Origin of the sequence: Telluribacter roseus, assembly GCF_017355915.2 — a bacterium.
Taxonomy (GTDB): Bacteria; Bacteroidota; Bacteroidia; order Cytophagales; family Spirosomataceae; genus Telluribacter.
The window spans coordinates 57,672-166,219 of sequence record NZ_JAFEUV020000013.1; the positions used below are offsets into that span (position 1 = coordinate 57,672).

The window sequence follows — 108,548 nt, forward strand, 5'->3', positions numbered from 1 at the left end:
TTCTGCGCCATAGCAAGCGCCCGCGCCGGGTTTTCCTTCACCAGCGGCTCTATCCCAAACCAGATCATCTTGGGCAGGTTGTGGTCGTTGGCGTCTTCGGCGTGGGCCAGTAGTCCTTCGGCAATGGGCCAGCGGGCAGCGGGTTCCATCCGCTGCAGGGCTGAGGCCAGGTACAGCCGTACTACCGGGGAGGTATCTTCCCGCGCCAGTTGGGCAAAGCGCGCTAGCGCTGGTGCTGAAGGTTTTTGATCTTCATTCAAAAACTGAATCGCCCAGGCCCGTACATGAGCGTCTTTATCAGCCAGGGCTGCCAGCAGCTGCTTGTCATCTAGCCCATTAGTGACTTGCAAGGTCCACATAGCGCGCAGGCGCCAGTCGGCATTGGGGCTGCTGCGGTAGAGCTGCGTGAGCTTGTCCTGGGCGGCCCTAGCCAGGGTACCTTTGGTAGCGCGGTGCTGCAGGATGAGGCGGGCCCGGCGGGCGTGCCACTCGCTGGGGCTCGTCTGCAGGTCGGCTAATTGGGCGTCGGTTAGTTTGGTTAAATCCCCGTAGCGGTCCTTCCAGTTCTGGGCCTGCGACTGTTTCGGCATGATGCGGAAGATGCGTCCGGTTTCGGAGTTGAGTACATCGGAACCGCAAATGTCGGCGTCGTGCCAGTCAAGTACGTACAGCCCACCTTCCGGACCGATCTCCATGCTGAAGCCTACCCACTGGGCGTTATTGGCCATCATGAAGTCGTCGCTGTGCCTGCCCCGGAAGCCCGAACCTGCGGGCACCAGCTCATCAACCAGGACGCCGTGCTCGTGAATGTTGGCCATGAATATCTTGCCGCGTTCCGAGGCCGGAAAAGCATCCGACTGGTAGATGCGGGCGCCGCCGTGGGCCGAGCGGTGGCCGTGGTCGGCAATGGTCTTGATATCCTGGTATACATAGGGATTGAAGTGCTGCCCGCCCTGGCGGTGGTAGATACCACCCGGTATGACGTGCCACAGATGCGGAATAACGCAGGCGGTGATGAAGAGCTGCCCCTTGGCGTCGTGATCGATGCCCCACGGATTGCTGAACCCGTGCGCCACTACCTCAAACTGGTCTTTGGTAGGATGGTACCGCCACACGCCGCCGTTGATATCTACGCCCTCACCTTCCAGAATGTCTTCGGGGAAGGGGTCCTTGTGCCGGTACAACTTGCCTTTACCCTTAGGCTTGCCTACTTTGGATGGCGTGGCAAAGCCTTGGAGGCCATACAACCAGCCGTCGGGGCCCCAGTGCAGGCTGTTGAGCGTTTCGTGGCGGTCGCGGATGCCCCAGCCGGTCAGACGTACCTCTATGTTATCTACATCGGCCTTATCGTCGTGGTTGCGGTCGGGAACGAACAGCAGGTTGGGCGGAGCGCCCACAAATACGCCGTCAAAACCAACGGCCAGGGCGGCGGGGAAGGCCAGTCCTTCCATAAATACCTTGCGGCTGTCGGCTACGCCGTCGCCGTTAGTGTCTTCCAGGATCAGTATCCGGCTGTCACCGGCGTTAGAGAATCCCTTGCCTCTGGACTCGTAATCTTTATTTTCGGCAATCCATAACCTTCCGCGGTCGTCCCAGCAGAAGGCCATGGGCTGGGTCATCATGGGTTCAGCGGCCCATACATTGACCTGGTACCCGTCCCGGACGGTCATGGCGGCCACGGCCTCCTGCGGCGTCAGGAACTTAGCTTCCCGGCCCTCACGCTGGGCAATACCCCATAGGGCGGCGGTGTTATAGGTGCCGGTATTGCCGCTGAACTCCCCGAAGGTTTTGTTCATCTCTACGTCATTCAGCTCCCCCGTGTACACGACCAGCTGGTGCCTGATCGTTTCGGTTTCGCCCCGCTTGATGTGCCAGTCGGCCTGGCGGGCGCGGGCGGGGCCAGCTCCCAGCTGACCGTCTACGCGCCAGTACTGCGGGTACCCCTTATTTTCGGGGTGGTCCAGGATGGCGATATGCGCCAGGTCATCCCGCCCCGCTACCTGCATTCCTATATCCACCCACATGGCCCGCTGGCCTTCGGCTTTCTCGTTGCGCTGCCGGGCCGCGTTGATGACCTCGCCTTTGATGCCCTGTTTCCACGGCATCCGTATAAATAATCCGCCGTAGTCGTACTTGCCGATGGTTACGTCCGTCTGCGCCTCGCCGTTCCATTCCAGGTCCAGCAGGTACTTGCTATCCTTTTGCCGCATGGTCCAGGTCTGGGTTTCGGTGAGTACCGCCTTACCCGTCGAGTCCAGCAGATCGTACACTGTTTGCCACTTTACCTCCGGCCCGTTGGCCTCAAGTACTTTAGCCGACACCCGCCGCCAGTAGCCGCCCTCAGGATGGTGGAAGTAGTCGCGACCATTCACCCGCGTGTAGCCCCAGTAGATGCCCGTCTGGTGTTTGTGGTGGCCGGGGCTGTACTCGGTAAGTACTCCCTTCCCGTCGGGGGCTACCAGGGGATGCAGGTAGGGACGGAACCCTGCCTTGGCATTTTGGGTCAGGATGGGCTCCGTCTCGTTACCGCGGTAGATGCGGATGGTTTCCTGGGCCTGGTCCTGCACCGCCCGCAATTGTACGGGGTCGGCAGGTACTAGGGTAGTGTGTTCAGAGACAGGATCAAGGTAAAAAAACAGGTTGAACAGCAATAGGAACAGGAAGAGTGGCAGCGATTTGACCATAGCGCTTCAAAGGATTAGCTAAACTATATCTTTGAAAAGGAGCGGGGTAAAGGCAGCTACTCACCCGAAGTACTTTGAAGCCGGTAGTTGAGATAGTGGGCAGAAGGAAGGTTCAATCAGTACGGTTGTATACAAAGAGTGCCTTCCTGATCTGGAAAGACTTTTTTGATTAACTGATTACTTTAAACAATGTATCTGTTTGAAGAGAGTACCAGTACGAATGCTTCAAGAACGGATTCATTAGTAAATTGCGTTACTAACCCAAACGGTTAATAATGAAAACCATCCTCATAGCCCTAGTACGTGTTTACCAGGCGGTACTGTCGCCTTTCCTGCCGAATGCCTGCAGGTATACCCCTACCTGCTCACAGTACATGATCGAAGCGGTGCAGAAGCATGGGGTATGGAAAGGCGGACGGCTGGGGCTGCGCCGGTTGTCACGCTGCCACCCCTGGGGCGGCAGCGGCTATGATCCGGTTCCCTAACTAGCCGCCGATGGCAACTTTCCGCAGAATAGAATCAATGATAGTTGACGTACGGACCCCATCGGCTTCGGCTTCGTAGTTGAGCAGGATGCGGTGGTTCATGATGTCAGGGGCCAGTTCCTTGATGTCCTCCGGCAGTACATAATCACGTCCTTCCAGGTACGCCAGGGCCTTAGCGGCCAGGTTGAGGTAGATGGTAGCCCGTGGCGATACTCCAAACTGAATGTAACGGGCCTCATCGCGCAGGTTGTAGTCGAGCGGGCGACGGGTCGCAAATACCAGCTCAATGATATACCTCTCCAGCGTTTCCGAGATATTTACCTTGTTTACCTCATTCCGGATCGCAAATATCTCTTCCTTATTCAGCACCGGCTGTACCTGGTGGTTAAAGTTCAGGTCGGCCATCCGGCGCATGACTTCCAGCTCCTGAGGCTTTTCCAGATAGTCTACATATACCTTCATCATGAAGCGGTCGAGCTGGGCCTCGGGTAGGGGGTAGGTACCTTCCTGCTCCACGGGGTTCTGCGTAGCCAGTACCAGAAAGGGACGGTCGAGCAGGTAGGTGTGGTCGCCGATCGTAACCTGCTTTTCCTGCATGGCTTCCAGCAGCGCCGACTGTACCTTGGCGGGGGAGCGGTTGACCTCATCGGCCAGGATAATGTTGGCGAAGATAGGCCCCCGCTTTACTTCGTAGTCACCCAGTTTGGGCTTGTAGATCATCGTCCCGACCAGATCGGCGGGGAGCAGGTCCGGCGTAAACTGAATCCGGTGAAATTGTAGCTGAAGTACCTTGGCCATGGTATTGATCGTAAGCGTTTTGGCCAGGCCGGGTACTCCTTCCAACAGCACGTGTCCTCCCGTAAACAGGCTGATGAGCAGTCGGTTCAGGAGCTTTTCCTGACCTACTACCACCTTGCCCATTTCATCAAGGACTTCCCTTATCTTTGGTAAATACATGTTAGCTTTTAGGTATTAGCTGTTAGCTCGTAGCCTTTTTCTTCACGGTGACTTTAAAGGCACTAGTTAGTTATTCAGGGCTGTGTATAAAAAATCTAACTACTCCCGGATAGCCCGCACAAAACGGTCTTTGCCGTGAATGTCACGCAGGAGCTCTACACCCGTATACCCTCTTTCTTCAAATACCTGCTTTGTTTCGGCCCCGAAGTGCTCGTTGATCTCGACGTAGCAGCGTCCCTGTGACTTCAGGTGGTGGCTGCCAAAATCAGCAATGGCCTTGTAGAACAGCAGCGGGTCATTGTCCTCTACAAACAGGGCCTCGTGCGGCTCAAAACGCAGTACGTTGGGGCGCATCTGGTCTGCTTCGGAATAGGTAACATAGGGTGGATTGCTGACAATACAGTCAAACTGCTCGGGGGCATCGGGAAGCGGAAAGCTCACATTAAGCATATCCTGCAGGGCAAAGTGTACATCAGCCATGAGCTGACGGGCATTTTCGCGCGCTACACTGAGGGCCTCCTCGGATACATCCCAGGCGTGTACATTGGCGTGGGGTAAGAAACGCGCCAGCACGATGGCTATACAGCCACTACCGGTACCAATGTCCAGGATGGACGGCTTCTCGTCCGGCTCGGCGTAGTCACGCGTGACGAGCTGTACCAGTTCCTCGGTTTCGGGTCGGGGAATCAATACCGACGACGATACCCGGAAGGAGAGGCCGCAGAACTCCGTAGAACCGATGATATGCTGCACGGGTTCGTTCTGATTAAGACGCTCTACGATATTATCCCAATCGGGCTGTACCTGCGAATCTGGAATAGGCCTGTCTACCAGAACATCTACATTGCGCAGGCGCAGGTAGTGCTCAAGGAGCATAAAGACGATTGCCTGGGTCTCTTTGGGCGGATATACAGTAATCCGACTCGTTAATTGTTGATATAGCTGACGCGCCGAAGCCATTCGTAACTCTAGTTTCGTTTCTTAGGCGGGAAAGTTAACAAATTTATAAGAACTGCGAATAACAATAGCTGGCTAAAAAGGGAACGGCACCGGGTAGTACAGCTCGGGGAGTCTACCTTTCCATGACTAGTATAGGCCAGGTACTGTGGTTGATTATCAGGTGATAAAGCAAGGAGAGAGGCGGAAAAAGACAGTAGAAACGCTATTTGTAAGGCATATTATTTACTTTCATAGCCTAATTCTGAATAGTAGTAAATAGTAAAATTTGATTGACCGGACGATGAACAACGATCAGCTTTACATGCGCAGAGCCCTTCAACTGGCCGGGTACGGGCGTGGCTATGTGAGTCCTAATCCGATGGTGGGAAGTGTGATCGTGTACAACGGCCGGATTATCGGGGAGGGCTGGCACCGGCGCTACGGAGGTCCCCACGCCGAAGTGGAGGCGGTGCGCGATGCGGAGGTACGGGGGAATGAATCACTATTGGCGGAGGCTACGGTATACGTAACGCTGGAGCCCTGCTCACACTACGGCAAGACGCCCCCTTGCGCCGACTTACTGGTAGAAAAGCGGGTGAAGCGGGTGGTAGTATGTAACGATGATCCTAATCCGCTGGTAGCCGGACGGGGCCTGCAGCGCCTACGGGGGGCCGGTATCGAAGTAGAAAGCGGACTACTGGCTGAGGAGGGAAGGGAGCTGAACCGTCGGTTCTTTACCTACTTCGAACAGAAACGTCCTTACGTAATCCTGAAATGGGCCGAAACAGCCGATGGTTTTATGGCTGGAGCCGACCGAAAGCCGGTAGCCATCAGCGGTGAGTACTCGGGCGTGCGGGTACACCGCTGGCGCTCCGAGGAGGATGCTATACTGGTAGGAGCTACTACGGCCCAGTCGGATAATCCAAGATTGAATGTACGCCACTGGGTGGGGCTGGACCCCGTACGGGTGGTATTGGATCGGCAGCTGCGCCTACCGGATAGCCTGCATCTCTTTGACCAGTCCCAGCCTACTATTGTGTACAATCACCTGCGTTCTACTCCGGTTGAAGGCTTTCCCATGCGGTACATGACCGAGGCAGCTGATAAGATAGCCTACTCGCAGTGCCTGCCCGACGGGGATGAGATGCACCAGCTCCTGACTGACCTCTACCACCGCAAGATACAGTCGGTATTTGTCGAAGGGGGAGCGGCCGTACTATCGGCCCTGCTGGTGAGTGGACTGTGGGATGAAATACGCCGCTGCCAGAGCCAGGTACGTCTGGGTGAGGGCGTAAAGGCCCCTGCGCCACATGGGGTACTTATAGCTTCCGAAAAAGTACAGGAAGACCTCTGGACCTACTACCGCAACGCCTGACGCATGCCTCCCACCCATACATCCTGCACCTGGATATCGGCCGTGAGGGCCAGCAAGTTGGCCCGGTAGCCGGGTCGGATGTAGCCAATGTGGTCATCCATCTTCAATTGTCGGGCCGGGTAGGCGGTAGCCATACGGATGGCTTCGGCGGGTTCGATACCTACATGCCGTATACAATTACGAACGGCATCCAGTAGCGTAATGGCTGATCCAGCCAGTTTGCCTTCGTCGTTGAGGAAGCGCTGACCGTCGTAGGTGATGTTGAAGCCTTCAAATTCGAGCCGGCTGCCTTCGTACCTGGTGAAGGTAGCATCCGAGATCAGGAACAGCCGTTCGCCCAGGAGCTTCTTGGCGATACGAACAGCGGCATAGTCGCAGTGGTACCCATCGACGATGATGCTGGTATGTACATCCGTACGATCAAAGATAGTACCTACGGCACCCGGTTCGCGGCTCTCCAGCGGGCGCATGGCGTTGTAGAGGTGCGTGGCGAGGGAGAAGCCTTTGTCAAAAAAGTGGTTTAGTTCTGCATAGGTAGCGTGGGTATGTCCGGCGGCGATGGCCCAGCCGCTGCTTCTGAGTAGTTCGAGCAGGTGGTCATCGAAGCATTCCGGCGCTATGGTAATGACCTTTACTACCCGCTGCCCCTTTTGGATCAGTTCCCGAAGTTCTTCCTCCGAAGGTGGCCGTACCATGGCCTCACTATGCGCTCCCCGTTTGATGGGATTAATAAAGGGACCCTCTACGTGTAGTCCCGCTACGCCCGGTAGTTCCTGCTCCCAGTATTCTTCTACTACCTCCATGGCTCTTAGTATTCTGTCGCGGGTGGTGGAGAATAGGGTAGGAACTATGGTAGTGGTACCTTCGCGCAGGTGCGTCAGGTATATATTGGTCAGAGCCTCCACCGACAGGTCACGCGTCAGATAGGCAGTACTCCCTCCGTACAGCTGGAAGTCCACCAGACCCGGCACCAGCCACGCGCCAGCCAGGTCATGGGTAGTAAGGTGGGCCGGAAGCTGATCAGGATGCGAAATGGCCCGAATGGTACCCTCTTCTATCCATACCGCTACACCTTCCAGTACTTCATCGCCCGTAAATACCGTGGCATTGAGCAAGACTACTGAACTGCTCATCTTTCATCCTCCTGGTTCCAGATCTCCCAGGCCTTCTCCGCCTGCAGATGTAGCATCTTCATTCCATTATGGGTAGCGGCCCCTTTTTCCATGCCTCTCTTCAGGAATAGTGTCTCTACCGGATTGTACACCAGGTCGTACAGCAGGTGGTGGCGCGTAAGCAGGTCGTAGGGGATGGGTGGGGCCACATCTACCTTGGGGTACATTCCCAGCGGAGTGGTATTGATGATGAGCCGGTAGTCGCGCATGACGGCATCGGTGAGGTCATCGTACGACAGAGCCCCCTCAGTAGCCTGGCGTGACACCAGCTTATACGTTGCTTTCAGATCTTCTAATGCAGCCATCACCGCTTTGGCAGCTCCTCCGTTACCGAGTACCAGGGCCTGTACGTCTGAGCAGGCCTCTCCCCGGTGGTCCATCCACTCGGCCAGCGACTCCATAAAGCCATAGTAGTCGGTGTTGAAGCCCTTGGTAGAGCCGTCAGGGTAGACTCGAATGGTATTTACAGCTCCGATACGCCCGGCCGATGCCTCGTCCAGATCGCCCAGCAGGGGTACTACCGCCTGCTTATGCGGAATGGTCACATTAAGGCCGCGGATGTTAGGGGTGGTTCTGAGCAGGGCAGGTAAGGCCTCAACGGACTCCATCTCGAACAAGTCATAACGACAATCGCTGATACCTTCTTTTTCGAATTTGGAAGTAAAGTAGCTTTTGGAAAAGGAGTGGGTAAGGGGGTAACCAATGAGACCGTATCGCTTCATGTTAGTTGGGGATTGACTCAGGAGAGCTAAATGATAAAACGTGCTTCAGGCCTGAAATATACAAAAAACATAAACCCCGCCGAGTGGGCAGGGTCTGGTAATAGGAATATTTGTGAATGGACTACGGGAGTACATCAAGCTACTTATTGGTAGCTATCTTCCACTTCTGACGGGTCTTGTTATTCAGGAAGTGAGAGAAGGTATCTCCCCGGAGGCCCAACCGGATGGTTTCCAGAGGGATGATCTCGTGTGGAGCGATATTACCCAGATTGACATTGGCTCCCAATAGCTTCACAAACCACACCTGCTGTTCTTTCTGGGGAGCTTCCCACAGGATTTTCTCAAAGGGAATCTGCGTCAGAATTTCTTCTACCAGTCCCTGGCGTACTTCACCACTAGACCGGAACAGGCCTACATTACCGGACTCACGGGCCTCGCCGATTACCTTCCAGGCACCGGCTTCCAGTTCGGCCCGCATGAGCTGAATCCACTTGTAAGGCGGGATGATTTTTTCTTCGTCCTTTGAGCCTACCTCCGATAGTACAGTCACCTGTTTGGCCAGAGTACTGATATATTCACACTTTACATCGGCAGGCATCTCCAGTGATCCATCCGAAACCTCGGCGTGCTGCAGGCCGTATTTGTCGAGCAGACGGCGGTAATCATCAAACTGATTGCGGACAATAAACGCCTCAAACAGGGTACCACCAAAGTAGACAGGTACATTGGCTGACCGGTACACGGCCAGCTTGTCGGTTAGGTTAGGCGTCACAAATGAGGTAGCCCAACCTAGCTTAACTATATCAATATAAGTGCTGGATACTGACAACATATCTTCGACCTCGCGGATGCTAAGGCCTTTGTCCATAACCATAGTGATACCTTTCTCGCGGGGTTTAGTGGAGCGGTCAGGTACTTGTGATAGTGTAAAATTCATATATTGGGTCGACAAAAAAGAGTGTCAAAACGGTTCAAAGGTAATGATTACCTTGAATACGTAGCAATAAAATACAGGAAATCCAAAGCGTATGTCTGTGAATTCTACGTTTATTCCTATTTTACTTCAAAGAATCTTATTCATACTCCCAAACCTATACACCCTATGAGTGATGTAGCCGAAATGAACCCCCGCCTCGAGTTTTTGCGTACGCAGATCGGTAATGATATGAGCAAAAGTATGTCACCCATTGGGCGCTGGCTCAGCGGAGTTCTCCGTGAGGTCAGATATGGCGCCATGAGTGTTGAGTTCACCATCCGGGAAGATATGACCAATCCCATGGGTATCCTGCACGGAGGGGCTGCCTCGGCCATCATGGATGATGTGATAGGTACTATGGTGTATGCGCTGGGCCGCGAATTTGCCTATACCTCCGTCAATCTCAACTGCGACTTCCTCAACCCGGCCCGCCTCGGCGAAACCATCACCGCCCATGCCAAAGTAATTCGGGCGGGTAAGAATGTCGTCCACTGCGAATGTGAGATAGTCAATACTGAAGGCCGTATCATAGCCAAGAGTACTTCCAATCTTATACAGACGGGATTACGGCTGCCGGTTTAGTTTTTCAGTGACCAGTTACCAGTGACCAATGAAGGCTGTATAGTGGGCTTTCTGACTGCTGTCGACGCTTTCTTTAGGTAAAACATTCTGGTACAGGTCCATTGATGGTGGGTGAATGACCGTTCATCACAAAAAGTCGGTAAAGTACTTGTTTGGTAAACACTGTTTAGTACATTTGTGCTGTTCATTAATTGTAACTATGGGTATTGCAGAAAGAAAAGAGCGGGAGAAAGAAGAAATGCGGGAGTTGATCCTGCGCGCAGCGAGTAAGATATTTCTGGAAGAAGGGTACGAGAAAACTAGTATTCGGAAGATAGCCGATGCTATTGAGTACAGCCCGGCTACCATATACCTCTACTATAGGGACAAAAATGAGCTACTGCACGGCCTGCACGTGGAAGCCTTCCAGAAAATGATGCAGGAGTTTTCAAAGATAGCCCCTATCAATGATCCGTTTGCCCGACTGGTCGAGATGGGACACCAGTACATCAAGTTCGGTACGCAGAATCCTGAGCTGTACAACCTGATGTTCCTGATGGATGCGCCGATGGAAGCCCTGGCCTGTCGCAACGAAATATGGGATGATGGCCTACGAGCCTTTGATGCCCTTCGGATAGTGGTGGCAGATTGCATTGAAGCAGGGTACTTTAAGGAGCCTGACGTAGAGACTATCTCAATGACCATCTGGAGCTATATACACGGACTGGTAACCATCTACCTGAAAGGTCGGATGAAGATGTTTGACGATGACCGCGAACTCGAGCGGATGCAGCAGTCTTTCGCCTTGTTTATCAAGATGATTAAAGCCATATAATAATACCTCTAAGTCTATTAGCCATGAATCAACTCTTAAAATTCGAAGAAGCTGCCCAATGGGCCTTTTCCATCTTTCTGTTCAGTCAGTTACCCTATGCCTGGTGGTGGTACCCGGCGCTGATTTTGCTCCCTGATCTTAGTATGATTGGCTATGCCTCTAATACCCGCGTAGGCGCCGCTATGTACAACTTATTTCATCATAAAGCGCTAGGAGTGGCGCTGGGAGTACTTGGTTCGAGTGTAGGTAGTCCTGCACTTATGCTGGCGGGTGTCATACTCTTTGGTCATTCGGCCATGGATCGTATGCTGGGCTATGGCTTGAAGTACAATGACAGTTTCAAGCATACGCATTTAGGTATGATTGGGAAGTGACTATTTTTTTGCCTACTGACTAAACACTGTTTACTATGTATACTACGGTTATAAAATTGCAGTATCTCATTCAATAGGCTGTCAGCCGGATCTGTGGTGGTTTCATCGGCTAAAAAGTAAGCTTCTTGCCCTAATTAAGCCGCTTCGGTACATCTGATTAGCGATCACTACAGCAGCAATATAAATTTGAATCAATAAAGATTGAAACAGTAACTAGTCCATTATGTAGTACCTGTTTATATCAGCAGCCATGAAAACATCACTATCTACTTCTTATGCCTCCTTTGCTCTAACTAGCCGCCTGATCAACTCAAAACAAGCAATTTCTGGATCCACTAAAAGTCCAGCTTTCACAACCTGATCACCCTGATTAAGCCATAATTACTTGCCCGTCTACGAAAGTACTTCAGCTACTTGTAGCCTTTTGATAAACAATGTTTATTTTATTATAACTGGTTATGTATCGATTATACCTCATCCTGCTCTGTCTACTTCCGGGAGGAATGGTCAGTGCCCAGAATTCACCCATTCTTGAAGCTTATATTCAGGAGGGTTTGCAGAATAACCTGTCGTTGCGGCAGGAGTCGCTTGAAATAGCGAAGGCTACGGAAAACATCCGACAGGCCAAAGCCCTGTTTTACCCGCGTATTACCTTCGCGCCCACCTATTCCCTGGCGGCCGGTGGACGCAGGCTCCAGTTCCCGGTGGGCGACATGCTGAACCCGGTATATGCTACGCTCAATGCTCTTACGGAAAGCAACAAGTTTCCCCAGATCGAAAACGTAGACGAGCAACTGGCGCCCAACAACTTTCATGATACCAAAGTAGCGGTACAGTATTCTATTTATAATCCGGAGATACAGTACAACTACCTCATCCAGCAGAATCTTCTTACGGCTCAGGAGGCAAGGCGGAAAGTGGTGGAGAATGAACTGCGCTACGCCATTGAAGGGGCCTACTACCAGTACCTGCAAACGCTGGACGCTCTGCGCATTTTTGAGAACAGCCGCTCGGTACTAGGTGAGCTGGTACGGCTGAATCAGAAGCTGGTCAGTAATAATGTACAGACCAAGGACGCCATATTTGCAGCGGAGTACGAGGTAAGCAAGCTGGAACAGCAACGCGCCGAAGCCCGTAGAAACCACGAGGTAGCCAAAGCATACTTCAACTTCCTGTTGAATAAAGACCTGAAGTCGGACATACAGGTGGATGAAACCCTGACCGGGAAGGAACTACTCGTGACCGAATCACTGAATCAACTATCGGAGCAGGCCGTGACCCGGCGGCAGGAACTGAAGCAGATCACCAGCTCCATCGAAGCCTCTCAAAATGCCGTACGACTCAATGAAAACGCTGCTCTGCGACCATCGGTATTTGTGGGTGGTAACGCTGGGTTCCAGGGCTTTGGGTACGAGTTTAAGGGACAAGGCTACGCGCTGGGGCAGGTAGGACTGCAGTGGGACCTCTTCAAAGGCTACGAGCGGAAGTCAAAGATACAGCAGGCCCGCATCCAGACTGACCTGCTCCGCACGAAGAAGCAGGAGGTAGAAAACCAGATTGAGCTGCAGGTGACGCAGGCCTACTATGACCTGAACACCACCGGCGAGAGCCTGCGCGCCGCTACCAGTGCCCGCAATAGCGCCGAACAGTACTTCAGACTCATCGACAGCCGCTACCGTAACGGCAACGTGCTGCTCATCGAATACGTAAAAGCCCAGAATGATGTACTGACGGCTCAACTTCAGCAGTCGCTGGCAAAGTACGACCTGCTCATCAAAAAGGCCATGCTGGGCAAAGTAACGGCCATGCCTTAGTCATACCCAGCACAGGAATAAACATACACACTAAGCTAATTACTAACACCTACCAACTAACAGCTAAACCATGAAAACGACCATACAAGTATCCCTGCTGGCACTCGTGCTGCTGAGTACCAGCTGCGGTAAAGAAGAAGCCACCAAAGAATCTGCCCTGCCCGAAGAGGGGACTATCCCTGTACAACTAGCGGCTGTCGAAACAGCTGTCCGTACCGAGCCTATCCATGTATCGGGTACTGTCGCTTCAGAAGAGGAAGCCCGCCTCTCCTTCAAGATCGGAGGTATCGTGAGCCGTATCTACGTAAAAGAAGGGCAGCCCGTGCGCAAAGGCCAGTTGCTAGCCGTACTGGACCTGACCGAGATCAACGCGCAGGTAAGCCAGGCACAGTACGCCACCGAAAAAGCCGAACGTGACATGAAGCGCGTCCAGAACATGCTGCGCGATACGGCCGCTACGCTCGAGCAGATGCAGAACGCAACTACGGGGCACGACCTGGCGCAGCAAAATTTAAAGATAGCCCGCTTCAACCAGGCCTACGCCCAGATCACTTCGCCCATTGACGGTACCGTTACCCGCAAGCTCATGAACGAGGGCGAACTGGCCTCTCCTGGTGCTCCGGCATTGCTGGTTTCATCAAATCGTAGTAATGACTGGGTGGTACGGGTAGGCGTGTCGGATAAAGACTGGGCACGGCTGAAAGTGGGAGACCGGGCTACTGTCCACCTGGACGCCTATCCTGACGATACTTTTAAGGCTACCGTGACCAAACTCGCTCAGGCCGCCGATCCGATGAACAAGCTCTACGAAATAGAAGTACGTATAGATCCTGCCGGTAAGCGCTTTGCCACCGGTCTCTTCGCCAAAGTAGACCTCACTCCCTCCCAGAGCCGCAGCTACACGGTAGTACCCGTCGAAGCCCTGGTGGAAGGCAATGGCCGCGAAGGCTTTGTGTATGTCAATAACAGCGGTAAGGCCAAGCGGGTACCCGTTACCATTGGCTATCTGGATGGTGATAAAGTACTTGTTACGAATGGGCTGGATGGTGTAAAGGAAGTGGTTACCGCTGGCAGTGCTTTCCTTACTGCTAATAGTTCTATTTTAGTGAAAAACGAAAAGTGAATAGTGAAAAACGGTATTTGAAAACTACATGAACTATGGGTGAAGAGAAGGAGAGTATTATTCAGACGAAATCCTTTGCGTTTGCTATTCGGATTGTGAAGGTGAGCAAATGGCTGATTGAAAATCATAAAGCCTATGCGCTGGCTGACCAACTATTGCGGAGTGGGACATCCATTGGTGCTAATGTGGAAGAGGCAGAAGGAGGCTTTACCAAGAAAGATTTCAGTGCAAGAATTGGGATAGCTTATCGCGAAGCCCGTGAAACTCGATATTGGCTTAAACTGCTCTTCGCCACCGGCTACTTATCAGAGGAACAATACCAATCGCTCTACAATGATTGCCAGGAGCTAATTAAAATCTTGGCATCCATTCAAAAAACAACAAAGCAGAACTTAAACGACAACCGATGATGCTGCACAGCCTGCATTTCTATACAACATAAGCGGACGTTTTTCATTCATCATTTTTCACTTTTCACTACAATGCATATTGCTGAATTTTCCGTTAAAAACTGGCAGTTCATGCTGGTGATGTTTATAGGGGTAGTGGCCCTGGGGCTCAACTCCCTCTTCAACATGCCCCGGGGCGAGGATCCCGAATTTTTTGCCCCTTCGTTTGCCGTTGTCTACGTTTATCCCGGTACCGATGCCCTCGATATGGAGGAGCTGGTCGTGGACAAGGTAGAGGAGCGCTTCAGTGCGCTCGACAATGTAAAAAGCATCAAGACCAGCATCGACGATGGTCTGGCGGTAGTAGTGGTGGAATACGAATACAAGGAAGACTCCGATGAGAAGTACCAGGAGATGGTCCGGGAGGTAGGAGCCCTGCAAAAGGAACTCCCGCAGGATATCTTCCGGACCGAGATTCGCCGCTTCTCGCCTACGGATGTAAATATTGTACAGGTCGCGCTTATTTCAGAAACCGCTTCCGATAAGGAGATGGGCGACCAGGCGGATCGCCTCAAAAACGAACTGACCAAGGTAAAGAGCCTGAAGAACGTGGAGGACTGGGGCTATCCAGCCAATCAGGTGCGGGTGTCGCTCAATATCGAGAAGATGGCGCAGGAGGGCATACCGGTCAATCGGGTACTGGGGGCTCTGCAGGCTGAAAATACTACTATCCCCGGCGGGAGTATCCAGGCCGGAGCCCGCAAGTTCAACGTAAAAACTGCGAGCGACTACCGCTCACTGGATGAAATCCGTAACACCATCGTAGGTAGCAATGGGCAGAAGTCTATCTACCTACGCGATGTGGCTGAAGTAGACTACAATTACGAAGAACCTACCCACATCACCCGGCTGAACGGCCACCGCTCGGTACTGGTCACGGCGGCCCAGAAAGAAGGACAGAACATAGAGCAGGTAGGAGAAGCACTCAATCCGGTAATAGATCAATTTGCCAAAACGCTACCCGCCAACATCAAGCTCGTCAAGAATTTTGACCAGTCGGTAAGTGTGAGTAAGCGGCTGGGGCGCTTTGCCAAAGACTTTGCCATTGCGATTTTCCTGGTGGCGCTCACGCTGTTGCCGCTGGGCTTCCGGGCGGCAGTAGTAGTGATGATTTCCATTCCGCTGTCGCTGGCCATTGGTCTGGCTGCGATTGACTACCTGGGCTTTAGCATCAACCAGCTTAGTATTGTGGGGCTTATTGTAGCGCTGGGTATACTGGTGGATGACTCCATCGTGGTGGTGGAAAATATTGAGCGATGGATGCGCGATGGTACTCCCCGCCGGGAGGCCGCTGTGAAGGCTACCAAGCAGATTACGCTGGCCGTGATAGGCTGTACTGTTACGCTTATCCTGGCGTTCCTTCCGCTCAACTTCCTGCCCGAAGCCTCCGGTGATTTTATCCGCAGCCTGCCCATGGCCGTGACCATGACCATCCTGGCTTCAATGCTGGTGTCGCTGACCATAGTACCCTTCCTGAGCAGCCGTCTGCTCAAAGCCGATCATAATCCCGAAGGGAACCTGTTCCTGCGCGCTCTGAAGAAGGTGATCAGTGGCTCGTACAGCCGCCTGCTGCACTGGTCGCTTCGGCACCCGATACCGACCTTACTGGTAGCGCTTGTCCTGTTTGTGGCTTCGCTGGGGCTAACCAAAGTGATTGGCTTTGGCCTGTTCCCTAAGTCCGAAAAGCCGATGTTTATGATTACGGTAGAGACACCGGACGGTACCGCCCTGACCGAAACCGACCGCATCGCCCGGTCTATTGAGGCCGAGCTCAAAAAAGTACCCGAAGTAAAATATGCCACTACTAACGTGGGCAAAGGTAACCCCCGCATCTACTACAACGTGATCCAGCGGTCCGAAGCATCCAACTTCGCGGAGTTCTTTGTACAGCTGCACGAGGTGAGTCCAGCCGAAAAAGGGGAGGTGATAGACCAATTGCGGGAACGCTTTGCGGAGGTACCCAATGCCAAAGTGGAGGTCAAAGACTTTGAGCAGGGGCCCGATACCGAAGCGCCCGTGGCCATCCGGATATTTGGCGAAGACCTCGAGAAGATGCGTGCCGTGGCAGCCGACGTGGAAGCTACCCTGCGCAGCACGCCCGGTACTATTTACGTCAAGAATCCGTTGGCCAACCGCAAGACCGATCTTCGTGTGACGGTCAACAAGGAGAAGGCCGGTATGTTGGGTATACCTAGTGCCGATATCAACCGTACCATTCGTCTGGCGGTAGCGGGCCTAAACGTAGGTACCTTTACCGATACCAATGGCGACGACTATGCCATTAACGTGACGCTACCCAAGGGCAAAGTAGCCGACCAAAACGCGCTGAACAAACTCTATGTCAACACCCTGACCGGTGCCTCCGTACCTCTGCGCCAGATTGCCGATGTACAGTTTGAGAGTGCTACCAACCAGATCCGTCACTACGACAAAGACCGCTACGTAACCGTGACTGCCTTCGTCAAAAATGGCCACTTGGTGGATAATGTATACGGTGAAGTACTCAAGAAACTGGATGAGTACAAGTTCCCCGAAGGATTCAGCTACGTAGCGGCTGGAGAGATCGAAGCCCGTTCCAAGTCATTCGGTGGTCTGGGTACCATTATCCTGATTACGGCCTTTGGCTTTCTGGGGGTACTGGTCCTGGAATTTGGTACCTTCAAGAGCTCCCTTATAGTACTCTCCGTCATTCCGCTGGGTATGATCGGGGCACTGTCCGCCTTGTACCTGGTGGGGTACCCACTCTCATTCGTAGCCATCATCGGTCTGATTGCCCTGATCGGGATCGAAGTCAAGAACTCGATCCTGCTAGTGGATTTTACCAACCAGCTCAGGGCCGAGGGTGTACCGCTGATTGAGGCCATCCAGCAGGCGGGTGAGATCAGATTTGTACCCATAGTACTTACCTCGCTAACCGCCATTGGAGGTTTGATTCCTCTGGCTGTTGAGGGTAACCCGCTCTACTCACCCCTGGCGTGGGTACTGATCGGGGGATTGATCAGCTCCACGGTACTATCCCGCATCGTGACGCCGGTGCTCTACAAGCTACTCCCCCCGCAGGTAGAAAGCAAAGCCGAAGAAGTACCTCCGGTAGAGGAAGTACTGGAAATGGCGTAGATTAATAATGAACAGGCCCGGCTCCCGCCGGGCCTGTCTGTTTCCAAATAGTTAATAACTAGCGCTTAACAGCTAATCCCTAACACCTCCTATTCGTATATATCCTTTGTATCCGCCTGGGCCAGCTCTACCAGAAAGCCTCCAATCTTCTGCGTTACGTCTTCAAAGTACCTCTTACCCTTTTCGGCGGTAGCTTTGCTGGGGTCACCTACGCCGGTATCGGCCGTTACCTGTGACCACTTCCGCTCAGCCCAAGCCCAGCCCTCGCGTAGCGCTTTTACCTTGAATTTCCGGGCACTGCCGTCACCGGCTTCTTCCAGGGGAAGTACCAGATCGGGGCGCAGGTGGAGCAGCAGGCTGGTTTCCATCTCGTCGGCGTGGTCGCCACTTTCTTCAAAGTACTGCTTCTTGTCCAGCACCTGAAACCACGAGCAGGTACAGATAAACATATCGGGATATCGAACACCCAGCTCCCTGATCATGGTCTTGAAGTCGTTGCCGCCGTGGCTGTTCAGTAGGAGCAGCTTGTGGATGCCCTGCCGATCCAATACCTCTACGATATCTTTCAAGATGGCCAGCTGGGTACTGGGGTGCAGGTTCATGTCGAGCAGGATGTCCGTCTGGCCGGTATTAACGCCAAAGGGGATCGTGGGCAGTACCATTACCTTGGCCCCCTGCTCCCAGGCTACCCGCGCCGCCTCGGCCGCTATGTGGTCGGCTTCGATGACGTCCGTGGCGTAGGGCATGTGGTAGTTATGGGCTTCGGTAGCTCCCCAGGGCAGAATGGCTACTTCAATGGTGGTATCTTTTAGATCTTTCCAGTTGCTTTCGGCGAGTATGTATGGACGCATTAGTATATAGTTTTACAGTAGAAAGCAGATCAGAGCCTAATTTTAATAGTCTGTACCGGAGGTAATCGGGTACAGCGAATGGGGTAAGTATACTTTATTTTAGGTAAACTACTCCTATATTTAAGCCCTAATGCGTAGAAACCATAGGTTTACGCGCCCAAGTAAGAGACTATTTATCTAACCCTACCACATGAAGTTTTTTAGATTCCTTCTTAGAGTTCTGGGAGCTTTAGGAATCGTATTGCTGATCATTATTCTTTTCATGGTTACTGTTGTTGACCGGTCACATTATAAAGAAGAGCCTTACTATCGGGAGTGGAAGCAGATCATAGCGCAGGCAAAAGTAGACACAGTGGCCCCGACCGGTCCCCTGCAGGTAGGCTGGGCTAAGGTCAATATCACACCGGATCGGCCTACACCCATGGCGGGCTACGGCAACCGGCGTGGTAAGTCTTACGAATCTGTTCATGACTCGGTATACGTGCGGGCTATGGTACTGGACAATGGCAGCACCCGGGCGGCTATGGTAGCGACCGATCTGCTGATTGTACCCCCGACGGTGGTGGAGCGGCTGAAAGCCAAGCTGGCGGCTACCGATATTTCCTTCGAACAAGTGTACCTGGGTGCCACGCATAGCCACAACAGCATCGGAGGGTGGGGAGATACTATTACCGGCGAGCTGTTTGCGGGAGAGTATAACCCCCAAGTAGTAGAACGCATCGCTCAGGCTATATTTCAGGCTATATTACAGGCTCGTGATGCCATGAAGCCGGCTCAGATGACCTACCTGGAAACCGTTGATACCCTGAACATCAGGAACCGGCTGGTAGGAAAGGAGGGTGGAGTAGACCCGGAGGTGCGTTCCATTCAGTTTACCACCCAGGAGGGGCAGAAGGCGATCCTGACCTCGTACGGCGCGCATTCAACGCTACTGGGCTCCGGTGTTATGGCTCTTTCGCGCGACTATCCGGGGGTACTGGTCGACTCCCTCGAGCGCGGCACGGCTAATTTTGCCATGTATATGGCCGGGGCGGTAGGCAGTATGGGACCGGTAGAGCGCGGAAAAGATGACTTTGAAGAAATGGTCAATCAGGCGGCCGGTGTACGTGCAGCCATTGCTTCGCCCGAGGCTGTGAAGGAGCCACAATCCAGCGCCATTATCCAGACCCTGACGCTGCCCCTGCCTTTGCGTGAGCCGTCTCCGCGTCTTACCAATATTTTCGTCCTGCGTCCGTGGGTGTTCAAGTGGGCCTTTGGTGACTATCCGGTATTTGTCAAAGCGCTGCGTATCGGCAATGTACTGATGGTTGGAATGCCCTGTGACTTCTCGGGTGAACTGGTGGCCGAACTGGACGCCTACGCCAGGCAGAAGGGCCTGAATCTAATGGTCACTAGCTTTAACGGGGGCTATATCGGGTACATCACGCATGATAAGTACTTCAACCGGGATACCTATGAAACCGTGACCATGAGCTGGTACGGCCCCTATAACGGAGCGTACCTGCAGGAAGTAACCCGGGACATCGTGGATAAGGTGAAGAAGTAGTAGTAAAGGCGGCGCGGTGTGCTTTTAGTTAAAAATCCTAAAACTATGAGCACTTGTTTCAGCTTCTCTGTGAGAAGATTCTTTCTTCTGATCCTACTACTTGGTACACTTATGCCGGATACTTTTGCCCAACAGGCCGTACGGGTAGCCGTAGCGGGAATTAGCCACGGCCACGTCGGCTGGATATTCAACCGAAAGGAGAAAAAAGACATCCAGATCGTTGGTATCTACGAGACTAACAAGGCGCTGGTTGATAAGTTCGTCAAGCGGTACGGGCTGGACAGGAAGCTGTTTTACGATAACTTGGACCAGATGCTCACGGCTACTAAGCCCGAGGCCGTCACGGCCTTTGGCCCCATCAATGAGCACGTGCAGGTGGTTAGGGCGGCGGCTCCGCGCAAGGTACACGTCATGGTAGAGAAGCCCCTGGCTACTACGGTGGCCGATGCCCGCGAAATAGCCTCACTGGCCCGTCAGCACGGCATCAAGGTACTTACCAACTACGAGACCTCCTGGTACTCCAGCAATCAGCACGTGTATAAGCTGGCTCAGGAGGGAAAGCTGGGGCAGATCCGTAAGGTGATGGTCAACGACGGGCACCAGGGACCGCGCGAGATAGGCGTAAGCGATGAGTTTTTTAGTTGGCTTACTGATCCGGTACAGAACGGCGGTGGCGCTCTGATTGACTTTGGGTGCTACGGAGCCAACCTCATGACCTGGCTCATGCAGGGCGAGCGCCCGCAGTCGGTAATGGCCGTTACCCACCAGAACAAACCCCACATCTATCCCAAAGTAGACGACGAGGCTACCATTATACTACAGTACCCCACCGCGCAGTGTATCATACAGGGATCGTGGAACTGGACCTTTGCCCGTAAGGACATGGAGGTATACGGTACCCAAGGCTACGCCGTAGCCATTGACCGTACCAACGTACGGCAGCGCCTTCAGGAGAAAGCACCCGAAGAAAAGCTGGCACTCTCACCGCGCCCTGCTCCTTTTGAAGATCCTTTCTCGGTGCTGGCCGAGGTAGTACGGGGGCGCCTGGTAATGGAAGCCAATGACCTGTACGAACTACCCATCAATGTGACCGTGGTGGAGATCCTGGATGCGGCCCGGGAGTCGGCCAAATCCGGTAAAGTGGTTACTCTAAAGTAGCTACGTATATTCCTATCGAAGCATTGACTTCTATCGCCTCAGGCTGACTTCCAGTCGTAGGGTACTTGCCTTCTTGTGCCATACCAGGAGCCAGATGTGGATTAGAAGTAACACCTAAAAGTGCTGGTACGTTAATAAAAATCAACTGTCCGAGAGATTTACACGCATACTGTGGAATGTTTTCTACGGTTGTTCAGGAGGCATTACAGGGGGAGCGGGTGGCATAATTTTCATAAAGTATTCAAAAGTTGTTTACTCTTTTAATCTACAAATAATCCCTTATGAAAAAATCCATTACCTTATGCCTTCTGGGAGCTACACTGATGCTCGGAGGCTGCGCCCGTCAGTACCCCGTGTTCAACCAAATGCCTACTAACGCGTATATTCCTCAGGCAGAAAAAGCCAAACGGGTAGAAGCTCCGGTACAAGCTCAGGAAGTAGCTGTCGTTGTTAACGAGACACCTTCTCAGGTTACTGTTCAGCAAGCAGAAGCTCCCAGTGTAAGTGAAAATCTGCAGGTATCCGCTGTACTTGAGAAGAATACTCCTAAGCAGATCGACCAGCAGCTTGACAAAGCACTGGCTTCGGCCGCCGGACAAAAGCTGATGGCTAACCCTGCCATGGCTGAGCGTATCCAGAAAGTACGTACTATGCTGGCCCAGCCTGAAGTACAGAACATGCAGCCTAACCAGGCTGAGATCAGTAAAGCTCAGAAACTGGCCGACAAAACCATCAAGAAGCACATGAGCCCCAGCGCCGCTAAAGCGCTCAATCGTAACCTGACCCTGGGTCTTGTTCTGATTGGTGCCGCGGTTATTCTGGCGCTGATCCCTGGACTTGGTCTGGTATCTACCATTGTGGGGGTAATCGGTCTGGTGTTCCTGATCTTGGGTCTGATCAACATGGCTTGACAGGAGCGTACAGCTGATAACAAAAAATTAAACATTGACGCCGGTTTGGACTTTTATGTCTAAACCGGCGTTTTTAGTATCACATCCTCCACAGGTACCTTATGAACTTACTAGTACTGTTTTTATTTCTAAAATACATTGGACTGGCGCCTGCTTCTATGTCTACACTAACTGTTGAAATTACGAATGTGAAGCGATCCGGCGGAAAGCTGCGCCTGGCGGTGTTCAGGCCGACGGATAAATTTGGTAGCGGTAAGCCTTACCTGTACAAGATTGTATCTATCGAAAAGCCTGAGGTTCAGCGGGTTGATTTTGAGCTGGCGCCGGGGCAGTACGCCGTGGCGGTGTATCACGATGTAAACAGTAACGATAAGCTGGATAAGAACCTGGTGGGCTACCCCAGCGAGCCGTTTGGATTTAGTAATAACTACCGCCCGGTTGTATCAGCGCCTAAATTCAAAGACTGCAGCTTTGAGGTAGGTACTGCTACGAAGCAGATATCCATCCGGCTACTCGACTAGTCCTGTTCTGAAATTGTAAAAATTGTACTAATCATAGAGCCCGAAGCTTGAGGGCTTCGGTATAGAGATCAAAGTTTTCACGTACCTTTGCGGCATGAAAACTTATTGGCGACTACTTTCCTACGCTCGTCCGCTGCGGCAGTTTATTGTTCCTTTTTTTGTTACCTCACTGCTGGCGAGTGTATTTGGGATTTTGAATTTTACGCTGCTCATTCCCCTCTTGAATATTTTGTTTAATCAGGTGAGTGCTGCCGAAGCGGAGCAGATGACGCGGCTACCCGAGCCTTCGGCCAGTCTGGACTACCTGATCGATGTCTTCAACTACTACTTCGGGATGATCATGCAGCAGTACGGGCGCATTGGGGCGCTGCAGTTTGTGTGTGCTATTATCATTGCTTCAGTACTGATGTCCAATGTATTCAGGTACCTGTCGGCCCGGTTGCTGGAGAGCTTCAAGGTCAACATGGTAGCGCGGTTGCGGCAGGCCGTGTTTGATAACGCGGTGGATCTGCACCTGGGCTTCTTTTCCAATGAGCGCAAGGGGAACCTTATCTCCCGGGTACTGACCGATGTGCAGGAAGTAGAAAACTCCATAGCCAATACCTTCTCGGCAGCTTTCAAAGAGTTCTTTACCCTGACGGTGTACCTCTTTGCGCTGTTCAAGATATCAACGAGCCTCACGCTGTTTGCGTTTCTGATCATACCCGTTACAGGTACCTTTATTGCCTTTATTGTCAAGCAGATGCGCAAGGAGGCCCGCGAGGGTCAGAACCGCCTGAGTGGCCTCATCAGTCTGATGGATGAAGCCTTTGGCGGAATGCGGGTAGTTAAGGGTTTCAACGCCGAAGCTTTTATCAAAGGCAAGTTCCTGGCGGAGAATAATGCCTATAAAAGGGCCATCCGCTCTATGGCTAACAAGCGTGAAATGTCGGCTCCTTTCTCGGAGTTTATGGGGGTGACGGTAGTGGCTATAATTCTGCTATACGGAGGTACTCTGGTACTTACCAATGCTTCAGATCTGACCGCCTCACAATTTATTTTTTACATTGCTACCTTCTCGCAGGTGATGCGTCCGGCTAAGGAAATTTCAAACGCTTTCAGCAATACCCAGCGGGGTATCGCTTCGGGTGAGCGGGTACTGGAGCTGGTGGATACCCGCAATGCAATCGCTGACCGACTCAATGCCAGGCCTCTGAATGAATTCAAAGACAAGATTGAAGTGCGCAATGTATCTTTTGAGTACGAGTCGGGCGTACCGGTGCTCAATGGCGTAAGCTTCACCATGCACAAAGGCCGGACCATCGCGCTGGTAGGTTCGTCGGGAGGAGGTAAGTCCACCATTGCTGATCTGGTACCGCGCTTCTACGACCCCACGCAGGGACAAATCCTGATCGACGGGCACGACCTGCGCGATATCACTACCGCTTCGCTGCGGGATAAAATGGGTATCGTAACGCAGGAGTCTATTCTTTTTAACGATACCATTTTCAATAACATAGCCTTTGGAGCAGAGGCCAGTGAGGAGGAGGTAATTGCAGCGGCTAAGATTGCCAATGCGCACCAGTTTATCACGGAGCAGCCTGAGGGGTACCAGACCGTAATTGGTGACCGGGGTACCAAGCTATCCGGCGGCCAGCGCCAGCGGATCAGCATCGCGCGCGCTATTCTCAAAAATCCCCCTATCCTGATCCTCGACGAAGCTACCTCGGCCCTTGATACCGAGTCGGAGAAACTGGTACAGGAAGCACTTACGCACCTGATGCAGAACCGTACGGTACTGGTCATCGCGCACCGCCTGAGTACCATCCAGCACGCCGACGAGATACTGGTAGTACACCAGGGGCGCATTATCGAGCGTGGTACCCACGACGAACTGCTGGAATACAACGAAGGATTCTACCGCAAGCTGACCCTGATGCAGGGCATGTAATAGCAGAAGAGAACAAAAGAATCGGCAGGTACCAGGAAGCCCCTGATACCTGCCGATTTTGATTTTAATGGATCAGGTACTACCTAAAGTACTTCTCCAGTACTTTGTCTTCCCCTCTCCACTGAGCTATTTTGGCCATACCTTTGATGAGTGGCTCCTGAATGATCGGAGGTACAACCGGGAAGTAGCTCTCGCTATATCCCAGGAGTAGCGCCATGTGCCAGGGATTATTGGGAATACCATTGGCATCAATCTGACCACTATTGGAAAGGCCGTAGCCAATCCGGATGGTTTTTTCGAGGCCACGGGCGGGTATTGTCTTTACTATCAATACTGTTTTGTTAGAAGAAAGATTCCTGAAGAAGTGCATTTTGGTTTTGGGGGCGGTAGCGGTCTGTCCTTTGGTCAGCAGGAGCTCCTTATCTTCCAGACCAATGGTTATTTCTCCCTCGGCTACTGTAAATTGCTCATCAAAGGTCTTGTGGTAATGCCAGCCGTTGCCTCCCTGAGGTTCCAGCTCTACGCGTATCAGCTCGTAGGCTCCCCCGGTTTCCCGTCCGGTTTTCAGGAAGGTAGTAGCATAGCCACCCACCTTGTTGATCACCGTGCGGTCTGTTCGGTTGCCCATACTCATATCCAGTTCGGGTAGGAAAAGAGCGAATACTACTATACTCAGGTAGACAGATCCCAGCAGGAACAGGGGCAGGCCCAGCAGGGTGTAAAGCAGCCGTGCCCAGAGTGGGTAACGGTTCGCCCACAGGCGGTATACGCCGGTAGGGTAGAAAAGCAGTGAAAGAGTGGCTAATAAGGTGGATTTTTTTGGGGTAGCAGTGGATACCGCCGCGGGTGCTTTTTCTAAAGTTTCCATATATTTACTGGCTAATAGAGTGATATAATTACACTGCAAAGGTGTAGTGGTAGCGGTAGATTTTGTTTGGGTAAAACGGAGCATGATTTAGGCAAAATGGATAAAGTCATTGCGGGAGAAGACTGGGCCAAAGCTTTTAGCCAGGTGGAACACCGACTCGTCCACCACAGTGCCCGCTATCAGGAGGTAGTCAGCAGCCTGGCCGAGCCCGGTCTGGCGGCGGGTGAATTTTCCATGATCAGTACCTCCGGAATGGAAATGCGGCAGATCCATCTTCATACGCACGAGCCCCTAATCCTGCAGGATGCCGACGATCGCGAAGGCATAGAGTCCATGTTCCTGCTGCAGGGGGGGATCGAGTCCCGTTTCCAGAGCATAGGTAAGCCCCTGAGCTTCGAGACGCAGAGGCACGGCTTTCAGTACAACCCTACCATGCTGGCCGACCACATCATCAAGCCGGGGCCCTTCCAGGTACTGCAAGTGTCTTATCGGTTGGATTACTTCAAAGAATTGGCTAATTCGGCCGGAACGGGTCCGCTCGATAAGGTGTATAACAGCCTTGAGCGCAAGGAATCGTTTATACTGGCTGGCCGCCAGCTAGTGGTACAGCCCCGCATGGCCGATATTATTCGTTCTGTGCAGCAGTGTTGCTTTCAGGGCTTAACAAAGTACCTGTTTATCGAGGCAAAATTGCTGGAGCTCTTTGCCCTTCAGCTGGACCAACTGGCTACCGTGGGGCAGTCGGCCTCCAGGGAGGAGTGGAGCAGGGCCGATCAGGAAAAGCTGAAGGCCGTTCGTGATTTTATTGAAGCCAACTACTTAGCCCCACTGACCCTGACGCAACTCACCCACGACTTTGGCCTCAATGAGTACAAGCTCAAAAAAGGCTACAAGCACCTGTTCAATACTACTGTATTCGGACATATTCATCACCTGCGCATGCAGAAGGCGCAGCAACTCCTGATTTCAAAGCAGATGAATGTTTCTGAAACCGCCTTCTACATCGGCTATAACAACATCGGCAGCTTCTCAGCCGAATTCAAGAAGCGCTTTGGGTACTCGCCCAGCCGGGTATAGCGGATAGATGCCAATAGGTATTCCTGCTGATTCTGATTTGCAAATAGGGAGAGAGGCTACCGTTAAATAACATTTTTTGCCTTCTACCATAAGCTGACGTATCTTGTTAGTAGTAAAGCGTGTTAGTCTTTTATGCCGCTATTCCCGTAATACCCCGACCTCCTTCTGCTCCATACTTTACCTATTGTTTTACGTCCACCCTTTTCTTTCTGTAAGGATAGAGGGGCCAAACTATTTAAGCATGAAGAGGTCGCTTCAAATACTACTCTTATCGCTACTCTGTGCAGCTGCTTTGAAGCAGCCCGTTGTAGCTTTCACTCCAAACGTCCTGAACAGTGAAATATCTTTGGATATTGAGCCTACTCCCGCACCCATTGCAGAACCAGCTGTAGCCGAAGTCGTGGAAGATAGCTCAAAGCGGGGAAAACATAGCAAATGGACACTGATAAAAAGCGATACCCTTTTTTGGGTTATTTCTTCACTGGCAACCTTAGACGACATCAACAATATCAGAAATGATATATTGGGATATGAGGCTGAAATGAATTTTAACAGCCTTCAATACGATCCACTGAATCTCTTTCTTACAAATATTATTGTAAATATTAAGCTGCCAACAAAAGGAGGACAAGGTAAGAGTGAAGGAAGTACTTATACTCCAGCAAAAGGGTTTTCAGGCTATATCACTAAGCAAGGAAGTCTTGGAATGGGTCAGCTCCCCCCTGAGCCTTTACTGACGGCCATGAAACAAGACTATGAAACAGCTCTAAAACTGAAAGAGGAACACTTTCCGGAATATGTGGAGGACAGTCTGAATAAAAATATTTTTAAGAACGAAGGAAGTTTAGCAACTCAAACCTACCTAAAACAATCTATGGAAGGAGAGAATGGGCAAAAGGTCCTGAGTAATACAGGCATCGGAAAGTCCTCTTGGGGGACCTTACTGATTAAAGAGAAGTACAAAGACATCCAGTTTTATCTAAACGGCAATCCATCAGGTTTTGCTGAAGTAAATAGTGTGCCCTTCGAAAAGCTGCATAAGGTCAGTATCAAGAGTGTGAGGAATAGTGATAAGTATGTGTTGGTATTTACAAAATAGGCCGTGAGGAGCTTCACAAAACGATAAGTAAGAAAAGCGATAAGAGTACTTCTGGTATCAGGATTCATTTACTTTTTTCGTCTTCCTTACCATAAGCAGAGAGCTTTTAGTATATATCGAAGTACAAGCCAGCTCCTGCTATTTACTACCTAATGAAAAAGCTACTACTGCTATTTGTTCTCCTTTCCTTCTCGGCCTCTGCTCAGAAACAAAAGGTGTGGCTTGATGCCGACACGGGCAACGAAATGGACGATGTGTACGCCATTGTCCGGTTACTGTGGGCGGGGGACCGGCTGGATATCACCGGCCTGAGTTCGGCCCACTTTAATAACGCCGACCTGCTGGCCTTTGACAAATGGAACCAGTATAATACCTCGGGTATATCGCCCATCCGGATCAGTCAGGAGCTGAACGAGGAAATCCTGACTACGATGGGCCTGCAGCAGATCCCACACCCGCTGGGAGCAGACCGGCAGATGGGCCGCGCCTGGGGCGGGTATGAGCCCCGTTCCTCGGCGGCCACCGACGGTATGATCAAGGTAATAAAAGCCCTACAACCCAACGAGAAGCTGGATATCCTTACGTTGGGAGCACTGACCAATGTGGCTTCGCTGATCGCGCTGGATCCTACGGTAAAGTCCCGCATCCGGGTCTATTCGTTGGGCGGCGGCTATGACTTTGCCCGAAAAGCCTGGAACAAGAACGAGTTCAACGTACGCTGCGACCTGAATGCCTACGACTTCATGATGAACCAGGCCAATCTGGACTGGACCGTCATGCCCATCCACTCGGTGATGCACTATAAATTTGACCGGGAGGTGGTGTATGAAAATTTCGCTGATAATAATCCGGTAGAGCAACTGATGGAGAAGCGCTGGCGCGAAACCAACCCCCAGGACAAAACCCGTACCCTCTGGGACCTCGGCCTGGTGCAGGCCTACCTTCTCCCCAAACTGGCCCCCGTAGCTACAGTACCTGCCCCGCCCGAAAATACCCAGCCTACGGTTAAGATTTTTACTAAACTGGATGCCAAAGGCATGGATGCTGACTTCTGGGAACAGGTAAAGAAGCACCGGTAGAAGCATATCGCTGCTACTGCCAATTTTTGTCCTCGCCTAGGCTAACCCCGATTTGCAATCGGGACGGTCCCCCGCTGGGGTATAATCAAACAGCGTTTCAAACGCAAATAGATGGCGCCCTGATTTCAAATCAGGGCGAGCGAAGTGGCACCGTTTTCAACAGTGCCACTGCTCCCGCTCATACACTTTACGAGTACTTCTCAAACTTATCAAAGTCCGGCTTGCGCTTTTCGAGGAAGGCATCGCGGCCTTCGCGGGCCTCTTCGGTCATATACCCCAGGCGGGTGGCCTCACCCGCAAAGATCTGCTGCCCTACCAGTCCGTCATCAATGAGGTTGAAAGCAAATTTGAGCATGCGAATAGCCATCGGACTCTTTTCCAAGATCTCCTGCGCCCACTGGTAAGCGGTATCTTCCAGTTCATCGTGGGGTACTACGGCATTGACCATGCCCATTTCGTAAGCCTCCTGAGCGGAGTAGCTACGACCGAGGAAGAAGATCTCGCGGGCCCGCTTCTGACCCACCTGCCGCGCCAGATACGCGGAGCCGTAGCCTGCGTCGTAGCTGGCCACGTTAGCGTCGGTTTGTTTGAAAATCGCATGCTCCTTACTGGCCAGCGTCAGGTCACACACCACGTGCAGGCTGTGCCCGCCACCGACGGCCCAGCCTGGTACTACGGCTATCACAGGCTTGGTCATAAACCGGATCTGGCGCTGTACTTCCAGAATATTGAGCCGGGCTACGCCGTCTTCTCCCTTGTATCCTCCGGTATCACGGGCGTTCTGGTCGCCCCCGGAGCAGAAGGCATACACGCCATCCTTGGGCGAAGGTCCTTCGCCCGACAAGAGTACTACTCCGATAGAGCCGTCGTTGCGGGCATCTTCAAAGGCATCGTACAGCTCAAATACCGTTTTGGGCCGAAAGGCATTGCGTACTTCGGGACGGTTGAAGGCAATACGGGCTACCCCGTTCAGTTTCTTATAAGTAATATCTACGTATTCTTTGGCAGTTTTCCACTCTAGTGCTGACATCTCTATATAGTTTGTTTCACAAGAGCAAACTGACCAAATTTTGGTGAGGATTCAAACTCTTTTATGAGGAAATATGAGCAAGCCCTTCAGGGGTGGTCTGTAAGCGTCAGCCAATATATGGGGTATAAACGGGGCTGATCTTGATCAGTATTGATCTTTACCTCTTGGTACAATTTTAGTTTCTGTGAACGATGGCCTAACTTAGGCGCTCGGTATTTGTAATGGATTAAAACCAAAACCACTATGGCTACAAAGGCAATAAAACCCATTGTAACGCTCACAATTAACCCGGCAGTAGACAAAAGTACTACCGTAGGACGTCTGGTTCCGGACGAAAAGCTCCGCTGTGACCAACCCAATTTTGAGGCAGGAGGCGGTGGTATTAATGTGGCGAAGGCTATCCATCGGTTAGGAGGCAAGCCCCTGGCGGTACTGACTTCCGGAGGTCCGACCGGGCAGCGTCTGCAGGCATTGGTGAAAGCAGAAGGAGTGGACATTGAGGTGATAGAAACCAAGGAATGGACCCGCGAGAACCTGAACGTAGTCGAATCGGCGACAGGCCTTCAGTACCGGTTTAGTATGCCGGGGTCCAGGCTGATGCCTACTGAGGTGGAGGCGATACTGGATACGCTGCGGGAGGTAGATACGCCTTCATTCATTGTAGCCAGTGGTAGTCTTTCGCCGGGCGTACCGGTGGATTTCTACGGCCAGGTAGCCAGGATCGCCCGTGAGCGGGGGGCCAGGTTTGTAGCAGATACCTCCGGTGAAGCCCTCCGGTTGGCCAGCGAATCAGGCGTATTCCTCCTCAAGCCCAATATCACGGAGTTATGCCAGCTGGTAGGTACCGACAAACTGGAAATGGACGAGGTAGATGATGCGGCCCGGGCCCTTATCATAAGAGGCCACTGTGAAGTGGTAGTAGTATCCATGGGTCCCATGGGAGCTATGCTGGTTACGGAAGACCAGGTAGAGCATATACCGGCTCCTCCCGTCAAAAAGAAAAGTACCGTAGGGGCAGGCGATAGTATGGTGGCGGGTATGGTATATACCTTATCGCAGGGCAAATCTATCCGTGAAGCGGTACGTATGGGAGTGGCCTGCGGATCGGCGGCTACCATGAATCCCGGTAGCGAGCTGTTTAAGATGCCTGACGTAAGCCGCCTGCTCGACTGGCTCAACCGCTACGGCAAGCGTTATGCCATACAGGTGAATTAGGTACATAAGCGTTAGATAGTAGCTGCCAGCTTCTTTTTCTGGAGAAGTGACCAGGTACCTCTATGCATGATTACTGGAGCATGGGTACTAATTTGGGTAGCTATCCTGATTTTCTTAAACCTAAAACTCTAACTGCTAATAACTTCTCTATGCCTGATCCCCACGTAATAGGTATTGATTTTGGCACTGATTCGGTGCGGGCCCTGGTGGTAAATGCCCTGACGGGTCAAGAAGTAAGTACTTATGTACAAGAATACAGCCGCTGGAAAGTCGGCAAGTACTGTCTACCCCAGGCTTCGCAGTTTCGGCAGCACCCGCTCGACTACCTCGAAGGACTCGAAGCCTCGGTGAAGGGGGCGCTGGATAAAGTACCGGCTGAGGTCAGAGAAAGTGTAAGGGGGATTGCCATTGACACTACGGGTTCTACGCCCTGTGCCGTGGATGAGCAGGGTACCCCGCTGGCCCTGTTACCCGAATTTGCTGAGAACCCCAACGGGATGTTTATCCTCTGGAAAGACCATACGGCCAATGCCGAGGCCGAAGAGATCAACGCCCTGGCCCGCCGGTGGAAGGTGGACTTTACCAAGTACGTAGGCGGTATCTACTCCTCCGAATGGTTCTGGGCCAAGATACTGCACACGCTCCGCATGGATGAGCAGGTACGCCAGCGGGCTTACTCCTGGGTAGAGCACTGCGACTGGATGTCGGCCGTACTAACGGGCGATACCGACCCACGTACCATGCGCCGCAGCCGCACGGCCGCCGGGCACAAAGCCATGTGGAATGCCGAATTTGACGGTTTGCCTTCCGAAGAATTTCTGACTACGCTTGACCCCCTACTGGCGGGCCTGCGCGACCGCCTCTTCCAGGATACCTATACCTCCGACCAACCCATGGGTAAGCTATCCGCCGAATGGGCGCAGCGGCTGGGGCTATCAGAAGAGGTAGTGGTAGGGGTAGGAGCCTTTGACGCGCACATGGGCGCCGTAGGAGCACATATAGAGCCCTATACGTTTGTACGGGTTATGGGTACCTCTACCTGTGATATGCTCACCGCGCCTAACGAAGATATGACCGGTAAACTGGTACCCGGTATCTGTGGACAGGTGGATGGATCGGTGCTACCCGGTATGCTGGGCATGGAAGCCGGTCAATCGGCCTTTGGTGATGTATATGCCTGGTTCAGGAATCTGCTGGCTTACCCGATCCGCGAGCTACTGGCGCAGGAGGTAGGTGAGGAGGTGGTTAATAAGGTCATAGACGGTATTATACCCTCTCTGTCCAAAGCGGCCGAAGCACTACCCGTTACCGAACACGATATTATAGCCCTAGACTGGCTCAATGGCCGCCGTACTCCCGATGCCAATCATGGGTTGAAAGGAGCCATATTCAATCTAAACCTTGGTAGTGATGCACCGCGGGTATTCAAAGCCTTGGTAGAAGCTACTGCCTTTGGGTCAAAGGCTATTGTCGACCGCTTTCTGCAGGAGGGAGTACCCATCCGGCAGGTAATCGCGATTGGGGGAGTAGCCAAGAAGTCACCCTTTGTGATGCAGACCTTGGCTAATGTCCTGAATGTACCTATCAAGGTAGTGGTATCGGAGCAGGCCTGTGCCCTGGGAGCTGCCATGTTTGCCTCGGTAGCGGCTGAGATTCACCCTTCGGTAGAAGCAGCCCAACAGGCCATGTCATCAGGCTTTGACGCTGAGTACCAGCCCCAGCCCGACCGGGTGGAGGTATATAAGAAGTTGTATCAGAAGTACCTGAAAGCGGGACAACTGGTAGAGGAGGGGTTCTGAGGGAGTGAGAAGCCTACCACTCAATCACTCATTCACCATTCACTCAATACTATATTCACTCATAAACTCATAAACTCTTGACTCATACACTTAAAAAATACGAAGTCTGGTTCGTCACCGGGAGCCAGCATCTGTACGGCGAAGAAACGCTGAAGCAGGTAGCGGAGCACTCGCAGGCCATTGCTTCAGGACTAGACCAGCATGAGAAAGTACCGGTGCGGATCGTGTTCAAACCCGTAGTCACTACCCCCGACGAAATATATAAAGTATGTCAGGAGGCCAACGTAGCCCCTGATTGCATCGGCATCATAGCCTGGATGCATACCTTCTCGCCGGCCAAGATGTGGATAGGCGGATTGAAGGTACTGCAGAAGCCCCTGCTGCACCTGCACACGCAGTACAACCGGGATATACCCTGGGCTACCATAGATATGGATTTCATGAACCTGAACCAGTCTGCCCACGGCGACCGGGAGTTTGGATTTATGATGTCACGGATGCGTCTGAACCGCAAGGTAGTGGTAGGTCACTGGCAGCAGGAGGATGTGATCAATAGCCTGAACATCTGGACACGCGCCGCCGCCGCTCGTTATGATCTGCAGGGCGCGCGTTTTGTACGCTTCGGCGATAACATGCGCCAGGTAGCCGTCACGGAGGGGGATAAGGTAGCCGCCGAGATGCAGTTTGGCTACTCAGTCAATGGCTACGGAGTAGGTAGTCTGGTGCAGGTGATCAATCAGATCAGCGATGCCGCCATTGATCAGCTGTGCGCGGAGTATGCAAATACCTACACCCTGGCCAGTACTCTCCTGAAAGGAGCAGAACAGCACAATGCGTTGCGTGAAGCCGCCCGAATCGAATTAGGTATCAGGACTTTCCTGGAAGAGGGGGGCTTCAAAGGCTACACCAACACCTTCGAAGACCTGCACGGGATGGTGCAGCTACCCGGTATTGCTTCGCAGCGTCTGATGGCGGCGGGCTACGGCTTTGGCGCCGAAGGCGACTGGAAAACCGCCGCGATGCTACGGGCCATGAAAGTAATGGCAACCGGACTGCCCGGCGGTAATTCATTCATGGAAGACTATACCTACCACTTCGCCGATCCGGCCAATCCTGCGGATAGTAAGCTGGTACTGGGCGCGCACATGCTCGAAATATGTGAATCTATCGCCGATGGCAAGCCTGCCTGTGAGGTACATCCGCTGGGCATTGGCGGCAAGGCCGACCCGGTACGCCTGGTATTTAACGTAGCCGGTGGTCCGGCGCTGAATGTGTCGGTGATTGATATAGGTAATCGTTTCCGGATTCTGGCCAACGAAGTGGAAGCCGTAGCTCCACCGCACGACCTCCCCAAACTTCCCGTGGCCCGGGTACTCTGGAAGCCCCAGCCCGATATGCAGACCGGCTGCGCCGCCTGGATCCTGGCCGGGGGAGCACATCATACCGTATACAGCCAAAACCTGTCAGTAGAGTACATCGAAGACTTCGCGGAGATGGTAGGCGTGGAGCTTGTTACTATTGACCAGGACACCCGCCTGCGCCAGTTCAAAAATGAGCTGCGCTGGAATGAGGTATACTACCAGATGAACCGGGGATTCTAGCTATGTCAGCCTATAAGTACTTAAAAGAAGAAGTATACGAAGCCAACATGGAGCTGCCGCGGAAGGGGCTCGTGCTGTATACCTTCGGTAACGTGAGCGGGATTGATCGTCAGGCGGGTGTAGTAGCCATTAAGCCCAGCGGGGTACCCTACGAAGAGCTACGGGTGGAAAATATCGTGGTGGTAGACTTGGACAATCAACTGGTGGAAGGTACCATGCGTCCTTCCTCCGATACCAAAACCCACACGCTGCTGTACCGTCATTTTGATACCGTAGGAGGTATTTGCCATACCCACTCTACCTACGCAGTAGCCTGGGCGCAGGCGATGCGGCCCATCCCTAACCTAGGTACTACCCACGCCGACCACTTGGTAGCGTCGGTCCCGGTGACGGATGTCATGTCCGACGAAGCCATTAAAGGGGATTATGAGCACGAAACGGGTCTGCAGATCCTCGATAAGTTCAGGGAGCTGAGTCTGTCGCCCGAAGAGGTGGAGATGGTACTGGTAGCCTGCCATGGACCCTTTACCTGGGGCAAGACTCCGGCCAAGGCGGTCTATAACTCGGCAGTATTGGAAGAGCTGGCTCGCATGGCCTACCTCACCCTCACCATCAATCCCGCTACTCCCCCCATCAAACAGTCGCTGGTAGATAAGCACTACTTCCGTAAGCACGGCAAAGATGCCTACTACGGCCAGGGCTGCTAGTAGTGGTATAAGCTATCTCGCAAATTTATTCCGCCACAAGTTGTTAGTAGCAGCTTGTGGCGGAAGTGTTTTATAGGTACCTGACTTATGGCTGCAATTAATTTATATAATTATTATAAATTTGTAAGGATATAGTTGGACTTTATTCGTCTTGTTTTAAAGCCTCAACCAGTGTTTGATCAAAAGCCCTCCATTTACCGATCAACGATGGGATGTCTTTGGAAGTAACCGGAGGTTATTATATTGGTTATAAAAGTAGAAACAAGAAGGAGTACGGTTTATAGTATCATATACCTAGCTATTACCTTATTATGCGGCTGAGTTACATTGTTGCCCTTTTAACAATTGTCATTTTGACACTGAGCGCCTGGCAGTGGTGGGGAGGAAATAAAGTAGACTTTAACACCCAAATTAGGCCTATCCTGAACGCCAACTGCACCGGCTGCCATGGAGGCGTAAAGCAGCAGGGTAATATCAGCTTGCTTTATCGTGAAAAAGCACTGAGTAAGGGCAAGTCAGGTAAGCCCTGTATAGTACCCGGTCGTCCCAAAGAGAGTGAACTCATAGCCCGTCTTAAATCCACTGATCCTGACGATCGGATGCCGCTCAAAGCTCCGCCGCTCAGCGAGGAGCAGATCAGCCTGCTGGAGCGCTGGATTGAGGAGGGGGCCGAGTGGGAAACGCACTGGTCCTACATAGCTCCCGAACCCCAGAAGCCACCACTGGTGCTTTCTTTCTGGCCCGAGAATGACATTGATAAATTTGTTTACAAGAAACTTAAAGAAGAAGGACTTTCTCCCGCCGAAGAGGCGAATAAAGCTGTACTGCTCCGTCGTGTTACGCTGGATCTGACAGGGCTGGCTCCTACACCTCAGGAGTATGATGCCTTTCTGAATGACAAATCAGAAAACGCTTACGAAAAAGTAGTGGATCGCCTGCTGTCTTCGCCGCATTATGGTGAGCGCTGGGCAGCTATGTGGCTGGACCTGGCCCGCTACGGCGACTCGCAGGGTTATCAGAAGGACCGCCACCGCGAGATATGGCAGTACCGCGACTGGGTCATCGACGCCTTTAATAAGGATATGCCCTTTGATCAGTTTACGGTGGAGCAACTGGCGGGCGATCTGCTGCCCAATCCGACCGTGGATCAGCGCATTGCCACCGCCTTTCACCGCAATACCAATACCAACGACGAAGGCGGTACCGACGACGAGGAGTTCAGGGTAGTGGCCGTAATTGATCGGGTCAATACTACCATGGAGGTGTGGCAGGGTACTACCATGGCCTGTGTGCAGTGTCACAGCCACCCGTACGACCCTTTTCCGCACAAGGATTACTATCAGCTGATGGCTTTCTTTAATACCTCGGCTGATGCCGACCGCACCAGCGACGTACCGCTGCTATCGGAACTATCGGGTATACAGAAGCGGCAGATGGCTGAACTGACCCGATTTCTGCATGCACAGAAAGACACAGCGGATCAAAAGTATATAGAAGCCCACCGCAGACTGGAGAAGATAAAGCCTTCGCGTACACCTGTCATGGAGGAGCTACCTGCGGATAGTAGCCGTAAGACGTACGTGTTTGAGAGAGGAAACTGGATGGTGCACGGGGAAGAGGTACGCCCACAAACACCTAAGACGCTCACGCAACTCGCCAAAGACCATCCGGCCTCTCGTATGGGGTTAGCTAAGTGGCTGGTAAGTCCGCAAAACCCACTGACGGCCCGGGTAATGGTGAATCGCTACTGGGAGCAACTCTTTGGCCGGGGACTGGTCGAGACGCTGGAAGACTTTGGGACGCAGGGCGCCAAACCCGTGCATCCCGAGCTGCTGGACTGGCTGGCGCTCCGCTTTATGAATGAAGACCAGTGGAGCGTCAAGAAGCTCCTGCGTGAGATCGTGCTGTCGGCAACCTACCGCCAGAGCTCGGAGGTGAGTGAAGAGGCGCTGGAGAAAGACCCCTACAATACCTTACTGTCGCGCGGGCCGCGGGTACGGCTTACGGCCGAGCAGGTACGTGACCAGGCCCTGGCGGCTTCGGGCCTGCTTTCTCCCAAGCTGTTTGGCCCCAGTGTGATGCCTCCGCAGCCCGATGGGGTATGGCAGGTAATCCGGAATGTCATGCGCTGGCGTACCGCCGAAGACGAAGACCGTCACCGCCGGGCCCTGTACACCTACTGGCGCAAGTCCAGCCCCTATCCCTCATTTACTACATTCGATGCACCAAGCCGGGAGTTGTGTCTGTCGCGGCGCGTACGTACCAATACGCCCCTGCAGGCCCTCGTGACACTCAATGATCCGGTGTATCTGGAAGCCTCACAGGGGCTGGCCTGGCAGATGAAGCAGGCTACCGGCTATAATCCCGTTGAAAACATTAAGATGGGCTACAAGCGACTAACTGGCCATATGCCTTCCGAAGAGCGCTTGCGGTTACTGCTCAATTACTACCAGCTGTCGATTCAGCACTACCGGACCAACTCGCATGATGTTCTGAAGTTCCTGACGATGGACTACCCGAAGACGCCACATCTGGCGGCGCTTTCGGCTACCGCCAACGTCATGCTGAACCTGGATGAGGTGATCACGAAGCAGTAGTTCAAAGGAGGAAGGGAATAGTGGAGGAAAGAAGGAAAGTCGGCTGCCGCAGGGTGAGAAGGGAGAATTTGAAATAAAAAGTGAAAGGTAGGTAAGTAGAGGAGGTAAATAAAAGCCAATTTGACATTCTGAAGTCGCCATTCGACAATTAATATAAGTACTGATGGAAAAGCTACTGAAAGAACTGGAACAGACTGATCGGGAGGTAACCACCCGCCGCTACTTCCTGCAGCAGAGTATAGGGCACCTGGGAGCCATGGCCCTGGGGGGTATGATGATGGGATGTGATATGTTCAAAGGTACTAATACGGCTTCTTCCAAAGATAGCTTTCGCCTGAGTCATTTTGCTCCCAAGGCCAAGCGGGTTATTTTCCTGCATATGTCGGGAGCACCCTCCCAACTTGAACTTTTTGAGAATAAGCCCCTCCTGCGTGACCTGGACGGAAAAGACTGTCCGCCGTCGCTGCTGGAAGGAAAGCGGTTTGCTTTCATAGTAGGTACTCCCAAGATGCTCGGCCCCTACGCCGAGTTCAACCAGTATGGACAGACGGGTAGCTGGGTATCTCACCACATGCCTTACTTTCAGAAGGCCGTGGATGAGGTGACATTCCTGCGGGCTATGCATACCGATGAGTTCAACCATGCTCCGGCGCAACTCTTCATGCATACGGGCGGTCCGCGTACCGGGCGCCCCAGCTTTGGCTCCTGGGTGACCTATGGCCTGGGCTCCGAAAACGAAAACTTGCCGGGCTTTATCGTACTGGCCTCCGGCGATGCCATACCTAGTGCTGGTAAGAGTATCTGGGGGAGCGGCTTCCTGCCGTCGCAGTACCAGGGCGTGCAGTGCCGCTCCGAAGGGGACCCGGTCCTGTACATCTCTGATCCCGATGGGATGCCCCGCGACTTGCGTAAGGCGGCTATCAAAACCATCAGCGACATCAACCGGGTACAGCACGAGGAGATGGGAGACCCCGAGATCCTGGCGCGTATCGAGCAGTACGAGCTGGCTTTCCGCATGCAAACCACGGTACCCGAGGCTATGGATATTACCCGTGAACCCGACTACATTCACCAGCTCTATGGTACTACCCCCGGCCAGAACTCCTACGCCAACAACTGCCTCCTGGCCCGCCGCCTGGCCGAACGGGGCGTACGCTTTATCCAGCTCTACCACGCCGACTGGGATACCCACGGCAGCAACTCCAACGAAGCCCTCGAGATAGGTTTTGTAAACCGTTGTAAAGAAACGGATCAGGCTACTACGGCTCTACTTACGGACCTGAAACAACGGGGAATGCTGGATGATACACTGGTGGTATGGGGTGGTGAGTTTGGTCGTACGCCCATGGCCGAAAACCGGGGTGGCAAGAAGGCCCCCTTCAAGGGCCGTGACCACCACAAGGAAGCCTTCACGATGTGGATGGCCGGTGCAGGGGTGAAGCAGGGTTTCAGCTTTGGCGAAACCGACGAGATCGGGTACTATGGTACCAAGGATCGCGTACATGTGCATGACCTACAGGCTACCATTCTGCACCTGATGGGGCTTGACCACGAAAAACTGACGTATCCCTTCCAGGGGCGCAACTTCCGGCTTACCGATGTACACGGCAAGGTGGTGCATCAGATTTTGGCATAGAAATAGCTTGAGAATGCTTACTGGCAACAATTATTGGGCTGATATAGCAAAGAGAGATCTTTGTGCTATATTTCGCCCGGAATGCTTTTGCTAGTCCATTTGGCCTACTACTATGAAACCAGCTAAAATAGCTCTCTATCTCGTTCAACTCCTCAGCCTCCTTACGCTTATCCCATGGTACGATGCCGCCCAGACATCGTTTCAGGCACTTGATACTGTCGATCCAGCCAAGAAGATGGGCGCGTACCTTTTTATTGGGATGATCCTCTCATTCCCGCTCATCGTTTTTATCTGTATCTGGATGTCGTGGAAGTGGTGGCGAAAAGGGAATAAGAAGTCGCCTTTTGTACCATCAGCCCTACCCATCCTGATCGCCATCATGGCCTTCGTATTTGTCAATATGGTAAGGTAGGTACTACTACCGAAGATATTACGAGTGAAAGGATTATAAATGCCTCTCAGGTGGCTTTCCTATAAAAAAAGCCACCTGAGATCATGGAAAAACCTTCCCGCCGCCAATTTGCCAAGGCCGCCGCTGTTACTACGGCAGCTCTGGCTTTTAAGCCATTTTATATCCTACAGGCCCGCCCCAAGCTGGATGGCGAAGTAATCGGCCACGGGTCGAACCGCTACCGGTTGCAGCAGGGGTGGGGGAATCTGGATGCTTCTAAGTTCCCCGTCAAGAACTGCCACGAAATGGTGCAGGACAAGCAGGGACGGCTTATTATGATCGGGGATGAAACTAAAAACAATATCCTCATCTACGACCGGTCGGGCAAGTTGCTCGATAGCTGGGGGCACGACTTCCCCGGCGGGCACGGCCTTACTCTCTGGAATGCCAACGGTGAGGAGTTTCTGTTCATCACTGATCCGGGCATGGGTAAGGTGTTCAAGACCGACATGAAAGGGAAAGTACTGCTTACCATTGAGCATCCGTCCAAGGTAGGAGCCTATAAGGAAGATGCCGCTTTCCGTCCCACCGAAACGGCCATTGGCCCCGATGGTACCATCTACATAGCCGATGGCTACGGGTCGCAGTGGGTGCTGCGCTACACCGCCACGGGTGAGTATATAGATAAGTTTGGTGGACCTGGTGACGAAGATCATCAGTTTGCTACGGCCCACGGCGTAGCCATTGATACCCGTGATAAGGCCAATCCGACGGTACTTGTTACTTCCCGCATCCATAACTCCTTCAAGCGCTTTACGCTGGATGGCAAGTACCTGTCCAGCATCTTCCTGCCCGGTGCCTATGTATGTCGTCCGGTTGTAAAGGGGGATAATCTGTATGCCGGCGTATGCTGGTCGCGGTTAAAGTACCTCAACCAGACACCTAACTCTGGCTTTGTGACTATTCTGGATAAGAACAACAAGGTCATTTCTAATCCGGGAGGTACCAAGCCCGAGTACAAGAATGGCCAGCTCCAGCTGATGGTGCAGGAAAAACCCCTGTTTATGCACTGCCACGATGTATGTATCGATGAGGATGAGAACATCTACATATGCCAGTGGAATGCCAAGCAAACGTATCCGGTGAAGCTGGTGCGGGTGTAGTCGGGCCGGAGGCCCAGCGAATGAGAGGCCGTCACGCGGTGAATGAGCGATTGTGGGGCTAGAATAGTGAACCCATAGTACTTAACGTATAGGCCCGGAGGTGTTCCGGGCTTTTTTGTAAAAAAGAAATTGGGATAGGTCTCCTTGATAAAATGTCGGATTACTGTAAATTAGCAAAGCACCAACCATTACCATTTTGAAAACCCTTAGTCTTAACGAACCCGGACAATTTGAATTCATAGATACTCCTTTTGACACTACCCTGCAGGAAGGAGAAACCCTGGTAAAAGTACTGCGGGTAGGTATATGCGGCACCGACCTGCACGCCTACCGTGGTAAGCAGCCTTTCTTTGAGTACCCACGGGTACTGGGGCACGAGCTGGCCGTGGAGGTAGTCGAAATCAACGGCGATACGTACGGTCTTAAGATAGGTGACCGCTGTGCTGTAGAGCCCTACCTGGACTGCGGCGAGTGCCAGGCCTGCCGGCGCGGCCTGACCAACTGCTGTGAGAACCTGCGGGTACTGGGTGTACATATGGATGGAGGCATGACTGAGTACCTCAAAGTACCTACCGGAAAGCTACACCCCTCCAACCGTCTGAAAGATGATCAGCTGGCTATTATAGAGACGCTGGCGATCGGCGGACACGCCGTGGAGCGGGCGGATCTGGGGCCGGAAGATATCGTCATGGTGATCGGCGCCGGGCCCATTGGCTTATCGGTTATTGAATTTGTGAAAATGGCCGGTGCTACGCTGGTGGTAGCCGACCGGGAAGAGCATCGCCTCAGATTCTGTGAGGAGAAGATGGGGGTAAAGCATACGCTGCTGGCCGATGAGTGGTTCCACGAGCGGCTTCTTCAGCTCTTTGACGGACACCTGCCCACGGTGGTCTTTGACGCTACGGGTAATCCGGCCTCGATGATGAAAACCTTTGAATACTGCGCCCATGGTGGCAAGATCGTGTTTGTAGGGCTGTTTCAGGGGGAGGTTACGTTTCATGACCCGTCGTTCCACCGCAAGGAGCTCACCCTGCTGGCCAGTCGTAACGCTACGCACCACACGTTCCGTACTATCATCAATCACATCGAAAACGGCCGGATGGGCCCTACGCCCTGGATTACCCACCATTTCTCATTTGATGAGCTGCCCGATCAGTTTCCTACGTTGTATGACCCGGCCAGCCGAGTGATCAAAGCGGTGGTAAGCCTGCATTAGTTACCGGATCAGGCGAAGCGTAAAGGCATTTAATACCATGGTACCTATCATAAGCAGGACATACGCCCACCCGATGGGCATGAGAGGTACCAGGTAAAATACCCCCACCAGAAAGGTAGTAAAACCATAACCGGCCAACATCAAGCCATACAGGATGCGGGAGGTGGCGTCGCTGCCCTGTTGGGAGTGGGTAAATACGGCCAGCGTAGAGGTCATGATCGGAAAGGGAGTAAGTATGCCGCTCCACTCAGGCCCCAGTAGCTCAGCAGCCTGCGTGAGGCCCACTACAAATAGTGTAGCCACCAGCATACGCAGGGGAATGTCGTACCGGGGCTGACGGAGGATAGGCGGGATGTTCTTGGGCTTGGGAAAGAAGTAAAGCGTCAGCGACAGAACTACTACATTCAGAATGGTGGCGACCGCCAGCGTAGGGGTATGGTCCAGTGAAATAAAGGCGATGACAAAGAAGACGGCGTAGCTGAGCAGCAACGTCGGTAGCCACGACAGGCGGTACGACAGTCCCGCGTAGGTAAACGCAAACAGTATAGTACCCGCCGAGCCCATGAGAGCCGAAGGGATAGTAGCCGCTACAAAATCAGCCCCCTGCTCCCAGGCCATAAAGAACGAGATAGGGCCGGCCACCCACGGAAAGCCGCCGATCCAGCCACCCAGGCCGGCTCCCCAACGCCGCACGGCCAGTGTCACGCCCGCGATCAGAGCCGGTACAAGTACTATTTTGAGGAGTAGTATGTAGTTCACTGCTAGTAGTTCAGCATCTGGTAAAACAGCCGCAAAGGTACGGGCTTTTTTAATCGTGTCGTTTAGCCTCACTCGTTTTAATCTATATTTGTAAAGAGCTGTCTGAGCCGCAGCCCGACGGACTATAATTACGAACTACACAGGCCATGTCTCCCGGACTGAACTACTTCCGTTTTGACTTATATACAGCTATTCTGTTGGTGGGAGCGGTGCAGGGCTTTTTTCTGACGCTCCTGTTTCTGCTCAGGAGGCCCCACCGGCAGCCCTACCACCATCTGCTGCTGGCCGGATTTGTAGGTACACTCGCCTGTATCGTACTGGAGATATTCCTTTGCTATTCGGGATTGATGTTTCAGATGCTGCCGCTGGTGGACTTCTCGGAGCCGCTCAATTATGCCGTCGGTCCGCTCACGTACCTGCTTTTCAGGAGCCTGGGAGGAAGGGACTGGACGCCCAGGCAATGGTTGCATCTGCTACCTTTCCTGTTTTACTTTCTGTATCACCTGCTGTTTATGGTGCAACCGGAGGCGGTAAAGTATAATGCCTATCTGGGCGCCTACTTTCCGGATGCCGCACGCATACCTGCCCGCCTTCTGGTAGACCCGGACCCGCTTTACCTGTCGGGCTATGACGACTGGCTCACGCTGGTACATATTACCTCCTACATTATCGCATGCTTCTGGCTGATCAGGCAGCCGTCAGGTACACAGGTAGCCAATGCCTACTTTTATTCCTGGACCCGGGTTCTGCTCTACTTCTACGCCGCCATGCTGCTGCTGTTCCTGTTTGTAAGTTTTACCTTCCGGGAAGATCTCGGCGATCACTTCCTGGCGGCACTCCTGGTCGTGCAGCTTTTCTTCATCAGCTACAAGTTGTTTACCGGTTCAGCCTTTTTTCAGCCGGTAGTACAGGTCAAGTACGAAAAGTCGGCACTGAGCGATAGCGCCAAACAGGATCTGCTGCATAAGCTCAAGCTGGCCGAGGAGGAGCGGTTCTACACTCAGCCTTCGGCCTCGCTACCTGCCCTGGCCCGACAGCTCAGTACCTCGCCGCACTACCTCTCGCAGAGCCTCAACGAGTGCCTGGGCAAGAGCTTTTTTGAGTACCTGGCCGAGCTGCGTATTCAGGAGGCCAAAGCCATCCTTTCAGACCCGGCACGTCAGCACCTCAAGATCGAGGAAGTAGCCGAGCAGACGGGCTACCTCTCCAAGTCGGCATTCAGCGCGGCCTTCAAAAAGCAGACGGGACAGACACCGGGGCAGTACCGCAACAAGGCCATTACCGGAGTGCTTTGAGTACTTCCCTATAAGGTAGCACCTCATCCTTACCGGCAGATTCCGCCTTTACGGGCTTCCATAGCGACTTTTGCTTAAAAATTTGCTATGGAAAATCAAACCAAAATCAGACGCTACGAATTTGACTGGCTGCGCGTGCTGGCCTTCTCTCTCCTTATTTTTTACCATACCGGTATGTACTTTGTCGGCTGGGACTGGCACATCAAGAACCCAGAGCTGAGCGAAGCTATAGAGTGGCCCATGCTATACCTGAGCCAGTGGCGTATGTCGCTGATCTTTCTGGTATCGGGGGCGGGCGTGTACTTTGCACTGGGGTACCGGAGCGGTGGTACCTTTGCCAAAGACCGCATGAAGCGCATTCTGCTACCCCTGGTGGCGGGTATGCTGCTGGTCGTACCCCCGCAGGTATACGCCGAGCGGGTAGTGCAAGGGTATGTGGGTAGCTATTTCAGCTTTTACCCTTCTATCTTTGAGCTGGAGCCGTACCCCAGGGGCAACTTCAGCTGGCACCACCTATGGTACCTGGCCTATATCTTTACGTATAGCCTGGTGCTGCTACCTCTCCTGCTATTTCTTCGTCGTGCTACCATTCAGGAGAAAAGCATAAGTACCTGGGCCGTTCTGCTCGGGCCGGCCCTGTGGCTAAGTGCAGGAGGGGTACTGCTGAATGAACGCTTTCCGGCCACCAACGCGCTGGTGGATGATTGGGCCAATCATTTTCTGTACGTGACGGTATTTGTACTAGGCTTTGTGCTGATGAAGCTCCCGGAGGTGCAGGCCAGGGTTCGCCGGATACGCTGGTATAGCCTGGCTGCCGCCCTGCTGACTGTCACTATTCTATGCGTGAAGTACTGGATGGCTGATGACGAAGATCTGGCAGGAGCCCAACTGGACCTGTACTTTATCATCAAGCAGAGCAACCGCTGGTTCTGGCTGATGACCATTCTTGGCTTTGCGATGCAGCACCTCAACATCCGGAGCAAGTACCTGGCTACGGCCAACGAAATGGTGTACCCATTCTACATCCTGCACCAGATGGTGATCGTCGGGCTGGGCTTCTATGTACGTGATCTTGACTGGAGCATAGGCAGTAAGTTCGCCTTCATGTCGTTGGGTACTTTCCTTATCTGCTTCGTGCTCATACAGTACATGATCATGCCTGTCAACTGGTTGCGCCCCATCTTTGGCCTGAAGCCAGTACCCGGGCCATCGCCTTCAAACATTTTGAGTTCAGTTCCGTCTTAAGAAAGGATTATAACTCAACTGCCACTTCTACTTTAATTCAGGTGAAAGTACCCATATAGGTACACTATTTTAACGCTATCTGAGTGGAGCGCTGGAAAGTTGTTGTTATAATATTTGCAACGAGGTTGCATAAAATATACTTTTGCAACGTTGTAGCAAAATATGATGGCGATTACCCACGATAGATATAAAATAGAGAAAAGAATTTGGGCGGTAGCGTGCTACCTGCTACTGGTATTTTTTGTTCCGGCCGCATATGCTCAGAGGCAAGGGTGTGACTGCTTTGTGAAGGGAGTCGTGCGTGATAAGCATACCGGACAGCCTATTCCGGGAGCTACGATAGCCGTGCTGGGAGAAAATAAAGGTGTCTCTACGGATATGAACGGTCGCTATCAGATAGAGCGGCTGTGCCCCGGTCAGTACGAGCTGGAGTGCCGGATCATAGGCTACCAGCCTTATACCGAGACCATTGACCTTATAGCAGGTCATGAGGAAAACTTTGCGCTGGCCGAAGACGAGATCCACCTCAAGGACGTGGAGATTACGGCTCATCGTACCGACGCTCCCATCTCACAGCCGATAACTACCCTTACCGGTAGCGAACTGGCCCAGACGCGCGGTCAGTCACTGGCAGAGAGTCTGAAAGGTATTACGGGCGTAACTACCCTCCAGACCGGATCAAACATTGCCAAGCCCGTTATTCATGGCCTCCATAGCAACCGCGTGCTGATCATGAACAACGGCGTACGGCAGGAAGGGCAGCAGTGGGGGTCGGAGCACGCTCCGGAGATAGACCCCTTCATAGCTACCCGCGTAACCGTAGTCAAAGGGGCCGCTGGTGTTCGCTATGGTTCTGACGCTATCGGGGGAGTGATCCTGGTGGAACCCGAGGAGCTCCCCATTGGGAAGCCCCTCAGCGGAGAGCTCAATACCGTAGGCTACTCCAATGGTCGCCAGGGCGTAGTATCCGGTACCCTACAGGGAGGCGTCAAGGGAATAGAGGAGCTAGGCTGGCGGGCACAGGGTACCTTTAAGCGGGGCGGTAATATCCATACGCCTAACTACTTCCTGTCCAATACCGGCATCCGTGAGCGGAACTTCTCCGTTGCCGCCGGCTATCGTAAGAAAGGGTTTGGCGCCGAAATATTCTATAGTCATTTTGCCACCGAGCTGGGGATCTTTTCGGGTGCGCACATCGGAAGCGTTACGGATCTGCTTCAGGTAATCAAAAACAGGGAGCCACTGGTTAAGTCAGGATTCACCTACACAATTGGGCGGCCCTACCAGGATGTAGCCCATAATCTGGTAAAGGGGGAAGCCCACTACCACTTTGCCGATGGCCACCGTATCCAGTGGGTGTCGGCCTGGCAGCACAACGATCGCTCCGAATACGACCTGCACCGCCCGCGCAATGACTCGTTGGCGGGGCTCAACCGCCCCGAGCTGACGTTCCGCCTGACCACCTTCACCAACGACATTGTGTGGGATCATAAGCCCATAGCCAACAAACTGGCCGGTCAGGTAGGGATAAGTACCCTGTACCAGTACAACCTCATGAACGGTCGCCCGCTGATCCCCAACTTCGACCAGTGGAACGTAGGTGCCTTCCTGATCGAGCGCCTGGTGCAGAACGGTTGGGAGTGGGAGGCCGGTATCCGCTACGACTACCGCTACCTGACTACCTACCGCCTGGTCAACCGCGTCACACAGAGGGACGAGTTCCGCTTCAGTAGTGCCTCAGGTACTTTGGGCGTTACCCGCTCTATCAGTGAAAAGCTTTCGACCCGCCTCAATGTAGGTACTGCCTGGCGTGCGCCTAATGTGAGCGAACTATTCAGCGCCGGGGTACACCACGGAGCCGCCTCGTACGAAGAGGGTGACCCGACACTCCGGCCCGAGCAGGCTATCAATACCGTGGCGAGCGTCGTGTATGACAATGACAAGTTTAACTGGGAGATCGGCGCCTACCACAACTACATAGCCCGCTACATCTACCTTAAGCCGCAGCCGGAGCCGATTCTTACGGTACGGGGGGCATTTCCCTACTTTCGCTACACCCAGACCGACGCCACCTTTACCGGTATAGATGCCTCACTGGGCTGGAAAATGACCGATCGCTGGTCGTGGAAGAGCAAGGCTTCGTACCTGCGTGTATATGATCAGAAGAATGACCAGTACCTGGTGATGATACCGCCCAACCGCTGGGACAACCAGCTCAGCTTCAACATTGGAGAAGCAGGGAAATGGCAGAAGCTTTTTGTTTCGGCAGGTAACCTGTGGGTAGGGGAGCAGCGACGCGTACCCGCTAACAGTGATTTTGCCCCGCCGCCACCTGCCTACTCCTTGTGGAACTTAACGGCAGGGGGGACTCTTTTTATCACCCAAAAACAACAGGTGGAAGTAGGACTAACGGTACATAACCTGCTGGATACCGCCTACCGTGACTACCTGAACCGCTTCCGCTACTATGCCGATGAAATGGGACGTAATATCTCGCTGAGGCTGAAATGGAGGTTTGGAGCCTGAACAAGACTACTTGTTATACATACAACACATCATCCTAAATCAATTTGTAATCTTAATTAACACAACATGCTTATGAAAGTAGATCGCAGAATGCTAGGCTGGGGATTATTGATGAGTGCAGCCCTGTTATTGACGGACTGCCGCAGAGCGGATGAGGTGGATCCACAGGACGAGAATGAACTCATTACAACGGTGCGTCTGAACTTCACAGAGCAGGGTACTACTACTGCCACTACGTTTGAATTCAGAGATCCCGATGGCGAAGGAGGAAATCCTCCAACCCGTTTTGACCAGATCAAGCTTAAGCCTAATACTTCCTATAACGTGACGGTGGAGCTACTTGATGAGAGCAAGACTCCGGTGGTTGATTTGACAGATGAGATCGCTGAAAAAGCCGACGAACACCTGATGGTGTATACGGCTACTCCTGCTACGCTCCTTACGTACACCTACGGCGACAAGGACAGCCGCAACTTCCCCATTGGACTCACCGGAACAGCCCAGACGGGTACTGCCGGTAGGGGTCAGTTGAAAGTGCAGCTACGTCATCAGCCACCGGTTAATGGTACGGCCGTGAAGAACGGTATGGCTGCTCCCGGTAGCGACGATGTGAATCTGGACTTTGAATTGATCGTAGAGTAAGCTTATTAGTTAGTGAATGAGAGATTGTGTGAATTGGTGAGTTATTTTCTATTCACTCATTCACCACTCACTCATTCACTATTAAGTACAAGCCGGGCATCGGCCCTGGATCAGGAGATTGACCTCGTTGGCAAAGTAGCCATCCGGGAGCTGCACCGCTGGTATATGCACATTGGCAAGGCAGTTGGTCTGGCCGCACTCCGTGCATTTGAAGTGAATATGATCGTGGTGGTGGTCTTTTTCGGAGCAGTGGTCTTTACAAAGGGCATAGCGTACACCTTCATCGTCCAGTACCTTATGAATAAGGCCCTTCTCGAGGAATGTCTTGAGGGTACGATAGATCGTAACGCGGTCGAAGCGCTCACCCAGGGAGTCTTCAATATCACCATGTGAGAGGGCCACTCCCTTGTTCAGAAAAGTACCCAGGATATCCTCCCGGCAGGAAGTACTCCGCAGGTTATAGTCTTTAAGGGTTTCTCTGATCGTCTGCTCCATGCTACACAGGCTTTGATTGGTACGTTAATGGGGATGTTAGCTTATAAGATATACAACAGCTAAATCATCAGGTAAATTTACACTCTTCCTTTTATTTATTCTAAAATATTGGAAAATGAACGGTACGACAGAACATTTATTGATGCAACAGCGTTGCAAGAGATAAAGTTTCCCATTACCTTTGTGCTGTTATGAAACCATCACCGATCCATACACACGGACGCGCTGACTACGTAGGGATAGCAGGATCGTTACTTTGTATCGTACATTGCCTGCTGACGCCTGTATTGGCAGTAGGTAGTTCTCTTACCGTCGACGACCATACCATTGCAGGTTTTCTGCACCTTGACTATCTCTTCGTACTGGTCAACGGGCTGGCTGTATACTATGCTACGCGTGGGCATAAGTTCCCGTTGGTGAAGCTGATCCTCTGGCTGGCTTTCGGGCTATTTGCCGTTTCGATTCTGCTGGAAGGTACCGCTACGGTATTTGTGTGGCTGGGGTATATCGGCTCAGGCGTGCTGATAGCCGGGCATGCTGTTAACCTGCTGCTATGCCGGCCCTGGATGATGGCGCACAAGTAGGGGAGTAGCTCTACTTGTCATATTCTACTTCGTAGCGGCTCAGGTCGGGGCGTCCCCGGCGCTTTCGCTGCACTTCATATTCAAATATCGTCTTGCCCAGATCCGCCATAAACGGAAGCCCTACGCTCTCGTATTCGTAGTGGTCGTCGTTGAGGATCTGATCTTCATTACAGTAGATCACCGCCGTCAGCAGGAATTCTATACCCCGTTCAAAATCGACAATGTACGCGTTATCGAGCAGGTACCCGTAGGCATCGCCCACCTTATTGAAGCTGCGAATGTGGCGGGGCGCACGGCGCTTGCTGGCACCAAAGAGCAGAAACTTGCCGTAGCTGTCGTGGTAGTCTTCGGAATAATGTTCGGGATAGCTGGTCTCTATAGGGAGCTGCGACATGTACCGGTACATAAACTCGTAGTCATCCTCCTTCAGGTTAAAGCGCCGCCTGGGCTCCACGCTCTCCGGAAACATGATCGCTTTCATTAGCTCGTGCTGATCTTCCAGCGCAAAAAAGTTTTTCTCCCGGAAGTCAAACGGCTCGTTTACCAGTGTCTCGCCCCGCATATATCCCTTCCCTCTCAGGATGGGCTCAGTAGCTACATAGGTCTTGCTGCTCTGCATCATGGGCTGCTCATAAAGTACTTCCCCGTCTTTTACAAACCTTACCGGATTAGTATAGCGGTTGTTCTCAGTACTCATCGGGAGCTGCAGGCGATGCGTAATGCGGGTATTGGTATAGCCTTTTGCCTGCATCGAATCATTAAAAGCCTGCTGTCCTATAAATTCGTACAGGCGGTTAAAGGCATCATTGTCACTAACGAGCAGGATCTTGCGCGCGTAGTGGGCCACCGAGGGCAGGCCATTTTCGGCCGTTGTATCTTCCAGGGCAGCCGTCTGCTCAGGGCGGGCGGCTTCGGTGAGCATGGGCGCATATTTGTCCAGCCCCGGTACATTCAGCTTATTCAGCTTTTCCAGCGCCAGCAGTACGGCCGGTAGCTTTACAGTACTGGCCGGATAGAAATAGCGGCTGGGATCTACATGGTAGCGGTAGGTTGTGAAGCTGGGCTCGTTTTTCTTGTTGCGGTCTATTTTGGTATATAGTATCTGTACGTCATACCTGACCGGGTCGGCGAGTATCTTATCAAAGCGCTCGGGGTACTTTCGTAGTAGTTTTTCAAGAAAGGCGTCGGTCTGGGGCTGTGCTGCCGCCGGGGTAGATGTCATGTACACGAAGAAAGACAGGAGAAAAGCCCAAAGGTACAGCGTGGGGTAGGTCTGCTTTGGGGAGGTTGCCATCACGTGGCCGTGATAGGGGGATATCAGCTTCGAAGACATGTTACAAACGCTTTCGGGAGTTCTTCTACAAAGTAGGTTCTTATCGGGTACTACTTGATAAAGCAGCCACTACTTTGTATAAATCAATATATTGCGTAGTAGTTTAATCCGAAAGTAGGAGAAATGTTTGGCGGATTCTATTTTTTGAAAAATAAATAAGAATTTTAGTGGGCTGTATATCGGCTGACGTATAGTGTAAATTTGCGAAGGACCTGGTTTAAACCAGCATTGGTCGGTTAAAACCGGTTAACCTTTGTCTTTACTAGTACATACTGCAGTCAATCAATCTTATATTAATCGAATACTAATGGATAAAAAAGAACTACGTAGCCGTGGCTGGTTCGGCAAGACAGGAAAAGATGGCTTTATCTACCGCGCCTGGATGAAAAACCAGGGCTTCCCTGCCGATGAGTTTGAAGGCCGTCCGGTCATAGGTATCTGTAATACTTTTTCAGAGTTAACCCCTTGTAATGCCCATTTTCGTGAGCTGGCCGAGTCGGTAAAGCGGGGCGTTTGGGAAGCCGGCGGGTTTCCGCTGGAATTTCCGGTGATGTCTCTGGGTGAAACCCTCATGAAACCTACCGCCATGCTGTACCGCAACCTGGCCAGTATGGACGTGGAGGAATCCATCAGGGCCAATCCGGTGGATGGAGTAGTGCTGCTCTGTGGTTGTGACAAGACTACCCCTTCGCTGGTAATGGGAGCCTGTAGTGTAGATATCCCTACCATCGTGGTATCGGGTGGACCTATGCTAACCGGACGCTACCGGGGCAAGAGCATCGGTACCAGCGACGTATGGCGCTTCAGCGAGGCCTACCGTCAGGGACAGATCACGCAGGAAGAGTTCACTACAGCCGAAGCCTGTATGTGCCGTAGCCAAGGCCACTGTGCCGTAATGGGTACCGCCTCTACTATGGCCTGTATGGTGGAATCACTGGGGCTTACCCTCCCCGAAAACGCGGCCATACCCGCGGCGGACTCACGTCGAAAGGTAGCCGCTCACCTGTCGGGGCGCCGCATTGTGGACATGGTAAAAGAAGACCTGCGCCTGTCGCAGATCCTGACCCGCGAGGCATTTGAGAATGCCATTCGGGTCAATGCCGCCATTGGTGGTTCTACCAACTTTGTGGTACACCTGCTGGCCATTGCGGGTCGTATAGGTGTGGAACTTAACTTGGATGACTTTGATGCACTGTCGAGAGAGATACCTCTGCTGGTGAATCTGCAGCCGTCGGGAGGGTACTTCATGGAGGATTTCTACTACGCAGGAGGCCTGCCGGTGGTAATTAAAGAAATGCTGTCCAAACTGCACGGAGATATCATTACGGTCACCGGAAAAACCCTGGCCGAAAATTGCGCCAATGCTGAGTGCTTTGATCCGGAAGTAATTGCTACGCTGGAGAAACCGGTAAAAAATCTGACCGGACTGGCCGTAGTAAAGGGCAACCTGGCCGAGAACGGAGCCGTCCTGAAGCCTTCGGCCTCACTGAACCCTGACCTGATGAAGCACCGGGGCCGGGCGCTGGTATTTGAAGACATTGACCACTATAAGTCACGCCTGGACGACCCTACGCTGGACATCGACGAAAATACCGTACTGGTCCTGAAAAACGTAGGTCCTAAAGGCTACCCCGGTATGCCCGAAGTAGGTAACATGGGTATCCCCAAGCGACTGCTCGAGAAAGGGGTAATGGATATGGTACGTATCTCAGACGGACGCATGAGCGGTACGGGCTTTGGTACCGTGGTACTGCACGTATCGCCGGAGGCGGCCGTAGGAGGTATGCTGGCACTAGTACAGGATGGTGACTACATAGAACTGGACGTGGATGCACGACGCCTGCACCTGGATGTATCGGATGAAGAGCTGGAGCGTCGCCGGGCTGCCTATAAGCCGCTGGAGCTGGGCTACGACCGTGGCTACGTCAACCTGTACATCAACCACGTCACTCAGGCCCACGAAGGAGCCGATCTGGATTTCCTCAGAGGCTGTTCGGGTGATAAGGTGACACGCGATTCTCATTAAGCATCCGAGTAAGCCTGTATCATAGCAGGAAAGGTCGTTTTCACAGGTTCTGCCAGGAATCCGTGAAAACGACCTTTTTCGAAAGATGTGGCCCGCGGCCTAACAATACAGGCCGCAGGCTGTATATAATAGAAAATTGGTATCTGAAATATAAGCTTACCAGCATGGGCTTTTGGCGCAACTGGCGAGCTTTACTGATAAAGATCATTTATCCATGACAGATAAAGTTTTTAAAGATCAGGTAGCCATAGTTACCGGCGCCGGACAGGGCATAGGTTTTGAAATATCACGCCAGTTGGCTGCGCAGGGAGCCTGTGTGGTACTGAATGATCTGGATGCCAGCCTGGCCGAGCGGGCTGCCGCTGATATCCGTGAAGAAGGCGGACAATGTGTAGCCGTACCGGGCGATTCGGCGGATGAGGCCATTATCGACGATATGGTGCAGGTGGCGGTGGATACCTACGGCAAGCTTACGATAGCCGTTGCCAACGCCGGTATTACCTTGTTTGGCGATTTTTTCGAATACAAGGCTGAGGACCTGCGCCGCGTACTGGAAGTGAACATCATGGGAACTTTCCTGCTTACCCAGGCGGCAGCCCGCCAGATGCGGAAGCAGAAAAGTGGTGGACGTATTTTGCTGATGTCGTCGGTGGTGGGGCATCAGGCGCACCAGTACCTGGCCGCTTACGCCATGACCAAGGCGGGCATCGAAATGCTGGCTAAAAACCTGGTGCTGGAGCTATCTCCCTATGGAATAACGATCAACACCGTGGCTCCCGGTGCTACGCTTACCGAACGTACCCTACATGAGGACCCCGAGTACCCCAAAGTATGGTCAGCCATAACGCCCATGGGCCGTCCGGCCATTCGGGAAGACATCGCACATGCGGCCCTGTTTATGCTATCACCCTTGTCAGGACATGTTACGGGGCAAAGTCTGGTGGTAGATGGTGGCTGGACTGCCGTAAGCCCCCTGCCGGACCTTAGTAATATGAAGGTAGCTAAGGATCAGTAGCTTCTTAGAAATCCGTATCCTCTTCGCCGAACAGCTGTGATTCCAGATCTTCGACGCTACCTTCCTTGGCTACGTACAGTTCGCGGGGCTTGGCGGAGCGTTTGGGTTTGATGGTAATGAAGTTTTGGTACTGCTCTTCGGTGATAATCTGAAGGTCCAGAGCGCGCTTGAGCACGATCGGAAAGGGTACCCTGAAGAAATCAGCAATATCCGCCGCCAGGAAAGGAGGGATTTTGGAAATCCCTTCGCGGAAAAAGCTGCTGACGTCAGAGGCTGGTAGTAACTTGTCAACTATCAGTTGTTCCGTACGGGCTACCAGCGTAGCCGGATCAGTATAAGCGGTGTAGAGCCCCAGTGAGGCCGTAAGCAAACAGGCGTGGTAGTGACGGTCATTAGCATCGGCGTGAGCATTGACGAATACCCAGCCCTTCTGGTGGTAAATGGCCGAGAAGCCGATAAAGTTGTCATCTACCTGATGCAGGTGAGCAATTTTAATGGTTTCGGGATAGGGAAGCCGATGCCCGATCAGTTGTATTATCTCCTGCGCCGAGGATATATCGGCACCTTCACCAGCCGGTTCTACCCTCCATTCACCATGTACCAATCCTTCAAAAAGCTGGTCTGCTTGCTGCTGACTTTCTGCCTGCCCCCAATGCAGCACGATCCTGTCTCCCCGGACCGAGAAGTCGAGTGGTAGCTGATTTTTGGGTTGCCTCTTAGCCATATGCCTGATAACTAGGTAAGTGTTTGTAAGTCAAATATACATGCTTAGGCAGTTCGTGCCAATAGCGGCTGTATATTTATTGCCAATGTAACGTATTGAGCATCCGCATTACATCCTGCTGGATATAGTCAATAACTGGTGCCAGCGAGTCATTTTTGGTAGCCGTCGGGAAATAAATCGCTCCCCGCAGAAAATGTTTCGTAGTATCGGTAGTATAAAACTGAAAAGGTGAGGGTACATCTCCCTCCAGACGGAACAACGTAGCTGTACGTCCGCTGCGGGTCTGTACGGTCTGCTCCTGAATGGCCGAAGCCCGGATCTGGTGCTTACCGGCCAGCTTATACGCATCGTCGATAAAGTCTTTCAGCCGCCTGGGGTCATTCTTTATCTGCTTGTACGTCAGCTGTACGTTGGCATTGAGCTTGGGGTAATGCACAAATATCCAATGAGGCTCCGCATCCGCAAAGGTATCGGGCAGTATGGTAGCGTACTGCGAGTACATAAAGCTGTACGGATGCTGCTCGTCCAGTTTCTGGTAACTATGAGGAGGTAAATAGATTCGGTTATATCCCTTAGGCTTGGGTACGTACGTCTGATCGTCGGATGAGTTACAGGCTCCCAGCAGGAGTAGTAAAGAAACTATACCAGCCAGGGTAAGGGTACTAAACAATGAACGCATGGAAGTATGGGCCAAATAGCGTGAGCCGGATGTACTATCAGTTTTAAACATCAGCAAAACTAACGAAATAGGGTAAAGATTAGTATGAACCTTTATTTCCAAACAAAAAGCAGCCAGGAATAACTCCCATCTGTTCGTAAAGCACAGCTTAATTATCAGGCTCCAGTACTGGTGAACAGTCAGCGAAGCTACCCACTAATGGTGATAAGTACTTATAAGGGTAGCAGGTACTGGTCGGTTCCCTCGTACAGCCTGTTTGGCAAGTAGTACCTAAGCGCTTATTTTTGACTTATCTACCCTATACCTGTCCAGGCTCTTTTGTATGATTACTACCGTAGTTCTATCCATCCTGCTGCTGATTAGTACTGGGCTGCACCAGCCTGCTACTCCCGCATCGCAGACTAACTTTGAAAGTACTGTATTCCGGAATGGCGAAAATGGCTATCGCTGTTACCGCATACCGGCCATTGTACGGACACCTACCAACGACCTGCTGGCTTTTGCGGAGGGACGGCGTACGGATTGCGGTGACTTTGGGGATGTAGATCTGGTACTGCGGGTAAGCCACGATAACGGTACTACCTGGGGGCCTTTGCAGGTAGTAGTAGACTATGGAGCGGCGCAGGCGGGTAATCCGGCTCCTGTTTTTGACCTGGCCGATCCGACTTATCCCAGGGGACGACTGTTTCTCTATTATAATACCGGAGTAGCTTCCGAACATGACGTCCGGGAAGGGAAGGCCATCAGGGAGGTATGGTATAAAACCAGTACCGATGCGGGACGAAGCTGGTCGGAGCCGGTCAATATCACTACGCAGGTATCACGCCCTAACAAGCCCGAGGTTAATCCTGCCTATGCATTCAAAGAAGACTGGCGCTCCTATGCCAATACCCCCGGTCATGCTATTCAGATTGCTAAGGGTCGGAACCGTGGGCGCCTATTTGTCGCGGCCAACCATTCGGCAGGCCCTCCGCAGGCGGACTTTCGGGATTACCGGGCTCACGGCTTCTATACCGACGACCACGGCAAGACCTTCAAACTAGCTCCAACGGTAGACTATCCCGGTGGCAACGAAAGTATTGCGGCCGAGCTACCTGATGGTGGATTGCTGATGAACATCCGGAATCAGTCGGGAGAGCCTCGTTTACGTATACTTGCTTACTCGTCTGATGCGGGTACAGGTTGGAATAAAGTAGAAGTGGCTCGTTCGTTACCCGATCCGGTATGTCAGGGGAGTATGATCAGCTACCGCGAACCGGGTGGACGATCAATACTTATTTTCTCCAATCTGAACAGCCAGACCCAACGGGAGAAGCTAACGGTGCGCGTCAGTAAAGACAATGGCCAGTCCTGGTCAGCCGGTAAGGAAATATACGCCGGAGCAGCCGCTTACTCAGACCTGGTGGAGCAGGGGGACGGGCAGCTAGGGGTACTGTACGAGAAGGACGGCTACCAGCGCATTGTCTACACCCGCTTTGCGTACGACTGGCTGATGGAGTAGGGGCGTTCTGTAGCAAAAGAGCTGCTGGCGCAGGTATGCCAGCAGCACTTTTGCTTATTTATCAAACTTGTAGCTTTCCGGTACTACTCCACGGTCACTGACTTGGCTAGGTTACGGGGCTGGTCTACATTACGGCCGCGTAGCACGGCTACGTAGTACGAAAGCAGCTGTAGCGGTATAACGGACAGCAGAGGTACCAGTACATCGTGCGTACGGGGAATCTCGATCACAAAATCCACCATGCCCGGTATCAGGATGTCGCCTTCTGTGACAATGGCAATTACGCGTCCCTTGCGGGCCTTTACCTCCTGAATGTTAGATACAATCTTGTCGTAGGAGCTATCCTTAGTAGCCAGGAAGACGACCGGCATATCCTCATCGATAAGCGCGATGGGGCCGTGCTTCATCTCGGCAGCGGGGTAGCCTTCGGCGTGGATATAGGAGATTTCTTTCAGCTTCAGAGCTCCTTCCAGCGCCACGGGGAAGTTGAGGCCCCGACCCAGGTAGATAAAGTTGCGGGAGTAGGTAAAGATGGACGATATCTCTTTGATCTTGTCCGCGCTCTCCAGAACCTTTTCTACTTTGTCTGGAATAGTTTCCAGCTCAATGAGCAACTGACGATACACCTCCTCGGATATGGTACCTTTGCGCTTTGCGGCAGCAACAGCCATGAGCGTAAGTACTGTTACCTGCGCTGTAAAAGCCTTGGTACTGGCTACGCCTATCTCCGGGCCGGCGTGGGTATAGGCGCCGGCATGGGTAGCGCGGGCGATGGATGAGCCTACCACGTTACACACACCAAATATGGTAGCGCCTTTGGACTTGGCCAGTTCAATAGCCGCCAATGTATCGGCCGTTTCACCCGACTGGGAGATAGCTATAACAATGTCATTTTCGCTGATTACCGGGTTGCGGTACCGGAACTCCGAGGCGTATTCTACCTCTACATTGATGCGCGCCAACTCCTCGAACAGGTATTCGGCAACGAGCCCGGCGTGCCAGGAGGTACCACAGCCCACGATCACGATCCGGTTGGCCGAGGCCAGCTTGTCAATGTAGTTGCGGAGCCCTCCCAGCTGCAGGTGTCCCTCATCAGCCCGCACCCGGCCCCGCATGCTATCGCAGATGGAGCGGGGCTGCTCGAAGATTTCCTTCAGCATGAAGTGGTCGTAGCCGCCTTTCTCAATGGCTTCCAGTTCCAGCTCCAGCGTTTGGATATAGGGTGTTTTCTGGGTGTTGTCAGAGCTCAGTATGTTGAGCTGGTTGTCGCGTACTACCGCTATCTCGTAGTCGTCCAGGTATACTACATCTTTAGTGTACTCAATGATAGGCGTAGCGTCTGAGGCAAAGAAGAATTCATTCTCACCAATGCCTATTACCAGCGGACTACCCTTGCGAGCGGCAATGAGCTGCGTAGGATTGTCTTCTTCCATCACCACGATGGCGTAGGCGCCTACTACTTCCTGCAGGGCCAGCCGCACGGCTTCTTCCAGCGGCTTTTCGGTTTCCTTCCGGATGTCTTCGATGAAGTGGATCAGTACCTCCGAGTCGGTCTGGCTTTTAAAAATATGCCCTTTCTGCTGGAGCTTCTGCTTAATGGTGCTGTAGTTCTCTATGATACCATTGTGAATGATAGCCAACCTACCGTCATCGGAGTAGTGTGGGTGAGCATTAACGTCGTTAGGTTCGCCGTGGGTAGCCCAGCGGGTATGGCCCATACCTATTTTGGCCGTGAGTTCTTTACCGGCCAGCTCGGCCTTAAGATCGGAGACTTTACCTTTCTTCTTGTAAACGTTCAATCCGTGGCCGTTTAGTAAAGCCACGCCGGCGCTGTCGTACCCTCTATATTCGAGCCGCTGCAATCCTTTGATAACTAATGGATAGGCTTCTCTGTATCCTACATACGCTACAATTCCACACATATAATTATTAAATTAATTTAAAAATGGAACTTGGTTAAGTGCAAATAAAGGAAATGAATACGGGTGCGACAAACCTATAAATAAAAAAACCGGCAATGTTAACATTGCCGGTTTCAAAAAGAATATTCTGACAGAGCTATTCTTTCGCAACGGTATAGAAAACAATCAGTTTCAGATCACCCGGCTTAGTACCAACTACCAAACGGTTCACACGGTTATTCAACTGAGACTCAAATCGTGTTCCTGTCTGCCCCAATGTATTGGTATAAATAGGTGTCAGCAGAAAGCTGTTATTTGTTTTACGACCCGACAGAATAGCCTGCAGCTGGGTAGTCAGGAAGAAAGTATAGTCTTTAGTAAGCGGATTGTAAGGTTGTACCTGAGGATCAATAGGAGTGTTACTATGTCCTGAAACATCCGAATTCACAATCAGTTCGTAACCGGCATTACGCTTGATCAGATTAGTAGAGTCGGTTTCGAGCAGCACCAGGAAAGGAGGTATTGTTATACCTGGCTGGTTAAAGCTCAGATCTGGTCTGATGGTGAGTTGAGCCCGGTTAATGGCCGCAGGCCCGTTAGCCCTAAGCCTGTTCAGATAGGGAATTTCAATTCTGGTCATAACGCCCAGGGCATCCTGTACATAGGTGTAGCCATTGGTAGCCGAGGCAGGTATAGGCTGCAGAGGCTTGATATCTTCCAGGGGCGTGCCGGTACGATCGGCTATCACGCGGTTGAAGCCTGCCCGGTAAGGCCCTGTGTTCAGGTTCAGGTGAGCGCCCAGCGAGTAGGCTTTGGTTACCGTATCAGTGGGTGAGGAGCGGTAGTAGAGCTGCAGCAAAACTCCGTTTGATCCCGGTATACCTATGATAGCCGTGTTGTCTTCGCCAGGTACCAGCGCCAGTCCTTTCAGCACGCTATGTATTTTATCATTTGTCTGATTAGCCGGAGTTGATAGCAGCGTGAACAGTTCACTACCCAGGTTATCCGACAGGCGCACCCGCATGGTACCTGTTGTGCTCGGACGGGCCAGGAATGTCTTCTCTCCGAGTGGAGTAGCCGCATAAGCTACCTTACTGGTGTTATAGTAGGTAGTGGTGCGCGAAAGGTCTTCGGTGATGCGGTGTACCGCCAGCTTCTGAGTGGGGATGGTATCACCATAGGTATAGCTATAGCCCATCAGCAGCACCAGCGAGTCATAGCGGGCGGTAGTACCGAATTCCACGGCGGTAGTCGCAGGGGTATTCACCCAGAAGTGGCTCGAAGCAGTAATTTCACCAAAAAGAGGGTCTTTGTACTTACCCATCAGTAGTATATCCGGGTTGCTGGTACGTACCGAGTCGGCCAGTACGGTAGAAGTGCGGACGGTGAGGGTGTCGGTGTAGAATGTACCTACGGGAGTAAGAGGCGTGAGACTAATGTCCCGGGGAGGATCGCAGGCCATTAAAAGGGTGGTCAGTAAGACCACCCCTATGGCAAAGCTTTTAGTTAACCAGGTCGTTATACAAGTTGTAGTACGCTTCTGAAAAATTGCTGTCTTCTTCGACAAGATCGACACGTTTTGGTGAGTCATTAAAAATTTGGTTTAAGCTTCCGCTGATTTTTTCGTCGGCTTTCAAAACAGCATCAGCGTAGGCGCATCCGAGCTTTACAAAACCTTCAAAATCTGCTGAGTTAAGGTGAGCCAGGGCTTCGTCACTTACGTCCATAGCTTTAGCCTTGCTCAGCAAATCCGCATCAAATTTATAATTGAAAGCGTTATTATGCACAGTAAATACGCTTTTTGTATCCTTAAACATGGGGTCATTCCGGTAGGTAGTCTTCAGATACATAGGTATCAGGGACGTCATCCAGTCGTTACAATGTACGATATCAGGAGCCCAGCCTAGTTTTTTGACGGTTTCCAGTACGCCCTTGCAGAAGAAGATCGCACGCTCATCATTATCGTCAAAAAAGTTATTCTCTTTGTCAAAGAAAACGGATTTGCGGTGGAAATAGTCTTCGTTATCTATGAAATATACCTGTAATTTGGCATTGGGGATAGATGCTACCTTTATAATGAGAGGCTTTTCATCGTCGCCTACAGTAATATTAATGCCTGAAAGACGAACTACCTCATGAAGCCGATTCTTACGTTCGTTGATGAGGCCAAAGCGGGGGACTAGAATTCTGATTTCAGCACCTCGTTCTTGCATTGCCTGGGGAAGCCTTCTTACATAGTCGGCAACGTCAGTAGTTTTGAGGAAGGGGTTGATTTCACTGGCGACATACAAAATTCTTAGTTTGTCCATAGACTTTTTAAGCTGTTTGTGTAGAAAAAGATTTGCAAAATTATACAAAAAAAATCCGACTTTCAATAAAATATGCTGACTAATTGTAATATTGCACACAGTTTGGCCTATACTGCGCTTTTATTTAACCATATCCAGTAAACACGGGTCTCTTATGCGTCCCTCTCCTCTTGGGATAATGCAACTAACAAACTGGCTGGCTCACGTTCAAAGCGGCTACAAAATCCTTTTTAAATGCAAGTTTTTTATACTATAACCGAGCTGCGTGCCTACCTGGCGGCTCAGCGTAGCGAAAAGAAATCCATAGGTCTGGTGCCTACTATGGGTGCTCTGCATCAGGGACATATGTCTCTCATTGAGGCTTCCCGACAGGCCAATGACGTGACGGTATGCAGCATCTTCGTCAATCCAATCCAGTTTACCAATCAGGACGACCTTAGCAGGTACCCCCGTACCCTCGAGCAGGACTATCTCCTGCTGGAAGAGGCAGGCTGCGATTTTGTGTTTGCTCCCTCCGCTGACGAGATGTACAACACAGCTCCCTCGCTGGTGCTGGACTTTGGAACACTGGAGACAGTGATGGAAGGAGCCTTTCGTCCAGGACATTTTAACGGAGTAGGCATTGTCGTAGCCCGACTGTTCAATATAGTACATCCCGATCGGGTGTACTTTGGGCAGAAGGATCTGCAGCAGCTGGCGGTAATCCGGCGCCTGGTGGAGGATCTGGCCTTTCAGATAGAGGTTGTGCCCTGTCCTACGGTACGCGAAGCTGATGGCCTGGCCATGTCTTCGAGAAACCGCCGTCTGAGCCCTGAGGAGCGTGCTATCGCCCCGCACCTGTACAGGGCCCTGTCTGAGGCGCAGGAACGACTACTCAACGGAGAACGGGTGGCTGATGTGATACAGGTCGTGCAGGACTACATAGCCACCGTACCAGCTTTTAGTCTTGAATACTTTGAAGTAGTGGATGCTCGTACCATGCAACCCGTGGATGAAGTACAGTCCGAAGGCCACACGGCCCTGTGTGTAGCGGCTCACCTGGGGCCGGTACGGCTGATCGATAATGTAGTGTTCTAAGGGTGAAAGAACGAAATGAGCGAAAGAGTGATTTGAGTTCAGGAGTTATAGTCTATAAGTGTATGAGATTGTAGAGGGGGATTTATAGTCTTTAGTAGGTGGGCTCCGGAGGAGCCATACTTCAGTAGTAGTGATGGAATTCTGGTCCAGCACTAGCTCCGTAGGAGCGACACTTTTCTCCCCCTTCTAAAGACAAAGAGCCCCCTGGTCAGCTGACCAGGGGGCTCTTTGTTTAGGTATTTTATGCTTATACAAGCTTCCAGTTGCCGCGGTACTCGCGTTTTACGAACTGGTTGGCATCGTCGAAGTTTGTAATCTTCATGCTCTTGCCATCCCATAGCATCTTCTTACGGCCAGGGTAGGTGAAGCCTTTACCATCGGCATTGGCGGTACGCAGGTTGTAGCTGCGGATAGCCAGGTTACCCATCAGTACAGTCTCAGTCAGCGGACCAGCGTAGTCAAATGACGACGTCAGCTCTTTGTGCTCTTTGCTGTTAAAGCCGGCTTTGCAGGCATCCGTCCAGGCTACGTGGTGACCAAACTCCGGCATCGTCGTATACTTGTTCTGGAAGCTGCCCTTAGGCATTTCCATCTTGGTACCATTCTTCAGGTAAATCTTAGGATCAAGACCGTACGTAGCACAGGTCATAACGCCCTTATCACCGATCAGCATAGCACCGTTGCTGCTGTCTGGCTCGCCCAGTGGCTCGTTGGCCGGTATCCACTCGGGGTGGAACGGACGCAGACCACCGTCGTGCCATACCATCGTTACTTCCGACTTGTTCTTAGCCGTAGCCGGGAACTTGAGCTGTACGCGTGATGACGGCGGGCAACCTTCGGGAATGTACTCAGGAGTCCAGTCCTTGAGGAATACCTGTCCTACGCTGGCTTCTACCTCAGTTGGGTAGCCCAGACCCAGTACGCGGAACGGAGGGTCGATCAGGTGACAACCCATATCACCGAGTGCACCGGTACCGAAGTTCCACCAGCCACGCCATTTGAAGGGGTGCCAGGCCGGGCTGTAATCAACCCAGTCGGCAGTACCTACCCACAGGTCCCAGTCGATATCCTGAGGTACATCAGCCTTGGAGGTAGGCACGGGTATACCCTGTGGCCATACAGGACGGTTGGTCCATATCTGTACTTCTTTGACGTTACCGATCAGGCCTTTGTTAAACCAGTCTACCATCTGACGCTGTCCGGGGTTTGATGCCCCCTGGTTACCCATCTGCGTTACCACCTTGTACTTACGAGCGGCTTCGGTCAGCATACGGGCCTCGTAGATATCGTGTGTAAGGGGCTTCTGTACGTACACGTGCTTGCCCAGCTGCATGGCAGCCATGGCTATAACGGCATGCTGGTGGTCAGCGGTAGATACCGTAACGGCATCAATGCTTTTACCCATTTCGTCGAACATGCGGCGGAAGTCTTTGTACTTCTTGGCGTTCGGGTGCTTTTCAAAATTTCTCTTTCCCTGGATCCAGTCTACGTCGCAAAGGGCTACCATGTTTTCAGCGCCATTGTTCCAGGCGTTGTTGGTGTCCGAAAATCCTTTGCCTCCTATACCGATACCAGCTATATTCAGCTTATCACTGGGAGCGCGGTAGCCTTTGCCCAACACATGGCGGGGTACTATGAAGAAGCTTCCTACTGCGGCGGCGGCGCTTTTCTGAAGGAAGTCACGGCGTGATACACCGCTGTTTTCAACTTTCTTACTCATTTTGATTGTATTAAGTACGTAAAGGGTCGAGAATATTACCAGTTGTAAAAGTACATCGGATTCTCAAAATACTTGAAGCCTTTGGATAATATTGTACAAAATGAGTAGAAAGTAGGCCTTATCTACTTGATGCCTCTTTTGTATTTCTGGGACGGTCGGGGTAGGTGTGGGTACAGGCGGCAATCAAAAGTGCCTTGAATCTATGTACAGTCAAGGAAATAGTAAAGAGCAGGCTAATATAGGATTATGACTGTTCAGGAGCCTGGAACCGGGAGGAGCGCAACCGTGTTTTGATGGGTGAGTACAAATCCCCTAACTTTGCACGCGTAAGGGAGCAATACCTAACCAAGTAGTCCCTCCTGAAAGCTCTTTAACTTATTTGATTGATGCAAATTACATTGATGAAATCGAAGATCCACCGGGTCAAGGTAACGCAGGCCGAGCTTAACTACGTCGGAAGCATTACGATAGATGAGGATCTGATGGATGCAGCAGGTATATTCGAACACGAGCAGGTCCATATTGTTAACAATAACAACGGAGAGCGGCTGGTGACCTACGTGATCAAAGGCGCCCGTGGCTCAGGAGTGATTTGTCTGAATGGCGCGGCAGCCCGTAAAGCCCAGGTAGGTGACATTATTATTATCATTACGTACGCCAGCATGAGTCCGGAGGAAGCTAAGGACTTTAAGCCCAGGGTCGTATTCCCTGATGATTCCAACCGGCTGGTAGATTAATCATAACGTATACGAAATTTGTGTAGCAGACAGCGACAATAGTTAGGAATTTGTTCGCTGTCTGCTTTTTTTTGCCTTATATATTCACTATTACTCTACTTCATGAAGAATCTTCTCCGATACGCCATCTCCCTGGGACTGGCAGGTGGCTTGCTCTGGTTTGTGTTCAAAGACATTGATCTGGGGGCTATGCTGGACCGTCTTCAGCAGGCCGACTGGCGCTGGATAGTGGTATCCTGTCTTATATTGCTGGCGGCGCATATTACCCGGGCCTGGCGCTGGCAGATGCTTATGGAGCCCCTGGGGTATAAGCCCAATCTGTTTGATGCTTCGATCGCGGTATTTACGGGCTATTTTGCCAACTACATAGTACCCCGCATGGGTGAGGTTACCCGCTGTGGTACCTTGTACCGGCTGGAGCGTGTACCGGTCAACCTCAGCTTTGGTACCGTAGTGGCCGAGCGTATATTCGACGTTGTTACGCTGGTGGTTCTGATCGGGCTGAACTTTGTGCTGGAGTTTGATCGTCTGAGCGGCTTTTTTGCCGAGCTGTTTGGTAGTAAGGTAGGCGGGGGCGAGGGCAGTGGTGCCACCAACTGGCTGCTGATAATAGTACTTATAGGAGTTGCAGCCGTAGTAGTGTTAGGATACCTGTTCTTTAAGAATAAAGCCTTACGGGAAAAGGTACTGGCTAACGGTCTCGTGCAGAAGGCTGTAAGCTTTTCGAGAGGTATGCTGGAAGGTCTGCTCAGTATTCGTAAGCTCAGCAGCCCCGGCCTCTTTATAGCCAGTTCATTGCTGATCTGGGTATTTTACTACCTGAGCTCGTACGTGCTGTTTTACTGTATCCCCGAAACATCCGACCTGGGCCCACTGGCCGGCCTCACGGTACTGGTCATAGGGGCTATCGGCATGGCTGCCCCTACGCAGGGAGGTATAGGAGCTTATCACCTGCTGGTAGGTAACGTGATGCTACTGTATGGCCTGACCCAGAAAGACGGGATCACACTGGCTACGTTTATACACGGTACCCAGATGCTCCTGATGCTGGTGGTAGGTGCGCTGGCTTTCCTGGTGGTACTATTCATGAATAAATCGCGTAAGGAAGCGGTAGAAGAGGTACAACAGGTCTGAGGAGTTTCCTGATGGGTTTTATGTTTCAGTGATTATCCTAAACCTTTATACTATGATTCTTACCGAAAATAAAATTATGCGCCTGGACGAGGCCGTCACGCAGGTGCAGGATTGGCAACGGGCCGGACAGAAGATCGTATTTACCAACGGATGCTTTGATATTGTACATCTGGGGCACATCGACTACCTCGAGAAGGCCCGGGCAACCGGCGACCGGCTGGTACTGGGACTCAATACCGACTCCTCGGTAAGCCAGCTGAAAGGGCCGCAGCGTCCGGTAGTGAACGAACACGCGCGGGCACGGCTGGTGGCGGCATTATCATTTGTGGATACTGTCATTTTGTTCGATGATGCAACGCCAATCCGCCTGATTGAGGCCATAAAACCTGACATTTTGGTAAAAGGTGACGATTATACCGTCGAAACAATCGTTGGCGCAGATTTTGTACTGTCTAATGGAGGCGAGGTCAAAACAATACCCCTTGTAAAAGGATATTCCACGACTTCACTGATTGAAAAAATCAAGCAGAGCTACTAAGATAGTGATGCAGTTTTTGGTAGAAAATACGTTCTACTGGTAATGATTTTAACCCATAGCAGTTCACTTAAAACGATTGTAATACAATGGCAGGTGCATATTTGATTGGTATCGTCGTCATGATCGTCAGTCTGTACGTTCAGTGGCGACTCAAAAGTAAATTTAATGAATACTCGCAGGTAGGGCTAAGCATTGGCCTGAGTGGTAAAGAGATAGCTGAGAAAATGCTGCGTGATAACGGAATTCATGATGTGCGGGTGCTTTCGGTGGAAGGTATGCTTACTGACCACTACAACCCACAGGACAAGACCGTTAACCTCAGTTCCGACGTATTCTATGGTCGTAGTGTAGCGGCCGCCGCGGTGTCGGCTCACGAGTGTGGACACGCGGTGCAGCATGCTACAGCCTACTCGTGGCTGAAGTTCCGTTCACAGATGGTACCCTTCCTGAGTGTGGCTTCGCGCTACATGCAGTGGGTTATTCTGGCGGGTATCCTGATGATCAACACGACTATTCTACCATTAGCCATCGGGGTAGCTCTTTTCGCAGCAACGACTCTGTTTTCGTTTATTACGCTGCCCGTTGAGTACGATGCCAGTAACCGGGCTCTGGCCTGGATCCAGCGCAACCGCGTAGTTAATGAGCGTGAGTATGGTATGGCATCTGATGCGCTCAAATGGGCGGCCCGTACGTATCTGGTAGCCGCCATTGGTTCACTGGCTACCTTGCTCTACTACGTAAGTATACTAATGGGCAGAAGAGAGTAGTGTTAATTGGAGAATGATAGAATTTGAGAATGAGTGAATAGATAACAAAATGAGCGATTGAAGGGAAATACCTCAATCGCTCATTTTGTTATTGACAATTTTTTGATCATTCACTCATTCTCTCAATCACTCATTTACTAATGAGTCACCCCTCCACAATATGTCCCACAAATTGGGCAGTGTTGTCAAGAATGCGGCCTCCGCGTCTGAAGCCCAGAGCACAGGGCTCACCGACGTAAAATACACCCGCCTGGTACGAGTGTCCCTGAGCATCTTTCGGAAACTCCACGTACTCCTGGTAGATGCGCGGCTGGTTGTCGTACTCACCTTCTACTTTTTCCAGCGCTTCCCCGCCTTTGTCAAGAATGGTCACGTTGGCACCTTCCCGGCCAAACAGTACCTTACTCACCGACCGCTTGTGCGGCAGGGCGTACCGCTCGGTCTGGAGCAGATGCGGATGGTAAGGGTACAGGTCCCAAAGTACTTTGAGGATGTACTTAGACTGGAACAGCAGTGTATAGGCCGGATTAAGTACCACTACTTTACGGTTACGGACCAGCGTGGTCAGGATGTCAGCGAGTTGGGGTTCATCCCAACCGATGTACTCCCAAGGTACCAGCTTAAACCAGAAATCGAACCGTACGAAGTGTCCATGCTGTGACTCCTGCATGAAGATACCCTCCTCGGCCGAAAACTCTACTTCATCAATAAACGCAAACTCTACCTCGAAACCTGCTTCACGGGCTGCTTCGCCGAGCAGGGCTACGTTGGCATCGTCCTCGGGATAATCGCGCATCGCTGACAGGAGCAGGCTGGGCGTCAGGTCGCTGTTGGCCTCGCGGATATATCTAAACTGCCCCACCAGCGTCTCGTACAGGTTGTTAAACTGGCGGGTGTCGTCCATGCCATTGGCGCGCAGGTGCGCCCACTGTACCACCGCCGTTTCGGGCAGGCAGGTAGCGGTATCGGCGTTGAATTCGATCAGCTTAACCGGCTCTCCGTTTATTCCACCGGCCAGATCAAAGCGTCCGTATAGGTGAACCTGCCGATCGTCCTCCCAGGAAGTTTTGACCAGTTCAACCAGATTGTCAGGAATACCCATATCACGGAACAGGTTGTTATCAATTACGTGCTGGCCCGCCTCGACGAGCATGTCATAGAGCGAACCTGCCGCTTCGTAATAGGCATTGGCTTCTGTTTCGTCCAGTACGACGGCTTCCTGTACCAGGTAGGGTATGGTATCTTCTCCCAGCATCCAGTTCCAGCCCAGCGAGCGAAGCGCCTGCTCAGGGTGCTTGGGCAATGATTTTAGCGTAATCATAAGGTGCAGTAATAAAATCTATTCTGAATGTTAACCTAAAGACAGGGCTGCCTGCGCCTTATTTGCGCGCAGGCAGCCCTGATGTAGTGGCGGAACCAGGCTTAGCCTCCAACGCGACCCGATGAGCGGTTGAAAAATCCGGATCGGCCGCCTGCCGGGCGAGAGGTCACTACCCGTGAGCGGCTGACATCAGTATAGGCGCTCTGTGATCGCTGGTAGGTGGCCGGATTGCTGTAGAAACGGCTTGGATTATTGGCCTGGCCGCGGTAGGAGTTGATGTACCCCATGTTCATCATACGTCCCAGCATGAATCCCATACCACCATACAACAATACATTCGATAGCCCGCTATGCATTCCTGCCGACTGGTTGGTCTGAATCTCCTTGTCAATAAGGGCTTTGGCGGCCGTAGGGCTAAGCGTATCGCTATGGCCATCCTGGTAGGAGACAATAGCCGCCGCCTGGTCAAAGGGCACGGTTTCCTCATTGGTTATCTGAAACTCACCCGGTGATACCTCTTTGATATGAGAGCGAATACCCTGGCTGTACGAGGTGTCGGCCGCGTAGCTGTATTCATCTTCATTATTGTTGGTACTGCAGCCGGGCAGAGCTATTCCACCGGCCATGATTGCCAGGGCCAGGGTACTGCTAATGGTTATATCTTTGGCTCGCCGGATAAAGGAGCCGGAGCGAAAAGGTGTCATGATTTACAATGAATTGGTAGAAGTATAAGAACAAATATAACTCATAGATGTTTGATGTCGATGCAACCGGGGCGAATGGTAAACTGATCCCGGCGAGCCGTATGGGCAAGGGATGAACGGTCCGGCATAAAAATTCCCGTCCGGAGTACTTCCCCTATTGAGTGTTTTCTTGATCAACAGGCGGGGATGGTACTCCGGACGGGAAAGAAACGGGTATTTTTTACTTCTTAGGTAAGGTAGTCATGTGTACGATTCTCCAGTTGCCTCCCAGTTTTTCCAGGTAGCGGCTTTCGAGATTGGTGTAACGCTCGCCATTGGGCTTCTGGAATGTTTGTTCAAAAGTTACCCAGGCAGCGTTGCCGTTTGGTCGTACCTCATACCTGGCGTTGCTGAATGTAATTCCCGGTTCATTAGGCTTCTGCGCCGACAACCGCATGATCTGATCACTCATCTCCGAACCGGTTATTACGTAAGCTTTACCACTTTCGTCGGTAACGGTGTGGGTGGCGTAGGACAGGTCAGCCCAGCAGTTCTGCATTTGTTTACCGTCGTTGCGGAGCCAGGCCGATGTTTCGTCTTCAATCACTTTCTTGATCAGGAACAATTCAGGATCATGGTTGGAAGAAAGAACCGCGTAGCCCAGTCTATCGAGTGGACTGGACCGGTCGAAGTACATATATGCGTTCTTGATTTTACCATTGATTACCTGAGCCGTTACCTGAAAAGGAACGCTCATCGTGGTGCCGCCGTTTCTTTCCTTCCAGTTGTACACACCCCGGCTCATGACCCAGTCTCCCTGGTCAGGGCCTGCTTTGGCGTTGAAGGAAACGGTTGAGCGATTGCTGATGGTTTGTTCGATTCGGTCGTGCGCTGCATGCTCCCAGTTATCTGCCAGTTGAGCCATCGTCATGGATTCGCTGGCACCAGGTCCGTACTCGGTATAGTCAGGGCTGAGCCGTGTTTTGGCTCTCTCAAAATTTCCAGAAATCAGATCATCCAGATAACTATCAAGTAGTTGTACGTTTTTGTCGGCGTTCGGGGACAGCGCGACAAGATCATTGTGTCGGGGTGCTTTTTGGGCTGTTGTCTCTACGCAGAGCAGCAACAGCAATATGCTCAAACCCGGTACCCATGCTGATACACTATTTGTTGGCCTCATACTTGTGGAGGTTTAAAAGGTGAAATTTTAACCAACTAACCAGCCATCAAGAAAACACTGTCACTTATAGTACGAAGATAATGAATATTTATTATTCTTAAAATACTATATCGGTTACAAAAAGTATATTAATGAGTATAAGGTCGTAAGCTACTTCCGCTGGTTCCAGTAGATGATGACATTACGGGTGGACCGACCCGCTGCTACCAGATCCAGATCCCCGTCTCCATCCAGGTCAGCGGCCCGCAGGTCTTCGCAGGCCATGTCTACTTTTTCGTCCAAGGCGTACTCCTGCCATTGGGTACCGTCGCTGTTGGTACCTACGTACAGCCGCACGCCCATTTGCTTCTTATCATTCGGCTCCCGCCAGCCTACCGCGATCTGATCGCGCCCCTGACCCAGAAAGTCAGCACAGACAATGGCGTGGGCTTGTTTCATTTTGTCGTTCAATACGGTGCGTTTATCCTTGGTGTATACTACCAGGCTGGTACCATGCATGGGTTCGACGGTAGCGGTCATGAGTTGTCCGTTGCCTAGGGTACCCGTTCTGATCTCACCCACACCGTAGTTACTCACCATCCAGGTACCCGACGGAGCCCAGCCTTCGGCCCCATTCAGAAATACCTGCGCGCCTTGTTTGCCTCCAATCACAAGACCCAGAAAGTTATTCTTTACTTCCAGCGGGTGGAAATTGTGGGTCATGTGCATCTTGGTATCCAGCAACTGGTACGGCCAGAGGCCCTTCCGGTTCTCAGGAACATCATAGGAGATCATCTGGACCGGAGTACCCTCCCCGTTGGCATTACCCTCGCCGTGCAGAGGTAGTACCACCAGCTGGTAGCCTCCATCCGACTTCTGCACCCAGTGCATCCGGTGGATGGTCACTTCGTGGTGCAGGCGTACCGGCTCCCACAGCTGAGTACGGTCGTCGGGGGGGATGAGGTAGAAGACAGCTCCGGATTGTTTCAGGTCTTTGGTCTCACCCGGATTCCACTGAGCTCCCACAGCTACCTCCACCTTGCCGTCGCCATCGATATCACGGGCAGCTATGCATACATTGTCGCGTTCGGTAAGATTTCTGGCTATTACATGACGAACCCAGGAGCTGTTCGAGCCGGCCGGATTGCGGTACCAGACTATTTCTTTCTGATCGGCCATCAGGATATCCTCTTTGCCGTCCCCGTCCACATCGCCGATAGCCAGACCGTAGCCGATGTCAATTTTGGAATCAATGACTTCCGCTTTGAACGTGGCCTTTTGGGCCATGGATGAGGAGCCCAGCAGCAGCAAAGCTATCCAGAGAGTATATTGTTTTTTCATAATCATATCGGTCAGGTAGGTACTAATTTAATAAAAAAGGGCACCTTCCGGCGCCCTCTACTCATTATGTCAGCCTGTGGGCAGGCGTCAGGTCATTTGTCTGGCCTTTTCTTCGGTGCGTACTACTTCCACTACTTCTTTTTTGCTCCACCAGCTGGCCAGTATGGATCCGGTGATGTTCATGATCGGGCCAAATAAGGCCGGAGCCAGGCCTACCGTGGCTACTTTACCCATTTGTAAGGCTATACCAGATGCCAGTCCGCCATTCTGCAGACCTACTTCCAGTGAGATAGTACGGCAATCCTGCTCGGGTAAGCCCAGGAGGCGAGCCGAGGTATAGCCCAGGGCATAGCCCAGTATATTGTGGATAAGGGTACAGGCGATCAGGGCTACACCTATGGTAAGGAGGCTCTCACGTCCGGCGGCAGTAATGATGCTGATGATCAGGGCAATTCCCACCATAGAAACCAGCGGCATGTAGCGGTTGAGCCATACAGACTGCTTACGGAAGATGTAGTTGACGAGCAGGCCCAGCCCGATGGGCAGGATGATCATCTTGATAATGTCCACCATCATCTTCATGAAGTTAACCTCCACAAAGGTGCCTGCCAGTAGTTTCATGAGCAGGGGAGTCAGTATAGGGGCCATCAGCGTAGCTACGGCCGTGATGGTGAGCGACAGGGCTACGTTGGCCTTGGCGATATAGGACATAACGTTGGAAGCCAGCCCACTGGGAGAAGTACCGATCAGGATCACTCCCGCGGCTACCTCGGGCGGAAAGTCAAAGCTATTGGCCAGGGTAAAGCCTACCAGGGGCATGATGGTAAACTGACACAACAGCCCAATGACCACGCTTTTGGGAGATTTGACTACTCCCTCAAAGTCTTTGAGGCCCATGGTGGTACCCATTCCGAACATAATGATTTGTAGTAGGGGGACGATGAGGGTCTTCAGCTCAAAATCTCCCCAGCGGGTAAAGGGCTCCGGAAAGAGCATGGCCAGCGTAGCCGCCACGATAATGGATAGGGTATAGAGGTAAGAGCGCACGGGTTGACGTTGTTTAGAAGTAGTGGCAGAGAATTTTGTAGAACGTCCTGCCCGTAGCGGGCAGGACGTTCTATGTACTACAATCAGGATTAGACTAAAATCTACTTATCCCACCATACCCGCGTATCCAGATCATCCGCGCCCATTCGGGCGGCGGCTTCTTTTACATTAGCGTTATTGACGGAGATCTCTGAGTTAGGATAGGTCAGGCGGCGGATAAAGTCACCTTTAATACCTTTGCCGGGGAAGGGGTTCGGGGTGAGAATGGGAAAGCCGCTCCGCCGGAAGTTCGCAAAGGCCTCGGGACCATTCATGAATGATGAGATCCAGTACTGAGTATTAATCTGCTCGAGGGCTTTGCTGGCATCAAAAGGATTGGCTGCCAGGTAGGCATCAATGGCCGCCGCCGGTACGGCGCTATTGGGATCGTAGTCAGCCATTTGCTGCATGTGGGCACGTACACCGTTGGTATAGTAGCTTTCGGGTGTACCTTGTATCCAGCCGCGCTGGGCGGCTTCGGCCAGTAGCAGCTGGGTCTGGGAGTACGTAACCAGGAACATCGGACTCTGGAGCTTGGCCATACGGTTGCGGTCCAGCTGGCTGTAGTCGTAGAAGCTTTTCAGTCCGCTGGCCTGTACCTGCGATTTGATGGAAATATTGTCATAGCCAAAGGGCATTCCTATCTGAACAGCCGGGTCAGTATTGGCGCGGGAAACTACCTGTTCGGAGCCTGACTCGGCCCCGACGTAGCGTACGGCAATGGAGCGCAGCCGGGGGTCATTGGTACTCTTCAGGTAGTTGACAAAGGGGGCCGCCAGGTAGAAGTTATTGGCCTCGGTAGCATTAAGCGTGTTGCCCAATCCGTTGATGTAGTTGGCGTTATGGCGTACCAGAGCGTTATCCGCGTTGGACTGCATTACCTCACCCTGTACCGCTTTCTGAACCGCCTGTTGGGCTAGGTCGGGCTTTACCTTTATCAGGCGCATGCCTGCCCGCAGCAGGAGTGAGTTGCCCAGGCGTTTCCATTTGGTAATATCACCGGAGTATAGGATGTCGGTATTCTCCCGGGCTTTAGTTGCATCCAGAGCGGCGGTAGCCTCGGTAAGTTCCTTGATGATGTCCATGTAGATAGCCTCCTGCGTATCGTACTTGGGTAGTACGGTCTGATTTATGAAGCCTTTACCCGCCTCAAAGTAGGGGACATCACCATAGGTATCAGTCAGTACCATAAACGCGTAGGCCTGAAAAATACGGGCCATGTTCAGCAGGTTGCTGCGGTTCGGATTTGCGGAGGTAGCGTTAATTACATCGGCCGTATTCCGTATGATGGAGCGATAGTACCGCTGCCAGATTTCCTGGGTAACGCCCCGGTTGTCCTGGTTGAAGTTAGCACCGGCTATGATTCCCGAATTAGGGGTAACCATCTGCTGCACAATCCCCATTTCATACATCATAGTACCACTCGGGAAGGAAGCATTAATAACGGCGTTGTTCAGCAGGAACGCCGGGTTAAGCGTCGTAACGGCGGTCCTGTTTGTATTCATTTCGTCAAACCCCTGGTCGCAGGAGGATGCAGCCATCATCAGCATAGCCAGCAGGGGATATATCAGTTTCTTTTTCATGATAGTGGCAGAGTTAGAATTTGACATTGAGGTTGAATCCCATGCTTCGGGTAGTAGGCAGACCAGTAGCTTCCAGTCCTACGACATTATCAGAGCCAAAGCCAAACGACTCGGGGTCTATGTTGGGTACCCATTTTTTGAGGATGAAGACATTGTTGGCTACAAAGCTCAGGCGCAGGTTTTTCAGTGGAGACGCCGCAGGAAGGAAGCGGGAGAAGTCGTAGCCGGCTGTAATCTGGCGAAGCTTCCAGAAACCCGCATTGTACACGACCGGCTCGATCAGGGCCTGCGTACGTACTACTTCCCAGTAGGTCTGTACCGGTGCCCGTACCGTATTGGGTTCCCCTTTTTCGTTTACGCCATCCCCCAGCATCCCCCCCTCACGACCTTCCAGCGTCATTTTGTGCAGACCGTGGCGCACGGCGTTGAAGTTGGTACCTGATATCATCTTATGTCCCAGTTTGTAATCTACCAGGAACGACAGGTGTACTCCCCGATAGTTGAAGGCGTTGGTAATACCTCCAAACCAGATCGGAATGGCCGAGCCAAAGGATACCAGATCCGTAGTACGTAAGGGCAAGCCATTGCCACCGAATATCTGACGGCCCTGATCGTCGCGGCGGTAGCCAAAGCCATACAGCAGAGCCATAGGCTGCCCTACTACCTGCCTTAGCTCCCCGTTAAATACGTGACGACCAACGGTAATACGCTCGCCGGGCGTGTCGGTAAGCAGGCTAAGTACCATGGTGCGGTTGTAGGAGCTGTTCAGCGTTATGTTCCACTGGAAGTTGTTGGTCCGGACGGGTTCCAGATTCAGGAGTAGCTCAAGGCCGCGGTTGCGGCTGCGTCCGCTGTTGATGAGCGTATTGGTGTAGCCGGATGCATCCGAAATCTCGGCCGAAACGATCTGATCCGAAGTTATTTTCTCATAAACAGCAAAGTCAATACCTATCCGGTTATCAAAAAGCTTCAGCTCTAGCCCTACTTCTTTTTCCGAAGTACGCATCGGCTTCAGGTTAGCGTTGGGTACCGTGTTGCCATTTATAAACCCTACCGGTTGTAAGGCACCCAAGACATTGGGGAACAGGTTGGCATTGATTCCGTAGAAGAGCGCGTTGGAATAGGGCGATACATCGGTATCACTACCTACCTCAGCATAGGCGGCGCGTAACTTACCAAAGCTTAGCCAGGTAGGCATCTGGTCGAAGGCCTGCGAGAACACAAAGCTACCCGAAAAGGACGGGTACAGAATGCTGCGATTGGCCGGTGCCAGGGTGGAGAACCAGTCATTACGGGCGGTAACGTTGAGGTACAGATAATCGCGGAAGGAAAGCTCCGCTGATCCGTAAATAGAGTTAACGGCCCGCTCCGACAACCCGTAGAGAGGGTCCTTTACCCGGCCGTTCATGACGGTATAGAGGCCCCGCACTATGAAGTCGGTTACCTGCACGCTGTTCAGGTCAGAGCGGCGGTACATCCTGTTACCACCGGCGGTAACATCCAGCCCGAAGTCCCCAAAGCGCTGATTGGCCCCGATCAATATATCCGCGTTGGTCTCACGGAAGCGACGGGTCTCCTGCGTGTACATACCATTCACAAAGCCTTCGGGAGCGGGAGGCCGGGACGCGTGGCCGGTAGGGTAGTTGTTGTAGTCTTGGTCGCGTGACCAGTAGTCCTGCCCGATGCGGCCCTGCGCGTACAGCCAGGGCAGGAAGTTGTACCGCACGGCTACATTACCAAAGATACGGTCCCGACGGATGTTCTGGAACTGCTCCGCCAATGTGAAGTAAGGGTTGGTACGGTTGCGGAAGCGGGAGTACACAAACTCATCACCGTTGGCGTCGTACTTCTTTTCGTCAAGCAGGTCCAGCGGCATGGAGTTGGCCAGGTTGTAGATACTGGTCGGAATGGAGTTGTCCTGCTCGGCTATGACGGGTGGGTTTTTGTTGTACTCGTTGGAGTAGTTGATATTACCCGTGGTGCTCAGTTTCTTTGACAGGTCGTAGCTGAAGCCCAGGTTGATGGTCTTGCGGTTAAAGGTATTATTGGGTACGATACCCCGGTTGTCCATGTTGGCCAGGGAGAGGTTAAAGCCTCCCTTATCACTCAGTGATGATAGCGATACCGTATTGTTGAAGTTGGTACCGTTGCGGAAGAAGCTCCGGATGCGATTGTAGACGGGCTCGTAAGGCACCGTTACCCCGTCAAAGAGTACCTGCGTCATGCCCGGCTGAAACCGCTCTCCAAACGACCACTGTCCCGAGGTAGGGTTGGCGGCAGTAGGCCGTACGCCACCTTCACCCTGGCCGTACTCGTACTGGTAGTCGGTAAAGTCAAGGGGAGTATCTACCGTAAAGTTGGTATTGTACGATACACCAATTCCTCGGCTATCACCGCGTGTTTTGGTGGTGATCATGATGACTCCATCCTTAGCCCGTGATCCGTAAAGAGCGGCGGCAGTAGCCCCTTTCAGTACGGTCATGCTTTCAATATCATCGGGATTAATGCTCGAAAGACCATCTCCACCATCGGAGGTATTACCACCTCCGCGTACACCTATGGAATTATCGGCACCGGCATTGTTGGGGTTAGTACCGAAGTTGGTATTATCAATAGGGATACCATTAACTACGATAAGTGGGGAGTTCTGGCCCGAGAAAGACGATTGCCCCCGGATCCGGATCTTGGATGAGCCACCCGGACCGGTACCCAGGCCGGTGATGTTCACCCCCGCAATTTTTCCCTGTAACGTATTGATAAAGTTAGGTGTACGGTTGACCGTAATCTGTTCGGAATTTACGGTAGAGGTAGCGTAGCCCAATTTTTTGGCTTCCTTGCGGATACCCAGTGCGGTCACGACTACTTCATCCAGAGCCGTGGCGTTTTCTGACATGGAGATATTGATCGTAGAGCGATTACTCACGGCTATCTCCTGAGTGGTATAGCCGATAAAGCTAAAAACCAGCGTAGAACCGGCTGGGGCATTGATTTCATAGCTTCCTTCAGAGTTGGAGGTGGTACCTACGTTACTACCTTTGACCAGAATAGAAACTCCAGGTAGAGGCTGACCATCTTTCTCATTCGTAACCCTTCCGGATACTCTTGTTTGGGCCAACAGTACAGTCGAACTTACTAAGACTGTAAGCATGGCAACTAAACATAATCGTAAAGTTCCCTTTTTCATGCTGTATGGATTTAAGTTTCAGCTGCAATAAGCGAAATCTTTAAAATATCTAATTAAAAAGCTATAAAATTTTATTTGAACTGACGTTCTGTGTATCAATGAGATACGTACCCGTTTTTAAGCGTTTTTAATAATTTGGCTTCTTATAGTATAAATTTTAATTTAAATAGTACCATAGAGTAGTAATGGGTGTGCAGGAGCTTATTCACAAAAATTAAGCACTATGAGAAGACTGTTATTACTTACCCTAAGCCTGTATATACTAATGCAGCCGGATGTACACGGACAGCAGATTTCTAAGGCCGATTTGCTGTTTCTGACGCCCGAGTGGAAAGGGGAACGTTTCCCGGATGGACGCCCCAAAGTACCCGACGATCTGCTCAACCGACTCAAGCTGGTGACGCATGAGGAGGCCTGGGCCGTCATGAAAGGGCAGAACTATAAGTACCAGTATGCTGAGGGCTGGAAGACCATTAACCCCGATAGTGTATTGGTGGGGAGGGCAGTTACGGCCATATTCATGCCAGGTCGGCCTGACATACATCGGGTGATTGACAAAAAGGGCCACGAAAAGGATGGGCGAGTGAAGTCGCAGAACTCCTGGCCCATTGATATGCTCGTCAGGCGGGATGTATACGTAGTGGATCAGTTTGGGATGCACGAGGATGGCCCTACCATTGGAGATAACCTGGGTAACTCCATCTTTGCCAAAACGGGCAATGGTATCGTATATGACGGAGCGGTCAGAGACATAGCTGGGCTTAAAGAGATTGGTTCCTTCACTTCTTTTTTTCGGACTTATCATCCTTCGCACCATCTCAACAATCCGGAAGGCGAGCTTAATACGACCCTTATCGGCATCAACCAGCCTACTCGTATCGGTAAGGTGACCGTAATGCCCGGTGATGCCGTACTGGGGCGTGACGGTGCGGTTACCTTTATTCCTCCCCACCTGCTCGAGCAGGTGGTCACTACTTCCGAAATCGTGCGCCTTCGGGATATGTTCGGACATCAGCGCCTGCGCGAGCAAAAGTACACGCCGGGGCAGATCGATAACCGCTGGTCGGCTGATATAGAGAAAGACTTCTCGCAGTGGCTCAATGCCCACCTTAATGAACTACCGGTACCCAGGGAGGCTATCCAGAAATACCTTGAAAAACGAACCTGGTAGATAGCTGATAGCTAGTAGTAGTTAGCTATTAGCTGTATTGGTTAATTAGCTATATGAGTATAAGAGAAAAAGAAGAAAACCGGGGCCTGTGTCTCCACAGGCCAGGGATGCTAACCTTTTTGACCAATACAACTAGCTGCTTGCCATACCACTACACAATAAGAGCCGAAGGCGGTGCCTTTCAATGCATTACCTATTTATTTCTCTTAATCAAGCCACTCAACCTATCTCAGCACATGAAACCCAACTTATCCCGCCGCTCTTTTTTTCAGAAGAGTGCCCTGGCGGCTGCCATGAGTACTACCGCGCTTAATTCATTCGGTAGTGGTTTGGTTGAGGCCGTCGAGCGTACTCCACAGTCCTCCAAGCCCTCCGAACTACGCATCACGGATATCAAATGCGGCTACATACGCAACGGGCACAGCCTGTTTGTGAAGGTATATACCAATCAGGATATATGGGGATGTGGCGAAGGAGTAGATGCCACGCCCGGTACCTACCACCTGGTGAAGATGATGGGGCAGCGGATTAAAGGAAAAAGCCCGTTGAACGTACACCGGCTGTTTGAAGATGTACGCCGGTCCGGCTTCTTTGAGGGGGCGCAGTCGGGTATGTACATAGCTGTACTGACAGCCGTCGAAACGGCCCTCTGGGACCTGGTGGGGAAAGCCTATGGGATGCCGGTGTACCAGCTGCTGGGCGGGAAGTTCCGGGATAAGATCAGGGTATACTGTGATACTGCCGCCTACCGGAAAGAAGGTCCCAGACCCGAAGACTTTGCCAAAGCGGCCAAAGATGCTGTCAATGCGGGCTATACCGCCGTGAAGTTTGACATTGATGAGCGTAACGACCCGGCCAAGTACGATGCCTATAACTGGACGGCCAGCCCGGGCGAACTGGAGCGCATGTACAATCAGGTAGCGGCGGTGCGCAAGGCCGTAGGACCCAGAATTGACATCTGCATCGACATGCACGGCCGCTACGACCTGCCGACCGGAAAGAAAGTAGCCAAGCTGATGGAGCCCCTGAATCTGATGTTTCTGGAGGAGCCTATCCCGGCCGAAAATGCCGAGGCCTATAAGCTGGTCACCGAGTCGACGAGTACGCCCATTTGCGCGGGCGAAAACCACTACCTGGCCCACGGATTCCGGCGGTTGTTTGAGTTGGGAGCCGTTGACATCGTCATGCCGGATCTGCAGAAGGCGGGGGGGCTGGGTGAGGGGCAGCGGATTGCCAATCTGGCTAACCTGTACTACGTACCTTTTGCTCCACACATGGTGGCTTCGTACCTGGGAGCGATGGCATCCAGCCACGTATGTGCTTCGGTACCAAACTTTTTGATTCTGGAGTGGCAGGTTTATTTTGACGAAGATCCGATGTTCAAAGAAATTATCAGTTTTAATGGACCGATGATCGAAAAAGGATACATCCCACTGTCCGAAAAGCCGGGTATAGGGGTGGAGATCAATGAAGAAGGAATGCGCAAGTATGCTACTCCCGGGATGCCTTTTTTTGAATAAAATGTCGAATTGACACAGTATACCCACATATACCAACAAAAATGCCGACCAAGCGGTCGGCATTTTTGCCATCTATTAGCCATGAAAAATTTTCATCTACTGCAATTATACAAACGAGTTTTGCAATTACCAAGTTCTGTTTTTTAAGAAATTATCTAATTGCTGTTTTGTCATCGGTACTTTATCCGGATTTTCATTAATCCATTTCATGAAATCGGCCTTAATTGTATCATTCCAGGCCTGATCAATTTCGCCCGGCGTGTACTTTTTTTCGCGCAGACGCTGATGTCCGAACTTATCCCTGAGCGCAATGAATTCGGAGTTGACGATGACCTTCTCGGCCAGGTGCGCCGGGATAAAAATTATTCCTCCTTTTTTGGCTAGTACCAGGTCACCGGGTAGTACTGTAGCATTGCCGATGCGGGTAGGGCAGTTGATGCAGCCTACCATCATGTTCTGAATATAGGAGGGGTCAAAGCCACGTACCCAGGCATTAAACCCATCTATTTGGGAAAGCCCTTCCAAATCGCGTACGCTACCATCAAATATTACCCCATTTTTAGACTTGGTATAGATGGAGTTGCCGAGGTTGTCGCCTATGAGGGTGCCCCAAGCTATTTTGCCAAATCCATCGGCTACGTATACATCCCCCTCGTTGAGCATATCAATAGGCCAGGAGTTGCTACTTCCCCTGCGGCCCTCCTTTTTGCCCTGCTCTTTGATGGGTCCTTCCATATCCGGACGCGCTGGCAGGTAGGTTACGGGCAGGGCCCGTCCGGCCATTACCTTGTCAGGATGGATGATTTGCCAGTTTCCTTCGTACTGAGTATGGTAGCCTTCGTTGCGCAGTACCCCCCATGCCTCCTCGATCGAAATATCCTTCAGGCGCTTGATCAGATCTTCCGGAACTTTGGGTCTGCCGTCCGGATATCGCTCTCCCTTCCATTCACCCGTATAAGCCAGGACCTGTTCTTTGGTAGCCTGCACAGACTGAGCGAGTAAGCTTGAAGAAGTAGTGTAAAAACTGCAAAGAGATAAGAGTAGGAATAGACGTTTCATAAGCTTTCTAGGTTTGTATAGTCATATTATAGCTCAATATTTTCATATAAAAGCAAAGCCTATCATTTTTTACCCTAGCAGCCTTCTTTTTTATTCATAGCTATCCACTATTCTAAATCAGCTTACACTTATGAAAAAACGACTGCAAGAATTATTACAGAAATTACCTCCACCTTCTCAGAAAGTAGAAACACCCGCCGCCGAGGGTACAAACGCGGATACCCGTCGTGACTTCTTTAAAAAGGCTACTCTGGGTGGATTATCACTAGGCATGATGCTGGATGGAAAGCCGGATGCCGAAATGGAGTTCTTGACGCAGAAGGTAAAGCGCGCCTCAAAGCCCTCGGATCTGAAGATTACCGATCTGCGCGTAGCTACCATAGTAGGAGCCCCCATGACCTGCCCCATTATCCGCATCGACACCAACCAGGGGCTGGTAGGCTGGGGGGAAGTACGCGACGGCGCCAGCCCCAACTACGCGCTCATGCTCAAGAGCCGTCTGCTGGGCGAAAACCCCTGTAACGTGGAAAAGATATTTAAGAAGATAAAGCAGTTTGGCAATCACAGCCGGGCCGCCGGTGGGGTGTGTGGCGTAGAGATGGCGCTGTGGGATCTGGCCGGTAAGGCGTATAACGTGCCAGCCTATCAGCTGCTGGGCGGGAAGTACCGCGATGAAGTACGGATTTATGCGGATACGCCGGAAGTACGGACCCCCTCGGAATTTGCCAAGAAGATGAAGGAAGAGCGCCTTGATAAAGGCTTTACGTTCCTGAAAATGGACTTTGGCATTCAGCAGATAGCCGATATACCTGGAGCACTGATCGGAGCTAAGGGGTGGGATGTAAAGCGGCAATGGAGCACCGAAGCCACCAAGCTGGGTAGTTACGGGCAGACCCGCCACCCTTTTACGGGTATACAGATTACCGATAAGGGCCTTGAGGCGCTGGCTGAGTACGCGCACCAGGTGCGTCAGGCTATCGGGTATGAAGTACCCCTGGCCGCCGACCACTTCGGTCACTTTGATGTCAACGCGGCCATACGCTTCGGCAACGCCATCGAGAAGTACCAGCTGGCGTTTATGGAGGACCTGGTACCCTGGTTCTATATGGATAAATGGAAGCAGATCACGGATGCGATCAACACACCTACCCTGACGGGCGAAGATATTTACCTGAAAGAAGAATTTATCAAGCTGATCGATACCCACGCGGTGGATATGATTCACCCGGATCTGGCTTCATCGGGTGGGCTGCTGGAAACCAAAAAGATCGGTGACTATGCCGAAGAGCATGGTATACCCATGGCGATGCACTTTGCCGGTACACCCATTGCCTTCCTGGCTAACGTACACTGTGCCGCGGCTACCGAGAACTTCATTGCGCTGGAGCACCACTCGGTAGATATCCCATGGTGGGAGAGCCTGGCAAAAACCAGCAAGCCACTGGTGGTAAATGGCTTCGCGCCGGTACCCGACGCGCCTGGACTGGGGCTCGAAATGGTGGAAGAGGTGATCAAAGCCCACCTGAAGCCAGGTACCAAGCTATTTGCGCCCACCGACGAGTGGAATACCCGCGACTCCGCCGACCGTACCTGGAGTTAAGCAAGTAGTGTACGTACTAAAAATCAGAGGGTAGGTACTGTCGGTACCTACCCTCTGATTTTTATTCAAAGTAGTTAAGCTAAGTCCCGCTCGGTAATCTTTCCGGTAGACTTGTTCTTAAGGATCAGCTTATTGCGGCCGTCGTGCGTCATTTCCTGCTTGATGAGGTAGTGCTCCTCGTCGTACTCTACCAGGGTAGAGGGTTTGGTAAGCCCCTCCTGGCCGCGCCATACGGGCAGTTGCACCGGCTCCCACTGTTTGCTTTTGGAGGAGCGGTAGCAGGCATCAATCACGGCATTTACTACATAGCCATCGTAGAAGGTTTCGGCGGGTTCGCGTCCGGTCTCGGCGGCGGTGAACATGTCCGTAAACATGTGGTTGTAGCCCAATTCGTTGATTTCATCACCTACCGGGAACAGCCAGCCCGTGTTGCTCTCCGCTTTTTCGGCTACGTAGTCGGCTCCCTTGCCCGAGGTATACATCTCAAAGCCCGTCCGGAGGAAGCTATTGATCCAGATAGTACCCTCAGTACCCATCACCTCATCGCGCAGGTCCATGCCTCCCCGGAAGGTCCAGCTTACTTCCAGCTGACCGATGGAGCCGTTTTCGTACTTTACCAGAGCTATGGCGTGGTCTTCGGCCTCAATGGGCTTCACCTGCGTATCGGCCCAGCACATAACCTCTATGGGCTTGATGTCCTTGCCTATGTAGTTGCGGGCAATCTCGATGCAGTGGCAGCCCAGGTCGAGAATACATCCCCCTCCGGCCTGCTCAATATCCCAAAACCACTCACTATGCGGGCCGGGGTGCGTCTCGCGTGACTTGGCCCACAGCACACGCCCCACCGCTCCGCTCCTGACGCTCTCGATGGCTTTCAGGAACTTAGGTGTGTAGCAGAGGTCTTCGAGGTAGCCGGCAAAAATACCCGCCTCTTCCACGGCCTGCATCATACGCAGGGCTTCGTCGGCATTGCGACCCAGCGGTTTGGTACATATGACGGCTTTCCTGTGTTTGACGCACAGCATTACCGCCTCTTCGTGCAGGTTGTTGGGCAGGGCTATACAGACCATCGTGACGTCCGGATGCGCAATGACCTCTTCCATGCTGGTCGACCAGAAGTCACAGCCATAGTCTGAGGCGAATTTGCGGGCGCTTTCCTCCCGACGGGCGTAGATAGCCGTCACGCGGTCGCGGCTGCGCTGGCCGTGCAGGGAGTCGGCATAGAAACGTCCGATAAAGCCGGACCCTAGCATCGCAATTTTTTGCATATCAGCTTTTTTACAGGGGTTTAGAATAAACGATTAATAGAAAGTAGGTACCTCATAGATAGTTAGATACTACTACCAGCCCGCTTATAGGCAATAGATGGAGGTCTGACAGCAGCCTAACTACCAGGTAAAAGGGGGGAGGCAGGCCTATCTAACGGGTCCTGCTGCGAAAGTGCCGGAGCTTTTAGCCGAACAGTACCTTATCCAACGAGTAGCGCCCGGGGCCGGTAAGTAGTAGTGTCAGGTAAGGAATCAGGAACAGGATGGGGTGCTCCTGCTTATCGAATGGATCCTGAGCGTGTATGATCAGTGCCGCTACCAGCATGGTAGTAATAAGCGGAATAAGAGCCAGACGAGCCGCCAGGCCTAGTATAAGAAGTATCGAGCAGAAGAATTCAGCGAATATAGTCAGCACCAGGGAGGCTTCTTCTCCAATGCCAATGGGATCAGCGAAGCCTCTTTCGCCGGAAAGGTAGTTGTGCAGTTTTGCGTACCCGTACTGCATCATCAGTAATGACATTCCTACCCGTAATAGTAGTACCCCCCAGTCAGCCGGAGCAGGTAAGGGAAGAGGTTTCAGGTACTTTTTTAGCATGAGTCAATAATGTTACAAATGAGTGAGTTGCGGCTAAATTAGTTAGAGTAAAAAAACATTTTGGGTAAATGTATTGACAATTAAAATTATTTTTTAGGTTTGTCTAAAAATATATTTATAGTTGTTTCATTATCTACCTATGAAGACACAACTACTTTGGATTATCATCTGTTGCCTGCTCATGGGGCACGCCCGGGCTCAGTATGTGCTGTCGGGACAGGTCCTGCATGACGAAAACCAGGAACCTGTGATCGGAGCAGCGGTATTTATTCCGGAGCTGCGTCTGGGATCAACTACCGACGTAGAGGGGAGGTACCGCATCGGGTCGGTGCCGAAAGGTAACTACACGATTCAGGTGAGCTACATGGCGCACCGGACCCTGATCGAGCGCATCACGATGGAGCGCGATACGGTACGCAACTTCGTCATGCAGAATGCCCCTAATGCCCTGGAAGAGGTAATCGTGACCGGAGCCGCTACCCGTACGCTCGTGCGGGAAAGTCCGGTACCTATAGCCACCCTGTCGCGGGTACAGTGGCTACGGGGCTCCTCCCTCAACCTGACCGATGCCATCAGCAAGCTACCGGGCGTGTCGCAGGTGACTACCGGAGCCGGATTGTCCAAGCCGGTAATCCGGGGGCTGGCCTTTAACCGGGTCATTGCCATGCACGATGGAGTCAGGCAGGAGGATAATCAGTGGGGAGCCGAGCATGGGATCAACCTGGATGAATTCAGCATTGAGCGCTTCGAGGTGATCCGGGGGGCCGGTAGCCTTATGTACGGATCGGACGGACTGGGAGGAGTGATGGCTGTGTACTCGCCGCGGCCGGTAGAAGAGGGCAAACTGGAAGGGCGCCTACTGACCAACTACCACACCAACAACGGGATGTACGCCATCTCGGCGCAGGCAGGTGGTACACGCCGGGGCTTTACGTGGCTCGCGCAGGCCAGCAGGCGCAACGCCGGCAACTACCGCAATGCCGCCGATGGCCGCGTGTATGGAAGTAATTACAAAGAAGATCTGAACCTGAATGGCTTTGTGGGCATGAACCGGTCGTGGGGGTATACCCGGTTTTATGCGCTACGGAGTGTGCAGGAGTATAATATTACCACAGGTACCCGTGACTCGCTGGGACGATTTACCAGAGAGATATACCGGAATAATGATGTACGGGAAGTAGCCGTATCGGGAGCCGACCTGCTTAGCCGTAGTATGAACCCATCTAACTCGCAGTACCTGCTCAACTACAAGCTGACTTCCAGTAGCCTTGTACAGTTTGACCGGCAAAATAGCCTTACCCTTACTGCCTCCTATGCCGAAAACCGCCGCCTGGAGTACGGCTCGCCCGATGCCCCCTGGGTACCTGACCTTTCTCTCTACCTACAGACGGGCTACTACGATGTACGGTACAATCTGGCGGCCAGTGAGCAGTGGGAGCTGAATGTAGGTACCAACGGCATGTACCAGACCATGGAAAACCGCGGCACCGAAAGCCTTTATCCTGATTATTCCCTTCTTGATAATGGGATATTCGTCTTCTCAAGGTACAACCTGGACCGACTCAAGCTCAGTGGGGGCCTCCGTTACGATATGCGCCATCTGGATATAGCCAGGCTCTACGTTGACGCCGAAGGTCGCTTCCAGACCTCCCCCGAAGGAGCCGTGAGCGTGCGGTTCCCCGGCTTTGACCAGTTGTACCGCAATCTTTCGGGAAGTATGGGGGCGGTGTATACTATTAATAAGAAGCTGCTGGTACGGATGAATGCCTCCCGTGGCTTCCGGGCTCCGACGGTTCCTGAGCTATCATCCAACGGGGAGCATGCGGGTACCTTCCGCTATGAGATCGGCAAGCTGGATGCCGTACCCGAAGTAGCCTGGCAGGGCGATCTGGGCTTTACCTACGAAAGTAGCAGCTGGTACGCGGATGTGAGCTTGTTTCAGAACAGCATTCAGAACTTTACGTACAGCGAACGCGTATTGACCCAAAGCGGCGCCGACTCCATCATAGCCGGTGTACCCGTGTTTCGGTACGTACAGGGGGATGCCCGCCTGCGAGGCATTGAGGGTACCCTCACCTACAACCCGGAGCAGGCTCGCTGGGTGAGCCTGACGCTGAGCCATTCGACTGTACTAGGTCGTAATCTGTCGGCTCGGGAACCCAATGCCAGGTACCTGCCGCTCATGCCGGCTCCCCGCTGGTTTGTACAGCTTCGGCTCAGCAAGGACCGGCTCGGCAACCGCTTCCGCAACCTGTACCTAAGCCTAGACTGGGAGAGGTACCTGACTCAAAGCCGCGCCTTACTGGCTTACAATACCGAAACCGTCACCCCCGGCTACGGACTGGTACATGCTGGATTTGGAGGAGATATAACGGGCAAAAGCCAGCGCACACTGTTTTCAGTATACGTGGCAGTTACTAATTTATTTGATCGGGTGTACCAGAGTCACCAGAGCCGATTCAAGTACCTTGACCTAAATCCAGTGACGGGGCGGAGGGGAGTATTTGATATGGGACGCAACGTCAGTTTGAAACTGGTGGTGCCATTTAGTACCAACTGGAAATAAAACAATTTCAGCGTATAGTAGTTGACATAGATAATTACAACAAATAAAAATAGTATAAAATCTGCTTTTTTACTTATACTATATGATTATTGCAAGATTGTACTAGAATACAACATTGATAATCATTGAATTGTAAAAAGGTTGATTGTATATTTGTTGCGTCACTCAAACACCACTGTAACTATGGCATTGTCAAAACAGTATCTCAAAAGCAAACCTATTTGCAAAGTAACGTTCTCTTTGCCGGCAGACGCTGTCTCCGATGCGAAACAAGTAGCTCTTTTGGGCGACTTCAACAATTGGAATTCAGAAGAAGCTACTGCATTAAAGAAACAAAAAGACGGTTCATACAAAGCCACTCTGGAGCTGGAGCCCGGTAAGGAATATCAGTTCCGGTATTGTATAGATGGCGAGAAGTGGATGAATGACTCGGAAGCTGACAAATATGTGCCTGCCGGGGTAGCCAGCGAAGAGAACTCTGTTGTAACATTGTAATCACCGCTTTAAGAAACTACTAAAAAAGCGGCCTGAATCAATTCGGGCCGCTTTCTCTGCATAGATAGTACGTGTACCTGAAGCCCAGCGTTATTTTTCGGCAGGTCAGGGGACACCGGTACTTTATTTTCTAAATAGTGAGCCCGGACTACCAGGCTCACGTAAGTACTACACTGTAAAGCTGTCGCTCTCGATATACGCTTTGATCAGAGCATCTTCACCATCTTTACCGGGGCGGAAGTTACCGTGCTCCATACCCATAACGAAGTTTTTGTTTTCAGCCTTGCTACGGTTGTAGATGTGCTTGAAGATATTCTTATAGTTGATTTCGCCCGTAGTAGGTTCTTTACGCCCCGGATTGTCACCGATCTGGAAGTAGGCGATCTCGTCCCAGGTATGGTCAATGTTAGGGATGATATGACCTTCGTTCTTCTGCATGTGGTAGATATCAAACAGCAGCTTGCACGAAGGGCTGTTTACCCCTTTACAGATCATGTAGGTCTGGTCTGAGTTGCGCAGGAACAGGTTAGGTGTATCGCTAAGTGGCTCAAGTACCATGACGATGCCATGTGGTTCCAGGATTTCGGCTCCGCGACGCAGGGCTTCTATTACGTGACCGGTCTGCACCCCTATGGGTAGACGGCGCTCAAAGTCGCCGGGTACTACGGTTACCCATTTAGCATTGACACGCTTGGCTACATCTACGGCTCTGCGGCATCCATTCAGGAATATATCAATATACTCCTTCTTACCGGCTGCCAGGGAGTTCTGGGAGTTACCTCCTTTATCTACTACAAATACCCCCATCTCCATACCCAACCGGCTGAGTTCTTTACCGATCTTTTCCTGCATCTCTACGGGGCGGCCCATCATGCCATTGTCTTCCAGCGCCTTGAAGCCCATGTCAGCCATGAATTTGAGCTGATCGATAGGGTCTTTGCCCGCACTGTTCTCAAACATACCGAAGTGCGGAGCGTATTTTAGTTTAAAGTTATTCTTGGCTTGTGGAGCAGAGGCAAAGGCATCTCCGGCCGCAACGGCCGCTCCTGCCAATCCGAGGGTTGACTTTACAAAGTTTCTACGAAGCATGGTTCCTGTATAAATTTTTATATAAAAGAGAGTAGAACGGGCAATTTACCTTAGCCATGGCTGGTAAAGTGCCCGTTCTATACTAGGAAGAGCAGCAGAGGCTTGTTTTCAACCATCCGTGCCGGGATGCTTTTCTTATTCGAAGGCTTTTTTATCGATCGAAGCGTCCGTAAACTCAATGTACTTGTCGGCTACGTCCCGTATTTCTTTTCGGAAGGCATCACTGATCCCATCGATGGCTGCGGCCTTGATCTCTCCCTGCAGACGCCCGCTCTTGAGCAGGTTGACTACCGTATCTTCACCTTCCCAGCTACCTCCCATAAAGCGGGCAGCGGCACGGCGAACTTTGGCGGGATAAGAAGAATCAAGAGCGACGCGGCTAAGTATGATCAGCGACTCGCGGCTTCCTACGCCCTTAATAGAGGCTAGCAAGGCTGTTTTGGTATCATCGTCGCTGCTGTAAAACTTGTCCCAGAAGTAGCTTTCATCGGCCTGTTTCAGGAGTTGACGCCCGGCATCGCGGCCAATGTCGGCATTGGGGCGCGTGGTGGCCAGTCGGAACAGACGGTCATTTTCGTACTCAGGCTCGTAACGCGACACGAGCTCTATATAATCGGAGGTACCGTAGGTCTTGTTCAGGAGCTTCTGCAGGGCTTGTTTACCCTGATAGGAATCCCGGACGAACTCCCGGCCCATGTGCCAGAGAGCCAGCTTACTGATCTCGTTTTGTTCGGGATCATTGCCTTCGGTCATTTTCAGCAGGGCGTATGATTTTTCGTAGCCACGGGGCAGGAAGTCAAACGCCCGGAAGTACCGTAGCCGCTCCTTCAGACTAACCGAGGTATCGGTAGCCAGGGTGGACAAGTAGGGGATGGCCTGGTTGGTACGAGCCCGCCATACTATATCACGTCCGGCCAGTGTAGCCAATGGATCGCCCTTCTGCGTCCGGAGCCAGGCCTCAAACAGCCGGTCCCACTGGCCTTCGGCGCCTACCCCCAGGGCTTCAAGGTACCAGCGGTCGTTGCCCTTGTACTGCCGGGCCAGCTGTACCCACACGTGTTCGGCTTCGTAGGTATGATTGTGGCTGATAGCCAGGGCGCACTCGCGGCGTACCTGCGGGTCGCGGTGGCCGGTCAGCAGCTTAATGTACTCGGTAGGGTCGCTGTTGCGCTGACGAACTGCCCGTAAGGCCGTGATGCTTAGGTTGGGGTTAATTTCCCGGAAAGCTACCTCGAGGTGGCGGCGGTGTACGCCTTCAATCTTGTTAAGTACCCATAGGGCTCTGGCCCGTAAACGTGGGTTGGTAGTAGGTGACCGGAACAAGCTCTCAAGAGCAGGCTCGGCGGCCCGGCGGTGATTCAGCAGGGCATACCAGGCTTTATAGCGTACCGCCATATTGGGGTTCTGCAGGGCCGCTACGGCTCCCTCCGGACTATTGTAGTCATAGGTAGGAGCCTTGTAAGGAGTCTTGGGAGGAGCAATGCGGTATATACGGCCGCGGTTGAGGTCGGTACTGCTGGCTTCTTCTCCTGATCCCGGATCGTATAGGTCGGCTACAATGAGGGAGCCATCGGGAGCCACGCACACATCCGACGGACGGAACCACTTGTCGCGCTTACCCTCTACGACTGGCAGCGTACTGGCCTTGTAGCCGGCTCCGTCGCTTTGGATAGGATAAGCCCGTACTACATTGGCTCCGGCATCGCAGTGGATGATCTGATCCCAGAACGGGCGGGGCAGCGTAACGCCTTCGTACACGACTATACCCGTAGGCTGGCCGGAGCCGGTATTGAGCAGGTTGGGTACTACACCGGGGTCATTCTGGTGCCAGTGCCGGCGCGATATTTCATCTTCCAGGTTGGTACGGACTACCCGCCAGGTAGTACCTTTCATTTCATCTACATAGCCGAAGTTACCACTCTCCATAACGTAATTGATCCGCACACTCTCGGTACCTGCCTCGTCATGATCCGACTGCCACACGGTACCGTAGCTGTCTACGGCTAGCTCCACCGGATTACGGAAATTCTGTCCGAGTACTTCAATGGTTGTGAAATCTTCGTCGCAACGGAATACCAGCCCCTGCTTAAATTTTCGGAAGTTAAAGGGGCGCTCCCAACGGTCGAGAAGTCGGCCTCCGCGGCCGCTCTGTAGCTGACGACCTTCGTTACCGAAGTTGAAGTAGAACTTCCCGTCCGGCCCAAACACAAAAGCATGTACACCGTGGTCGTTTTGAACTCCACGAATACCTCTGAATATAATCTCTTTTTTATCGGCCTTATCGTCGCCGTCGGTATCCGTAAAGAGCCACACGTAAGGGCTCTGTGATACCAGGGCCTTATTACCCATCACCAGGATACCCAGCGGGGCATTCAGCTCCGGCCCCTGGTAGAATACCTTGGTCTTGTCGGCCTTACCGTCGCCATCGGTATCTTCCAGGATCAGGATACGATCTCCGGCCAACCGGTCCTTGCTTGCTTTGCGGTTGCCGCTACCGGGGCGGTACCCGTAGGAGTCGCATACCCATACACGTCCGCGGTCGTCAATATCGATACTGGTCGGATTGGAGATAGTTGGCTCGGAGGCAAACAGGGTTGCTTCCAGGCCGTTGGCTACGGATAGTCCCGCCACGCCATGCTCGGGAAAACGTTTCTCCCGTTCAGAAAGGGAATCATACACAATGACAGTGTCGACTGCCGCCGTATCGACTGCCGCAGCCGATACGGCGGCGGTCGATATTGCAGTGGCATCCCAGTCTGCGGAAGGAGAGGTACTATGATAAGTACCTGTTAATAAACTAATTGATAAAATGCTTCCGGCTACTGCTAACGAAGATGTGATGCGCCTCATGGATCTCTACACGTACTTTTATGACTTCTCTGATGTGATATATCTTTCGAAAGGTGAAAATTACGAGTTCTTTGGCAGTATCACGAATATTTATGAGATTCTAAGTTAATTCTAAATGCAGAGCCGTACTCTGCTGCTGCGTAAGTAATACAGAACAACCAGCCGTAGCCATACAGCAGGGTAACACTAGCTCAGATACTTATACGGCTAGTAGGTAACTGTGCTACTTCGCCTGGCAATAATCCAGACAGCGTGTATAATACCCGGCAGAAAACCCAGCAGGGTCAGAATAATATTTATCCAGAAGTGCTTACCAAAGCCTACTGTCAGGAACACTCCCAGCGGGGGGAGTATGATGGCAAATAAGATTCGTATGATGCTCATGGCTATATGTAGTTATAGGTGTTGATCAATAAATAATTATCTGCTTTATACCCTAAAATTATTGTACCAACAGGCCAGCTGGTAGTTAAAAAAAAGCCCTGCCAACTTTTGTCGGCAGGGCTTTTTTATGAATCATATTATCAAGCTTATTTCCGCTTCAGACTAGCCAGGTACTCTACGAGCCCGGTGAGCTCTTCGGTACTCATGGCTTCGTGGAGGCCCGGAGGCATCATAGACTCATCCAGTTGCTTAATAGACTTCACGTTCGACATCTTGTACTCCTGCGTAGTACCTCCCGGAAACTTCATGATGAGGTCGGTTTCGGTCTTGCTGGAGATAATACCCGCTACGGTTGAGCCGTCTTTTAACTTCACCTCGTAGCCTTCGTAGCCAAAGCTGATGCCCGCACTTGGGTAGTATACAGCCATGTATTGTCCTTCTTTGGGCAATTTACTACCAATCTCGGACAGCTTCGGACCAAAGTCAGCACCCTCACCATTGACCTGGTGGCAGGTAGAGCAGTACATCTGGAATACCTGACGGCCTTTGGCAGCATCACCTTTCACCGCGATCAGCTGATTGACCGGCGGGTGTTTCTGGCCGGCGGTGGTAGTGCCGTTGAGGTAACTGGCTGCTTCGGTGCGGATGGCCTTGCGCCAGGCTCCGCTTACCCCCTGTACCGCTGCGGCTTTCAATTCACCGTCAAACTTACCTTCTTTCAGATAGGCCAGTACCTGATCTTCTCCGTTCATGCTACCACCCAGTGAGCGGGTTGCTTCGCGGCGAACACTCATTGGGTATTTGCTGTCAAGAGCTACGGTACTCAGTATATTAAGCGATTCTTTACTGCCTACACCCCGAATGGAGGCCAGTACAGCGGCCGCTTTATCGGTTTCTTTGCCCTTAACGGTACTCCACACCAGCGGCGTGCCACCCTGCTTCAGGAGCAGACGACCGGCTTCGCGACCAGTACCTTCGTAAGGCTTCGATACAGCCAGCTGCAGCAGGCGATTGTTTTCGGAAGGTAGTTCATAGCGCGCTACCAACTCCATATACTGAGGCGTGCCGTATGAGGCATCCAGCAGCTTCTTCAGCGCGGCCATGGCTTCCGGCGACTGCTTCACAAAAGCCGGGTCGAGGTGGCGCAGCACCAGTTGGTTGATCTCGTTCTGGTTAGCAGCACTGCCTTTCATAATGGTCAGCAGCGCCATTGATTTCTCTTTGCCGCCGGGGTTGAAGTCAAACGCCCGGAAGTACCGCAGACGCTGTTTCAGATCTACCTTGGGGTCACCGGCTAGTGAAGCCAGCAGAGGTACTGACTCTTTGGTACGGGCCCGCCATACGATATCCTTACCGGCATCAGTAGCTATAGGGTTAGCTCCGGCCTTGGTCAGCCAGGCTTTGAAGAAGCGGTCCCACTGGCCTTCGGCACCAAGTCCCAGGGCCTCGAGGTACCAGCGGTCTTTGCCGTCGTACTGCTGAGCCAGGGTAGTCCACAGTTCGGGAGCCTGAGCCGAGGTATTGCCCCGTAGAGCCAGCGCCGCTTCACGACGTACCTGCGGGTCTTCATCCTTGGCGAGCATCACGATAGTACCCGTAGGGTCTACATTCTGCTGACGAACCGCCCGCAGCGCCGTAATGCGAATGTCCGGGTTAGGGTCTTTCAGGGCAGCACTGAAGTACTTCTGACCTACACCTTCCAGCTTGCTGAGGGCCCACAGGGCTCTGGCGCGCATGCGCGGATTGGCCGAGGTATTATTGAATAGCTTGGCCAGCTCGGCCTCCGCCTGGGCACCCTGCTTCATGAGCGTGTTCCAGGCCTGGTAACGGATAGACAGGTTAGGGCTCTGCAAGGCTTCTACGGCACCGGCTGCGGTAGTGAGATCTACCTTAGGCAGGCGATACGGCGTATTGGCAGGAGCCACCCGGTAGATACGGCCGCGGTTGAGGTCGCCGGCCTGGTGTCCACCTACGCCCGGATCGTACCAGTCAGATACGAAGAGCGAGCCATCGGGCGCTACGCACACATCCGACGGACGGAACCACTGGTCGCGGGTACCTTCCAGTACATTGACGATGGTAGCCGTATAGCCGGCACCGGCTTTCTTTACCGGATACGAGCGCACCACATTGGGACCCGCATCGGTATGGATCATCTGGTCGTGGTATACCTGGGGCAGCAGACGTCCTTCGTACAGCACCATGCCCGTAGGTGAGCCCGCGCCTGTCTGCAGGAGGTTAGGTACTACACCCGGGTCATTGAGGTGCCAGTGACGCAGGGGTATTTCGTCTTCGATATTGGTACGGTTGGCGCGCCAGCCGGCTCCGGTCATTTCGTCGGTGTAGCCGTAGTTACCCCCTTCCATCACGTAGTTGATACGGACACCTTTGTTGCCATCATCGTCGTTGTCCGACTGCCACATAGTACCGTAGCTGTCCACGACTACCTCGTAGTTGTTACGGAAGTTGTGGCCAAGTACTTCTATATTGCGGAAGTCAGGGTCACAGCGGAATACCATACCCTGCTTGTACTTCTTGAAGTCGATGGGCTTGCCCGTCTTGTCCAGTACCGGCTTACCCTGTCCGTCCAGGAGCTGTCCTCCTTCGTTTCCGAAGTTGAAGTAGAACTTCCCGTCCGGTCCGATGGTGAAGGCGTGCATTCCGTGGTCGTGCTGCTCGCCCTGGATACCCTGAAATATAACCTCTTTCTTATCAGCCTTGTCGTCGCCGTCAGTATCCGTAAGGAGCCACACGTAGGGGCTTTGTGATACGATGGCGCGGTTACCCATGACCCAGATCCCTAGCGGGGCGTTCAGCTCCGGTCCCTGGTAGAATACCTTGGTCTTGTCAGACTTGCCGTCGCCGTCGGTATCTTCCAGGATCAGGATGCGGTCACCTTCGGGGTGGGTACTATTGCCTGTAATAGCCGGACGGTAGTTGTAAGCCTCGCATACCCATACGCGCCCCCGGTGGTCCACATCTATGTTGGTAGGATTGGTCAGCGTAGGTTCCGAAGCAAACATACCAGCCTCCAGGCCTTTGGCTACGGTAAGACCCGCAATCGCGTACTTTGGCGAACGTTTCTGCTCCTCGGTCAGGTCAGCGTACAGCGTATCTAGTTGCGAACCCGATACAGTACTCGGGTTGGTGTTCTGATAAGCCGCAATAAACAGACCTACTGACAGCACTCCTCCGGCGGTAAGCAGGGTAGATTTTTTGGATTTCATGAGTTGATTATAAATACTTTATAAAGTTTCTACGCACTATTGTCTTACTAAAAGCATGAGAATTAGGTTTTTTTTACCCTTTATAGAAGAATAAATTTCAACTTATCCTCAGGATGTACCTCAATGCGTGGTGCCTGAATGAATTAATAAATTAAAACGAATGCTAAACTGGAATCTGAAAGGTAAAAAAGCCCTCGTAACCGGAGGTACAAAAGGAATCGGAGAAGCCTGCGCCCGTATGCTGGCCGAGGCAGGAGCCGAAGTGATGGTTATCGCCCGCAATACCGAAGATATTGAAAAGCTAAGCCGGGAGGCGGCTGAGAAGGGGCAGTCCATTATCGGGAAAGCCTTCGACATGCTCAAACCGGAGAGTATACCTGCTATCATAGCACATGTCAATGAGACCTGGGGTACGCTGGACATCCTGATCAACAACGCCGGGATGAACATCCGTAAACCTACTATCGAGTACTCTCAGGAAGAGTACGAAATGATCATGCAGGTGAATATGACTTCGGTATTTAAGCTGAGTCAGGCGGCTTATCCTTTACTGAAAGCCAGTCAGGGCAACATTGTCAATATATCATCCGTATCGGGCCTTACGCACATCAGTAGCGGCTCTATCTACGGTATGACCAAAGGGGCCGTCACGCAGCTCACCCGTAACCTGGCGGTAGAGTGGGCCACCGATGGCATCCGGGTCAATGCCGTAGCTCCCTGGTATATCGAAACACCGTTGGCCGCACCGGTGCTGAACGATCCGGTACGGATGGAGAAAATCCTGGCCCGCACCCCCATGAAGCGCATCGGACAGCCCGAAGAGGTAGCGGCCGCGGTAGTGTTCTTCTGTCTGCCGGCAGCCAGCTACATCACCGGGCAGTGTATGACCATTGACGGAGGCTTCTTTGTGTACGGATTTTAGGAGAATGTCGGGTTTCGGGTGCAGATTGTTGGGTTTGTTTCGCAGGAGTGAAGTCCTAGGCGTCAGCTACCGATACTTGTGCAGAACTACAGAAGCCCCGTAGGGGCGAGACTTTAGTAGCACAAATGTATTACAAACAGCGCAAGCTCCGTAGGGGCGACACCTGGTACCTTTACCAATAAACTAGTGGTCACCTATTGTTTGGGAAGACTTCATACTATACCTTTAACTATACCTAGTTTCCTAAACCACACTTAGAACAGATATGAAAACTACCTTATCACTCAGCCTATTGCTTCTGGTAGGTTTTACGGCAAAGGCTCAGACCTCCACGCCTTCGGCGGATCTACAGATCAAAACCGCCGTGCAGGCGGCACCCAGCGAAAAACGTGACGGAGCCATGGTGTACGGCTACGGTCCGGATGGCAAGTTTACGGTATTGCGGAAAGGTACCAACGACATGGTATGCCTGGCCGATGATCCTAATCAAAAAGGCATCAACGTGTCGTGCTACCACAAGGACCTGGATCCTTTTATGGCACGGGGCCGGGAGCTGAAACAGGCCGGCAAATCAGCCAAAGAATCGAATGATATGCGGGAAGCGGAGGCTAAGTCGGGTAAGTTGAAGATGCCCTTGCAGCCTACCTCGCTATTTGTTTATACGGGAACGGATGAGAACCTCAATGCTACTACGGGTGAAGTGAAAGATGGCTACCTGCGCTACGTAGTATATATACCTAACGCTACGGCCGAAAGCACCGGACTTCCCCTCAAACCCGATGCTCCCGGTATGCCCTGGATCATGGACCCCGGCACGTACCGAGCTCACATCATGATCAGCCCGCCAAAGCAATAACTTTATATAGAGGCCACGACTCACGGGTTGTGGCCTCTTTTTTACTCCACCTTCTCCACCGAAGCTACCGAGAACGCCTGCGGCTTGTCGGCGAACAGGGCTTTGGTCCGGTTCCACGTATCTCTGAATAGCTCCGAATCGCGGTAACTGTTCAGGGCTTCTTCCGATTCCCAGTGGCTGTGCGTGACGAATACCTGGGGCTGATGCAGGTCCTGCCACAGTTCGAGGTACCGGCAGCCGGGACGGGCGCGTATCTTGTGCTTAGAACTTTCAAAAATCTGCCGGAATTCCTCCACCTTATCGGGTTGGAACGTCATGCGTACGATTCTGATCAACATAGCTATCTTTACTTCTGGGATTGTATACTCCAAAGGAAAGGAAAATTGCGGTACCTGCGAGTAGTCGGCTACCTTTGGGGCGAAGGCACTGAGGGTAAAACCGCTCTTGCTGCGTCTTTTTTGAGAAAATAATCCTGACCAATGAAAAAAGACTTACGTACGCTACTGACGGCTGGTCTGTCAGTGCTGGCACTGACTGCTATGGCACAAAATGAAGTAGTACCTCTGTGGCCAGAGGGCAAAGTACCCAATGCTATTCAAAACTCCGCCGTCGTAGAGAAATCCGAAACTACCAACGGAATCATGCGCATCAGTGGCGTGACAGTACCTACCATGACGGCCTATATACCGGCTAAGGACAAGGCTACCGGAGCGGCGGTGATGATCTGTCCGGGTGGTGGATACGCCATACTGGCGGCGCAGCACGAGGGGAGCGAACTGGCCGAGTGGTTTAAGGAGCGGGGCATTGCGGCATTCGTACTGAAGTACCGTCTGCCTAACGCCAAGGCCATGACTAACCAGCACGAGGTACCTCTGATGGATGCGATGCAGGGCATGAAGCTCATCCGTCAGAACGCCGGTAAGTGGAACGTGGATGCTAATAAGGTAGGGGTGATGGGCTTTTCGGCCGGGGGACACCTGGCAGCTACGCTCTCCACGCATTTTAATAAGGGAGCGGGAGCTTCGGAGGATGCCAAGCCTAACTTCTCCATCCTGCTGTACCCCGTTATTTCGTTTCAGCCCGCTATATCGCACGGAGGCTCGCGGGATAACCTGCTGGGAGCGGCCAAGTCGGATGAACTAATCCGTTACTACTCCAATGAATTGCAGGTAGATGCCAGCACGCCTCCGGCCTTTCTGGTACATGCTGAGGATGATACCGCCGTACCCGTGGAGAATAGCATAGAGTACTACCTGGCCCTTAAAAAGAACAAGATCCCCGTAGAGATGCACCTGTATCCCCGCGGAGGCCATGGATTTTCCATGCGCACGGATGGTAAGGGTTCGGTAGCCAACTGGCCCGTAGCGATGGAAGGCTGGCTGCAGGCGATGGGATGGATGAAGTAATCAAAGGAGGAAGGGCGGCCGCCGCGCGGTAAGAAAGGGGGAAGGGAGGAAAGGATAAGTTAAGTGAAAGAGGGAGGTTCTGAAAATGCAGAACCTCCCTCTTTTTGTTGGTCTTATTAAAATGTTAATTCACCGCTACCAGCGTACGGGCAGGCATTTCGTAAAGGGCCAGGGTAGACAGGCGAATGTCTTTAACGATTTCCTCGGTACCATTGGTCACTACTACGGTATAGTTTCCATCCTTTATCTCCGAAAAATCGAGTTTGCGGCCATACTTCTGCTGTCTTCTGCCTAGTACATCTTCAAACAGTACCACTCCCTTCTGATCAAGCAGTTTTACAACTACCCGCTCGCCTAGTTGTTTCTCAATCAATACGTTCATTTTAAGTGAATTGATAACCCGGTACATACCTACCTGAAAGGGCGCTTTCTTAGCCGCGTCCTGTGGATTATCTACTCTTGTTTGTGTCAGTGGTGCTGTACCGTTGGCTGATACCGCTCCGCTCATCAGCACGCCACACAAGGCGATCATCAGGGATTTTGTTACAATTCTCATGGCACTTGAAGGTTTTGGGATGGGAAATATATTTTTGTATTACATCTCAAAGAAGCCTCCTGCACCTGCTATGTGACAACAGTTAAGGTGAACGGTAAAAAAAAAGGATGAACGGATTCAGTGTTCCGATCATCCTCCTTTTACGGATACTTATTTTCTCTCTACTGCGACCACTCGGTAGGGGTACGGTCCCAGCGGTGATTCCTGAGTTCAGCTGCCAGTGCATCCGGGAGGCGCTTGCCGTCGCTGGTAGCGATGTTGGCCTCCACGTGGTGCAGCTTGCGCATACCCGGTATGGTAGTATGTACATCCGGATTGTTCAGAATAAAGCGTAGAGCCATTTCGGACATGGTCATACCTTCGGGAATAACAGGCTTCAAGGCTTCGGCGTGATCGACGCTGCTGTTGAGGTTTTCGGGTACGAAGTAGGTAGAGCGCCAGTCATCGGCCGGGAAGGTAGTTTCTTTGGTGAGCGTACCGGTGAGGGTACCTTCGTCAAAGGGTACACGGGCGATCACGCCAATGTCCATCTGGCGGCAGAGCGGGAAGAGGTTGTCTTCCGGAGCCTGATCAAAGATATTGTAGATCACCTGTACGGCGTCTATGAGGCCAGTCTTGATGGTGTTGAGCGAGTTATCCGGCTCCCAGCGGTTCACGCTGATGCCCCAGCGCTGTACCTTACCTTCCTGGGTCAGCTTTTGTACCTCTTCCTTCCATTCATCACGATCAGCCCAGTGGTCTTCCCATACGTGGAACTGCAGCAGGTCAATGCTATCCGTACCCAGGTTCTTGAGGCTTATTTCGGTATATTCTCTGATATAATCAGCTGGAAAAACTTCGTCCAGTGAGAATTCAGATCGCGAAGGCCAGGTGCGGTTTTTAGGAGGTATTTTGGTGGCGGCATAGATACGCTTGTCAGGGTAGCGACGGATCAGGTCGCCCAGAATTCGCTCCGAAAGCCCCTCGCCGTAGCCCCAGGCCGTATCAAAAAAGTTACAGCCCAGTTCTACGGCTTTATTCAGAGAGTTCTCTACTTCCGCAAGATCAGAGCCGGTCCATCCGGCCAGTCCCCACATGCCGTAGCCTATTTCGCTGACCTGCCAGCCACTACGACCAAATCGACGGTATTCCATAGTTAGTATGATTATAAGGTAAGTAATTCGCTGGCGAAGATGATTTTTTTGTAATCAATTTAAAACATCCTTCTTCTAAAAGAGGATTATAAATTTTAGAACTATTCATCAGACCAGCTATCCCAAAAGTAAATAACTTAGCGGGGAAGTTGTTTGATTGGTCAGCATGAATACGAGTAAGATCAGGAGCCGGATGATGAGAGGCAGAAAGTTTGTAGAGCGAGTTGTGAAGCAGGTTGTAGGGATTGTGATAGTACTGGGTACGCTGGCGTGGAAAATGATCCCTGTCGACAGGCAGGAGCCTTCGGAGCAATTGTTGATGTATTGTCAACAATTTCAGCAGGTATACGATGGTATAAGCCAGCAGGTAATCTCTCCTGACTCGGCGGAGCGCGCCTTTCAGCAGGTAATGCTGGGGTTGCGGCAGACAGTCGGAAAAGACTCCTGCCGGACCGGCTCATCCGGGCCTTTTGTGTATCCGTTGAGGGGACAGCTTCCCCGGTACTCGATCGGCGGAAAGGGCCGCGGCTACCGGGCTACGGGTTTTGACCTGTTCGACTCGGATGTACGCGGAAGCCACCCGGCGCAGGACCTGTTTATCCGGGACGGCGACCAGGATGATCTGGATGATCGCTCGGGGCAGCCGGTGGATGTACTGGCGTTTACGAGCGGTGTAGTACTGGCTACCGAAACGGGGTGGGGACCCAATAGCAAGATGCGCGGAGGAAACTACATCTGGATCTATGATCCGTGCCTGGACGGCGTGTTTTATTATGCGCATAATAAGTGTGTCATTGTAGAGCCCGGACAGTGGGTAAAAGCCGGAGAGAAAATCGCCGAGGTAGGACGTACGGGCTACAACGCCTTTAAGGAGCGCTCGCCCACGCACCTGCACCTGATGTTTCTGCGCATAACGCCCGAAGGACTACCCAAACCCGAAAATACCTATACCTGGCTTACTCAGGCCGAAGTAGTACAGTGATGAACCAAATTACTTATCATGCGAAAATGGTTACTAGTATCCCTTTTTCTGATAGGTATTCCTTCAATCTACTCCATGGGGCAGGATGCGGCGGATACCTCTTCGCTGGCACCCGTCCGACAGGTTACCACGCTTACTCTGTGGGGCCACTACGGTTCTATATTTGCTCACTCGGTCGATGTACATAATACGGCTGGCTCGCATCCCGCCGGTGTGCATCTGGACTGGGGGAAGCAGTGGCACGGGGCCGGTAGCTGGATGCGGTACGGATGCCTGCCCCGCACGGGTATAACGCTGGCCTACTATGATTACGACAATGCCGTGCTGGGACGTAGCCTTACCGCCGCCTATTACCTGGAACCTACCTTCCCGCTTTCGTCCAGAGTACTACTGGGGGTGCGGGGGGCGGCTGGACTTTCGTGGCTTTCCAATCCCTACCATCCCGAGCGCAATCCTACCAATATGTCGTATAGTACCGCGCTCAGCGCCTACCTATCATTGGGAGCAAGTACCTATTTCCGAATTAGTCAGCAGTGGGCCATAGCCCTAACGGGCGACTACCAGCACGTATCCAACGGTGGGTTCAGACAGCCGAACAAAGGGATCAACTGGCCAACGGTGGGTCTGGGAGTAGACTATGCCCTCAGACCTGTTTCGCTGAACCGGCCCGCTAATTTAAAGAGGCAGCAGGATTGGAGAAGAAATGAACCTCTCAATGACTTGTATGTATTTGGAGGTATTCAAAATGTAGCGGCAGGTGAATCACAGCAATATCCCCTGATCGGAGCAGGTATTACCATCCGGAGGCAAATCGGCAGAACCAACACCCTTACGGCGGGAGTAGAAGCCTACAAGGACTATGCGCTCAGAGAAAGACTGGCGCGGGATACGCTGACACATCTGAGCTCCCTGCGGGCAGGAGGGCTACTGGGGCATGAGTTTCTGTTGGGGAAGGTAACATTTAGCCAGCAGCTGGGCATCTATTTATTCAGGCAGGCGCCTTACTATCCGTTGCTGTACCATCGCTGGGGATTGGTTTACCAGCTCAATCATTCGTATTCGGCAGGAGTTAATCTGAAAGTACATGGCCACGTGGCTAATTTCTGGGACCTGCGGCTGGTAAGGCATTGGTGAAGCCGGCCTTTGTCAAAGCCAGCTTCACCAATGTTACTCTTTATACTACGTCTACTTTTACTTTCAGCAGGAACTCATCCATCTCGATCTCTACGGCCTCGCCGTTCAGGTCGTTGGTCAGGTCCAGACCTGTAGCCTGTACTTCCTGACAGATGTACTGCTTGTTGGTAGTGATGGCATCGGCCAGTAGCTCGTCGTTATTCAGCAGGATGATCTGTATCTTATCCGTTACTTCAAATCCCTTGTCCTTACGCAGGTTCTGGATCCGGTTCACGAAGTCACGGGCGATACCCTCGCGGCGCAGCTCGTCGGTGATGGTCACGTCCAGCGCTACGGTCAGGCCGCCTTCGCTGGCTACCAGCCAGCCGGGTACATCCTCTGCGATGATTTCTACATCCGAAAGCTGAATGTTTACAGTTTCCTCTTTTACGGAAAGATCGATGTTCCCTTCTTTTTCAATCTGCTTGATGTCGGCTTCGCCCATGGCCTGGATGGCCGCGGCTACATCTTTCATCTTAGGGCCAAAACGGGGACCCAGCGCCTTGAAGTTAGGCTTGATCTTTTTCTTGAGGATGCCGCTGTCGTCATCAATGAATTCAACGGTCTTGATATTCACCTCCGATAGGATGATCGGTGCTACGGCCTCGATCTGACGGCGGGTCTTTTCGTTCAGTACCGGTATAAGTACCTTGGATAGCGGCTGACGTACCTTGATGGACTTGCCTCCGGCTGCTGCGGTGTTGCCCTTACGGAGCGCGTGTACCAGCGAGCTGATATCCTGCGCCAGCTGCATGGACTCTTCCAGATCCGGATCGATCAGTTCCTCCTGTACCTCAAACCAGCTGGTCAGGTGTACCGAGGCTTGGTCGTAGGCGCTACCATTCGCAGCACCTTCGCGGAGTGAGTCAGTCAGATTTTTGTACAGCCATTCGCCAAAGAACGGTGCGATAGGCGACATTAGCTGCGCTACCGTTACCAGACATTGCTGCAGGGTTTCGTAAGCAGCCCGTTTGTCTTCCGACAGCTCTCCTTTCCAGAAACGCCGGCGGTTCAGACGTACGTACCAGTTTGAAAGCTGGTCACTCACGAAGTCCTGTACCAGACGACCGGCTTTGGTCGGATTGTATTCATCAAATTGCTCGCCTACTTCTTTGATCAGCGTGTTCAGCTTGGACAGGATCCAGCGGTCCAGCTCGGGAAGCTTCTCGTGAGGTACCCGGTTGGCGGGATCAAACTGGTAACCATCCAGGTTGGCGTACAGCGCAAAGAAGTTATAGGTATTGAATAAGGTACCAAAGAACTTACGCTGGGCTTCTACCACACCATCGAGGTTGAAGCGCAGGTTGTCCCAGGGCTCGGCGTTGGTGATCATGTACCAGCGGGTGGCATCGGGGCCGAACTTCGCCAGCGTCTCAAACGGATCAACCGCATTACCGAGGCGCTTCGACATCTTGTTACCATTCTTATCCAGTACCAGTCCGGTCGATACTACGTTCTTGAACGCCACGGAGTCGAACAGCATACCGGCGATGGCGTGGAGCGTAAAGAACCAGCCACGGGTCTGATCTACCCCTTCCGATATAAAGTCAGCGGGGTAGCTCTCGTTGAATATATCCTCATTTTCGAATGGGTAGTGCCACTGTGCGTACGGCATAGCACCCGAGTCAAACCATACGTCGATCAGGTCCGGCTCACGGAACATCACATTACCCTTCGAGGATATGAAGTAGATGCGGTCCACGTAGGGGCGGTGCAGGTCAAAGTCACCCGCATCCAGCTTGGCCAGGTACTCTTCGTTGGAGGCAGTCTGCTCATCCGTTAGCTTGCCCGAAGCATTTGCCCCACTGATCAGCCCTTTCAGTTCTTCTACGGAGCCCACACATACTTCTTCACCGTCCTCGCTGCGCCAGATCGGGAGCGGAGTACCCCAGTAGCGGCTACGGCTCAGGTTCCAGTCTACGAGGTTTTCGAGCCAGTTGCCGAAGCGGCCGGTACCGGTACTTTCGGGTTTCCAGTTGATGGTCTTATTCAGCTCTACCAGGCGGTCCTTCATGGCCGTGGTACGGATAAACCAGCTATCCAGCGGGTAGTACAGTACAGGTTTATCGGTACGCCAGCAGTGGGGGTAGGTATGTTCATATTTCTCTACCCGGAAGGCCTTTCCTTCTTCCTTGAGCTTGATGGCAATTAGTACATCAGTAGGCTTGAAGTCAGGATCAGCCTGCTCGGCGGCTGAGTAGTACTCAGGCTTTACAAAGCGACCACCAAATTCACCGACTTCCTTTACAAAACGTCCGGTGCGATCCACAATGGGAACATCCTTACCATTTTCATCCTTCACCATAATGGCCGGTATGCCATTGGCCTGCGCTACCCGGAAGTCATCCGCACCGAAGGTAGGTGAGGTATGTACTACACCGGTACCATCTTCAGTAGTTACGAAGTCACCCAGTATAACGCGGAAGGCGGACGGTCCGCCGTTGCGGTTGTCGGGCTGTATGTAGGGGAGGAGTTGTTCGTACTCTACTCCTTCCAGATCTTTCCCTTTAAATTCTTTCAGAACCGTCCAGGGCAATACTTTCTTGTCACTAGCTTCGTAGCCTTCGAAGTCGCCATCGCGACCTTTGGGCGAAAAGTACTTACCCAGCAGATCCTTCGCCAGTACTACCTGTACGGGTTCGTGGGTATAGGGGTTGAAGGTTTTTACAAGTACATACGTAATATTGCCTCCTACGGTTAGGGCCGAGTTGGCCGGTAAGGTCCAAGGGGTTGTAGTCCAGGCCAGGATTCGTATATCTGCATTGCCCTGATCGCCGAATACTTCGTAGCCTGCCGGGTTCTTTACCTTAAACATGGCTACGATGGTAGTGTCCTTTACATCCTTGTAGGTACCCGGCATGTTCAGCTCGTGCGACGACAGGCCCGTACCGGCGCCCGGCGAGTAAGGCTGGATGGTGTAGCCTTTGTAAAGCAGTCCTTTATCGTACAGCTTTTTTAGCAGGTTCCAGAGGCTCTCGATGTAGTTATTCTCGTAGGTGATGTATGGATCGTCCAGGTCTACCCAATAGCCCATCTTCTCAGTCAGGCTATTCCACTGATCCGTAAATTTCATGACCGTTTCGCGGCAGCGGGCGTTGTAGTCTTCTACCGAGATGGTTTTACCGATATCATCTTTGGTGATACCCAGTTCTTTTTCAACCTGCAGCTCCACCGGCAACCCGTGGGTATCCCAGCCTCCTTTACGCTTTACCTGAAAGCCCTGCAGAGTCTTGTAGCGGCAGAAAATATCCTTGATCGAGCGGGCCATCACGTGGTGAATACCCGGCGTACCGTTGGCCGACGGCGGGCCTTCGTAGAAGGTAAAGGAAGGCGCTCCTTCACGTACCTTGACGGAAGCCTCAAAAATCTGGTTCTTCTTCCAGAAGTCCAGTACCTCATCAGCGAGCTGTGCGTAATTGAGGTTTTTATACTCTTTGTATTTCACGGTAGTATAGATAAACGGCTTGCGGTAGCCATACCAATAGTATAATTCATCCGTTCCATCAGTAGATGGTCCTTCTATAACATTAGCAGGCCATAATTAATTTTAAGACCGCAAATTTAGGGATTTTTTGAGGAATAGGCGTGCCGGGCCCGCATGATTATGGGGCTGATGGGCAGTGAGCTGCGCAAAAAGCGGGAGTTATTTCTTCTGGTATACTCTTATGTAGTCTACCTCATAGCGCGACGGAAAATCGGTACCCGCAGGATCGCCGCCGTTCATACCCCCGATGGCCAAGTTGAGGAGTAGGTAGTGGGGCTGCCGGAACGGGTTCTTTCGTTCTGCGTCACTGTTGTAGGTTTCTTCCAGATCTACCTCGTTCAGTAGCTGATCATCCACGTATAGTTTGATGCTCTTGTCGTCCCAGTCCATCCGCCATACATGAAACTTGTCCGACCAGTTAGGATCGTTAAACTCCGTAATGGGCTTTTTAAGGTCATCCCACTTCGCCTTGTAGCGCTGGTCGGTACCCCAGGCGGCATTAGCCAGCAGCATACCCCGGTAGTACTCCATGATGTCGATCTCGCCGTTGCTGGGCCACTCGCCCTTGACTCCCAACGTCCAGAAGGCCGGCCACAGGCCGGGGCGGGTGTCTATGCGTCCCCGCATCTCGAAGCGACCGTACTGCCACTGGTGCAGACCGCGGGTCAGCAGACTGGCGGCGGTGTAGTCGATGGTGGGGCGGCTCTCTTTCCAGTTGGTGCTGTTGGGCTTGTAGTTCGGGTTGGGCTTCTGCTCACGCTTGCCCTCAATGATGAGCATACCGTCGCGGCAGTAGGCATTTTCGGGCTGGTACCACTGCAGCTCCTCATTGCGGACGAAGCCCTGCTCGTAGGTCCAGTTCTTCGGATCGGGACGGCCATCCTGATTGAATTCATCCGCCCACACCAGCGTCCACTGAGCCCGGGAATAGGTAGCCATACTGAGAAAGAAGAGCAGGAGAGAGGCGAATAATTTCATTTTAAAAGGTAAATAGACGTTTTTTGTAAATAGCAAAGCAGATCAAAATAGCCGGTAAGGCTAACCATTTTAAATAATAAAGAGTGAAAGATACAGATTCTAACAGGTGGCAACGCATAAGTAATTTAGCTAAAAGAGCCGGGCTGGATGATTTCTTACTAGCTCTGATCGGAGTAGTGATCCTGGCGTACCTGTGGCCGTACCCGGGTACGGACGCCAGCCCGGTGCCCCTGGCTGAGATTGCCAACTACGGTGTTTCCCTGATTTTCTTCTTCTATGGCCTACGGCTGAGTCCCCAGAAGCTGCGGGCTGGCCTGAGCAACTGGCGCCTCCATATCGTAGTTCACGTATCTACTTTTATCCTTTTTCCCCTGCTGGCGCTGGGTGTACGTCCTTTCTTTGTGGGGGAGGAGAACCATACACTCTGGCTGGCTATTTTCTTTCTGGCGGCCCTGCCTTCTACGGTATCCTCTTCGGTGGTAATGGTATCCATGGCGGGCGGTAATATACCGGGTGCCATATTCAATGCCAGTATCTCCAGCCTGCTGGGGGTATTTATTACCCCGATTTGGATGGGGCTGGTGCTGGAAGCCGGACCGGGCGAATTTGAGCTGACGGAGGTGATGATCAAGCTGGTACTGCAGGTACTGTTGCCAGTGGTACTGGGGGTACTGTTGTATGGGCGCTACGGGGCTTTTGCCGAGCGCAACAAGGCTACCCTGCGCTACATCGATCAGTTTATCATCCTGCTTATCGTGTATACCTCTTTCTGTGAGTCTTTTGAAAATCGGCTGTTCAGTCAGTTTGATGCCGCTACCATGCTCTGGCTGACGCTGGGTATTATCATGCTGTTTTTCCTGGTATACTACCTCCTGATGGTCCTGTGCCGACTGATAGGCTTCAACCGCGAAGATCAGATCACGGCGGTATTCTGCGGGACCAAAAAGTCGCTCGTGCAGGGAGCAGTTATGTCCAAAGTACTATTTGCCGGGGCCGCCAGCGCGGGTATTATCCTGCTGCCTATTATGATCTACCACGCGTTTCAGCTACTGGTGGTGAGTATCATTGCCCAGCGGCTGGCCCGGCAGAATGAGGCCGGGGCATAGTTTTAGGGTATAGATTTCGTTATACTAAGTACACATCTATTCTGTTGTTATGCGGTTCGTTAGGTCACTTGTAAGGTTTTCCATCTTTATCCTCATCATTGTAGGGTGCATAGCGCTGTGGAGTAGGTTCAGTGGCACCAACCTGTGGCCCAACTGGATGGGAGGGGAAGAGCGCACCGAAACCATGCACACGGTGGTACTGCAGGAGATGACGGCTATGGGAAAGCTGGAGCTGGTGCGCTATAATTTTAAGGACATTGTAGAACAGGAGAAGAAAAATACCTTTCTGCCCAACGCCAAGGCGGTACTGATCGTGCAGGGGGACGCCATTGGCTGCGTGGATCTGACCAAACTCCGAATAGGTGACGTGACCAATGAAGCAGAAACCCTGGTGGTAACGCTACCCGAGCCGGAGCTGTGTGTATTCAAGATTGATCACGAGCGCTCACGGGTGTACAATACGGAGTATGCCTTTATGGAAGAGGCGAAGCTGGTGGAGGAAGGGTACAAGCAGGCCGAGCAGCAGATCAGGCAGTCGGCGCTGGAGATGGGTATACTGGAGCAAACCGAAGAGAATGCCCGCAAGATGCTGACTCCCATGCTCGAGAAAGTATCCGGCCGGAAAGTACTGGTGAAGTTTCCGATGCGGGCACGGCTGGAACGATTGCGGTAGCCTGGGCTACTCCGTTATTGATGCGTGAATTAATCCGTAAAGAATGCAACTTCCTTCTTGCGGAAGAATACTTGAATTAAGGCTGGATCTTCCTCCAGCAAGTTTATCTGATC

Annotated in this window: 88 protein-coding genes (1 of these 88 only partly in view); 51 read left to right on the forward strand and 37 right to left on the reverse strand. The window is 52.2% G+C overall.

Annotated features, from left to right (window positions below; translation table 11 throughout):
- On the reverse strand, positions 1 to 2,684 hold the 5' portion of the coding sequence (locus JTN23_RS20290; protein WP_247236874.1) for a PVC-type heme-binding CxxCH protein. The gene continues 1,153 nt to the left of window position 1, outside the view; only the first 2,684 of its 3,837 coding nucleotides appear in the window; it begins with the start codon at positions 2,682 to 2,684; its stop codon lies beyond the left edge, outside the window.
- Between the two features lie 275 nt (positions 2,685 to 2,959).
- Here JTN23_RS20290 and yidD point away from each other — a divergent pair, with 275 nt between their 5' ends.
- Positions 2,960 to 3,169 carry a membrane protein insertion efficiency factor YidD gene (gene yidD, locus JTN23_RS20295; protein WP_247236876.1) on the forward strand — a complete coding sequence of 70 codons (210 nt, stop codon included), beginning with the start codon at positions 2,960 to 2,962 and terminating at the stop codon, positions 3,167 to 3,169.
- On the opposite strand, the gene JTN23_RS20300 is transcribed toward yidD, so the two are convergent.
- Entirely contained in the window at positions 3,170 to 4,126 is a 957-nt protein-coding gene (locus tag JTN23_RS20300) for an AAA family ATPase (protein WP_247236877.1), read from the reverse strand.
- 99 nt (positions 4,127 to 4,225) lie between these two features.
- Positions 4,226 to 5,086: a peptide chain release factor N(5)-glutamine methyltransferase gene (gene prmC, locus JTN23_RS20305; protein ID WP_247236879.1), complete on the reverse strand. Its 861-nt coding sequence runs from the start codon at positions 5,084 to 5,086 to the stop codon at positions 4,226 to 4,228.
- A gap of 280 nt (positions 5,087 to 5,366) precedes the next feature.
- Here prmC and ribD point away from each other — a divergent pair, with 280 nt between their 5' ends.
- Entirely contained in the window at positions 5,367 to 6,440 is a 1,074-nt protein-coding gene (gene ribD, locus JTN23_RS20310; protein WP_262918590.1) for a bifunctional diaminohydroxyphosphoribosylaminopyrimidine deaminase/5-amino-6-(5-phosphoribosylamino)uracil reductase RibD, read from the forward strand.
- Here ribD and nagA read toward each other — a convergent pair.
- The 3 genes from nagA to JTN23_RS20325 form a co-directional block, all read right to left on the reverse strand.
- Complete coding sequence (gene nagA / locus JTN23_RS20315) at positions 6,425 to 7,573, reverse strand: N-acetylglucosamine-6-phosphate deacetylase (protein WP_247236882.1); 1,149 nt, start codon at positions 7,571 to 7,573, stop codon at positions 6,425 to 6,427. The two genes, ribD and nagA, sit on opposite strands and share 16 nt — an antisense overlap.
- A complete protein-coding gene (locus JTN23_RS20320) occupies positions 7,570 to 8,334 on the reverse strand; it encodes a shikimate dehydrogenase family protein (protein WP_247236883.1) in 765 nt (254 codons plus the stop codon). The genes nagA and JTN23_RS20320 overlap by 4 nt, the downstream gene beginning before the upstream one ends.
- Before the next feature lie 139 nt (positions 8,335 to 8,473).
- Positions 8,474 to 9,271: a phosphosulfolactate synthase gene (locus JTN23_RS20325; RefSeq protein ID WP_247236884.1), complete on the reverse strand. Its 798-nt coding sequence runs from the start codon at positions 9,269 to 9,271 to the stop codon at positions 8,474 to 8,476.
- A gap of 165 nt (positions 9,272 to 9,436) precedes the next feature.
- Between JTN23_RS20325 and JTN23_RS20330 the strand changes: the two genes are divergently transcribed.
- From JTN23_RS20330 to JTN23_RS20360, 7 genes are all read left to right on the forward strand, one after another.
- On the forward strand, positions 9,437 to 9,892 hold the full coding sequence (locus JTN23_RS20330) for a PaaI family thioesterase (RefSeq protein WP_247236885.1): 456 nt from the start codon (positions 9,437 to 9,439) through the stop codon (positions 9,890 to 9,892).
- Positions 9,893 to 10,091: 199 nt separating this feature from the next.
- Positions 10,092 to 10,706, forward strand: a complete 615-nt coding sequence (locus tag JTN23_RS20335) for a TetR/AcrR family transcriptional regulator (protein ID WP_247236887.1) — start codon at positions 10,092 to 10,094, stop codon at positions 10,704 to 10,706.
- A 23-nt stretch (positions 10,707 to 10,729) separates the two neighbouring features.
- The gene (locus JTN23_RS20340; RefSeq protein ID WP_247236888.1) at positions 10,730 to 11,080 is read left to right on the forward strand and encodes a DUF4260 domain-containing protein; all 351 of its coding nucleotides are present in this window, start codon (positions 10,730 to 10,732) and stop codon (positions 11,078 to 11,080) included.
- A 458-nt stretch (positions 11,081 to 11,538) separates the two neighbouring features.
- Positions 11,539 to 12,894: a TolC family protein gene (locus tag JTN23_RS20345; RefSeq protein ID WP_247236889.1), complete on the forward strand. Its 1,356-nt coding sequence runs from the start codon at positions 11,539 to 11,541 to the stop codon at positions 12,892 to 12,894.
- Positions 12,895 to 12,964: 70 nt separating this feature from the next.
- Entirely contained in the window at positions 12,965 to 14,017 is a 1,053-nt protein-coding gene (locus tag JTN23_RS20350) for an efflux RND transporter periplasmic adaptor subunit (protein ID WP_247236890.1), read from the forward strand.
- A gap of 35 nt (positions 14,018 to 14,052) precedes the next feature.
- The gene (locus tag JTN23_RS20355) at positions 14,053 to 14,427 is read left to right on the forward strand and encodes a four helix bundle protein (protein ID WP_247236891.1); all 375 of its coding nucleotides are present in this window, start codon (positions 14,053 to 14,055) and stop codon (positions 14,425 to 14,427) included.
- A 72-nt stretch (positions 14,428 to 14,499) separates the two neighbouring features.
- Complete coding sequence (locus JTN23_RS20360) at positions 14,500 to 17,583, forward strand: efflux RND transporter permease subunit (RefSeq protein WP_247236892.1); 3,084 nt, start codon at positions 14,500 to 14,502, stop codon at positions 17,581 to 17,583.
- Positions 17,584 to 17,672: 89 nt separating this feature from the next.
- Here JTN23_RS20360 and JTN23_RS20365 read toward each other — a convergent pair whose 3' ends face one another.
- Complete coding sequence (locus tag JTN23_RS20365; RefSeq protein ID WP_247236893.1) at positions 17,673 to 18,434, reverse strand: creatininase family protein; 762 nt, start codon at positions 18,432 to 18,434, stop codon at positions 17,673 to 17,675.
- A 190-nt stretch (positions 18,435 to 18,624) separates the two neighbouring features.
- Between JTN23_RS20365 and JTN23_RS20370 the strand changes: the two genes are divergently transcribed.
- The 5 genes from JTN23_RS20370 (at position 18,625) to JTN23_RS20390 (ending at position 24,500) form a co-directional block, all read left to right on the forward strand.
- Complete coding sequence (locus JTN23_RS20370; protein ID WP_247236894.1) at positions 18,625 to 19,980, forward strand: neutral/alkaline non-lysosomal ceramidase N-terminal domain-containing protein; 1,356 nt, start codon at positions 18,625 to 18,627, stop codon at positions 19,978 to 19,980.
- Between the two features lie 111 nt (positions 19,981 to 20,091).
- The gene (locus JTN23_RS20375) at positions 20,092 to 21,138 is read left to right on the forward strand and encodes a Gfo/Idh/MocA family protein (protein WP_247236895.1); all 1,047 of its coding nucleotides are present in this window, start codon (positions 20,092 to 20,094) and stop codon (positions 21,136 to 21,138) included.
- Between the two features lie 281 nt (positions 21,139 to 21,419).
- Positions 21,420 to 22,049, forward strand: coding sequence for a DUF308 domain-containing protein (locus tag JTN23_RS20380; RefSeq protein WP_247236896.1), 630 nt, complete (start codon positions 21,420 to 21,422; stop codon positions 22,047 to 22,049).
- Between the two features lie 158 nt (positions 22,050 to 22,207).
- Positions 22,208 to 22,570, forward strand: coding sequence for a DUF2141 domain-containing protein (locus JTN23_RS20385; RefSeq protein ID WP_247236897.1), 363 nt, complete (start codon positions 22,208 to 22,210; stop codon positions 22,568 to 22,570).
- A gap of 94 nt (positions 22,571 to 22,664) precedes the next feature.
- Entirely contained in the window at positions 22,665 to 24,500 is a 1,836-nt protein-coding gene (locus JTN23_RS20390; RefSeq protein WP_247236898.1) for an ABC transporter ATP-binding protein, read from the forward strand.
- Between the two features lie 79 nt (positions 24,501 to 24,579).
- On the opposite strand, the gene JTN23_RS20395 is transcribed toward JTN23_RS20390, so the two are convergent.
- Complete coding sequence (locus JTN23_RS20395) at positions 24,580 to 25,368, reverse strand: cupin domain-containing protein (protein WP_247236899.1); 789 nt, start codon at positions 25,366 to 25,368, stop codon at positions 24,580 to 24,582.
- Positions 25,369 to 25,464: 96 nt separating this feature from the next.
- Here JTN23_RS20395 and JTN23_RS20400 point away from each other — a divergent pair, with 96 nt between their 5' ends.
- The 3 genes from JTN23_RS20400 to JTN23_RS20410 all read left to right on the forward strand — a co-directional run bounded on the left by JTN23_RS20400 (position 25,465) and on the right by JTN23_RS20410 (position 28,623).
- Positions 25,465 to 26,445 carry a helix-turn-helix transcriptional regulator gene (locus JTN23_RS20400; protein ID WP_247236900.1) on the forward strand — a complete coding sequence of 327 codons (981 nt, stop codon included), beginning with the start codon at positions 25,465 to 25,467 and terminating at the stop codon, positions 26,443 to 26,445.
- 241 nt (positions 26,446 to 26,686) lie between these two features.
- On the forward strand, positions 26,687 to 27,544 hold the full coding sequence (locus JTN23_RS20405; RefSeq protein ID WP_247236901.1) for a hypothetical protein: 858 nt from the start codon (positions 26,687 to 26,689) through the stop codon (positions 27,542 to 27,544).
- A gap of 152 nt (positions 27,545 to 27,696) precedes the next feature.
- The gene (locus JTN23_RS20410; RefSeq protein WP_247236902.1) at positions 27,697 to 28,623 is read left to right on the forward strand and encodes a nucleoside hydrolase; all 927 of its coding nucleotides are present in this window, start codon (positions 27,697 to 27,699) and stop codon (positions 28,621 to 28,623) included.
- Positions 28,624 to 28,810: 187 nt separating this feature from the next.
- Here JTN23_RS20410 and JTN23_RS20415 read toward each other — a convergent pair whose 3' ends face one another.
- A complete protein-coding gene (locus JTN23_RS20415; RefSeq protein ID WP_247236904.1) occupies positions 28,811 to 29,653 on the reverse strand; it encodes a 1,4-dihydroxy-2-naphthoyl-CoA synthase in 843 nt (280 codons plus the stop codon).
- Between the two features lie 243 nt (positions 29,654 to 29,896).
- On the opposite strand from JTN23_RS20415, the gene JTN23_RS20420 reads away from it, so the two are divergent.
- The 9 genes from JTN23_RS20420 to JTN23_RS20460 all read left to right on the forward strand — a co-directional run bounded on the left by JTN23_RS20420 (position 29,897) and on the right by JTN23_RS20460 (position 41,978).
- A complete protein-coding gene (locus tag JTN23_RS20420; RefSeq protein WP_247236905.1) occupies positions 29,897 to 30,868 on the forward strand; it encodes a 1-phosphofructokinase family hexose kinase in 972 nt (323 codons plus the stop codon).
- Positions 30,869 to 31,017: 149 nt separating this feature from the next.
- Positions 31,018 to 32,667: a ribulokinase gene (locus tag JTN23_RS20425; RefSeq protein ID WP_247236906.1), complete on the forward strand. Its 1,650-nt coding sequence runs from the start codon at positions 31,018 to 31,020 to the stop codon at positions 32,665 to 32,667.
- A 77-nt stretch (positions 32,668 to 32,744) separates the two neighbouring features.
- Positions 32,745 to 34,268, forward strand: coding sequence for an L-arabinose isomerase (gene araA / locus JTN23_RS20430; protein WP_247236908.1), 1,524 nt, complete (start codon positions 32,745 to 32,747; stop codon positions 34,266 to 34,268).
- 2 nt (positions 34,269 to 34,270) lie between these two features.
- On the forward strand, positions 34,271 to 34,975 hold the full coding sequence (locus JTN23_RS20435; RefSeq protein WP_247236909.1) for an L-ribulose-5-phosphate 4-epimerase: 705 nt from the start codon (positions 34,271 to 34,273) through the stop codon (positions 34,973 to 34,975).
- A gap of 353 nt (positions 34,976 to 35,328) precedes the next feature.
- Positions 35,329 to 37,572 (forward strand): PSD1 and planctomycete cytochrome C domain-containing protein, encoded by a 2,244-nt coding sequence (locus JTN23_RS20440; protein ID WP_310586736.1) that lies wholly within the window; start codon positions 35,329 to 35,331, stop codon positions 37,570 to 37,572.
- A 163-nt stretch (positions 37,573 to 37,735) separates the two neighbouring features.
- Positions 37,736 to 39,208: a DUF1501 domain-containing protein gene (locus tag JTN23_RS20445; protein ID WP_247236911.1), complete on the forward strand. Its 1,473-nt coding sequence runs from the start codon at positions 37,736 to 37,738 to the stop codon at positions 39,206 to 39,208.
- A 112-nt stretch (positions 39,209 to 39,320) separates the two neighbouring features.
- Positions 39,321 to 39,620, forward strand: a complete 300-nt coding sequence (locus tag JTN23_RS20450; RefSeq protein WP_247236912.1) for a hypothetical protein — start codon at positions 39,321 to 39,323, stop codon at positions 39,618 to 39,620.
- Positions 39,621 to 39,703: 83 nt separating this feature from the next.
- The gene (locus tag JTN23_RS20455) at positions 39,704 to 40,762 is read left to right on the forward strand and encodes an NHL repeat-containing protein (RefSeq protein WP_262918592.1); all 1,059 of its coding nucleotides are present in this window, start codon (positions 39,704 to 39,706) and stop codon (positions 40,760 to 40,762) included.
- A gap of 196 nt (positions 40,763 to 40,958) precedes the next feature.
- Positions 40,959 to 41,978: a zinc-binding alcohol dehydrogenase family protein gene (locus JTN23_RS20460; RefSeq protein ID WP_247236913.1), complete on the forward strand. Its 1,020-nt coding sequence runs from the start codon at positions 40,959 to 40,961 to the stop codon at positions 41,976 to 41,978.
- Here JTN23_RS20460 and JTN23_RS20465 read toward each other — a convergent pair whose 3' ends face one another.
- The gene (locus JTN23_RS20465) at positions 41,979 to 42,737 is read right to left on the reverse strand and encodes a hypothetical protein (protein ID WP_247236914.1); all 759 of its coding nucleotides are present in this window, start codon (positions 42,735 to 42,737) and stop codon (positions 41,979 to 41,981) included. It lies immediately after the preceding gene.
- A 146-nt stretch (positions 42,738 to 42,883) separates the two neighbouring features.
- Here JTN23_RS20465 and JTN23_RS20470 point away from each other — a divergent pair, with 146 nt between their 5' ends.
- The 4 genes from JTN23_RS20470 to JTN23_RS20485 all read left to right on the forward strand — a co-directional run bounded on the left by JTN23_RS20470 (position 42,884) and on the right by JTN23_RS20485 (position 48,445).
- Positions 42,884 to 44,032, forward strand: a complete 1,149-nt coding sequence (locus tag JTN23_RS20470) for a helix-turn-helix domain-containing protein (RefSeq protein WP_247236915.1) — start codon at positions 42,884 to 42,886, stop codon at positions 44,030 to 44,032.
- Positions 44,033 to 44,119: 87 nt separating this feature from the next.
- Positions 44,120 to 45,277, forward strand: a complete 1,158-nt coding sequence (locus JTN23_RS20475; RefSeq protein ID WP_247236916.1) for an acyltransferase family protein — start codon at positions 44,120 to 44,122, stop codon at positions 45,275 to 45,277.
- Between the two features lie 162 nt (positions 45,278 to 45,439).
- A complete protein-coding gene (locus tag JTN23_RS20480) occupies positions 45,440 to 47,803 on the forward strand; it encodes a TonB-dependent receptor (RefSeq protein WP_247236917.1) in 2,364 nt (787 codons plus the stop codon).
- A gap of 72 nt (positions 47,804 to 47,875) precedes the next feature.
- Entirely contained in the window at positions 47,876 to 48,445 is a 570-nt protein-coding gene (locus tag JTN23_RS20485; RefSeq protein WP_247236918.1) for a hypothetical protein, read from the forward strand.
- An 81-nt stretch (positions 48,446 to 48,526) separates the two neighbouring features.
- Here the strand turns inward: JTN23_RS20485 and JTN23_RS20490 are convergent, their stop codons facing one another.
- Positions 48,527 to 48,940, reverse strand: coding sequence for a Fur family transcriptional regulator (locus tag JTN23_RS20490; RefSeq protein WP_247236920.1), 414 nt, complete (start codon positions 48,938 to 48,940; stop codon positions 48,527 to 48,529).
- A 191-nt stretch (positions 48,941 to 49,131) separates the two neighbouring features.
- Here JTN23_RS20490 and JTN23_RS20495 point away from each other — a divergent pair, with 191 nt between their 5' ends.
- The gene (locus JTN23_RS20495; RefSeq protein WP_247236921.1) at positions 49,132 to 49,524 is read left to right on the forward strand and encodes a MerC domain-containing protein; all 393 of its coding nucleotides are present in this window, start codon (positions 49,132 to 49,134) and stop codon (positions 49,522 to 49,524) included.
- A gap of 10 nt (positions 49,525 to 49,534) precedes the next feature.
- On the opposite strand, the gene JTN23_RS20500 is transcribed toward JTN23_RS20495, so the two are convergent.
- Positions 49,535 to 50,857, reverse strand: a complete 1,323-nt coding sequence (locus JTN23_RS20500) for a serine hydrolase (RefSeq protein ID WP_247236922.1) — start codon at positions 50,855 to 50,857, stop codon at positions 49,535 to 49,537.
- A 307-nt stretch (positions 50,858 to 51,164) separates the two neighbouring features.
- Between JTN23_RS20500 and JTN23_RS20505 the strand changes: the two genes are divergently transcribed.
- Both JTN23_RS20505 and JTN23_RS20510 read left to right on the forward strand, forming a co-directional pair.
- Positions 51,165 to 52,883 (forward strand): IlvD/Edd family dehydratase, encoded by a 1,719-nt coding sequence (locus JTN23_RS20505; protein ID WP_247236923.1) that lies wholly within the window; start codon positions 51,165 to 51,167, stop codon positions 52,881 to 52,883.
- A 214-nt stretch (positions 52,884 to 53,097) separates the two neighbouring features.
- Positions 53,098 to 53,898 (forward strand): SDR family NAD(P)-dependent oxidoreductase, encoded by an 801-nt coding sequence (locus JTN23_RS20510; RefSeq protein WP_247236924.1) that lies wholly within the window; start codon positions 53,098 to 53,100, stop codon positions 53,896 to 53,898.
- A 4-nt stretch (positions 53,899 to 53,902) separates the two neighbouring features.
- Here JTN23_RS20510 and JTN23_RS20515 read toward each other — a convergent pair whose 3' ends face one another.
- Both JTN23_RS20515 and gldD read right to left on the reverse strand, forming a co-directional pair.
- Positions 53,903 to 54,622 (reverse strand): hypothetical protein, encoded by a 720-nt coding sequence (locus tag JTN23_RS20515; RefSeq protein WP_247236925.1) that lies wholly within the window; start codon positions 54,620 to 54,622, stop codon positions 53,903 to 53,905.
- A 76-nt stretch (positions 54,623 to 54,698) separates the two neighbouring features.
- Positions 54,699 to 55,301 carry a gliding motility lipoprotein GldD gene (gene gldD, locus JTN23_RS20520; RefSeq protein WP_247236926.1) on the reverse strand — a complete coding sequence of 201 codons (603 nt, stop codon included), beginning with the start codon at positions 55,299 to 55,301 and terminating at the stop codon, positions 54,699 to 54,701.
- A 322-nt stretch (positions 55,302 to 55,623) separates the two neighbouring features.
- Between gldD and JTN23_RS20525 the strand changes: the two genes are divergently transcribed.
- The gene (locus JTN23_RS20525; RefSeq protein ID WP_247236927.1) at positions 55,624 to 56,802 is read left to right on the forward strand and encodes a sialidase family protein; all 1,179 of its coding nucleotides are present in this window, start codon (positions 55,624 to 55,626) and stop codon (positions 56,800 to 56,802) included.
- Between the two features lie 83 nt (positions 56,803 to 56,885).
- Here the strand turns inward: JTN23_RS20525 and glmS are convergent, their stop codons facing one another.
- The 3 genes from glmS to JTN23_RS20540 all read right to left on the reverse strand — a co-directional run bounded on the left by glmS (position 56,886) and on the right by JTN23_RS20540 (position 61,012).
- Positions 56,886 to 58,724 (reverse strand): glutamine--fructose-6-phosphate transaminase (isomerizing), encoded by a 1,839-nt coding sequence (gene glmS / locus JTN23_RS20530; RefSeq protein ID WP_247236928.1) that lies wholly within the window; start codon positions 58,722 to 58,724, stop codon positions 56,886 to 56,888.
- A 136-nt stretch (positions 58,725 to 58,860) separates the two neighbouring features.
- Positions 58,861 to 60,165, reverse strand: coding sequence for a DUF4270 family protein (locus tag JTN23_RS20535; RefSeq protein WP_247236929.1), 1,305 nt, complete (start codon positions 60,163 to 60,165; stop codon positions 58,861 to 58,863).
- A 40-nt stretch (positions 60,166 to 60,205) separates the two neighbouring features.
- A complete protein-coding gene (locus JTN23_RS20540) occupies positions 60,206 to 61,012 on the reverse strand; it encodes a glycogen/starch synthase (protein ID WP_247236930.1) in 807 nt (268 codons plus the stop codon).
- Positions 61,013 to 61,246: 234 nt separating this feature from the next.
- Between JTN23_RS20540 and panC the strand changes: the two genes are divergently transcribed.
- On the forward strand, positions 61,247 to 62,089 hold the full coding sequence (gene panC, locus JTN23_RS20545) for a pantoate--beta-alanine ligase (protein ID WP_247236931.1): 843 nt from the start codon (positions 61,247 to 61,249) through the stop codon (positions 62,087 to 62,089).
- Between the two features lie 247 nt (positions 62,090 to 62,336).
- Here the strand turns inward: panC and JTN23_RS20550 are convergent, their stop codons facing one another.
- The gene (locus JTN23_RS20550) at positions 62,337 to 63,809 is read right to left on the reverse strand and encodes a Gfo/Idh/MocA family protein (RefSeq protein WP_247236932.1); all 1,473 of its coding nucleotides are present in this window, start codon (positions 63,807 to 63,809) and stop codon (positions 62,337 to 62,339) included.
- A gap of 386 nt (positions 63,810 to 64,195) precedes the next feature.
- On the opposite strand from JTN23_RS20550, the gene panD reads away from it, so the two are divergent.
- The 4 genes from panD (at position 64,196) to JTN23_RS20570 (ending at position 66,985) form a co-directional block, all read left to right on the forward strand.
- Positions 64,196 to 64,546, forward strand: coding sequence for an aspartate 1-decarboxylase (gene panD / locus JTN23_RS20555; RefSeq protein WP_247236933.1), 351 nt, complete (start codon positions 64,196 to 64,198; stop codon positions 64,544 to 64,546).
- 102 nt (positions 64,547 to 64,648) lie between these two features.
- Positions 64,649 to 65,680: a lysylphosphatidylglycerol synthase transmembrane domain-containing protein gene (locus JTN23_RS20560; protein ID WP_247236935.1), complete on the forward strand. Its 1,032-nt coding sequence runs from the start codon at positions 64,649 to 64,651 to the stop codon at positions 65,678 to 65,680.
- Between the two features lie 52 nt (positions 65,681 to 65,732).
- Positions 65,733 to 66,218 carry a D-glycero-beta-D-manno-heptose 1-phosphate adenylyltransferase gene (gene rfaE2, locus JTN23_RS20565; protein WP_247236937.1) on the forward strand — a complete coding sequence of 162 codons (486 nt, stop codon included), beginning with the start codon at positions 65,733 to 65,735 and terminating at the stop codon, positions 66,216 to 66,218.
- An 86-nt stretch (positions 66,219 to 66,304) separates the two neighbouring features.
- Positions 66,305 to 66,985: a zinc metallopeptidase gene (locus JTN23_RS20570; protein ID WP_247236939.1), complete on the forward strand. Its 681-nt coding sequence runs from the start codon at positions 66,305 to 66,307 to the stop codon at positions 66,983 to 66,985.
- Positions 66,986 to 67,130: 145 nt separating this feature from the next.
- On the opposite strand, the gene JTN23_RS20575 is transcribed toward JTN23_RS20570, so the two are convergent.
- From JTN23_RS20575 to JTN23_RS20605, 7 genes are all read right to left on the reverse strand, one after another.
- Complete coding sequence (locus JTN23_RS20575) at positions 67,131 to 68,306, reverse strand: glutathionylspermidine synthase family protein (protein WP_247236941.1); 1,176 nt, start codon at positions 68,304 to 68,306, stop codon at positions 67,131 to 67,133.
- 101 nt (positions 68,307 to 68,407) lie between these two features.
- Positions 68,408 to 69,010, reverse strand: a complete 603-nt coding sequence (locus JTN23_RS20580; RefSeq protein WP_247236942.1) for a Cj0371 family chemotaxis-regulating polar lipoprotein — start codon at positions 69,008 to 69,010, stop codon at positions 68,408 to 68,410.
- A 220-nt stretch (positions 69,011 to 69,230) separates the two neighbouring features.
- Positions 69,231 to 70,169, reverse strand: a complete 939-nt coding sequence (locus JTN23_RS20585) for a nuclear transport factor 2 family protein (RefSeq protein ID WP_247236944.1) — start codon at positions 70,167 to 70,169, stop codon at positions 69,231 to 69,233.
- Between the two features lie 150 nt (positions 70,170 to 70,319).
- Complete coding sequence (locus JTN23_RS20590; protein WP_247236945.1) at positions 70,320 to 71,489, reverse strand: FG-GAP repeat domain-containing protein; 1,170 nt, start codon at positions 71,487 to 71,489, stop codon at positions 70,320 to 70,322.
- Between the two features lie 87 nt (positions 71,490 to 71,576).
- On the reverse strand, positions 71,577 to 72,536 hold the full coding sequence (locus JTN23_RS20595; RefSeq protein WP_247236946.1) for a bile acid:sodium symporter family protein: 960 nt from the start codon (positions 72,534 to 72,536) through the stop codon (positions 71,577 to 71,579).
- A gap of 101 nt (positions 72,537 to 72,637) precedes the next feature.
- Positions 72,638 to 74,158 (reverse strand): SusD/RagB family nutrient-binding outer membrane lipoprotein, encoded by a 1,521-nt coding sequence (locus JTN23_RS20600; protein ID WP_247236947.1) that lies wholly within the window; start codon positions 74,156 to 74,158, stop codon positions 72,638 to 72,640.
- A gap of 13 nt (positions 74,159 to 74,171) precedes the next feature.
- Entirely contained in the window at positions 74,172 to 77,342 is a 3,171-nt protein-coding gene (locus JTN23_RS20605; protein WP_409049464.1) for a SusC/RagA family TonB-linked outer membrane protein, read from the reverse strand.
- A gap of 223 nt (positions 77,343 to 77,565) precedes the next feature.
- Here JTN23_RS20605 and JTN23_RS20610 point away from each other — a divergent pair, with 223 nt between their 5' ends.
- Entirely contained in the window at positions 77,566 to 78,513 is a 948-nt protein-coding gene (locus JTN23_RS20610; RefSeq protein WP_247236950.1) for an RraA family protein, read from the forward strand.
- A 236-nt stretch (positions 78,514 to 78,749) separates the two neighbouring features.
- Positions 78,750 to 80,033, forward strand: coding sequence for a mandelate racemase/muconate lactonizing enzyme family protein (locus tag JTN23_RS20615; protein WP_247236951.1), 1,284 nt, complete (start codon positions 78,750 to 78,752; stop codon positions 80,031 to 80,033).
- Between the two features lie 126 nt (positions 80,034 to 80,159).
- On the opposite strand, the gene JTN23_RS20620 is transcribed toward JTN23_RS20615, so the two are convergent.
- The gene (locus JTN23_RS20620; RefSeq protein WP_247236952.1) at positions 80,160 to 81,092 is read right to left on the reverse strand and encodes an RraA family protein; all 933 of its coding nucleotides are present in this window, start codon (positions 81,090 to 81,092) and stop codon (positions 80,160 to 80,162) included.
- 130 nt (positions 81,093 to 81,222) lie between these two features.
- Here JTN23_RS20620 and JTN23_RS20625 point away from each other — a divergent pair, with 130 nt between their 5' ends.
- The gene (locus JTN23_RS20625) at positions 81,223 to 82,692 is read left to right on the forward strand and encodes a mandelate racemase/muconate lactonizing enzyme family protein (RefSeq protein WP_247236953.1); all 1,470 of its coding nucleotides are present in this window, start codon (positions 81,223 to 81,225) and stop codon (positions 82,690 to 82,692) included.
- Between the two features lie 74 nt (positions 82,693 to 82,766).
- On the opposite strand, the gene JTN23_RS20630 is transcribed toward JTN23_RS20625, so the two are convergent.
- Both JTN23_RS20630 and JTN23_RS20635 read right to left on the reverse strand, forming a co-directional pair.
- Positions 82,767 to 83,960 carry a Gfo/Idh/MocA family protein gene (locus JTN23_RS20630; protein ID WP_247236954.1) on the reverse strand — a complete coding sequence of 398 codons (1,194 nt, stop codon included), beginning with the start codon at positions 83,958 to 83,960 and terminating at the stop codon, positions 82,767 to 82,769.
- A 184-nt stretch (positions 83,961 to 84,144) separates the two neighbouring features.
- Positions 84,145 to 84,555: a DoxX family protein gene (locus JTN23_RS20635; RefSeq protein WP_247236955.1), complete on the reverse strand. Its 411-nt coding sequence runs from the start codon at positions 84,553 to 84,555 to the stop codon at positions 84,145 to 84,147.
- A 139-nt stretch (positions 84,556 to 84,694) separates the two neighbouring features.
- On the opposite strand from JTN23_RS20635, the gene JTN23_RS20640 reads away from it, so the two are divergent.
- Positions 84,695 to 87,121, forward strand: coding sequence for a TonB-dependent receptor (locus tag JTN23_RS20640; RefSeq protein WP_247236956.1), 2,427 nt, complete (start codon positions 84,695 to 84,697; stop codon positions 87,119 to 87,121).
- A gap of 183 nt (positions 87,122 to 87,304) precedes the next feature.
- Positions 87,305 to 87,616 (forward strand): isoamylase early set domain-containing protein, encoded by a 312-nt coding sequence (locus JTN23_RS20645; RefSeq protein WP_247236957.1) that lies wholly within the window; start codon positions 87,305 to 87,307, stop codon positions 87,614 to 87,616.
- A 168-nt stretch (positions 87,617 to 87,784) separates the two neighbouring features.
- On the opposite strand, the gene JTN23_RS20650 is transcribed toward JTN23_RS20645, so the two are convergent.
- The 4 genes from JTN23_RS20650 to JTN23_RS20665 form a co-directional block, all read right to left on the reverse strand.
- Positions 87,785 to 88,705, reverse strand: a complete 921-nt coding sequence (locus JTN23_RS20650; RefSeq protein WP_247236958.1) for a hydroxypyruvate isomerase family protein — start codon at positions 88,703 to 88,705, stop codon at positions 87,785 to 87,787.
- Positions 88,706 to 88,840: 135 nt separating this feature from the next.
- Positions 88,841 to 91,555 (reverse strand): PVC-type heme-binding CxxCH protein, encoded by a 2,715-nt coding sequence (locus JTN23_RS20655; RefSeq protein ID WP_247236959.1) that lies wholly within the window; start codon positions 91,553 to 91,555, stop codon positions 88,841 to 88,843.
- Positions 91,556 to 91,762: 207 nt separating this feature from the next.
- Entirely contained in the window at positions 91,763 to 91,939 is a 177-nt protein-coding gene (locus tag JTN23_RS20660; RefSeq protein WP_247236960.1) for a YqaE/Pmp3 family membrane protein, read from the reverse strand.
- 146 nt (positions 91,940 to 92,085) lie between these two features.
- Positions 92,086 to 95,166, reverse strand: a complete 3,081-nt coding sequence (locus JTN23_RS20665) for a PVC-type heme-binding CxxCH protein (protein WP_247236961.1) — start codon at positions 95,164 to 95,166, stop codon at positions 92,086 to 92,088.
- Between the two features lie 160 nt (positions 95,167 to 95,326).
- Here JTN23_RS20665 and JTN23_RS20670 point away from each other — a divergent pair, with 160 nt between their 5' ends.
- Both JTN23_RS20670 and JTN23_RS20675 read left to right on the forward strand, forming a co-directional pair.
- On the forward strand, positions 95,327 to 96,088 hold the full coding sequence (locus JTN23_RS20670; RefSeq protein WP_247236962.1) for an SDR family oxidoreductase: 762 nt from the start codon (positions 95,327 to 95,329) through the stop codon (positions 96,086 to 96,088).
- Positions 96,089 to 96,353: 265 nt separating this feature from the next.
- Complete coding sequence (locus tag JTN23_RS20675; protein WP_247236964.1) at positions 96,354 to 96,944, forward strand: hypothetical protein; 591 nt, start codon at positions 96,354 to 96,356, stop codon at positions 96,942 to 96,944.
- Between the two features lie 41 nt (positions 96,945 to 96,985).
- Here the strand turns inward: JTN23_RS20675 and JTN23_RS20680 are convergent, their stop codons facing one another.
- The gene (locus JTN23_RS20680) at positions 96,986 to 97,282 is read right to left on the reverse strand and encodes a putative quinol monooxygenase (RefSeq protein WP_247236965.1); all 297 of its coding nucleotides are present in this window, start codon (positions 97,280 to 97,282) and stop codon (positions 96,986 to 96,988) included.
- A 141-nt stretch (positions 97,283 to 97,423) separates the two neighbouring features.
- On the opposite strand from JTN23_RS20680, the gene JTN23_RS20685 reads away from it, so the two are divergent.
- Positions 97,424 to 98,350, forward strand: coding sequence for an alpha/beta hydrolase (locus tag JTN23_RS20685; protein WP_247236966.1), 927 nt, complete (start codon positions 97,424 to 97,426; stop codon positions 98,348 to 98,350).
- Between the two features lie 124 nt (positions 98,351 to 98,474).
- On the opposite strand, the gene JTN23_RS20690 is transcribed toward JTN23_RS20685, so the two are convergent.
- A complete protein-coding gene (locus tag JTN23_RS20690; RefSeq protein WP_247236967.1) occupies positions 98,475 to 98,906 on the reverse strand; it encodes a hypothetical protein in 432 nt (143 codons plus the stop codon).
- 161 nt (positions 98,907 to 99,067) lie between these two features.
- On the reverse strand, positions 99,068 to 100,039 hold the full coding sequence (locus JTN23_RS20695) for an aldo/keto reductase (RefSeq protein WP_247236968.1): 972 nt from the start codon (positions 100,037 to 100,039) through the stop codon (positions 99,068 to 99,070).
- Between the two features lie 166 nt (positions 100,040 to 100,205).
- Between JTN23_RS20695 and JTN23_RS20700 the strand changes: the two genes are divergently transcribed.
- Both JTN23_RS20700 and JTN23_RS20705 read left to right on the forward strand, forming a co-directional pair.
- A complete protein-coding gene (locus JTN23_RS20700) occupies positions 100,206 to 101,021 on the forward strand; it encodes a M23 family metallopeptidase (RefSeq protein ID WP_247236969.1) in 816 nt (271 codons plus the stop codon).
- 18 nt (positions 101,022 to 101,039) lie between these two features.
- Positions 101,040 to 102,155: an acyloxyacyl hydrolase gene (locus tag JTN23_RS20705; RefSeq protein WP_247236970.1), complete on the forward strand. Its 1,116-nt coding sequence runs from the start codon at positions 101,040 to 101,042 to the stop codon at positions 102,153 to 102,155.
- A 40-nt stretch (positions 102,156 to 102,195) separates the two neighbouring features.
- Here the strand turns inward: JTN23_RS20705 and ileS are convergent, their stop codons facing one another.
- Together ileS and JTN23_RS20715 are read right to left on the reverse strand one after the other, a co-directional pair.
- A complete protein-coding gene (ileS, locus tag JTN23_RS20710) occupies positions 102,196 to 105,639 on the reverse strand; it encodes an isoleucine--tRNA ligase (protein ID WP_247236971.1) in 3,444 nt (1,147 codons plus the stop codon).
- A gap of 198 nt (positions 105,640 to 105,837) precedes the next feature.
- Positions 105,838 to 106,617, reverse strand: a complete 780-nt coding sequence (locus tag JTN23_RS20715) for a glycoside hydrolase family 16 protein (protein ID WP_247236977.1) — start codon at positions 106,615 to 106,617, stop codon at positions 105,838 to 105,840.
- 122 nt (positions 106,618 to 106,739) lie between these two features.
- On the opposite strand from JTN23_RS20715, the gene JTN23_RS20720 reads away from it, so the two are divergent.
- Both JTN23_RS20720 and JTN23_RS20725 read left to right on the forward strand, forming a co-directional pair.
- Positions 106,740 to 107,762, forward strand: coding sequence for a bile acid:sodium symporter family protein (locus JTN23_RS20720; protein ID WP_247236972.1), 1,023 nt, complete (start codon positions 106,740 to 106,742; stop codon positions 107,760 to 107,762).
- Positions 107,763 to 107,811: 49 nt separating this feature from the next.
- On the forward strand, positions 107,812 to 108,435 hold the full coding sequence (locus JTN23_RS20725; protein WP_247236973.1) for a DUF4230 domain-containing protein: 624 nt from the start codon (positions 107,812 to 107,814) through the stop codon (positions 108,433 to 108,435).
- The last annotated feature ends 113 nt before the right edge of the window (positions 108,436 to 108,548 follow it).

Coding starts and splice junctions, on each gene's coding strand:
- JTN23_RS20655 (WP_247236959.1), bottom strand. CDS start 91,555: ATGAGGCGCATCACATCTTCGTTAGCAGTAGCCGGAAGCATTTTATCA.
- JTN23_RS20340 (WP_247236888.1), top strand. CDS start 10,730: ATGAATCAACTCTTAAAATTCGAAGAAGCTGCCCAATGGGCCTTTTCC.
- JTN23_RS20535 (WP_247236929.1), bottom strand. CDS start 60,165: ATGGCCTGCGATCCTCCCCGGGACATTAGTCTCACGCCTCTTACTCCC.
- JTN23_RS20590 (WP_247236945.1), bottom strand. CDS start 71,489: ATGAAAAAACAATATACTCTCTGGATAGCTTTGCTGCTGCTGGGCTCC.
- JTN23_RS20360 (WP_247236892.1), top strand. CDS start 14,500: ATGCATATTGCTGAATTTTCCGTTAAAAACTGGCAGTTCATGCTGGTG.
- JTN23_RS20625 (WP_247236953.1), top strand. CDS start 81,223: ATGAAAAAACGACTGCAAGAATTATTACAGAAATTACCTCCACCTTCT.
- JTN23_RS20410 (WP_247236902.1), top strand. CDS start 27,697: ATGAAAAAGCTACTACTGCTATTTGTTCTCCTTTCCTTCTCGGCCTCT.
- JTN23_RS20540 (WP_247236930.1), bottom strand. CDS start 61,012: ATGGACAAACTAAGAATTTTGTATGTCGCCAGTGAAATCAACCCCTTC.
- yidD (WP_247236876.1), top strand. CDS start 2,960: ATGAAAACCATCCTCATAGCCCTAGTACGTGTTTACCAGGCGGTACTG.
- JTN23_RS20355 (WP_247236891.1), top strand. CDS start 14,053: ATGGGTGAAGAGAAGGAGAGTATTATTCAGACGAAATCCTTTGCGTTT.
- JTN23_RS20400 (WP_247236900.1), top strand. CDS start 25,465: ATGGATAAAGTCATTGCGGGAGAAGACTGGGCCAAAGCTTTTAGCCAG.
- JTN23_RS20390 (WP_247236898.1), top strand. CDS start 22,665: ATGAAAACTTATTGGCGACTACTTTCCTACGCTCGTCCGCTGCGGCAG.
- prmC (WP_247236879.1), bottom strand. CDS start 5,086: ATGGCTTCGGCGCGTCAGCTATATCAACAATTAACGAGTCGGATTACT.
- JTN23_RS20485 (WP_247236918.1), top strand. CDS start 47,876: ATGAAAGTAGATCGCAGAATGCTAGGCTGGGGATTATTGATGAGTGCA.
- JTN23_RS20380 (WP_247236896.1), top strand. CDS start 21,420: ATGAAAAAATCCATTACCTTATGCCTTCTGGGAGCTACACTGATGCTC.
- JTN23_RS20640 (WP_247236956.1), top strand. CDS start 84,695: ATGAAGACACAACTACTTTGGATTATCATCTGTTGCCTGCTCATGGGG.
- JTN23_RS20320 (WP_247236883.1), bottom strand. CDS start 8,334: ATGAAGCGATACGGTCTCATTGGTTACCCCCTTACCCACTCCTTTTCC.
- JTN23_RS20630 (WP_247236954.1), bottom strand. CDS start 83,960: ATGCAAAAAATTGCGATGCTAGGGTCCGGCTTTATCGGACGTTTCTAT.
- JTN23_RS20620 (WP_247236952.1), bottom strand. CDS start 81,092: ATGAAACGTCTATTCCTACTCTTATCTCTTTGCAGTTTTTACACTACT.
- JTN23_RS20490 (WP_247236920.1), bottom strand. CDS start 48,940: ATGGAGCAGACGATCAGAGAAACCCTTAAAGACTATAACCTGCGGAGT.
- JTN23_RS20650 (WP_247236958.1), bottom strand. CDS start 88,705: ATGCTTCGTAGAAACTTTGTAAAGTCAACCCTCGGATTGGCAGGAGCG.
- JTN23_RS20660 (WP_247236960.1), bottom strand. CDS start 91,939: ATGAGCATCATACGAATCTTATTTGCCATCATACTCCCCCCGCTGGGA.
- panD (WP_247236933.1), top strand. CDS start 64,196: ATGCAAATTACATTGATGAAATCGAAGATCCACCGGGTCAAGGTAACG.
- JTN23_RS20375 (WP_247236895.1), top strand. CDS start 20,092: ATGCCGGATACTTTTGCCCAACAGGCCGTACGGGTAGCCGTAGCGGGA.
- JTN23_RS20570 (WP_247236939.1), top strand. CDS start 66,305: ATGGCAGGTGCATATTTGATTGGTATCGTCGTCATGATCGTCAGTCTG.
- JTN23_RS20505 (WP_247236923.1), top strand. CDS start 51,165: ATGGATAAAAAAGAACTACGTAGCCGTGGCTGGTTCGGCAAGACAGGA.
- JTN23_RS20575 (WP_247236941.1), bottom strand. CDS start 68,306: ATGATTACGCTAAAATCATTGCCCAAGCACCCTGAGCAGGCGCTTCGC.
- JTN23_RS20585 (WP_247236944.1), bottom strand. CDS start 70,169: ATGAGGCCAACAAATAGTGTATCAGCATGGGTACCGGGTTTGAGCATA.
- JTN23_RS20475 (WP_247236916.1), top strand. CDS start 44,120: ATGGAAAATCAAACCAAAATCAGACGCTACGAATTTGACTGGCTGCGC.
- JTN23_RS20300 (WP_247236877.1), bottom strand. CDS start 4,126: ATGTATTTACCAAAGATAAGGGAAGTCCTTGATGAAATGGGCAAGGTG.
- JTN23_RS20480 (WP_247236917.1), top strand. CDS start 45,440: ATGATGGCGATTACCCACGATAGATATAAAATAGAGAAAAGAATTTGG.
- JTN23_RS20420 (WP_247236905.1), top strand. CDS start 29,897: ATGGCTACAAAGGCAATAAAACCCATTGTAACGCTCACAATTAACCCG.
- ribD (WP_262918590.1), top strand. CDS start 5,367: ATGAACAACGATCAGCTTTACATGCGCAGAGCCCTTCAACTGGCCGGG.
- JTN23_RS20580 (WP_247236942.1), bottom strand. CDS start 69,010: ATGACACCTTTTCGCTCCGGCTCCTTTATCCGGCGAGCCAAAGATATA.
- panC (WP_247236931.1), top strand. CDS start 61,247: ATGCAAGTTTTTTATACTATAACCGAGCTGCGTGCCTACCTGGCGGCT.
- JTN23_RS20715 (WP_247236977.1), bottom strand. CDS start 106,617: ATGGCTACCTATTCCCGGGCTCAGTGGACGCTGGTGTGGGCGGATGAA.
- JTN23_RS20725 (WP_247236973.1), top strand. CDS start 107,812: ATGCGGTTCGTTAGGTCACTTGTAAGGTTTTCCATCTTTATCCTCATC.
- JTN23_RS20560 (WP_247236935.1), top strand. CDS start 64,649: ATGAAGAATCTTCTCCGATACGCCATCTCCCTGGGACTGGCAGGTGGC.
- JTN23_RS20615 (WP_247236951.1), top strand. CDS start 78,750: ATGAAACCCAACTTATCCCGCCGCTCTTTTTTTCAGAAGAGTGCCCTG.
- JTN23_RS20435 (WP_247236909.1), top strand. CDS start 34,271: ATGTCAGCCTATAAGTACTTAAAAGAAGAAGTATACGAAGCCAACATG.
- JTN23_RS20635 (WP_247236955.1), bottom strand. CDS start 84,555: ATGCTAAAAAAGTACCTGAAACCTCTTCCCTTACCTGCTCCGGCTGAC.
- JTN23_RS20455 (WP_262918592.1), top strand. CDS start 39,704: ATGGAAAAACCTTCCCGCCGCCAATTTGCCAAGGCCGCCGCTGTTACT.
- JTN23_RS20330 (WP_247236885.1), top strand. CDS start 9,437: ATGAGTGATGTAGCCGAAATGAACCCCCGCCTCGAGTTTTTGCGTACG.
- JTN23_RS20605 (WP_409049464.1), bottom strand. CDS start 77,342: ATGAAAAAGGGAACTTTACGATTATGTTTAGTTGCCATGCTTACAGTC.
- JTN23_RS20515 (WP_247236925.1), bottom strand. CDS start 54,622: ATGGCTAAGAGGCAACCCAAAAATCAGCTACCACTCGACTTCTCGGTC.
- JTN23_RS20470 (WP_247236915.1), top strand. CDS start 42,884: ATGTCTCCCGGACTGAACTACTTCCGTTTTGACTTATATACAGCTATT.
- JTN23_RS20610 (WP_247236950.1), top strand. CDS start 77,566: ATGAGAAGACTGTTATTACTTACCCTAAGCCTGTATATACTAATGCAG.
- rfaE2 (WP_247236937.1), top strand. CDS start 65,733: ATGATTCTTACCGAAAATAAAATTATGCGCCTGGACGAGGCCGTCACG.
- JTN23_RS20600 (WP_247236947.1), bottom strand. CDS start 74,158: ATGAAAAAGAAACTGATATATCCCCTGCTGGCTATGCTGATGATGGCT.
- JTN23_RS20645 (WP_247236957.1), top strand. CDS start 87,305: ATGGCATTGTCAAAACAGTATCTCAAAAGCAAACCTATTTGCAAAGTA.
- JTN23_RS20445 (WP_247236911.1), top strand. CDS start 37,736: ATGGAAAAGCTACTGAAAGAACTGGAACAGACTGATCGGGAGGTAACC.
- JTN23_RS20495 (WP_247236921.1), top strand. CDS start 49,132: ATGAAACCATCACCGATCCATACACACGGACGCGCTGACTACGTAGGG.
- JTN23_RS20680 (WP_247236965.1), bottom strand. CDS start 97,282: ATGTTGATCAGAATCGTACGCATGACGTTCCAACCCGATAAGGTGGAG.
- JTN23_RS20510 (WP_247236924.1), top strand. CDS start 53,098: ATGACAGATAAAGTTTTTAAAGATCAGGTAGCCATAGTTACCGGCGCC.
- JTN23_RS20395 (WP_247236899.1), bottom strand. CDS start 25,368: ATGGAAACTTTAGAAAAAGCACCCGCGGCGGTATCCACTGCTACCCCA.
- JTN23_RS20675 (WP_247236964.1), top strand. CDS start 96,354: ATGAAAACTACCTTATCACTCAGCCTATTGCTTCTGGTAGGTTTTACG.
- JTN23_RS20700 (WP_247236969.1), top strand. CDS start 100,206: ATGAATACGAGTAAGATCAGGAGCCGGATGATGAGAGGCAGAAAGTTT.
- gldD (WP_247236926.1), bottom strand. CDS start 55,301: ATGCGTTCATTGTTTAGTACCCTTACCCTGGCTGGTATAGTTTCTTTA.
- JTN23_RS20685 (WP_247236966.1), top strand. CDS start 97,424: ATGAAAAAAGACTTACGTACGCTACTGACGGCTGGTCTGTCAGTGCTG.
- glmS (WP_247236928.1), bottom strand. CDS start 58,724: ATGTGTGGAATTGTAGCGTATGTAGGATACAGAGAAGCCTATCCATTA.
- JTN23_RS20665 (WP_247236961.1), bottom strand. CDS start 95,166: ATGAAATCCAAAAAATCTACCCTGCTTACCGCCGGAGGAGTGCTGTCA.
- JTN23_RS20670 (WP_247236962.1), top strand. CDS start 95,327: ATGCTAAACTGGAATCTGAAAGGTAAAAAAGCCCTCGTAACCGGAGGT.
- JTN23_RS20385 (WP_247236897.1), top strand. CDS start 22,208: ATGTCTACACTAACTGTTGAAATTACGAATGTGAAGCGATCCGGCGGA.
- JTN23_RS20405 (WP_247236901.1), top strand. CDS start 26,687: ATGAAGAGGTCGCTTCAAATACTACTCTTATCGCTACTCTGTGCAGCT.
- JTN23_RS20345 (WP_247236889.1), top strand. CDS start 11,539: ATGTATCGATTATACCTCATCCTGCTCTGTCTACTTCCGGGAGGAATG.
- JTN23_RS20695 (WP_247236968.1), bottom strand. CDS start 100,039: ATGGAATACCGTCGATTTGGTCGTAGTGGCTGGCAGGTCAGCGAAATA.
- JTN23_RS20370 (WP_247236894.1), top strand. CDS start 18,625: ATGAAGTTTTTTAGATTCCTTCTTAGAGTTCTGGGAGCTTTAGGAATC.
- JTN23_RS20690 (WP_247236967.1), bottom strand. CDS start 98,906: ATGAGAATTGTAACAAAATCCCTGATGATCGCCTTGTGTGGCGTGCTG.
- JTN23_RS20550 (WP_247236932.1), bottom strand. CDS start 63,809: ATGAGTAAGAAAGTTGAAAACAGCGGTGTATCACGCCGTGACTTCCTT.
- JTN23_RS20525 (WP_247236927.1), top strand. CDS start 55,624: ATGATTACTACCGTAGTTCTATCCATCCTGCTGCTGATTAGTACTGGG.
- JTN23_RS20500 (WP_247236922.1), bottom strand. CDS start 50,857: ATGTCTTCGAAGCTGATATCCCCCTATCACGGCCACGTGATGGCAACC.
- JTN23_RS20705 (WP_247236970.1), top strand. CDS start 101,040: ATGCGAAAATGGTTACTAGTATCCCTTTTTCTGATAGGTATTCCTTCA.
- JTN23_RS20425 (WP_247236906.1), top strand. CDS start 31,018: ATGCCTGATCCCCACGTAATAGGTATTGATTTTGGCACTGATTCGGTG.
- nagA (WP_247236882.1), bottom strand. CDS start 7,573: ATGAGCAGTTCAGTAGTCTTGCTCAATGCCACGGTATTTACGGGCGAT.
- JTN23_RS20450 (WP_247236912.1), top strand. CDS start 39,321: ATGAAACCAGCTAAAATAGCTCTCTATCTCGTTCAACTCCTCAGCCTC.
- JTN23_RS20325 (WP_247236884.1), bottom strand. CDS start 9,271: ATGAATTTTACACTATCACAAGTACCTGACCGCTCCACTAAACCCCGC.
- JTN23_RS20335 (WP_247236887.1), top strand. CDS start 10,092: ATGGGTATTGCAGAAAGAAAAGAGCGGGAGAAAGAAGAAATGCGGGAG.
- JTN23_RS20350 (WP_247236890.1), top strand. CDS start 12,965: ATGAAAACGACCATACAAGTATCCCTGCTGGCACTCGTGCTGCTGAGT.
- JTN23_RS20415 (WP_247236904.1), bottom strand. CDS start 29,653: ATGTCAGCACTAGAGTGGAAAACTGCCAAAGAATACGTAGATATTACT.
- JTN23_RS20365 (WP_247236893.1), bottom strand. CDS start 18,434: ATGCGTCCATACATACTCGCCGAAAGCAACTGGAAAGATCTAAAAGAT.